We start from the raw sequence: 115,343 nt of genomic DNA, 5'->3' as shown, positions 1-115,343 counted from the left end.
CTGAGATTCCTGGAGGACGATCAGGTTCGAGTCGGGCAGGAACGTCGAGTACTTGGTGACCTTGCCGCTCGCGCCGTTGTCGAGCACGACTTGGCGGTTCGTGAAGGTGAGGGTGCCCGCGGGGCCGGCGGTGTCGTCGATGGCGACGTCCATCACCTGAATGGAGCGGATGACCGAGCCGGGCGGGCTGGGCTCGCCGTGGCCCTGGGTGAACGCCAGGCGCTTGTTGTCGTGGGAGAACGCCGGGAGGTACGCGCTGACGCCGGCGCCGAGGCCGACGACCGTGGCGGCGTCGAGCTTCTTGCCGGTCACGTCCACGCGCCAGGCCAGTTGGTTCACGCCGCCCCAGAAGTCGTTCTGGCTGCGCATCACGTACTTGCCGTCGGGCGTCCAGGAGCCGAAGGAGAGGCCGCGGGAGTCGCCGCCCAGGTTCGGAGGAGACTGGGAGATTTGAGTCGCCGTGCCGGTGAGATCGACCTGGTAGACGCCGCTCTCCGCGCTCTGCTGGTTCACCTCCGCGCCGGTGGAGAGCATCTTGCCGTTCGCCGAGACGGCGTGGCACACGACGCAGCCCTGCTTGACCTGGGTGGCGGCGCCTTGGTTTCCGGGTCGGGCGGCCCAGAGGCCCGTGTGCGGGGCCTCGTAGGTCATGTAGTAGACCACGCCCTTCAGCGAGCCGGCCGCCGCGGTGAGCCCGATGGCGTAGGGGCCGTAGGCCTGGCCGCTGGCGGCCTTGGTGATCTCGACGGCGACCTTGCCGCCCGCCGCGGTGGCGAGGGCCGCGTTCCAGATGTCCTGGGGAGGCGTGAAGCGCGGGGTGGCGGGGGTGGCGACCTTGTAGAAGCCCTCCCAGCTGAAGCCGGGCGTCGAGAGCTTCACCTTCGCGTCCACCGGCGCCACGCTGCCGGCGCTGATCATGAGCAGAGGGGCGAGGATGCCCTTCGGCATCACGGTCTGATCGTAGGGGTAGAGGAACTTGCTCGGAGTGGGGCCGGGATCGGCGCCGGGCGCGCCGCCGAGCGCGGCCTTGTTGGCGGGGTCGATGCCGGTGTCCACGTCCTCGCTGAGCAGGACGTTGACGGCGAGCTGCGCGGTCGCGGTCTTGCCGCCGTAGCTCGCGGTGACGGTGACGTTGCCGCCGATGATGCCGGCGTTCGTCGCGGTGCCCGTCGCGTCGATGTTCGCGATGTCGGTGTCCGAGATCGTCCAGGTCGCGCTGACCTGGCTCTGGCCGGCGAGCGCCTTGAAGCTCTGAGCTTGCGGCGTGCCCTTGGCGGTGACGGTGAGGGTGGCGGTCGCGGGCTCGACCTTCAGATCTTCGACGGCGCCGTCCAGGTTGATGCCGCCGCCGCTGCCCGCCGCGCCGGTGCCGTTGCCGCCGCTGCCCTTGCCACCGCTGCCGGCGTTCGACGCGGTGCCGCCGTCGTCACCGCCGCCGCAACCGACGAACGCGGCGAGCACGCAGGCGACGATCAGAAGCAGGAGGCGGGTGCGGCGTTGCATGAGCACGAAGATAGACCTCGCAGGTCGGCGACACGAGAGTCTGCCGGGAGGGCGGCTTTTTGCAGTGAGGGTGGTCGGGGTCGCCGCTGGTGTCCCCGACCTTCATTCCATCCCTAGCTCGCGTCGCAGCCAGCCGATGTCACCGCGCATCTCGGGAGGCGCTTGGGACTCCATCAGCTCGATCTCGCGCAGGAGCACGTCGAGCCCGGCGCGCCCCGCCTTGTTCTTCGCGGCGGAGCGGGGCGTCTTGCCGCCCAAGGCGGGCACCGGCGTGTCGAGCCACTCGCGCATGTGGCGAGCCTTCAGCTCGTGGAGCACGGCCAGGGCCTCGGGCGGCAGCGGCTGCGACGCGCTCGGGTTGCGCCGGCGCGAGGGCCTGGCCAGGTCCGCCGGCGATCCGGAAAGCCGCGTGGCCCAGCTCGGGGCGGCGCTCGGCAAGCGCCGGACCTGAGCCACGACCGCCCAGCTACTCAGTGCACTGAGTAGATTTACTCAGTGGCTGGAGCTACCTTGCGGGAGAGATGGCCCGGATCGAGCGCGCGGCTTCTTCGGGGCCGAACCGCTCGGTTGGCTGAAGCACGCCTGAGCCTGCTCGTGCCCCGGGTGTTGGCCTCGCTGCCGCACGGCCGGCTCGAAGGCGTCCGTGAGCAGGCGGATCAGCGCGCCGGACACGCCGCCGAGCAGAGCCGGGATCGGGCCTGCGCGCAAAGCCGGCTTCACATCCCGAGCCGGGGCGGCGTCGCTGGGCGTCGCCAGCTTCCACGGCGGGGCGGTCCGGCGTCAATCGCACGCCGCGCGCCTCGCCTTGACGGCGTCCGGCTCGCCGCGCCAGGCTTGTCGGCGTGGCCATCTGCGCCGACGATCCCGAGGCCGAGGGCTTCCCCCGCGCGCCGTCCGAGGAGGAGTGGGCGCGGATGAGCGAGGCCGAGCGCGCGGCGTGTCTGGACTTGCTGCCCGCCCACATGAGCGACGTCGAGCTGCTGCCGCCGGAGGGCGACTTGCACCGCGACGCCAAGAGCGACGCGCTCGACGTGCTCAGGGAGTTCTTCCGCCGGACCGGACAGAAGGTGTACGTGGCGGCGGATCTGACCGTGTACTACCCGGCGGAGCGGCGCTTCTCGCCGGACGTGCTGGCGGTGATCGGCGCCGAGCCTCACCCGCGCATGAAATGGGTGGTGAGCGCGGAGGGCAAAGGGCTCGCTTGGGTGCTCGAGGTGCACGTGGCGGGGGAGCGGCGCAAGGACATGGAGCGCAACGTGGCGCTCTACGCGCGCCTCGGCATCCCGGAGTACTTCATCTACGACCGCGGCCGCCAGCGGCTCAGCGGCTTCGCGCTGCCCGAGCCCGGCGCGAAGCAGTACCGTCCGATGGTCCCGCAGAATGGGTTCTTCAGCTCCAGGGTGCTCGGGCTCGAGCTGCGGGTCGAGGACGGACGCGTGCGCTACTACCACGGCAACGCGCAGCTCCTGGACGCTCCCGAGCTGATCGCGAAGCTCGAGCGACTCTCGGAGCAGCAGGCCGAGCGCGCGGAGGAAGCAGCCCGGCGCGCGGAGGAAGAAGCCCGGCGCGCGGAGGAAGAAGCCCGGCGCGCGGAGGAAGAAGCCCGGCGCGCGGAGGAAGAAGCCCGGCGCGCGGAGGAGGAAGCGCGGCGCGCGGAGGCGCTGGCTCGGAGGGTCGCGGAGCTCGAGGCGGAGCTCGCCAAGCGTCGAGGCTGACTTGCCGCGAAACCTCAGCGGATCAGCCGACCGCCACCGCGCCCGACTCGATGATCCGCTCGTCGACGGTGAGCAGGGTCAGCGCGTGACAGCGTGCCGTCGCCGCGATGATCTGATCCACCGGATCCGACGGGAAGCGCGCCCCGAGTCGCGTGCTCTCGACCGCAATCCGCGCGCTGAGTGGGAGGACTGCGAAGCCAGGATGCGCTTCGAGCTCCGCCAGGCTCTCGTCGATGGTCTGATCGAGCTCGATGCGGCGCCGCTCGACGAGCTTGGCGATCTCCCACAGTGAGATTGCGGACAGGCCAACCGGCGTACCGCTCCGCTCCGCGCGCTCGAGGACGCGCGCGTGCGCCCGGGTGAGCCGGCGGTCGTCGGTGAGCCACCAGACCGCGACGTGTGTGTCCAGGAGGTGTTTCACCGATTCGCCTCGAAATCGGCCGTCCAGTCCACGTGGACGATGTCTCCGCGGACCCGGGCCACGCCCCTCCACGCACCGCGCAGCGAGGTCCGCGCCCTGGCCATGGGCACGAGTCGTGCGACCGGCTCGCCGTGTTTGGTGATCACGACCTCGGCGCCGCTCTCGCGGACCTCGTCGAGGAGGCCGAGGCAACGGGCTTTGAACTCGCTGGCGGCTATTTTGCGGGGGGCTACCATGCCTGGAGCTTAGGTTTGACCACCTGACTGGTCAATTGGTCCTGGCCGACCCCGGAGCGTTGCCTCACGCGCACGCGCTGCCGGTCCGCGCTCGGCCCGGGTGCGTGGCGGCGATCTCGCGCACGCGCCGCCGGAGCTCGGAGATGGCGACGGGCTTGGGCAGGACGCGGTCGGCCATCTGGGCCGAGAAGGCCTTGGCCTCCGCGGTGAAGGCGCCGCCGGTGGTGAACAGCACGCGCTCGGCCAGCTTCGGGAAGCGCTCGCGGATCTGATCGTAGAGCTCCATGCCGGAGGTGCCGGGCATCATCAGATCGGTCACGATGGCGTCGAAGTCGTCGCCGCGCTCGAGGTGCTCGAGGGCCTCCACCGCGGAGACGCACAGGCTGAGGTCGAAGTGCCGGCGCAGCGGGCGGGACAGGGCGCGGAGCAGGCTCGCTTCGTCGTCCACCAGCATCACCCGCAGCCGCCCGTCCGGCGCGGGGGTGGAGCGCGCGCGGCGCGACAGGCGCAGCGGCTCCGTCACGGCCTCGGCGGGCGGGAGCAGGACGCGGAAGGTCGTGCCGACCCCGACCTCGGTCTCCACCTCGATGTCTCCGCCCAACGCGCGGATCGTCTGCCGGCAGATGCTCAGGCCGAGACCGGTGCCCTCGCCGACCGGCTTGGTGGTGAAGAACGGATCGAAGATGCGCGGCAGGATCTCGGGCGCGATGCCCGAGCCGGTGTCCGCCACCTCGCAGACCACCCGGTTCGCTACCGGATCCGCGTAGGTGCGCACGCGGATCTCGTTGGTCTCCGCCGTACCGTTGGGCAGCGCTTGGCTGGCGTTGACCAGCAGGTTCAAGAAGACCTGCGCCAGCTCGGCTTCGCCGGCGACCACGTAGAAGTCACCCTGGTGGTCGAGGGAGACCCGGGCGCGGTGCCGGATCTCGTTGCCGCTCATGGTGATGGCGGAGTGGAGCGCCTCGCCGAGGCTCACGGTGGTGCGCTCGACGCCGGCGCGGGAGAACCCGGCCAGGGCCTGTACGATGTCGCGGATGCGGCGAGCACCCTGGAGGGTCTCCTCGACGAGCAGGCGAGGCTCGGCCCCGGGGATCTCCTTCCGCAGCTCCTCGAGGTTGGCGACCATGTACGCGAGCGGGTTGTTGATCTCGTGCCCGACTCCGGCGGCCAGCGTGCCGACCGCGACCATGCGGTCGAGCTCCATCATGCGCGCGGTGAGCTCGTTCCGCTCGGTCACGTCCCGGGCGATGAGCGCCTGGGCGGGCGCGCCGTCGAACTCGATGGGCACGCAGCGGATCTCGGCGGTGATGCCGCGGTTGCGCGCGTTCAAGCGCAGCTCCGCCGGGTCGCTGCCGTCGCGGATCTGGCGCAAGCGCGCGCGATCGGCGTGGTGGACCAGTCGGCCGGCGCTGAGCCCGCTCAGGCTGTCGTCGGGGCCGAGGCCGAGCAAGCGCGCGAGCGCGGCGTTGATGTAGAGGATGCGTTCGTCCGACAAGACGGCGATGGCGTCCGGCAGGCTCTCGATCAGCGCCTTCGAGTTGCGTTCGCTGCGGATCAGCGCGAGCCGCGCGGCCTGCTCTGCCGTCGCGTCGTGCAAGATGGCGATGGCGCCGCGCCGGTCACCCGGCGGACCGAAGGGCGTGAGCGTCCAGGCCACCTGCACCTCGCGCTGGCCGGAACGCAGCCCCGCGGGCACGGTGGTCACCACGCGACCTCGGGTCGCTTCGGCGAGGGCTGCGGCGAGCGTGCGCTCGTCGGCGGGGGCGACCTGGATCAGATCCCAGAGCGAGCGCCCCACGGCCTCGGTCTCGGGCACGCCGGTCAGCGCGGCCGCCACGGGGTTCCAGAGCCGCACGCGCTGGAGCGAGTCGAGGAGCACCACGCCCTCGCCGATGGAGGCGACCACGTCGTGGTGCAGCGCCTCGAGCTCGCGCTGGCGGGAAACCGCCGAGCGCACCGCGTGCTCGGTCGTGGCCAGGGCGTGCATGTAGTGGCGGACGTCGTGGGAGACGAGCGCGACGGCGAAGGCCAGGAAGCCGTACTCGACGGTGGAGAGCGGGAGCTGCCGGCCCAAGACGTTCGTCACCGTGGTGTGCAGGGCATCCGCTGCCCAGAGCCCGATGCCCAGCTGATAGTGGCGGGCCTCGGAGCGGCGCTCCGGCGGCGCGCGGGTGGAGAGCCAGAGGCCGAGCAGCAGGAGCGCGATCCCGGTCGCCTGGAGCGCGCCGACCGCCGGGGTCTGCACGCGCCGCCAGAATATCCCGTCGCCGAGCCAGGGCTCGACAGGACGCATCGAGCGAACGACCCAGGGGGAGATGGTCAGTGCGGTGACCGCCAGCCAGAACGCGCCGAGCAGGGCGTGCGCCCGGGGAGTGGCGCGGCCCGTGACGAGCAGGATCCAGGCGATGCCCGCGCAGCTCGCCGTGGTGAGCGCGGCGCCCTCGAAGCGGGTGAGGATCAGCGCCGCGTCGTGGCCGACGTTGTAGTGGACCGCCATCAAGGCCGCGTAGGTCGCGGCCATCGCGCCGATCACGGCCATCCAGAGGTGCTCCCGGTGACCCGGCCGCCGCGCGAAGAGCCAGAGCTCGTACGCGCACAGGAGGACGCCGGCGCCGGCGACCGCGGCGTCACCCAGGGAGAGCGGAGACACGGAGGTCAATGCTGAAAGCTACGGCCCCGTAGCCCGGCGTTGAAGTCGCAGAGTTTGCGCGCGCGAGGTGGGAGGGGGTCGCACCGATCTGCGCGGGGGCGCTTCAGCTCGAAACAGGGCGGCCGTTTTCGTCGAGTGGAGCCATGCCCCCGACCGATCGCCGCCCGAGCACGCTCGCCCCGAGCCCGACCCATTCCATCGCGCCGATCCTGAGCATCTTCACCCTGCGCCCGAAGAGCGTGACCCTGAAGCCGAGCGTGCGTCCGGTGGTGCGCCCGCGCCGGACGGTGTTCTTCGTCGCGTTGCTCGCGCTCTCCGCGTTGGGGCTGCTGGGCTGGCAGCTGGCGAAGCCTCCGGAGCCCGATCGCGGGTTGCCCGTGGTCTTCGTCAACGGCGCGCCCAAGGAGAAGACGACGGATCGCGGCAAGCCCGAGCGCTGGGCCAACGCACCGGTGAGCGTGAAGCTGGACGCCTCCCTCCAGAAGCTCGGACCCGGGGCCAGCTCGGCGGTGCAGGCCGGGTTCGGTGCCTGGCTCGAGACGGACGCCTCGCTGCCACCGGTGACCTTCGACACCACCAGCGGCGCGAAGCCCGGCCTCGAGCCGGACGGTGTGAACGCGGTGCTCTTCGCGCCCATCGAGCTGGCCGGCCACAAGAAGGATCTGGCGCTGACCGTCAGCTTCGTGGACGCGGAGACCGGACGCATCCTCGAGTCCGACATCGTGATCAACTCGAAGAAGCCCTTCGCGGTCCTGGGCGGTGGCGCGAGCCCGCATCACGGGGACGACGACGACGACGGGTTCGACGCGCACGAGGCGCCCGGCTGCGACGGCGCATACGACTTGCAGAGCGTGGTGGCGCACGAGGCCGGCCACTTCTTCGGCCTCGGGGAGGACCACGAGGATCCCGCGACGACGATGTTCTACAAGACCGGCAAGTGCGAGCTCCGGAAGCGCGATCTGGAGCCGCCGGACCGCACGGTCATGGTGAGCCTGTATCGCCACCCGGCGCCCGAGAGCGCGGCGACGGACACCGGCGGCGGCTGCGGTGGGGCGAGCGTGGCGCGCCGGGATGCGCCGCTCTGGCAAGTCGCGCTGATGCTCGCGCTGACCGCGGCGGCCTGGGTGCGGCGGCGGAGGGTCACGTCGTGACGACCCACTCCCACCCGACGGACCTCTTGCCCCTGGTCGGGCTGGGTGCCGAGCAGCCCTGGCCGAGGGGCGCCGCGCGGCTGGACCTGGCCGGCTGCGTCGCGGGGCGCGAGCTCTGGAGCGCGTCGAGCGACGACGGCGAGCGCTTCTCCGTGATGACCTTCGCCGCGGAGCCGAGCCCCGACGAGCTTGCCGAGCTCGAGCGGGTCGCCGCTGGGTTGGGTGACCTCGGTGACGTCCCCGGGGTGGTCCGCGTGCTCGAGGCCAACGTGCGGCGCGGCTACCTCCGCCTCGAGCCCATCGTCGGGATCCTGCACGATCTGCCAGCCCTGGGGCTGAAGCTGGAGCGCAAGCTCGAGCTGTTCCGCGGGCTCGCGGCGGTGGTGATCGAGCTGCACTCGCGGGGGCGGAGCCACGGTGGCTTGTGCCCGGGCGTGGTCGGTCTCGACGAGGACCTCGGGCCGCGGCTGCTCGATCCCGGTGGCCAGGCGCCGGCCTCCATGGAGACGCGCCTGTACGCTGCGCCAGAGGTGCTGGACGGGGGCGGCGGCGACGCGCGCTCCGACGTCTACTCCCTGGGTCGTCTGCTTGCTTTCCTGTTGCTCGCGGCTGACCCGCCGCTGGAGACGGCGCTGGTGCCGCACCTGGGCTGTCTGGCCCGCGCACCGGCGGGTCTGTCCCGCATCGTGCGGCGCGCCACCTGCGTGGAGCCCCTCTTGCGCTACTCGAGCGTCGAGGCCCTCCTGCGCGACGTCGAGCGCTACGGCGACTACGAGAACGTCGGTCTGCTGCTGCCGAACGCGGCGGAGCAGAACTTCACCGGGCTCAGCACGCCGCCGGGGACCCCGCCGCGCGCCGCGTTGCCGCCGCCCGTACCCGCGCCGGCGCCGCCGTCCGGGCGAAGGCGCCTGGGCATGGCCACGGCCTTCGCCAGCGTGGGCCTCTGCGCGCTGGCGACGCTGTTCACCAGCCCCGTGACGAGCGCGAATCGCTGGCTGGCGCGCCGAGAGCTCGAGCGCGCGGCGCCAGCGGAGCGCGGTGCCGCCGTGGGGCGGCTGCTCGCACTGGGCGATCGGGATCTCGGCGGAGTTAGCTTCGAGGGCGCGGATCTGTCGGGAGCGACCTTGAGCTTCGCCGACCTCGCCGGAGCGAAGCTCGGCGGTGCCAACCTGAATCGAGCCGACCTGGCCGGCGCGAACCTGGACGGGGCGAGCGTGAGCTCGGTGTCCGCGCTGGGCGCCGACTGGTCCGGTGCGAAGCTGGACGGTGCGGTCGGGCTCGAGAGCGTGCGCTGCGACGACGAGACGCTGCCGCCCGAGGGCTGGGAGTGCCGCGCCGGGCTGTTCACCAAGGAGGCGCCATGAGGGCGAGGGGATTCTCGCTGGTCGAGCTGATGGTCACCGTCGGGATCGCGGGCGTGCTCGCCACGACGGCGACGCACGGCGTGCGAAAGTACGTGCTGGCGTCTCGCGCCGCCGAGGCGCGGAACAACGTCGGGCAGATGGCCAAGGACGCGAGCACGGCCTACGCGCGCGAGAGCATGGCGGGCACGGTCCTCGCCACCAAGAGCAAGGTCCAGAGCCAGAGTCGCCTGTGCGTCACGGCCACCCGCACGGTGCCGCAGAACGCCAAGTCGATCAAAGGTCAGAAGTACCAGTCGAGCCCGGCCGAGTGGGCCTACGACCAGAAGACCGCCGGCAAAGGCTTCGCGTGCCTGAAGTTCTCGGTCTCCGGGCCGCAGCACTTCCTCTACCGCTACAAGACCTCGACGACCAACGTCGCCAACGCCGGCAAGGTGAACGCCACTTTCGACGCCGTCGCGCAAGGGGACCTGGACGGCGACGGCGTGCTCAGCGAGATCAAGCTCAGCGGCAAGATCGTCCAGGCCGGCAAGGGTTCGGTGCTGGTCGTGGCGCCGGCCATCACGGAGACGAACCCGGAGGAGTGAGCGTGCTGGCCGGCAGGGTGAGCACGAACTCCGCCCCCGGACCCGGCCCCGAGAGGCGCACGTCCCCTCCGTAGGAGCGCACCAGCCCGCGCGTCACGGCGAGCCCGACCCCGTTGCCCCGTGAGCCCTTGGTGGTGAAGAAGGGCTCGAAGATCTTGTCCGCCAGCTCCAGCGGAACCCCGGGGCCGCTGTCACAGACGCTGAGGAGGACGTCGCGGTTCGTGCGCGCGCAGCTGACCGACACCCGCCCCTTGCGATCCGAGGCGTCCACGGCGTTCATCAGCAGGTTCAAGACGGCGCACTCGAGCTCCTGGCGGCGGCCGTGGACGGTGCAGTCGCTCTCGACCTCGAGGGCGATGTCGCACTGGTGGCCCCGGGCGAACAGGGAGGTGAGCCGAACGCAGTCGCGGGCGACGCCAGCGAGATCCACGTCCGCTGCCGGGAATTCCGAGGGGTTCTTCCCGGCGCGAGCCATCAGGTCCGTGGCGAACTCGGTCAGGCGCCCGAGGGATTCCCGCACGTCCGCGAGCGCCTCGCTGGCATCCGGGTCCCCGCGCGCGGCCGGCTCGACGAACTCCAGGTTGGTCTTGGCCGCCCCCAGCAGGTTGCGCATGTCGTGGGCGATGGCGCCCGTGACCACGGAGAGGGTCGCGGCGTTCTGAGCGCGGGCCAGCGCGGTTGCAGAGGCGGCGAGCTCCGCCTTCGCGCCGATCAGCGCGCGGTAGTCGCGGTGGACGAGCCAGCCGAGGGCGAGCGCCGTGACGCCCACGAACCCGATGCCCTTCAGCGTCTCGATCAACGCGTGATCGTGCGGATCGAGGGCGACCTCGCCGACCAGCAGGCTGGAGGCGACGATGTACGCCGCGGCCGCCAGGCCGTAGCCCAGCGCGACCTTGCAGGCCTTGCGCTTCGCGGTGCCAGCGGAGTCTTCCACGGGGACCTCACGGAGTGACGGCACGGTCGCGGGTTCCTTTAGGGTGAATCCAGCACTTCGCGCACCTTGTGGGCGAGCGCCTCCGGCGTGACGGGCTTCTGCAGGAACGCGACCCCCGAATCGAGCACGCCGTGGTGCAAGACCGAGTTCTGCGTGTAGCCGGACATGTACAGGACGCGGAGCGTCGGGCGCTGCGCGCGGAGCCGCTCCGCGAGCTCCTTCCCGCCGATCCGCGGCATGACGAGATCGGTCAAGAGCAGGTGAATGCTCGCGCCGTGCTGCTCCGAGATCAGCAGCGCGTCGCCGGCGCTCTGCGCCTCGAGCACGTGGTAGCCGAGCTTGCTCAGGATGGTGCGGCAGAGCGCGCGCACTCGAGCGTCGTCCTCGACCAGGAGCACCGTCTCCGAAGCGGCCCGCCGGGACGACGGCGGCGCGCTCGGCGCCAGCGACTCGGCTGGCCCCTCGGCGCGCGGGAAGTAGAGCTTGAAGGTCGTCCCTTTTTCCGGCTCGCTGTAGACCCAGATGTTCCCGCCGCTCTGGCGCACGATGCCGAACACGGTGGAGAGCCCGAGCCCGGTGCCGCGGCCCACCTCCTTGGTGGTGAAGAAGGGCTCGAAGATGCGGGCGCGGGTCTCGGCGTCCATGCCCTCCCCGGTGTCGGTGACCGCCAGCAGCACGTGCGGCCCGGCGCTCGCTTCCACGTGCTCGGCGGCGTAGGCCGAGTCGAGCTCGACGTTGGCGGTCTCGATGGTGAGCTTCCCGCCGCGCGGCATGGCGTCGCGGGCGTTCACGACCAGGTTCAGAATCACCTGCTCGAGCTGGGTCGCGTCCACCAGCACCGTACCGAGGGCCGGCGCGAGCAGCACCGTGAGCTCGACGTCCTCGCCGATGAGACGGCGCAGCATGCGCTCGATGCCTTGCAGGACCTCGTTCAGGCTCACTCGCTTCGGCTGGAGCACCTGCTGCCGGCCGAAGGCCAGGAGCTGACCGGTGAGCTCCGCCGCTCGCTTCCCCGCCGCGCGGACTTCTTCCAGGTCCGCCCGCGTCGGATCGGCGGCCGGCAGCGCGGCGAGCAGCAGGTCACTGTAGCTGATGATGATGGACAAGAGGTTGTTGAAGTCGTGCGCCACGCCGCCGGCCAAACGCCCGACGGCTTCCATCTTCTGCGCCTGACGGAGCTGCCCCTCGAGCTTGCGCTGGGCGGTCATGTCGCGAATGACACTGAGCGCCACCGGGGAGCCGTCGAGGGTGGACGCGGACAGCGAGATCTCGACGGGGAGCTCCGTTCCGTCCCTGCGGAGGGCGACGAGCGCGCGCCCGGCGCCCAGCCTTCGGGGGGCGGGCTCCGCAAAGAAGCCTGCGCGGCTCGCAACGTGTCTCTCACGGGCTGCCGGCGGGAGCAGCGCCTCGAGGGGCTCACCCGCCAGCGTGCCGGGCTCGTAGCCGAAGATCCGCTCGGCCTCCGGGTTGGCGTAGCGGATCTTGCCGTCGAAACCGACCGCCAGGATGGCGTCCGGTGCCGCAGCGGCCAGGTCGCGGAACATCTGCTCGCTGTGACGGAGGGTGTCCTCGCTCTGCTTGCGCGCGCTGATGTCGCGCGAGAAGATGCAGACCCCCGCGGAGACCGGGACGAAGCGGAGCTCGAACCAGGCCTTCTGCCCGTCCGGGTACTCGAACTCGTTCTCGAGCTCGGCCTGGGTGCGCTCGGTCAGGCAGGTCTGGAGCACCCGGTACATCGGCGTCTGGTCGATGCCCGGGAAGCACTCGACCATGCGGCGGCCGAGCAGGTCTTCCTTGGACCGCCGGGCGTGGGTGGCGACGGCGTCGTTCAGGTACAGGTAGCTGCCGTCGGGGGCGATGACCTGGCAGCCATCGGTCAAGTTGTCGAGCACGTCGCGGATCAGATCGAGCATGGTTCCCCCTGAGGACTCCCTTTCGAGGCACGCCGGCGGTCGAGCTGACGTGACGGTTGCTGTGCCGGGCCCGAGCTCCCGCTGCTTCCTCTGCCGGGTTCGATCGAATACGGTACTAGTTCGGATGGAAGGCGGACTCCAGAAGATCGACATCGATGCAGCGCTATCGGTCATCGTCGTGCCCCAACGGGGCGCGAGCGGGTCCGTGGTGGACTGGCAGTACGCCGAGGTGTCCGGTCCGGTGCTGGAAGTCCTGGGCAAGGGTCGCGACGAAGTGTTGGGTCACCGGCTGTCCGAGGTCGTCCCCGAGCAGTTCGCGACCTTGCACGCGCTCTGGTCGCGGGCGCTCGCCTCCGGTGAGCCCGGATCCATCCGGCTCGAGCACGGGCCCTTCAGCTTCGTGGTCAGCGCCCTCAGCCTGGGCGACCGGGTGGCCTGCACCGCGGTGGACGTGACGTCGCTGCACGAGAGCGAGGCGCGGTATCGCCTGCTCGCCGATCACGTGCAGGACGTGATCTGGGTCTTCGACCTCGGCCTCGGTCGCATGACCTACGTGAGCCCGTCGATCACGGCGCTCCGCGGGCTCAGCGTGGAGGAAGCGTTGGCCGAGCCCTTCGAGCGCTCCTTGACACCGGAGTCGCTGACGGAAGTGATGAGCCTGCTCGCGCGCGTGTTCGAGCCGGGATCACCGGACCGGCACGTCGGCATCTTCGACCAGCCGTGCAAGGACGGCTCGATCAAGCACGTGGAGATCACGACCACGCTGGTGCGCGACGAAGCAGGGCGGCCGGCAAAGGTGGTCGGCGTGTCCCGGGACGCGACCGAGCGCATCGCCGCCGAGCGCGCGCGGCTGGTCAGCGAGAAGTACCTGAGCGCCATCTTCGACCTGACGCTGGCGGGGCTGATCGTCGTGCGGCTCTCGGACCAGCGCCTGGTCAGCGTCAACGACGCCTGGCTCCGGCAGATCGGCTGGACCCGCCAGGAGGTCATCGGCAAGACCACGCTGGAGCTCGGCCTCTACCCGCGGCCGGAGGAGCGGCAACGCATCTACGAAGCGCTCGACGACGGCGGCGTGGTGCTGCCGATGGAGACGCACCTGCGGCGCAAATCCGGGGAGGAGGCGCTGTTCCTGCTCACCGCCAGCACCGCCGAGATCGGCGGCGAGAGATGCGCCATCGGCGCCTGGCACGACATCACGGCGCTGCGCCAGGCGGACGACGCCCTGCGTCGCAGTGAAGAGCGCTTTCGGGCGCTGATCGAGATGTCCTCCGACATGCTGGTGCTGGTGGACGAGGGGGGGCGGGTGCTGTTCTCGAGCCCGTCCGTCACCGAGCGCCTGGGCTGGTCCGCGGCGGAGATCCTGGGGCAGCACACCACCGAGCTGGTCCACCCGGATGACGTCGCGAAGGTCAGCGAGCAGCTCGCCGCGTTGCTCCAAGAGTCCGGGGTCACCTCGAAGCTCGGCATGCGCCTGCGCCACAAACAGGGCTCGTTCCGGGTCGTGGAGTGCGACGCGCGAAACCTGCTGCACGAGCCCGCGGTGCGCGCCGTGGTCATCAACGCCCGGGACGTGACCGAACGCCAGCAGCTGGAGGACCAGTTCCGGCAGGCGCAGAAGCTCGAGAGCGTGGGGCGCCTGGCCGGCGGAGTGGCGCACGATTTCAACAACCTGCTCACGGTGATCCTGAGCTGCGCGAGCGCGCTGAAGGATGACCTGGCGGCCGGATTGCCCGGCAACGTCGAGGACGCCGAGGAGATCCACGCCGCCGGCCAGCGCGCGGCGGATCTCACGCGACAGCTGCTGGCCTTCGCGCGCAAGCAGGTCGTGGCCATGGTGCCCCTCGATCTGAACGCGGTGGTGCGCCAGAGCGAGAAGCTGCTTCGCCGCGTGCTCGGCGAGGACATCGAGCTCCTCGTGCGCCTTCAGCCGGGCCTGTGGAACGTGATGGGCGATCTGGGGCAGATCGAGCAGGCCATCATGAACCTGGCGGTCAACGCCCGAGACGCCATGCCGGACGGCGGCACGCTCAGCGTGGAGACGGCGAACGTGCGCCTGGACGAAGGCACCGAGTGGGTGCGGCTCACGGTGCGGGACACCGGCGCCGGCATCCCCGACGAGATCCGCGAGCACCTGTTCGAGCCATTCTTCACCACCAAGGCGGCGGGCAAGGGGACGGGGCTCGGCCTGGCCACTGTGTACGGCATCGTGCAGCAAGCGGGCGGGCGCGTGGAGCTCCAGAGCCAGCTCGGGCGCGGCACGACGTTCGAGCTGTCGTTCCCGCGGAGCTCGGGGCCGGTCCGGCCGGCGTCGGAGCTGCCGGCGGCCGCGCTCGACCGAGGCGACGAGCAGGTGCTGGTGGCAGAGGACGACGCGCCGGTGCGCGCCATCATCGTGCGCGCGCTCAGGCGTGCGGGCTACCGCGTGCTCGCCGCGCAGAACGGCGCCGACGCGCTGGCCATGGTGACCGAGATGCGGGCGAAGCCCGACCTGCTGATCACGGACGTCGTGATGCCCGGCATGGACGGTCGCACGCTGGTGGAGGCGGCGCGGCGGCAGCAGCCCGCGCTGAGGGTGCTCTACCTCTCGGGTTACACTCACGACATCATCACCGCGAAGGGCGTGAGCGAGCTGGGCATCGAGCTACTGGCCAAGCCCTTCACCGAGCGCGAGCTGCTCGGGCGGGTGCGGGTCATCCTGGACGGGTGAGATTTCAGCGGCCCGTGCCGACTCGTGGCGCTATGCTGCGTTCCCGAGCTTCATGGATTGCCTCCCGATCCTCCAGCGGCTCCTGGCCGAAGAGCCGCACGTCGAGCTCGCGGTGCTGTTCGGCTCGCGCGCCAGCGGTCGTGCCACCTCTGCAAGCGACGTCGACCTGGGCCTGCGGTTCGCACCCGACGCTTCTTCAGCCCAGCGTCAATCGCTGTCCAACGTGCTGGAGCGAGCGCTGGGCGCCCCGCTCGACCTGATCGATCTGGACGAGGCACCGCCGCTGCTGCGCATGGAGCTGGCACGGTCCGGCGTCGTCGTGAAGGAAGCGAAGCCGGGCAGCTGGACGAGCTTCCGCGCCAGGGCGATGCTCGACTGGTGGGATTTTGCGCCCTACGCACGGCGCATCCAGCGTGCGGCCATTGCTCGGCTGGACGGTTCCGAACGTGGTGCGCGCTGAGGTCGCCGGGCAGAAGATCGCGAAAGCCGAGGCGTGGCTGCGCGACGTGGAGGAGCTCCTCGCCGCGACTCCGGAGACCCTGCTCGAGGACGCGCGCCGCGCGGACCTGGCTGCGTTCTATCTGTTCCTCGCCATACAGGAGGCCATCGATCTCGCCGCGCACTGGATCGCCGACGCAGGTTGGCCCCCGGCCGACGACGAGGGCTCGACGTTCGACGTCCTGGCGGACCGCGGTGGCATCACGCCGGAGCTCGCGAGCGGCATGCGCGCGATCGTGCGCGTACGAAATCGCATCGCCCATGGCTACGCCAGCGTGGACCACCAGCGGATCCGCGCCGAGGCCCCCGCGGGCATCGCTACGCTGCGCGAGCTCTTCGCGGCGGTCGCTGCGGCGTCGCGCGCCTAACCCGCTCGAGCGGGCGGATGCGCGAGCGCGTCCACGCCGAGCTCAGAGAACAGCGCCACGCGGTCTCGCCCGCTCCCCTTGGCGGCGTACAGGGCGCGGTCCGCGCGGACGAGCAGCGAGTCCAGCGCTTCGCCGGGCTGGCGCTGCGCCACGCCGAAGCTGGCGGTCACCCGGAGCTCGGTGCCGCGGACGCTGGCGGCCCCGAGGCGCGCGCGCAGGCGCTCGGCGACCACCGCGGCCTCACTCTCGCTGGTGGCAGGCAAGACCACCAGGAACTCCTCACCACCGGCGCGGCCTGCCAGATCTTCGCGCCGGCAACACGCGGTCGCCACGCGGGCGACGTGACGGAGCACGCGATCCCCGGCGTCGTGACCGAAGCTGTCGTTCACTCGCTTGAAGTGATCGACGTCGAAGGAGATCACGGACAGCGGCACGCGCCGCCGGTCCGAGAACGAAGCGGCCATGCGGAGCGCCGTGATCAACCCGCGGCGATTCGCGATGCGGGTGAGCGGATCGGTGACGGTCATGCGCCGGACCCGGGCGTTGGCGGCCCTGAGCTCGCGGTTCTTGGCGGCCAGGTCCAGGTTGAGCTGCGCGAGCTGCTCCAGCATGTGCGCGCGCTCGACGACCACCGAGAGCGTGTTGGCGATCTCCTGGAAGACCTGCACGTGCGCCGCGTCGTAGCTGCCCTTCTTCAGGCTCGAGAAGAACAAGAATCCCACCGGGCGCCCGGCGGTGACGAGCGGGCAGGTCAGGCTCGAGCGCACGCCCTCGCTCAGGATCCTGCCCGTGGCTTCCGAGCTCGGGTGGCTGGCGTAGTAGGCCTCGAGGTCGTTGATGATGCGGGGCTTCTTCGTCTGGAGGATGCGCTCGAGGCTGGAACCCTTCATTGGCGCCGCGAAGCCGCGCTGGATCCCCTTGGCGTCGTATTCGGCCCGGGCCCAACGCGCCCGGAGCACCTGGTCGCCCTGCTCGAGCAGGGCCAGGCCGATGCGCTCGTAGGGGATGAGCTCGCGGAACGACTCGTAGACGTGATCCGCGATGTCCTCGAGGTACACGCCGGCGTTGATCTTCTCGGTCACGGCGCGGAAGACGCGGTCTTCGCGCGCGCGGAGCTGGAGGGACGTAGCCACGTCCACCGCGCGCAGCATCAGGCCCCGGAGGTCCGACGTTCTGGGCAGCTCGCTCATACCCGGGGAAGACGGCAAGTTGCCTTGGGCCTAAAGCATTCGGCGCGCCGTCCGTTACGTTTCGATGCGGTGGATACAATCGCTTTGGCCGAAGCTCCGGAGACGACGGGTCGCCCGTCGATCCAGCTCAGGATGCTGCTTCTCTCGGAGGTTCCGCTGCCTCTGCCGGCAGACTCCGCCGCGCCGGACAAGGCGCGGGATCTGGACGAGGCCCTGCTCCTGCTCGGCCAGAACCCCTACGACGCCGTGATCGTGGACGTGTCGAGGGGCGACCGCCTCTCCGACTTGACGGCGATCAATCAACGGGCGCCTCACGCGGCGCTGGTGGCTCTGACGCCGTCAGGGTCGCCGGAGCGCTGCTTCGAAGCCTGGCGCCATGGCGCCCAGGAGTGCCTGCCGGCGACCGCGGCGGGCGTGCTGGAGTTGCAGCGCGCGGCGCGTCGCGCGCTGGAGCGCAAGTGGCTGAACAGCTTCGTGGAGGAGCGCGTCGGCCTCTTGGAGAGCGCGTTCCAGTCCGTGTCGCCGGGCATCGCGGTGCTGAGCGCGGACGGGAACTTGGTGCTCGCCAACTGCTCCTGGCGAGCCTTCGCCCAGCAGACCGACGACGCGCTGTCGAGCCTGGACGTCGGGGCGAGCGTGCTCGATGCGCTCGACGGATGCGACGAGCTCAGCGCGCACGAGCTGTCCGCCGGGATCCGCCTGGTGCTCTCCGGGTGCTTGCCCACGATCCGTGCCGAGGTCATCCGCGTCTTCGACGGCGCATCGCGCTGCTTCCTGATCCAGATCGATCCCATGCCCGAGCGTCAGGGCGTGGTCGTCACCCAGACCGACATCACCGACCGGAAGCTGACCGAGGAGGCGCTGCGGCGCTCGGAGGTGGACCACCGCCGCTTGCTGGAAGATCTCCCGCAGGGCGTCGCGGTGGAGCGCGACGGGGTGTTCCTGTGGGTGAATCGCGCCGCGCTGAAGATCATGGGCTACGACGCGCCCGAGCAGCTGGTGGGGAGGCGGCTCGAGTCGGTGGTCCACCCCGAGGACGCCCGCTCGTTGAACGACCCCGGTCCGCGCGACATTCGCTTGATCAAGGCAGACGGCAGCCTGGCGCTGGTCGAGACCCGGTCGCTCCGCGTGCTCTTCGACGGCGCGCCGGCGGTCATGATCATCGGAACCGACGTCGGTGAGCATCGAGCGCTCACGGCCCGCATGATGGAGGTCGATCGCATGTCCAGCGCCGGCCTCTTGGCCGCTGCGCTGGGCCACGAGATCAAGAACCCGATGGCGTTCGTCTCGGCCAACGTGGACATCGCCCTGCGCGAGGCGGCGGAGGCGCTCCGTGCGTACGAGCAGGCGCCGGCCCGTCCCGAAGCGCTGTGCGACATGGTCGCGGCCCTGCGCGAGATCCGCGGCGCGCTCCAGGACGCGCGTCAAGGAGCGCGTCGCGTCGAGGCGGTGGTCGAGGATCTGAAGGCCTTTTCCCGGCCCGAGCAGCGGCAGGACGCCGCGGTGCCCATCGAGCGGGTGCTCGACGCGGCGGTGAACATGACCAAGAACGAGCTGCGCCACCGGGCGCGCTTGACCAAGACCTACGCTGCCGTCCCGGCGGTCAGGGCCAGCGAGGCGCAGCTCGGGCAGGTGTTCTTGAACCTCCTGACCAACGCCGCGGACGCCATCCCGGTCGGGGACGCCGCCCACAACGAGATCGAGCTCCGGCTGTTCTCGAAGGACGGCCGCGTGGTGGTCGAGGTCCGGGACACCGGCGCCGGCATCGCTCCGAAGGATCTGTCCCGGGTGTTCGACGCGTTCTTCACCACCAAGCCGGTGGGGCAGGGCACCGGTCTCGGCCTGGCCATCTGCCGCAACATCGTCCAGGCCATGGGCGGCAGCATCGCCGTCGAGAGCGAGCTGGGCGCCGGAACGACCGTGCGCATCTCGCTCTTGCCTGCGGCCGAGGAGGAGAGCCCGGCCAGCCACACCTCCACGATCTCGCCGCTGAAGCCCCTGGACGACGCGCTCCGCGTGCTGGTCGTGGACGACGAGCCACTGATCGGCCGGGCCGTGGCGCGCTGCCTCGGCAAGCACAACCAGGTGCGCTGGGTCTCGAGTGGTCGAGAGGCGCTGGAGGTGCTCGACACCGAGCACTTCGACGTCGTGTTCCTGGACGTGATGATGCCCGACATGACGGGCATCGACCTGTACGAGCAGCTGTCAGCTCGGGCGCCGGAGATCGTGCCCCGGATCGTGTTCGTGACCGGCGGCGCGTTCACGGCCTCCGCGCGGCTGTTCCTGGAGCGCGTGCCCAATCGCCAAGTGGGCAAGCCCTTCGAGGCCCGGCACCTCCGAGCCGTCGCCCAGGAGGTCGCCGCCCTCGCCGGGAACGGTCAGATTGACCGCCGCCGGTCCTGCTGACCCGCCCGCGCCGCGGCTAAGTCGCCGGAATGTCGCGGCTCAGCGCTGGCACAGGGCGTGCTGATGCAGCCGGCATGACCGACTCCCGCGACTTCGACCTCTCCAGCTTGATCGACCGCGTTCGCAAGATGGCCGCGCGCATGAAGAAGCGCCTGCCGCCGCACGTGGACATCGACGACCTGATCGGCGCGGGTTACCTGGGTCTGTCGCAGGCGCTGGCTCACGGCGAGGTCGGCGATCCGGGCGCGTTCGAGGCGTACGCGCTCCAGCGGGCCATGGGCGCGATGCTCGACGAGCTCCGCGGCAACGACCAGCTCACCCGCGGGCAGCGCCGCCTCGCGCGCCAGCTCGCCGAAGCGGAGAAGGGCCTGGGTCAGGAGCTCGGACGCCGCCCGGAGCCGGAGGAGATCGCGGCCCGGCTCGGCATCTCCACCGCCGATCTGGCGCAGGCTCGCGGGCGCACCGCACGTCACGATCGGGTGAGCCTGTCGGTGGTCGACTCACACGGTCCCGCGCACTCGACCTTCCGCCCGGACGCGATGCTGGACGCCGTCCGGCAAGCCGAGCGGCTCCGTGGCGCGCTGGCGGAGCTGCCCGGGCGCCTTCAGACCATCGTCGATCTCACCTGTGGGGAGGAGCTGACGCTCCGCGAGATCGGCCAGCGTCTGGGGGTCACCGAGGCGCGCGTCTGCCAGCTGAGGCAAGAGGCCGTCCGCCGCCTGCGCACGCGCTGCGCGCCCAGCGAGTGGGGGAACGCGGCCTGACTCAGTCTTCGCCGTCGTCGCCGCGGTTTTCCTGCACGCGCTTGACCAGGCGGCGGAAGTTCGAGGCGTCCATGCCCGACAGGCGGGCGGCCTCGGCGACGTTGCCCGCGGCCACGTCCAGCACTCGCGCCAGGTAGGCCCGCATGAACTCGTCGCGGGCGTCGGCCAGCGGCTGCAAAGTGAGCGAGTCGCTGGCAGGCCGGCCCGGGCTGACCGCGTTCGCGCGTAGCGTCGCTGGCAAGAGGTCGGCCGTGATGGTGTCGCCCCGGCAGAGCACCAACGCTCGTTCGACGGTGTTCTCGAGCTCGCGCACGTTTCCCGGCCAATGGTAGGCGGTCAGCGCCTCGAGGGTCGCGGGCTCGACGTGAGGCTTGCCTCGGCCGAGGCGCTGGCCGTGCTTGTGGAGGAAGTGCTGGACCAACGCCGGGATGTCCTCGCGACGCTCGCGCAGCGGCGGGATCTCGATGCTGAACACGTTCAGGCGGTAATACAGATCCTGTCGGAAGCGTCCGGCCTCGAACCTCTTTTGCCAGATCGCGGTTGGTGGCCGCGATGATGCGGACGTTCACCTTCCGTGACTCGCTCGAGCCCACGGGCCGAATCGTCCCTTCCTGGAGCACCCGCAGCAGCCGGGCCTGGGTGGTCGGCGCGAGCTCGCCCACCTCGTCCATGAACAGCGTGCCGCTCGAGGCGGTCTCGAACAGGCCCCGGCGAGCGCTGGTTGCACCGGTGAACGCGCCCTTCATGTGGCCGAACAGCTCGCTCTCGAGGAGCGAGTCCGTCAGCGCGGCGCAGTTGACGTCCACGAAGGGGCGGCCGCTGCGGTCGCTCTGCTGGTGAACGGCCCGGGCCACCAGCTCCTTGCCCGTCCCGCTTTCACCCAGGACGAGCACGGTGACATCGGCCGGTGCGACCGCCGAGACGTGGGCGCCGACCTGGCGCATCGCGGCCGACTCGCCCACCAGGCCCTGGGCGCGCTGGGAGGCCTGGAGCTGGCTCTCCAGGAAGCGGTTTCGAGCGACCAGGCGCTTGTGCTCGATGGCGCGACGAACCGCCGGGATCAGCGTGTTCTGCGGGTCGACGGGCTTGACCAGGTAATCGTACGCGCCCAGGCGCATGGCCTCGACGGCGGCGGAGACCGTCGCCTGGCCGGTCATCAGCAGCACCGGGATGTCGCGCCAGCGGGCGTGGGCCTCGGTCAGGAGGTCGAACCCGGTCTTGCCCGGCATCAGCACGTCGGTGATCAGCACGTCCACCTCGTCGGCGTGCTCGGTCAGGGCTGCCAGTGCCTCGGAGGCGGTCTCGAAGTCCCGTACAGTGAATCCCCCGGCTCCCAGGGCCCGGCAGACGGCGCGCCGCACCAACGGCTCGTCCTCCACCACATAGACGCAGCCGAGCCGCCCGGTCGCGGTCACTCTGACTGCCTGCTCGGTCTCCGCTCCCAAGGGACGGTCATAATGACCTGGCCGGTTTGCCCGGCGCAAGCCTCGGCTCCGGGAAATCGCGTCGATGGGGTTCGGGCCCGGTTCCTGCAGTGCCGGATGCGAGTCCCACCCAACCGGGAGGCCGTCGTCATGCAGAGCCCCATCTCGATCGAGTCCGTCGCCGTCGAACCCGCTCCGAGCGCGCGCTCGCTCGACGCCAGCGGCCGCGTCGATCGCTACCTATTGCAGCGGCTGCTCGCACGCGGCGGCGGGGCAGACGTCTACGTCGCGACACACGCCTACACCGGCATGCAGGTCGCGTTGAAGGTGCCGCGCGAGGGCAGCCCGGTGATCCGCGCGCGCTTCGAGCGCGAGATCCAGGCACTCGCTCGCGTGCACGGCCCTGGCGTCGTCGAGATGCTCGACGCCGGTGAGGCGGATGGGCGTCAGTTCATCGTCTTCCGAGCGCTCGAAGGTCGCACGCTGAGCGGCCTCCTGGCGGCTCGCGGTCAGCTCAGCGTGGCGGACACGCTCGAGGTGGGCGTCGCGCTCGCGCAGGCGCTCCGGCGTTGCCACGACGCCGGCGTCATCCACCGGGACGTGAAGCCGTCGAACGTCTTCGTCGGCCCCGGACCTGGCGAGCAGGTCACGTTGCTCGACTTCGGAATCGCCAAGCTCGGCGATCTGCCCAAGTCGGCCGAGAAGCTGACCCGTGAGCACACGCTGCTCGGGACGCCGGAGTACATGGCCCCGGAGTGCCTGCTCTCGTCGCCGGAGGTGGACGAGCGGGCCGACGTGTACGGGCTCGGGGTCACCCTCTACGAGTGCTTGACCGGAAAGGTCCCGCACGAGGGCGGCTACGCCGACGTGCTCCTGAAGCACTCGACGTCGGCGCCGGCGCCGGTGGAAGCCGTGCGTCCCGACGTGCCGCCGGCGCTGGCGGCGGTCGTCGCGCGCTGCCTCGAGCGCGTTCCCGAGGATCGATTCCAGAGCATGGGCGAGCTCGCCGACGCGCTCGCGGCCTGCGTCAGTGCGCCGGGCCACACCATCGACCTCTTCGGACGCGAAGGCACCGGCGTGGATCACGTCGCTCAGACCCTGGCGGACTCGCCGATCGCGAAGACCAGCGACCCCGAGCCGCGCCAATTCCGGCGCAAGCACCCTCGCGCTCCGTACATCACGTTGGCGCGCATCACCACTTCGAGCGGCGAACGCGTGGACGGGCGAATCGAGGAGGTGAGCGAAGGCGGGCTTCAGTTCGTCGGCGACCGCGGCATCGCGGTCGGACAATTGGCGAAGATCCGCTTCTCCCTGCCCGCGACCGGCCTGGTCTGTGAGGTCTCCGCCATCGCCCGCTGGAACCGTACCGTGCGTGGCAACAACGCCACCGGCTTCGAGTTCATGGAAATCACCGACGCCGCGCGCTCCGAGATCCGGCAGTACGTGTCGATCATGTGTCCGGGAGGCTGAGGTGTCGCGACGTGCCGGGGCTCTGGTCACTCTCGTGGCCGTGGCGACTCTGGCCCGTCCCGCGCTGGCGGACGGCGTGAAGGTGCACGGCGTCGCTGCGGCGGCCAAGGCCTTCGGCGGCCATCAGGAGCGCGAGCTCGGGCCGGGCGCCGTCGGTCTCGCGGCGCTCGAGCTGCCAATTGCTCCGGCCCTCGGCGCCCAGCTCGAGGTCGGCGCGCTCTGGCTCAGCGCGGGCGAGACGCCGGAGGATCCGCGCTTCGAAGCGCAGGGCGACGCCTCCGCGACCCACGTCGCTGGCGGTCTACGCGTGAATCCGGTAGCTGGGCTCTGGCTGGCCGCAGCGGCTGGCCCGACCCGTACCGGGGGTCAGACGCGAGCGCTCGCGGACGCGCAGGTCGGCTGGGACTTCTTCTTCCACCACGGGCGCTTCGGTGTCGGCCCCGTGATCGGCTGGGCCCACGTTTTCCAGCCCGACTCGGAGCTCCGGCCCGCCGACGCCAACGTCGTCTTCGCCGGCGTGCACGCGGTCTGGGATCCGGACAAGGGCCCCAAGCCCGACGGCGATCGCGATCGCGACGGGATCAAGGACTCGGTCGATCGCTGCCCGGACGATCCGGAGGACAAGGACGGCTTCCAGGACGAGGATGGCTGTCCCGACCGCGACAACGACGGCGACGGCATCCTCGACGCGATCGATCGATGCCCGCTCGTTCCCGAGGACGCGGACGGCTTCGAGGACGCCGACGGTTGCCCCGACCCCGACAACGATCGGGACGGCATCCTCGATCCGAAGGACGCCTGCCCGAACGAGCCCGAGGACAAAGACGGCTTCGAGGACGAGGACGGCTGCCCGGATCCCGACAACGACCAGGACGGCATCCTCGATCCGAAAGACGCCTGCCCGAACGAGCCCGAGACCAAGAACGGCTACGCCGACGAGGATGGCTGCCCGGACTCGGAGCAGGTGCGGGTCACCGGAGACAAGATCGTGCTCGACGATCGCGTCCACTTCTGGACCAACAGCGCGCGCATTCGTCCGGCCAGCTACCCGCTGCTCGAGCGGGTGGCGAAGCTCATCCTGTCGCAGCCGAGCTACGCGCACATCGAGGTCCAAGGGCACACGGACGAGCGTGGTCCGGCTTGGTTCAACCAGAAGCTGAGCGACGATCGCGCCCAGAGCGTGCTCGAGTTCCTGGTGAAGCAAGGGCTCGAGCGCTCCCGGCTCTCCTCGCGCGGTTTCGGGGCCACCGTGCCGCTGGTCGAGAAGAAGAGCGAGCGCGCCTGGTTCATGAACCGGCGCGTGGAGTTCGCCATCACCCGCGAGACTCGCAGCGTGGAGCGGGCGGGAGGGAAGCCATGACCAAGCTCGGCGCCGTGCTGACCCTGGTCGCCCTCGCGGCGTCGTGCAGCGACGGCGGGGTGGTCGGAGGACGCTGCCGCTACGAGGGTTGCGTCGAGCCCGGCGGCGCGGGCGCCGGCGGTGACGCGGGCGGCGACGCCGGCGACGCGGGCGATGCGCCGGCGGACCAGCACTCGGGCAACGACGCCAAGCACCCGGACGCGGACGCGGCGAGCTCGGACGCCGAGGGCGGGAGCCCCGACGCCGGCGACTCCGGCTGCTCCCCGCCCTACGACCAGCCGTCGAAGTGCGGCGACTGCGCGACCCAGTGCAGCGGTGCGGCCCCGATTTGCGCGCCGCTGGACGGCGGCTACGCCTGCGTGCCGGCGTGTACGCCGCCGCTCAGCTACTGCGCGCCGGAGTGCGTGGATCTCGACAGCGATCCCGAGCACTGCGGCGCCTGCAACAACGCCTGCCCGAGCGGGATCTGCCAGGCCGGGAAGTGCCTGGGTGCCTCCGCCGGTCACGTCGTGCTGCTCTGCATGAGCTTCGAGCAGAACCAGCAGAGCTCGCCCGGGACCGCGTTGCTCGGTAACGCCGTGTTCCTGCCGCCGGGCAACCCGGTTCGCGTCCTCGCCTACGACGAGTTCTCGCCGAACCCCATCGAGAACAAGGTCAAGCAGGCCATCGGCTGGGCGGCGGCCGCGAAGGGGCGCTCGTATACGGCGACCGCCGTAGGTTCGAGCGCCGCCGTGCCGAGCCAGCTCGACAAGCAGAGCTTCGACGTGTTCCTCGTCTACGACCAGACCGCCGCTCCCGCTGGCGCCCTCGCGGCAGCGGGCAGCGCCTGGAACGCGGCGCTCGCCAGCTTCGTTCAGAAGGGCGGCGTGGTGGTCGTGGCCTCCGGCGGCGGCGGAACGGGTGAGATGGGCGCACTGATCCAGAGCGCCGGCCTGCTGTCCGTGAGCGGTCAGACGGACGTCACCGGCCAGGTGCTGTTCAACCTGGCGCCGTGGGACGCAGTCGGCCTCAACGTCCTGTCGCCGTTCCTCGCACTCAATCGCACATGCAGCTTCACGACCAGCGCGCAGTCGGGGCCGGGCCTCACTTTCGTGGTCTCGGGCGCCGCCGACGCCGGAGCCGCCGCACCGGTCGTGGTCCACCGGGTGCCATGAGCCCGCCTTCAGGAACCATCGAAGGAGCCGTTATGCTGAACATGACCATGCCCGCCGCAATCGAGAGCCCGCGAGAGCGGCGTGACACGCCGGACCCGCTGACGACGAAGAAGATCAGCGGAACGGTGCTGATCGTGGACGACGACGAGACGCTGCTCCGGAGCCTCGCGCGGCTGCTCCGGCTCCGGGGCTACGAGCCCAAGACCGCCACCAGCGCTGCCGCCGCCATCGAGCTGGTCCAGACCGAGCGCTTCGACGTGGTGCTGAGCGACATCGCGATGCCCGGGATGGACGGCATCGAGCTCCTGCGCAACATCCGCGACACCGACCTGGTGGTGCCGGTCATCCTGATCACCGGCGCGCCAGCGGTCTCGACCGCCGTGGACGCCGTGGAGTACGGCGCGTTCCGCTACCTGACCAAGCCCGTGGAGAACGACGACCTGGTCGCGACGGTGGAGAAGGCCGTGCGCTACCACCGCATGGCGCGCATGAAGGCCAGGGCGGCGGAGCTGCTCGGCACCGAGACGGCAGGGCCGGGCGACCGCGCAGGGCTCGAGGTCAGCTTCGAGCGCGCGCTCGAGACCCTGTGGATCGCCTATCAGCCCATCGTGGACGCGCGGAATCGACGCGTCTTCGGCCACGAGGCGCTGCTGCGGTCGAGCGAGCCGAGCCTGCCGCACCCGGGCGCGGTGATCGACGCGGCGCTGCGCCTGGAACAGCTCGACGTGCTCGGGCGCTCGATCCGGGCGCGCGCGGCGGGCCCGGTGGCGGAGAACCCGGCCGCTGGCGCCTTGTTCGTCAACCTGCACGTGCGGGATCTGCTCGACCCGACGCTGACCGCGCAGGAGTCGCCGCTGTCGCGCATCGCCTCCCGCGTCGTGCTCGAGATCACCGAGCGCGCCGCCCTGGACGAGGTCGGCGACGTGCGCCCCCGCATCGCGCGGCTCCGGGAGATGGGCTTCCGGATCGCCATCGACGATCTGGGCGCGGGCTACTCGGGGCTCACCAGCTTCGCGCAGCTCGAGCCGGAGGTGGTGAAGCTCGACATGTCGCTCGTGCGCGGCATCGACTCGAGCGCCACCAAGCAGAAGGTCGTCCGGTCCATGAGCAGCCTGTGCCGAGACATGGGCATGCTGGTCGTGGCCGAGGGCGTCGAGACGCCTGCCGAACGCGACGCCCTGGTCGAGCTCGGCTGCGACCTCCTGCAAGGCTACCTGTTCGCCAAACCGTCACGACCCTTTCCTCAGATCTCGTGGTGAGCGCCATGCCGAGCACGAACCCCAAGCCAATGCCCGACTCCTGCGAGCCGCCGCCGCCGCCGAGCCGAATCGCGCTGATGCCACCGCCGCCGAGCCGCGCTGCCCCGCCGACCGCCATCACCCGCAAGGACATGCCCGCGGTGCGCGTGCCCGCGGAGGCCGAAGAGGCCGAGCCCGTGGTGTTCAACGAGGAGCGCATCACGCAGGTGAGCGCGCCGCCGGGGCCGGCGTCTCAGACGGAGAGCGTGGTCTTGATTCGGCTCGACGGCGTGGACGCGGGGAGTTTGGTGTCGCTCGGCACCGAGACCTGCGCCATCGGGCGCCACCATCAGAATCAGCTCCAGATCGAGGACGGTGGGGTCAGCCGCTTCCACGCCCGCGTCACCTGGCTCGGCAACGCCCACGCGATCGAAGATCTGGCCTCCAGCAACGGCACCTGGGTGCGCGGCCGGCGCATCAGCCGCGCGGTGCTGGGGGACGGCGATCTGGTGCAATTCGGCTCGCACGCCTGCTTCCGCTACACCGTGACGGACGGCATGCACGAGCGCCTGTTGCGCCAGCTCCACGAGTCGAGCACGCGCGACCCGCTCACCGGTGCCTACAACCGCCGCCACTTCGAGGAGCGCCTGCGGGCCGAGCTCGCGTACGCGGTGCGGCACGGCACCGAGCTGGGCGTGATCATGTTCGACATCGACCACTTCAAGCGCGTGAACGACACCCGCGGGCACGCCGCCGGCGACGCGGTGATCCGACACATCGCTCAGGTCACCCAGGCGCAGCTCCGGAGCGAGGACGTGTTCGCGCGCTACGGCGGCGAGGAATTCGTGGTGCTGCTCCGGGCGACGGACGCCAAGAACACGCAGCGGGTCGCCGAGCGCATCCGCGCCAGCATCGAGGTCCTGCCCGCGAGCTTCGAGGCGCAGGCCATCCCGGTCAGCGTGAGCGGCGGCTGCGCGACGCTGGGTGAGGGGGGCGAGCGAACGGGTCCGGCGATGCTGCGCCGGGCCGACGAGCGCCTCTACGCGGCCAAGCGTGCCGGCCGGAACCGGGTCGTGGGCGTCGCTTCGGCGCCGGGCCAGGGAAGGGCGTAGGCTAAAGTTTCGCGTCTCCCTGCCGTCTTGGGGGGTGCTGCTCGGAACCGAGAACCTCGTGCCGCCCGCCGACCTGAACATCCGCATCGTCGCCCCGCTGCTCGCGTACTTGCGCGAGCGGGGGGGCGAATCGGCGCTGGCCGAGCTGGCGAAGCAGGCAGACGTCCCGATCGACACGCTGCGCGCCGAAGACGCTTGGCTCGGGCACCCTGCGTTCGAGCGCGTGCTGACAGCGGCGCGCGCCAAGCTCGAGACCGACGAGGAGTTCACGGAGGCCTGCGCCCACGACATCACCGAGAAGACCGGGCCGACCCGCTTCCTGATCGGCGCCATCGGTCCCCGCGACGCCTACGAGCTCGGCGCCCGGAACATGCGGGTGCTCACCCGTGTGAGCCGCGTCGAGACCCGGCGGGAGAAGAACGGCGCGGTCACCATCCGCTACACCAGCCAGGTGCCGGAGAGCCGGCTCATGTGCCTGTCGCGGCAGGCGCAGATGGCGAACCTGCCGCGGATGTGGGGCCTGCCGAAGGCACACCTGGAGGAGAAGCACTGCATCGCCAACGGCGACGAGTGCTGCGAGTACCGCCTGAACCTGTACTCGCACAATCGCTGGCTGCCGCCGGTGCTCGGGCTGATCGCCGGCGGCGGGTCGGCGGCGCTGATGGGCAGCTTCGAGATCAGCGGCCTCGGCTCCAGCGCATTGGTCGCGCTGGCGGGTGCGGGCCTCGGCTACCTGGTGGAGCTCCGGCGCACCACGCGACTGAACGCGCTGGCCTCCCGCGAGATCAACGAGGGCTACTTGAAGCTGACGCGCGCCGAGGCCGACGCGCGGCGCGAAATCCTGGCGCTGACCGCGCGCCAGCACGAGTGGATCCGCCGCCTGGAGGAGCGCGACGGCGACGACGGGCACGCCGTGGAGCACGCCGCGCGTGGCATCGAGGCGGTGCGCGAGCAGTGGATCGGCTCGATCCGCGGCTTCTCCCACGATCTCCGCAGCCCGCTGACCGTGGTCAAGACCAACGTCGGGTTCCTGCGCGAGAGCGGCGCGGTCACCGACGAAGAGGGCGAGGCGGTGCTCGACGACATTGTTGCGGGCATCCAGCAGATGGAGAAGATGCTGGCCGACCTGATGAGCGTGGCCACGCTCGACATGGGCAGCGTGCGGCTCGAGCCGGAGACGGTGCGAGTGTCGGTCTTGGCCGAGCGCATCCGCTCGCGCATCAACGCCCTGGTCCACGGGCGGCAGGTGCGCGCCAGCGTGCTCCCGACCCGAGAGGCGCCGGAGAGCATCGACTGCGACCCGCTGCTCCTGGATCGCGTGCTGGACAACCTCTTGAGCAACGCCGCGAAGTACACCGAGCGCGGCAGCATCGTGATCGAGGTGGACGGCACGCCCGGCTACCTGACGATCAAGATCTCGGACACCGGCAAGGGCATCGACGAAGCGGAGCTCGAGCGCGTGTTCGAGCCCGGCGGCTCGCGTCGCGCCCGCCGCTCGGCGAACAGCTGGGGCGTGGGCCTCTCGGTGGTGGTGCAGCTCCTGTCGCGCATCGGCGGACGGCTCGAGGTGATGAGCAAGCCGGGGACGGGCACCACCTTCTGGGCGCACTTCCCGATTCGGGCCCGGCAGAGCATCCCGGCGCCCGCGACGCAGGCGAGCAAGCTGGCGGAGGTCGTGAGCATCCGCCGGCTGAGGTCCGCCTGAATCCTCCACCTCAACATCGAACGGAGCGACGAGACATGAGCTCGGAGAGCGCAGTCAGCTTGAGCTTGGTGACGACGAAGACGGAGGCGGCGCCCTTGGCAATCGACGTGTTCCTCCGCTACCTGAAGGCGGAGGGCGTCCGCTACGTGTTCGGGATCCCCGGCGGCCTGTTACATCCCCTGTTCGAGTGGCTGGAGGAGGACGCGGAGCTCGATCTGATCGTGAGCAAGCACGAGGAGGGCGCGGCGTTCATGGCGGACGGCTACGCGCGCGTCTCGGGACGCCTGGCCGTGTGCGCTGGCACCGCCGGCCCGGGCGCGACCAACCTGATGACCGGCGTCTCCTGCGCGTTCGCCGACGGCGTTCCGATGCTGGTCATCACCGGGCAGGCTGCGAGCCACGCGCTGGGCCGCGGAGCGGCACAGGAGACGGCGCGCGAGGACATGGACATCGTCGAGATGTTCCGCCCGGTCACCAAGTACAGCGCGATGGTCACCGCGCCCGCCAGCCTGCCGCGGCACCTGCGCCGTGCGCTGCGGCTGGCGCTCTCGGGACGTCCGGGGCCGGTGCACCTGAACGTGCCGGTGGATCTCTGGGAGAAGCCGCTGGAGGAGGACTGGTTCGATCCCAAGACCTATCGGCCCGAGACCCACACCTTCGACCGGCACGCGGTGCGAGAGAGCGCGGAGCTGTTGCTGAACGCTTCGCGGCCCGTGCTCCTCGCCGGCTCCGGCGTGGCCTCGGCCCGCGCCCGGGATCACCTGATCGCGCTCGCGGAGCTCCTGTCTGCGCGGGTGGCGACGACGCCTCGGGCCAAGGGTGTGTTTCCGGAGTCCCATCCGCTGAGCCTCGGCGTGCTCGGCGTGGCGGGTCATCGCGCCGCCAGAGAGACCATCTTGGGCGACGAAGTGGACGTGCTCCTCACGCTGGGCGCGTCGCTCAACGAGACCAGCACGCTCAACTGGCACCCGAGCTTCTGCCCCTCCCGCGCGCTCATTCAGTGCGACATCGACGCCGAGCGCATCGGACGCAACTACCCCGTGGACGTCCCGCTGGTGGGTGACGTCCACAACATCCTGACGGAGCTCGTCTACCACCTTCATCGCCGCATCCGCGAGGGCGCGGAGGTCGCCTCGAGCTGGCCTTCGGCCCCAGAGCTCGAGCGGGGTCACGCGCGCTTCGACGACGCGGAGCTGCGCCAGTCCGACGCTCTCCCGCTCAAGCCGCAGCGCTGGCGCTGCGACCTGATGGAGGTCCTGCCGCGCGACGCCATCCTGTTCTCGGACATTGGCGGTCACATGCTGTTCAACATCCACCACCTGGAGGTCGAGCACGGGCAGGACTTCATCATCAACCTGGGCTTCGGCTCCATGGGGCACGGCACCGCCGCGCCCATCGGGGCGGCCTTGGCTCAGCCGGACCGCACGGTGGTCGCCATCGTCGGCGACGGCTGCTTCACGATGAACGGCATGGAACTGCTCACCGCGAGCGAATACGGCATCCCGGTGCTCTGGATCGTCGAGAACAACAACATGCACGGCATCACCTTCCACGCCAGCGCCCGAGTGGGCAAACACGGGCGACCGCTCCAGTCCATCCGCTACGAGCGGCCCATCGAGGTGGCGAGCATCGCGCGCTCCATGGGGATGCGCGCCTGGGTGGTGGACGCGCCGGGGCGCCTTCAGCGCGCCGTGAACGAGTGGCTCGCGTCGCGGGCTCCCGGTCTGATCGAGGTGCGCGTGGACGGCGCCATCCCGCCGCCCATGGGCGGTCGCGTGCAGTCGCTGTCGGGCTTCATCCGGCGCTGAGGAGCCATGTCGGGGCCCATCGAAGACGGCGTCTGGCCGGACCAGCTGACGGCGCACGTGACCGACTCGGGCAGCGAGCCGCGTCTTCACGGCTACGCCGTGGAGAGCGATCTCGCCGTCCACTACTCGTTCCCGGAGCTATGTTTGCTCGCCCTGACCGGCGAGCTCCCGAGCGAGCGGCAGGCTCACGCCTTCGGGGTCGCGCTCTCGTTCCTCTCTGGCGCCAGCGTGGCGGAGGCGCCGCTGCACGCCGCGAGGCTCTCCCGCGTTTGTGGCGCCACCTCCAGCGGGACCATCGGCGTCGCGGCCATCGGGCTCGCCGAGCAGGCCCGCCACCTGCTCGCGGAGCACGCGGAGCTGCTCGCTTGGCTCGGCGGAGACACAGGGCCGTTTCCAGAGCGGCATCTCGCGACCTCCGCCCGCGAGGTCGCGTCGGTCGAGCGCCTCGGAGCCGCGCTCGGCGAGCCGGTGCGGGGCCTCTGCGAAAACCCGAGCCGGCGCGCGGCGCTGATCTGCGTGCTCTGGTCGGCGGGCCTCCGTTCGCCCGCGTCCCTCGAGCTCGCGTGGACCCTCGCTCGCCTACCGGTCACCTTCGCCGAAGCGCGGGCGGTCGCCCCAGCCTCACTTCGCGACTACCCGATGAACACGCCGCCTTTCGTCTACGAGCCGCCCACATGACCCTGCTCCCATCTCTGCCGACCCGGGTCGGACAGGCCCGCCACGGTGACAATCACTTCTTCGGCTTGTCCGTGGGAGACGAGCTCGCGGGTCGCGAGACCGTGACGGGGCTCATCGCCCTCTCGATCGCCGGCCGCCGGCTCGCCCCAGAGGAGCGCGCCGTCCTCGACGACGTGGCCGTGGTGATGACCGTCGCCGATCCTCGCATCTGGCCGCTCAAGCTCACCCGCGTGCTGTCGGCCTACGGCAGCGCGCTCCCGGCCATGGCGGCCGCGAACCTCTGCATCGAGCACGCGCACATCGGGCACTTCACCACGGGGGTCGCGGCGCAGAACCTGGTCGAGCTCGCCCGAGCTGTGGCCGCGGGCGACGACGTCGCCGGAGCCGTGAACGAGATGCTCGGTCGGGGCGGCCGTTTCATGGGCTTCGGCGTTCCCTTCCGACCGCGTGACGAGCGCGTCGTGTCGCTCCGCGGCTGCTTGCTCGCGCGTGGCCGAGCGGCGAAGCCGTACTGGAAGCTCTTCGAGGCACTGTGCGAGGTGATGTACGCGCAGAAGGGCCTGTCTCCCAACATCGGCCTCGGCGTCGCCGCAGCGTGCCTGGACCTCGGCTTCTCGCCCCGCGAGATCTCGCTGCTCGCCGTCGCCTTGGGGCAGACCGACTACCTGGCCAATGGGGTCGAGGGAGCCGCGCAGGCCCCGGACGTGCTGCGCGAGCTCCCGCCCCACACGGTGCGCTATGTAGGGAGCGCTCCTAGAAAAAGTCCGCGCGCGCTCGCCGCGGCCTCAAGCGCCGCCGGGGCCGGCCGTTGATGCTCTCGTGGCACGCATCGACCGCTTCTCGCTCTTGGGCGCTCTGACTCTGACGCTGACCCCGGCCGTGGCCGTCGCACAGAGCGGCGGCCCCACCAGGCCGAGCCTGGACCGCGGGACGGCCGTGGCGCGCGCCGGCGCGTCCGTCGCGGGCGCCGAAGGCGCCGAATGGAGCCTCCCCGGTGGGTGTCGGGTGGTGGCCCAGCCCGGGGCGGTGCTCCGCGTTTTGCACGTCCCGCAGCCGCTCCAGCTCGGAGCGGGCGCGACCGTCCCCGGCTACACGCTGATCGTGAAGTCGGGCAAGGTCGAGGTTCGGGTTCCGCCGCGCGCCAAGAGCGCCGTCGTGGTGGTCGCGCCGCGCCAGCTCAGCGCCATCGTTCGCACGGGCGTATTCCGCATCGCCGCCAGCCCGACGCAGACCGCGCTCGCGAACGCCGGCGGCGAGAGCACCTACTCGGTCGCCGGCGGAGCGTTCCGCGCCCTGGCGCCGAGCTTCGTGTACGCCGCCGAGGGCAGCTCGGGGGCGGAGCGGCCGCTGGTTTCGCCACCCCGCAGCATTCGCGGGAAACGCGTGCTGATCACCAGTGGCCCGAGCGCCGAGTTGGGCAAGCTCTCCTGGGAGCCGGTGGAGGGTGCCGTCGGCTACCGCGCCGACCTGTCGAAGGATGGGAAGGCGCTCGCCTCCATCGACACTTCGGGCTCGACCCTCGAGCGCGAGCTGCCAGCGCTCGCTCCTGGGAGCTACCGCTTGCGCATCTCCGCCTACGACGCGAGCGGCATCGTCAGTGGCCAGGCGGCGGAGGTGGACGTGCGGGTCGTCGGCATGGAGCTTCCCGCCGGCGCCTATACCGACAGTCGCGGCACCGTCCGCCTGCCGCGGGGCCAGAAGGTGCGCTTCCTCGGCGCCGAGGGGCTGGAGATGACGTACGGCGGCGATCGCTTCGTGCGCGCTGCCGAGACCGTGGGCCTCTACCGGAACGAACGCACCACGGTGCACCTGCGAATCCCGGGGACGTACGACTTCGCGACGGCGCGGCTCGAGCCGCGCACCGTGCGCGCCCGCATCGAGATCGGCCCCCGCCGGGCGCACTGGCCGAAGGATCCGATCGTGATCCGGGTGCGCCTCGAGGATCCGAGTGGGGAGCCCATCCCCGCGTCCATCGAGGCCAAGCCGCGGGTGCTGGTCGGCGTCCGCGAGATCGACGTGCCGTTCACCGCCCAGGGCGGCTGGCTCCGCGCGGTGGTCAAACCCCAGGCCGGCGCTGGCCCGTGGGTCGTACGGGTCTCGGTGGAGGATGGAGCGGAGCAACCGCTGGGCTACGACTTCGTCGAGATCGCCAAAGCGCCGCCGTCCCGGCAAGCCAAGCTCGGCTTGCCCGCGCGCCTCGAAACCGTCTCCAGCCGATGAATCGAGAGAGGAAAGGAATCCGAAATGGACGAGTACGCCCGCGAACGCCCACATGAAGCCAGGATCCGGCAGCTCTCGGATCTGCCCGTCGGTGACAATCGCCGCAGGCACTCCCGCTACGCCGTCGAGCTCGAGGTCAGCCTTTCGAGCGATCACAACTTCTACGCCGGCTTCGCCGAGAACCTGTCGGAGGGTGGCGTCTTCGTCGCGACTCACTCCCTGAAGGCGGTGGGCAGCAAGATCGACCTCAGCCTGCACCTGCCGGGCTCCGAGTCGCCGGTGCAGGTCCACGGGGAGGTGCGCTGGGTCCGAGAGTACCGCGAAGGCAGCGACGTCCCTCCGGGCATCGGCATCCGCTTCCTCGAGCTCGGTCCGGAGGCCGCGTTGGCCATCGGCGCGTTCCTGTCGCACCGCGAGCCGCTCTTCTTCGACGACGAGTGAGCCGAGGAGGCGCAGCCGATGCGTCCGAGGGCGCCCGGAAGTGGTCGCTCGGCCCGACCGAGCGTAAGGTGGCCGTCGGCGATGGCTTCTCTCCTCTTGGTTTCGGCCGACCAGGAGTACGTGTCCGGCTTCCTCGGCCAGTCGGAGAGTCGCGGCGCGCGCGTGGTCGCGTCCCTCCCCGAGGCGGCAGAGCTGCTCCGGTCCATCGCCTTCGACGTCGTGTTGATCGATCTGGATCTGGGCGGCGCGCGCGACGTGTATCTGGTGCGCGCGATCCGGGAGCTCTGCCCGGGCGCCGCCATCGTCGCGCTGGTGAACGGCGACTCCGAGCCCGCTGCCTTCGAGGCGCTGCGTGAAGGCGCGGAGGACTGCCTGAGCAAACAAGGAGACGACCGCGCGCGCGTGTTCCGCGTCGTGCCGCGCGCGGTGGATCGAATGTGGCTGCGGGGCTTCTTCGAGAAGCGCGAGCGACTCCTGGAGAGCGCGTTTGCTGCGCTCTCGCCGAACATCGCGGTGGTGGACGACCACGGCGTCATCGTCGTCACCAACCAGTCGTGGGACGAGTTCTGCGCGGAAAACGCCGGGGAGCCGCGCATGTGCGGCCCTGGCGCGTCGTATCTCGGCGTGCTCAGCGCCGCTGTCGCGACGGAGCCCGAGGTCGAGCTCGTCTTGCAGGGGCTCTCCGCGGTGCTCTCCGGGAAGACCCAGCACTTTCGCACGGAGTACCGCTGCGACTCACCGACCCGTGCGCGCTGGTTCTTGATGCAGGTCGACCGCATGCCGGGAGGCGAGCGCGGCGTGGTCGTCAGTCACACGGACATCACCGAGCGCAGGCAGGTCGAGGACGCGCTCAGGCAGTCCGAAGCGGACTTCCGTTCGCTGCTCGAGCGCTTCCCGCAAGGCCTCGCCATTCACCGCGCCGGGACCATCGTGTGGGTGAACCAGGTGCTGCTCGGCGCCCTGGGCTACTCGGACCCCAGCGAGGTCGTCGGGCGCCCGGTGCTCGATCTGGTGCAGCCCGAGGAGCACGCCGTGGTGGCCGCCCGCATGCAGCGATCGCTGGGCGGCGAGCAGTTGCCCGCGCTCGAGGAGCAGCTCCGGCACAAAGACGGGAGCATCGTCTTGGCAGAGGTGTCCGCAGTCCCCATTCACTTCGAGGGCGCGCCCGCTGTGCTGGTCATGGGCTCCGATCCCGGTGAGCGCCGCGCGGTCACGGCGGAGCTGATGCAGATGGACCGCATGCACTCGGTCGGCCTCTTGGCGCTCGGGTTGGGACACGAGATCAACAACCCGCTCAGCTTGGTCACCGCCAACGTGGATCTGGCGTTCCGGCGCGCGGCAGAGCTTCAGCGGCTCGCCGACGGGCCCTCCGCTGCCAAGCTGGACCCGCGAGCGCTGGAGGCGCTGTTCGAGCTCACCGACGGCCTCCGGGAGATCCGTGAGTCGCTCGGCGAGGCTCGGCAGGGGGCGCGCCGAGTCCAGGACATCGTGCGCGAGCTCCGCACCTTCAGCCGTCCCGAGGAAGAGTCGGTGGGTCCCGTCTCCGTCGAGCGCGTGCTCGACGCGGCGATCAGCGTCGCTCAGAACGAGATCCGGCATCGCGCGCGCATCGTCAAGCGCTACACCAGCGTGCCGCCGGTCGCGGGCAACGAGGCGCGCCTCGGACAGGTGTTCCTCAATCTCTTGGTGAACGCGGCGCAGGCCATCCCGGTGGGTGCCGCGGATCGCAACGAGATCCGTCTGGACACCTACGCGGCCGGTGATCGTGTCGTGGTCGAGATCGCCGACACCGGCTCGGGGATCGCCGCCGAGCACTTGCCGCGACTGTTCGAGCCGTTCTTCACCACCAAACCGGTCGGGCAGGGCACCGGCCTGGGCTTGGCCATTTGTCGCGACATCGTCATGAAGGCAGGCGGCTCGATCGGCGTCGAGAGCACCCCGGATCGAGGTACCACCTTTCGGGTCACGCTGGTGCCGTCCGCGCTGCCGGCTCCGACCAGGCCGCCCTCCTCGGACTCCGCGCTGCGGTCGGTGCCGAGTCATTTGTGCGTGCTGGTCGTCGACGACGAGCCGCTCATGGGTCGGGTGGTGAAGCGGTGCTTCGGCAAGGTCCACGTCGTGGAGTGGGTCGGAAGCGGTCGCGAGGCGCTCGAGCGCCTCGGCGGCCCACAGCACTGGGACGTGGTCTTCCTCGACGTGATGATGCCCGAGATGACCGGTATCGAGGTGTTCGAGGCGGTGAGAGAGCAAGCGCCGGGGCACCTCGACGCCATCGTGTTCCTCACGGGCGGCGCCTTCGCGCCCGGCGGCGAGGAGTTCCTCGCGCGCACCGGGCGGCCCCGCATAGCCAAGCCCTTCGAGGCCCGAGAGCTCCTGGCGATCGCCCAGGAGGTCGTGCAGGCGCGGGCGCCGCGAGAGCGGTAGGTCAGAGTCGGGTTTCGCGCCGCGCGTTCGGCTGCGCACCCTTTCTCCAGGGTTCGTGTCGAGACGCGATCAGGAGACGCCGGGCGACCACTCCCACCTGACGCGGGGAGGGCGCCGGCCTCGCCGGCATTCTCGTGGGCGTGGGCCTCGGTGGTGGATCGCGATCTGCTCGTGCCAAGACAGCGAAAGCGAGTCAGAACATCAGCCACCAGCAGAGCGCGGCGCCCAACGAGAAGCCGGACACGAGCGCGAGCCCAGTCGCCGCCCAGGAACGGGTAGGCTCGGGACGCCAGGACTCGTCGGGTTCGCCGAGCGACTCGAGCGCCGGCATCGGCGGCGCGGGCGGGATGGCCGCGACGGCCCGCCGGGCGACCAAGGGGATTGGCGCGCGGGAGCGCAGCGATGCCGGGTTCAGACTCGCCACGCGCTTCGGATCGGCGTGCGCGGCGACCCTCTCGAACAACTCCTCGGCGCTAGCGGGGCGCGCGTTCGGGTCAGGGCTCAGCGCGGCGCGGATCGCGCCCGCCAGGGAGGATGGGAGCTGGTTCATGGGCGCGAGGCGACCGTTCAGCTGGGCGCTCAGGATCTCGGCCTCGCTCTCACCCGTGAACGGCGGCGTTCCGCTGAGCAGCTCGTACAGGATGGCAGCGGCGGAGTACACATCAGTCCGCTGATCCGGCGGGATCCCCTGGGCCTGCTCCGGCGCGCGGTAGAGCGGCGTTCCGGTGCGGCCAAGCCACTGGTGCTCGACCAACCCCTCCGCGATGCCGAAGTCCAGCACCTTCACCAGCGGGCGATCCGGGGCCGGGTGCGTGACGAGCACGTTGGACGGCTTCAGATCGCAGTGGATGATGCCCGCGCGGTGGGCCGCAGCGACGGCCGCGAGGATCTGCGCCAAGAGCTCACAGGCGTAAGGTGCCGGTACCGGGCCGCGGGCCGCCACGATGTCCCGTAGCGTCTCGCCCTCGAGCAGCTCCATCACGATGAACGGAGCACCTCCGCGGTCGAGCCCGAGATCCAGCACCTCGACGACACCGGGGTGGTCCACGCGGGCGGTCGCGCGCGCCTCGGCGAGGAACGCGCTCCGCTGCTCCGGATCGGCGGCGAGCTCGGCCCGCAGTACCTTCACGGCGACGCGGCGCCCGACGAGGAGGTTCTCGGCCTCGAAGACAATGCCCGCGCCGCCGGCTCCGAGCACGCGCCCGAGCGCGTACTTGCCGGCCAGGACGCGGGGCTCCGAGGGGAGGGGGGCCGTCACAGCCCAGCAGAACGGACGCACCCCGCCAACCTTTAGGGCATATTCCCGCGCCCATGCCCGAGAGGATCGGACTCAGCATGTCCGCCGGACCCGACGCCGAGCTCGGCGCGGCGTTCACTCGCGTCCTCGCCTCGCGGCAGTTCATCCTGGGCGCGGAGGTCGGCGCGTTCGAGTCCGAGCTCGCCCGATACCTCGGGAGCCCTCACGCCATCGGAGTCTCCTCGGGCACCGATGCGCTGGTGTGCGCTCTGCTCGCCCTGGACATCGGTCCCGGCGACGAGGTGCTCACCACACCGTTCACCTTCATCGCCACGGCCGAGGCCATCGCGCGGGTCGGCGCACGCCCGGTGTTCGCCGACATCGATCCGGTCACGCTGAACCTGGATCCGGCCCGCGTGGTGCGCACGCCGAACACGCGGGCGGTCATCCCCGTGCACTTGTTCGGCCACCCCGCCGAGCTCGCGCCGCTCGAGCTGCCCATCATCGAAGACGCCGCGCAGGCCATCGGCGCGCGCGCGGGTGGGCGTCGCGTGGGGACGCTGGGCAGGCTGGGGTGCTTCAGCTTTTTTCCGACCAAGCCCCTGGGCGCGCTGGGCGACGGCGGTGCGGTGGTGACGGCCGAGGCCGCGCTGGCGGAACGCATCCGGCGCGTGCGCCAGCACGGCTCGGCGGAGAAGCACCTGTACGTGGAGCTGGGCGGCAACTTCCGCCTGGACGCGCTGCAAGCGGCGTTTCTGCGCGTCAAGCTGCCGTACCTCGACGGCTGGCTCGAGCAGCGGCGCGCCGTTGCCCTGGCGTATTCCCGGGAGCTCGCGGGCATCGACGAGCTCGCGCTGCCGCCGAGTCGCGAGGGGACCGAGCCCGCGTGGGCGCACTACGTGGTGCGCGTGCAGGACGGGCGACGCGACGCGCTCGCGCGGCACCTCGACGCGCGCGGCATCGCCACGGCGGTGTACTACCCGCGGCCGCTGCACCTGCAACCGCTGTTCGCTAAGCTCGGCTACGCGCGCGGCGACTTCCCGCACGCCGAGCGTGCGGCGGACGAGGTCTTGGCGCTGCCGCTCTTCCCCGGGCTCACGGCGGAGCAGCGAGGCAGGGTGGTGGACGCGGTGCGGGGGTTCTTCCGCTGAACGGGCAACTCGGGGGTGCCGGACTTGCATGCCATCATGCCCGAAGGCATTCGCCCGCTCAGGCGCAAGGAGTGCCACCAGCTAGCCGAGCTCGGGGCGTTCGATGCGCGAAACGTCCATCCTGCGGACATCCGGAGCGTCGCAACGCGCTCCGATGCGCGGAACGTCCATCCTGCGGACATTCGGAGCGTCGCAACGCGCTCCGATGCGCGGAACGTCCATCCTGCGGACATCCGGAGCGTCGGAGCCCGTTCCGATTCGCGGAGCGTCCGTCCTGCCGACATCCGAGCTCGCGGCGCCGTCGCGATGGACGTCTCCGCGGGACGACCTGATCAGCGATACCCCGCCGCCTGCAGCGAGAAGAGCCGAGCGTAGTGGCCGTCCATGGCGGTCAGCTCGTCGTGGCTGCCGCGCTCGATGATGCGTCCGCCGCCGAGCACCACGATCTGGTGCGCCATGCGCACGGTCGAGAAGCGGTGCGAGATCAAGACCGCGATCTGGTTCTCGGTCATCTCCCGGAAACGATCGAAGATCTGCACCTCGGCCTCCGCGTCCATCGCGGCGGTGGGCTCGTCGAGCACCAGGATGTCGGCGTCCTTGCGCATGAAGGCGCGGCTGAGGGCGATCTTCTGCCACTGCCCCACGCTGAGCTCGCGGCCGTCCTTGAACCACTTGCCGAGCTGCGTCTGGTACTTGTTCGGCAGCTCCTCGATGAACGGCGCGGCCAGGCCCTTGTCCGCGGCGGCGTGCCAGCGCTCCTCGTCGTCGAAGGCGCTGACGTCGCCGGCGCCGATGTTCTCGCCGACCCAGAGCTGGTAGCGCGCGAAGTCCTGGAAGATGACGCCGATGCGGCGGTAGAGCGCCTCTCGGTCCCACTCGCCGAGCTCGCGGCCGTCGAGCAAGATGCGCCCCTCGGTCGGGCGGTACAGGCGCGTGAGCAGCTTGATCAGCGTGGTCTTGCCGGAGCCGTTCTCGCCGACCAGCGCGAGCTTCTCGCCCGGACGGATGTGCAGATCGACCTCGCTGACCGCCGCCTGCTCGCTGCCCGGGTAGCGGAACGAGACTTTCTCGAAGCGGATGCCGTCGCCCGGCTCGGGACCGGTCTTGGCGGTGCCGGCCTCGGGGGGCACGTCCTCTTCGAGGAACCCGTACAGGGTCGAGAGGTACAGGTTGTCCTCGTACATGCCGCCGATGGCGGCGAGCGAGGCGGTGAGCGCGCCCTGCCCCTGCTTGAACACCAGGAGGTAGAGCGTCATCTGGCCGAGGGTGATGCTGGCCGCGACGGCCGAGATCGCGATCCAAGCGTAGGCCGCGTAGAACGCGCCGGTGCTGAGCAGGCCCATCAGGAAGCCCCAGGCCGCGCGGCGCAGCGTCAGGTTGCGGTCCTCGCCGTAGAGCCGGCGGAAGATGTCCACGTAGCGCCCGAGCAGCTTGGGTCCGAGGCCGAAGAGCTGCACCTCCTTGGCGTAGTCCTCCCGCGCGAGCACCGTCTCGAGGTAGCCCTGCTGGCGGGTCTCGGGCGTGCGCCAGCTGAAGAGGCGGAACGCCTGGCCCGAGAAGCGCGCCTCCGCGAACACCGCCGGCAGCGCCGCGGCGACCAGGCCGAGCACGGCCCAGCCGGAGAAGGTCCAGAGCAGCGCGCCGTAGGTCGCGAGCGAGACCCCGTTCTGCAAGAGCCCGAAGGTGCGCAGCACCAGCGAGAGCGGGCGGCTCGAAGCCTCGCGCCGCGCCCGGGTCATCTTGTCGTAGAGCTCGGAGTCCTCGAAGTGCTCCAGGCGTAGGGTCAGCGCTTTCTCGAGGATCATCACGTTGACGCGGTTGCCGAGCTGCGCCCGCAACAGGGACTTCACCGCGTCGAGCGCGCGCTGGATGGCGGCGAGCACCGTCACCAGGCCCATCTCGACGGCGACCCACTCCAGGGCGACGTCCGGCGTCGCGGTGGCGGGGTTCTGGATGGCGTGCACGACCGCGTCGACGATCAGCTTGCCGACGTAGGCGACCGCCGCGGGGAGCAGGCCCGCGGCCAGGCTGAGCAGCGAGAGGGCCACGGCGAGCCCGCGGCTGGTGTCCCAGACCAGGCGGATCGCCCGCCCGCCGTAGCGGTAGACACCCAGGGTTTCGCCGAGCACGGCGCGACTATATCCCGCACCCGCGACGATGCGCGCTAACCTCCCGCCCCGTGCGCCTGGCCGCCATCTCCGTCGATCTCGACGAGATCCCCAACTACTTCGCGATCCACGGCCTGGCTCCGCCCGCGGGTCCGGGCGCGAACGCCGTCTACGACGTCGGGCTCGGGCGGCTCGACGACTTCGCCCGCGCCCACGGGCTGCCGCTCACGCTGTTCGCCATCGGTGCGGACATGGCGCGGGAGGCCAACGCCCGGCGCCTGCGAGCCCTCTCCGAGGCCGGCCACGAGATCGCCAACCACTCGCTCGACCACCTCTACGATCTGACGCGGCGGGATCGCACGGAGATGTGGCGGCAGGTCGCGTCCGGGATCACCGTGCTGGAGGGCGCGACGGGCCAGCGACCGAGCGGATTCCGCGCGCCCGGCTACACCGTCAGCGACGAGCTCTTCGCGGTGCTCGCGGAGCTCGGCGTGGACTACGACTCGTCGGTGTTCCCGTGCCCGCCGTATTACCTGGCCAAGGCGGTGAAGCTCGGCGGCATACGCTTGCGAGGGCGCAGCTCGCGCTCGGTCTTGGATCGACCGAGCGTGCTCGCGGCGCCGACGCGGCCCTACCGGGTGGGCAAGCCGTACTGGAAGCGGGGGGGAGGCCTGCTCGAGCTGCCGATCCAGGTGACGCGCGGGCCGCGGCTGCCGTTCATCGGCACCACGCTCACGCTGGCCGGCGCCGCGCGAGCCCGCTGGCTCACCCGGCTGGTGCTGGGAGAGCCGCTGGTGAACCTGGAGCTCCACGGCATCGACGTGCTCGACGCCGGCGACGATCTCGGAGCGCTCGGCCCACACCAGGTGGACGTGCGGGTGCGCGTCGCCGACAAGCTCGCGGCGCTCGGCGCGGTGGTCGAGACGCTGAAGGCCGCGGGATACTCCTTCACGAGACTGGACGAGGCCGCGCGGCGGTTCGCCTGAGCCATGAGCATCTTCATCCACCCCACTGCCGTCGTGGACGTCGGCGCCCAGATCGGCGACGGCACGAAGATCTGGCATTTCTGTCACGTGATGGCCGGGGCGCGCATCGGTGAGCAGTGCTCCTTCGGCCAAGGTTGCTTCGTCGCCGCCGGCGCCCGCGTCGGCAGCGGCGTGCGCGTGCAGAACAACGTCAGCCTGTACGACGGCGTGGTGCTCGAGGACGACGTGTTCGTCGGGCCGAGCGCGGTCTTCACCAACGTGACGAACCCTCGGGCGCCCGTCTCGCGCCGCGCCGAGTACCAGCGCACGGTCGTGGGCCGCGGCGCCACCATCGGCGCCAACGCCACCATCATGCCGGGCCGTCGCCTCGGGGTGTACTGCTTCGTCGCCGCCGGCGCGGTCGTCGTGTACGACGTGCCCGACTTCGCGCTGGTGATGGGCATGCCCGCAGGGCAGACGGGCTGGATGAGCCGCCACGGGCGCAAGCTGGTCTTCGACGAGGAAGGCCTGGCGACCTGCCCGGGCACCGGTGAGCGCTACCGCTTGATGCTCGACGGCAACGTCGTCCCCCTGGGTTGAGGCTTCAGGCTTCGGGGCTCAGGCCAGGCTTCAGGATTCAGAGCCAGGCATCAGGAGCTCAGGCATCAGGCATCACGCATCAGGCATCAGGCGCGAGGTTTCAGGTGCGCGTGCGGAACTTCGAGAGCATCCGCACCAGCTCGAGCGCCAGTCCCTTTAAGCCGGCGGGGAGCTCGCCGATCAGGGCCTGCGCGGTCTCCATGAGTTGCACGCTCTTCTGGTAGACGATGGTCTGCTCGTGCCGCATGTCGCCCGTTCGGCCCGAACGCAGGCCGCGTTCCGCGAAATCTCCTGAAGCCTGAACCCTGCCCGCCTGAATCCTCACGGCCTGAAACCTGCCCGCCTGAATCCTCACAGCCTGAGCCCCTGAGCTCCAGTCTCTGAAGCCTGAGTCCTGCCCGCCTGAATCCTCACAGCCTGAGCCCCTGAGCTCCTGTCTCTGAAGCCTGAACCCTGCCCGCCTGATCTGGCGAAGGTTCGCCAGCTTTCGCCACTTCGCCACCCTCGAACCTGGCCGATCCCGCGAGGATCTCCGCTGGTACGCCGCGTGCAATTCGGCCTGGGCATGCGCCTCTCCTTCGATCACGGCACGCTGGTCATCACCGAACCTCCCGACCTCGACCTCGGCTTCGCGCCCGGGCTGATGTGGGACGCGCGCGTCGCGCTGTGGCGAGCGCCCGCGCGCTATCACGCCGAGCTCACGCGCACGCTGCGCGCCAAGAAGCTGCCCCTCGACGATCGCGTGCGCCCAGCGCCTTCGGCGCTCTCGCCGGCCTGGACCGAGCCCTCGCTCCGGCCCTACCAGAAGGGCGCGCTCTTCGCCTGGACGCTGGCGGATCGGCGCGGGCTCGTGGTCTTGCCGACCGGCGCGGGCAAGACGCGCGTCGCCGTGGCGGCCCTGGCGGAGCTCAGGCTGCCCGCGCTGATCGTCGTGCCGACCCGCGCGCTGCTCGCGCAGTGGCACGCCGAGCTCAGCCGGGTGTGTCCCGAGCCGGTCGGCATCTGGGGCGACGGCGAGCGGGTGAACGGCACGGTGACCGTCGCGACCTTCGAGAGCGCCTACCGGCTCATGCCGGAGCACGGCGCGCGCTTCGACGTCCTGATCGTGGACGAGGTCCACCACTTCGGGCTCGGGCTCCGGGACGAGCTCCTGGAGATGTGCGTGGCGAAGTACCGGCTGGGGCTCACCGCGACGCCCCCCGATCCGGCGGCGCTCGCGCGGCTCGAGGCGCTGGTCGGGCCGGTCGTGTACGAGCTCGGCGTCGCCGATCTGAGGGGCACCTACCTGGCCGACTTCGATCTGGTGGAGCTCCGGCTGCCTCTCGACGCCGACGAGCGCCGCCGTTACCAGGAAGATCAGGCGCGGTTCGCCGCCGTGTTCCGGCCCTTTGCCCGGCAGAACCCGGGCTCGAGCTGGCAAGACTTCACCGGCGTCGCGATGGCGTCGGCCGAGGGGCGCGCCGCGCTCGCGGCCTGGCGCCGGAGCCGCCGCCTCTTGAGCCTGACCCGCAAGAAGGCCGCCGCGGTCCACGAGATCCTCGAGCGCCATCGGAGCTCGAAGCTCCTGGTCTTCACCGCCGACAACGACGCTGCCTACGCCATCGCGCGCCGCGAGCTGATCATGCCCATCACCTGCGAGATCCGCCGCAAGGAGCGGGCCCGCGTGCTGGCGGCGTTTCGCGACGGGTCGCTGCGCGCGCTGGTGTCGTCGCGGGTCTTGAACGAGGGCATCGACGTCCCCGACGCGGACGTGGCGGTGATCGTCGGCGGGACGCGGGGCGAGCGCGAGCACGTGCAGCGCATCGGGCGCCTGCTCAGGCCGGGGCCGGGCAAGCGCGCCACGGTCTACGAGCTGGTGAGCGCCGGAACGCGGGAGGTCGCGCAGTCGCGGGAGAGGAGGCGGGGTCTTGCTGCCGCGAGCGCTGCTCTCGTCTAGCGTCGGCCTCGACGCCAGAGAGGTCGTGCCGCGTTACCTCGGGCCCCGGGACGAGCCCTGGCTCCGCGCGCTGCTGGAGCTGTACGCCGCCTTCGAAGGCCGGCCGCGGAGGGCGCTCCGCGAGCGGCTGGCGGAGCCGCTCGTCACCCGCGCGCCGAAGGCTCCGCTCCGCGTGGTCCGCCACGTGCTCGATCGCGCGACGAAGGCCAGGCTCGCCTCGCCGGTCTCGCCCGAGCGCGCGCGCAGCGTGGTGTTCGCGCAGGCGTGCGAGGAGCCCGATCGAGCGCGGGCGTTCGCCTGCGCCGCGGAGGTGCTGGCGCTCGAGCCGGAGGCGCTCGACGAGCTCTTGTTCGCCGATCTCCGCTCGAACGAACGGGTCGGCAAGCTCCCGGACGGGCTCGGGCCGACGGCGCTCGCCCAGAGCGCGAACCTGGCCATTGCCTCGGCGCTGCTCGGCCGGGCGCAGTCGCTGCGTGTGCGCGCGTTCGGCAACACGCGCGCGCTGGTGCGCCACGCGCAGCTCGTCGGGCTCATCTGCACCGCCCGGCGCCTCGACGCGGGCGTCGAGCTCGACATCTCGGGGCCGTTCTCGCTCTTCCGACACACGCTCATCTACGGCAAGCGCCTGGCCTCGCTGATTCCGCGTGCCATGTGGTGCGAGCGCTTCGAGGTCGAGGCGCGGGTGGCGCTCGGGCCCGGCGCGGGCCTTTTGACCTATCGGCTGGCGAGCGGCGCTCCGCTGCCCGCGGGGCGCGAGCTGTCCCGCTACGACAGCCAGCTCGAAGCGCGCTTTGCCCGGGACTTCGCCAAGCTCGGCTCGGACTGGGAGCTCTTGCGCGAGCCGGAGCCCGTCCCGCTCGCGCGCGGCAGGCTCATCTTCCCTGACTTCGCCCTGGTGCATCGCCGTGACCCGCGCAGGCGCTGGCTCGTCGAGCTGGTGGGGTTCTGGACCGCCGACTACCTGAACGACAAGCTCGCGCGGCTGCGCGAGGCAGCGCTCGAGCGCGTGCTCTTGTGCATCGACGAGCGCCGCGCCTGTCGCGACGAAGCGCTGCCCGACGGCGCAGAGGTGCTCTGGTTCAAAGGCAAGCTGGACGCCGCGCGGGTGCTCGCGCGCATCGAGGAGCGAGATGACCGACTGGGTGACGCATGATACGTTTCCGGGAGACATGCGCGTCGAAGAGGTGCTCAGCCACGCGTCCCCTCGGCGGCTCAGCCGGGAGGAGTTCCAGCGCCTGGGCCAGCAGGGCTTCTTCGGGGACGAGCGCGTCGAGCTCATCGCGGGAGTGGTCGTCGAGATGAGCCCGGTGGGGCCGCCGCACTCGGACGAGATCTCGGTCCTGAACCGCACTCTGGTCGTCGGGGTCGGTGATCGCGCGGTGGTGCGCGTCCAGCTGCCCTTCGCGGCGGGGGACGACTCGCAGCCCCAGCCGGACCTGGCCCTGGTAGCGCCGCGCCGCTGGTCCGACCGGCATCCGGACCAGGCGTTCTTGCTGGTCGAGGTCGCGGAGTCGTCGCTCAGCTACGACCGGCGGGTCAAGGCGCGGCTCTACGCGCTGTCGGGAGTTCCGGAGTACTGGGTGGTGGACGTCGCCGGCAAGCAGGTCGAGGTGTTCGCGGAGCCGGTCGCCGGCGCCTACACCCGCCATCGCGTAGTGGCGAAGGGCGAGCGGCTCGCGCCGGCCGCGTTTCCGGACGTGGTCGTGGACCTCGGGGAGCTGTTCCAGTGACCACCGCGACGCCGATCGGGCGCATGACCTATCCCGAGTACCTGGCCTTCGAGGCGGCGGCGCCGAGCAAGCACGAGTACGTCTGCGGCGAGGTCTTCGCCATGGCGGGCGGCACGCCTGAGCACGCGGGTCTGGCTGCTGCCATGGCCGCCGTGTTGGCGCGGGCCCTCGAAGACCGTCCCTGTCGCGCCTTCTCCTCGGACGGCCGCGTGCGGGTCGAGGCCACGGATCTCTCGACCTACCCGGACATCAGCGTGGTGTGCGGCAAGCTCGAGAACTCGGGCATCGACCAGGACGCCATCGTCAACCCGGTGCTCCTGGTCGAGATCCTGAGCGACTCGACGGAGGCCTACGATCGCGGCGAGAAGGCCGCTCACTACCGCCGCATCCCCAGTCTGCGCGAGTACCTCTTGGTCTCGCAGAGAGAGCGGCGGCTCGAGCTGTTTCGCCGCGGTGAGCATGGCGAGTGGCTCTTGCTCGAGGCCGGGGCAGGAGAGCGCGTCGAGCTCGCCTCGATCGGCGCGAGCATCGCGGTCGACGACGTCTACCGGAACCCGCTCTCCGCCGAGTGACGAGCTACTCGTTCTCGGCGAGCAGGCGCTCCGCCTCGATGCCGCTCGAGTCCAGGAAGCGCTGGGCCAGCTCGTTGTGGCCGCGCACCAGCTCCCGCGGCGTGCCGCTGGCGACGATGCGCCCTTTGTCCATCAGGTAGATCTGATCCGCGATGCGCAGCGCGCCGGCCATGTCGTGGGAGATCACGATGCTGGTCACGTCGAAGCGATTGCGGGTGCTGACGATCAGGTCGTCCACCATGCGGCTGGTGATGGGATCGAGCCCGCTGGTGGGCTCGTCGTACATGATCACCTCGGGCTCGAGCATCAGCGCCCGGGCGAGGCCCACGCGCTTGCGCATGCCGCCGGAGAGCTCGCTCGGCGCCCGGTGCTCGATGTTCTCGAGGCCCAGGATCTTGAGCTTCTCCTTGACTCGCTTCTTGATCTCCTTCTCCGCGAGCTTGGTGTGCTCGCGCAGCGGGAAGGCGACGTTGTCCAGGACGTTCATGCTGTCGAGCAGGGCGGAGTACTGGAACACCATCGCCATCTTCTTCCGCACCTCGTTCATCTTGCGGTCGGAGAGCGGCACGATGTCCACACCCGAGACCAGGACCTCGCCGCTGGTCGGCTTGTCCAGGCCGATCAGGATCTTCAAGAGGGTGGTCTTGCCGGCGCCGGAGCCGCCGATGATCACGGCCACGTTGCCGCGGCCGACCCGCATGTCCACGTCCGTGAGGGCCGAGAAATCGCCGAAGCGCTTGTTCACGCCTCTCACCACGATGTGGTCGGCCCGGTCGTCGCTCACGCGCTCCACCATAGCCGAGGGTCTGCCCAGGGCAATTTCTCGTCTGCCCGCCTCGCCCCTTGACGCGGCCTCGCTTCAGGGGTTTTCCCGCCTCCATGACCGACGACCACCTGAGCGCCCTGCTCGCCCTGTGCGAGGCCGGCAAGAAGGACAAGGAGGGCTGGTTCCACCTGCCGGAGGGGCGCCACCTGACGCTGTACGCGGCCTTCAACGGCGCCTCGCTCAGCGTCGCCCGCATCGCCGACGTCAAGCGCGACGGCGAGCTGGTCGTGGCTCGCACCGTCAAGGGCGAGACCTACATGCTCGCCATCTCCGACCTGTTCGCTGGAGCCGTGGAGGCATCTCCCGCTCAGTCGCGCAAGGCCGGCTTCGTCTGAGCGCATGCCCGGGCTCGCACGCCTGATCGGCGCGCTCGTCGCGTTCCTGGTCGGAGATCTGCTTCGGGTGCGCCGCCGCCACGTCGTCGAGTCGATGCGGCGCGCGGGCGTGGTCGAGCCGGAGCGGCGAGCGAGCGCCATGTACCGCTCGCTCGCCAGTGCGCTGGTGGAGCTCCTCTTGGCGCGCTTCCTGGAGCGCCGCGTGCGCTTCGAGCCGCGGGCGCTCGCGCTGATCGAGGCGCGCGGCGCCGTGGTCGCGACGGCGCACACCGGGAGCTTCGACCTGGTCGCGTGCGCGGCCGCGCGGCGCGTGCCGCTCACCGTGGTGACCAAGCGGCTCTCCATCGGCTTCCTGGATCGCGTCTGGCAGGGCTGGCGCGCGCGGCGCGGTGTGCGTCTGGCGCAGGCCGGCGACGCGGCGGCGAGCGCCCGGTGCGCGCTCGCCCGGGGTGAGGCCGTCGCGATGCTGATCGATCAAGCGCCGGAGCGCAGCCGCGGCACGCTGGTCACGCCGTTCTTGGGCGCGCCCGCGCGGGTGGATCTGGCGCCGGCGCTGCTCGCGGCCCGAGCCGGCGTGCCGCTCGTGGTGGTGTTCGGGCGGCGCACCTCCGAGGGCGAGCACGTGGTGGAGCTCGCGGGCGCCCTCGTGCCGCCGCCGCGCGCGGGGCGCGCCTGGGCCGAGCAGGCCATGCGCCAGGCCACGGACTGGCTCGACGCCTTCGTGCGCGCGCACCCGGAGCAGTGGCTGTGGATGCACCGGCGCTGGAAGGACGCGCCGAGCGCGGCGCTGTCGACCATGCCCGAGATCCGGGCTAGAAGCGCGGTGCGAACCTGATGCAGTCCGTAGCCATCGCGTTGGTCGGTCACGGCGCCTGGGGCGAGAAGATCGCTCGGACGCTCTCCCGGCTGGAGCGCGCGCGGCTCTCGGCGGTGTGCGACGTCTCCGAGCCGGCTCGCGAGCGGGCGCGCCGAGCAGCGCCGGACGCGCGCCTGAGCGCGTCGTTCACCGAGGTTCTCGCGCGCGGCGAGGCGCGGGCGGCCATCATCGCGACCCCGCCGTCCACTCACGCGGCGCTGGCGCACTCCGCCTTGGAAGCCGGCCTCGACGTGATGGTGGAGAAGCCCATGGCGCTCCGCCTCGAGGAGGCGCGCTTGCTCGAGGAAACCGCGCGCGCGCGCGGCCGCGTGCTGATGGTGGGTCACATCCTGGAGTACCACCCGGCGGTGGTGGAGCTCCGCAGGCGCATCGACCAGGGGGAGCTCGGCGAGGTGCGGCTGATCGTCTCGGAACGGCTGAGCTCGAGCCCGCGGCGCCACGAGAACGCCTGGTGGTCCCTCGGACCGCACGACGTCAGCGTGCTCCGCTTGCTCACCGGTGGTCGCCCGACCCGCGTCTCGCTGGCCGGTTGGGCCAGCGACGAGCCCGGGCGGCCGGACGTGGTGGCGGCGCGCGTCGAGGTCGGGCAGGGCCCGCTCGCGCTCGCGCACTTCTCGCTGGTGCACCCGCAGAAGGTCCGGCGCATCGTCGTGGTCGGGAGCGAGGGCGTGGCGGTGTTCGACGACCTCAGGACCGAGCAACGCTTGTCCTGGCTGTCCGGCGCCGAGGTCGGGCGCGGGCGCCTGGACGACGTCGTCGGTTCGGCGCGCGAATTCGAGCCGGCGCGGCAGGGCGTGCGGGACGTGCTCGACGGCGTCGCGCCGAGCCGCTGGCTGCCGAGCGGGGGCCTCTGCGTGCCGCTCGGTGACCGCTCCCCGCTCGAGCTCGAGGCCGAGCACTTCGTGGCCGGGGTCCTCGACGGACACGAGGTGCGGAGCGACGCGACGAGCGGGCGCGAGGTCGTCGCCGTGCTCGAAGCGGGCCAGCGCTCCTTGGACGAGCGCGGGGCGATGGAGGTGAGCCGTGACTGAGCCCGCTCAGAGCCCGGACGCGCGCACCCGCGTGCGCGCCCGCTGCATCGCCGTCCGCGTGGGCAACGGCCTGTACGGCTTGCCCGTGGAGCACGTGCAGGAGGTGATCGCGATGCGCTCCATCACCCGGGTGTTCCATGCCCCTGCCGCTCTGGCCGGCGTGACCAACCTGCGTGGCGAGGTGCTTCCGGTGCTCGAGCTGGGCGTGCTGCTCGGCGCAGAGGCGGAGGCGCCCACCGCGGACGCACGCATCATCGTGGTGCGAGAGCCGAGCGGTCAGAAGCGTCGCGCGGGGCTGCGCGTGGACGAGCTGTCGGGGCTGCGCGACGTGCCCGCCGAGCTCGGTGCCGCGCCGTCCACCGCCGGGGAGCGCGCCCGCGCCGCGATTCGCGGCGTGATCGACGAGCCGCCGCCCTGCGCGGTGCTCGAGGTGCCGGCCCTGCTCGACTCGCCGCTCCTCGCGGAGCTCGGCGGGCGCGCCGGGGGCGGCGCCTGATGGCGCCCTCCGCCGAGCGGCGGCGCGCCCACGCGGCCGTGCTCGCGCTGCTCGAGAAGCGTCACGGTGTCGGCTCCAAAGGCGCCGGCCCGAGCGCCTGGATGGAGCTGCGGCTGGATCGAGCCCTGGACGCGCTCGCGCTCGACGCCGGCGGCAGCCTCGAAGGCGCGCTCGGGCTGCTCGAGACCGAGCCCAGCCGGCTGGAGGAGATCGCCGAGCGGCTCAGGGTGGGGGAGACGCGCTTCTTCCGCGATCCGCCCCAATGGGAGGCGCTGCGCAAGGTCGCCGTGCCGGCGTTCGCGACACGCGAGCGCGTGCGCGCGCTGTCCGTCGGCTGCTCGTCGGGCGAGGAGGCGTTCAGCCTGGCCATGCTGCTCGACGCCGGGCTGGGCCGCGCCGGCGCCTATCGCGTCGTCGGCATGGACCGCAGCGAGGCTGCGGTGGCCGCGGCCCGCGCCGGCTGCTACTCGCTCCACCAGGTCAGCCACGTGCCGAGCGAGCTCCGGTCGCGGTACCTGAGCGAAGCGGACGGTCAGCTCCGCGTGGTCGAGTCGCTCAAGGGCACCGTGAGCTTCGTGGCGCGGGACGCCATGATCGGTCCTCCGCCCGGTCACTACGAGATCGTCTTGTGCAAGAACCTGCTGATCTACTTCGGCAACGAGGCGGCGGAGCGCGCGGTGAGCCTGATGCTCCGGAGCCTCGCCGACGGTGGGTTCCTGATGGTCGCCAAGAGCGAAGTCCCGCGGGTCAAGGCGCTGGGGCACAAGGCCGAGGAGCTCGCGCCCGGCGTGGTCGTGTTCCGGGGCTGATCTGGGCGGTTGCGGGCCCCCCCGCGCGGCGTTATGCCGGCGCCATGTCCAGCGAAGATCTGCTGCAGATCGGAGAGCACAGCTTCCGCTCGCGCTTGTTCGTCGGCACCGGCAAGTACAAGAGCGTGGAGGAGACCCGCGCCGCGCTCGAGGCCTCGGGGGCCGAGGTGGTGACGGTGGCCCTCCGGCGCGTGAACCTGCAAGACCGCGGCGAAGGCTCGTTGATGCAGCTCCTCTTGAGCAAGCGCTGGACGCTCTTGCCCAACACCGCCGGCTGCTTCACGGCCGACGAGGCAGTGCGCACGCTGCGCTTGGCGCGGGAGCTCGGCATCGCGGACTTGGTGAAGCTCGAGGTCATCGGCGATCCGCGCACGCTCTACCCGGACAACGAGCAGACGGTCGAGGCCGCGAGGCTCCTGGTCAAGGAGGGCTTCACGGTGCTGCCGTACTGCATCGACGATCCCATCGTGTGCAAGAAGCTCGAGGACGCCGGCTGCGCGGCGGTGATGCCCCTGGCGGCCCCCATCGGTTCGGGCCTGGGCATCCGCAACCCGTACAACCTGCGCATCATCCTGGAGCAGGCGAAGGTGCCGGTGATCGTGGACGCGGGGGTCGGCACCGCCAGCGACGCCGCGGTGGCCCTCGAGCTCGGCTGCCACGGCGTCTTGATGAACACCGCAATCGCCGAGGCCAAGGATCCGGTGCTGATGGCGACGGCCATGCGCGAGGCGGTCAGCGCCGGCCGCAAGGCGTTCCTGGCCGGGCGCATGCCGAAGCGGCTCTACGCCAACGCCTCCAGCCCCAGCGCCGGCCTGATCGAGTGACGCTCAGGCGTAGAGCTCGCCGAGGTCGTAGCAGCGCGTGCCGGAGGGGAGCTCGGGCATCGCCTTGGGCTTGTGTCGCACGAAGAGCAACCGGCCGAGCGTCGCGCCCCTCGGGCTCGGGTAGAGCGTGAGCTTCTGCTCCAGCTCGCCGAGCAGGGCGGGCACGGAGCGCACCGCGCCCCACTTGCACTCGCCGAGATCGACCCAGTTGTCCCGGCGCAGGCTCACCACGTCCACCTGCACGCGCTTGTCCCAATATTCGCCGACCTCGTAGCCCGCCGAGACGTCCTCGCGGGCGTAGATCTCGCCGAGCGCCTCGCGGCACATGCGCTCGAAGCAGGCGCCGAAGTAGGCGTCGAGCTCGGGGCGAACGAGCTCGCGAAACGCCCGCTCCGGTCCCAGCCGGCTGGCGCGGCTCAGGTTGGGGAACACGAAACGAAACCAGAACCGCAAGAGGGGGTCGTCGATGCGAAAGCGGACGTGCCGCGCCGCGGGCCGAGACGCCGTCAGCGGGAAGCGGCGCGCTACGTAGCCGAGCTCGGTGAGCTGGCCCAGGTAGTAGTGCATGTTGCGCTCCGGCACACCGGCGCGCCGCGCGATGGCCGGGATCTGGTCCTCGCCCGCCGCCAGCGCCAAGAGCACCGCGTAGTAGCTCTCGACCTCGCGGAGCTCTTCGCGCAGCAGGAAGTCGGGCTCACGGAACAGCGGCCCGTGCTCGCCGAGCAGGGTCTCGCACAGGTTCTTCTCGAGCGAACGCTTCGGGTCGAGGAGCGAGAGGTAGAAGGGCACGCCTCCGCACACGAAGTAGGCGCGGGCTCGATCGTCCACCGACCAGCGCGGGTGGAGCTCTGCGGCCTCCTTGAAGCCGAAGGGACGGAGCAGGATCTGCGCCGTGCGCCGCCCGAAGAGCGGGCTCTGCTTGCCGAGCACCTCACGCTCCATGAACCCGACGTAGGAGCCGCACAGGATGAGCAGCACCTTGCCGGAGCGCTTCCAGCTCCGATCCCAGAGCTCCTGCAGCACGCCGGGGAGCTCGGGGCTCGCCTTGACCATCCACTGGAACTCGTCGAGCGCGAGCACCAGCTTGCCGGGGCCCTTCCAGCGCTCGACGACGTGCCCGAGCGCCGCCTTCCAGCTCTCCGCGGGGAGCTCGGCGAGCAGCGGCTCGTCGAGCACGCGCGCGGCCTCCAGCAGGAGCTCGCGGATCTGCAGCGCCGCCGGCGCCGTCTTGCCCACCACGTAGATGCCGCGAGCACCCTTCAGAAACTGGAGGATCAGCTCGCTCTTGCCCACGCGGCGGCGGCCGTAGATGGGGATGAAGCCCGCCTCGTCCGCGGCGTGGGCTTTCCCGAGGACGGCCAGCTCCGGCGCTCGCCCGACGAACATGCCCCCAATCTGGTCCGCGCACCCAGACTTGTCAAGTCACGACTTGTCTAAATACGACTTGTCAAAAGCGGCTTGGCGTCCCCCGCCTTTGCCGGCAGAGTCGGCGCTCCATGAGCGTGCCGCCCCTGAGCCCGTACCAGAAGCGCCTGTTCGCGTTCCTGAGCGTGGCGACCTTCTTCGAGGGCTACGACTTCATGGCGCTGACGCAGATCCTGCCCAACCTGCGCGCGTCCCTCGGTCTGAACGAGGCGCAGGCGGGGCTCCTGGTGGGCTTCATCAACGTGGGCACGGTGCTGGCGTACTTCCTGGTGCGCAAGGCCGATCGCTGGGGCCGGCGCCGGGTGCTCACGATCACCATCGCCGGCTACACGCTGTTCACCTTCGCGAGCGGGCTGGCGCCCAACGTCTGGGTGTTCGCCGTGTTCCAAATGCTCGCTCGCATCTTCCTCCTGGCCGAGTGGGCCATCAGCAGCGTGATCGCCGCGGAGGAGTTCCCCGCCGCGCGCCGCGGCATGGTGATCGGCGTGGTCAGCGCCTCCGGCAGCCTCGGCTCGGTGGTGTGCGCCGGGGTCGTGCCCCTCTTGCTGAAAGCCCCGTGGGGTTGGCGCACCATATACCTGGTGGGCATCGTACCGCTGGTGATCCTGGCCTTCGCGCGCCGCAGCTTGAAGGAGACCAAGCGCTTCGAGGAGCAGCCCCACGCGGAGAAGGGGCGCCCGCTCGCGCACATCTGGCGCACGCCCTACCGCCGCCGGATGCTGGAGCTCGGCGCCATCTGGCTTTTGACCTACGTCTGCACCCAGACCAGCGTCACCTACTGGAAGGAGTTCGCGGTCGCCGAGCGCGGCTTCAGCGACGGCCAGGTGGGGCTCAGCATCACCATCGCGGCGCTGGTGGCGATGCCCCTGGTCTTCCTCTCCGGCAAGGCGCTGGACGTGATCGGCCGGCGCTGGGGCGCGCTGGTCATCTACGGGCTGACCGCCGTCGGGGTGTTCTGCTCGTACACGTTCCACGATCGCTGGGCGCTGACGGGCGCCTTGATGCTGGGGATCTACGGAGCCAGCGCGTTCTTGCCCGTGATGAACGCCTACACCACCGAGCTCTTCCCGACCGATCTGCGCGGGGACGCCTTCGCCTGGAGCAACAACCTGATCGGCCGCATCGGCTACGTGACCTCGCCGGCGCTGGTCGGCTGGTTCGCGCACCAGGTGGGTTGGGGAAGCGCCGTGCGTGTCACGGCGTTGTTCCCGCTGTTGGCCTTGGCCCTGATCCTGCTCCTTCTGCCCGAGACGCGCGCGCGTGAGCTGGAAGAGACGGCCGCGCTGTGAGCGCGTCGGCGAAGCCCGCGCCGCGTGGCGGCTTCTTCCTGCAGGTCGTGCCGGCGCTGCTCTACACCTTCGCCATCTTCTACGGCGGCGTCACCCAGCCGCCCAGCGTGGGGGCACCGGCGCTCTTCCAGCAAGACAAGCTGCTGCACGCCATCGCCTTCGGCTTCATGCAGCTCGTGATGCTGCGCGCCGTGCGCTACGAGGGTCAGAAGCTCGGGTTCCGCGCGCAGAACCTGCTCGCCTTCGGCCTGGCCTGCGCCATCGGCGGGCTGCTCGAGCTGGTCCAGCTGACCACGTCGTACCGCTCGGCGGAGCTCCTGGACTTCGTCGCGGACGCCTTCGGCGCCGGGATCGTCGCGGCGGTGCTCGACTGGCGCGCCAAGAAGCGGCAGGAGACTTGCGCGCCCCCCGCGGAACCGGAAGGATGAGCGCGTGCGCCTGATCGCCCTCGGCTTGTGCGCCGCCCTCGGCTGGGCACCGATGCAGTGCGCCTCGGATCCGAGCCCGGCGGAGCGCCGCTACGAGACCCCAGGCGAGGCCTTGTACGGCCTGGCGGAGCAGTTCAAGGCCAAGGGCGACGAGGCCGCGTGGCGCTCGACGCTCGAGTACCTGGTCGCGCGTTACCCGAACAGCCGCCACGCCAAGATGGCCAAGGACGACCTTGCGGGCGCCGCCCCCGCGGGCAAGCCGGCGGGAGCCAAGGCCTCCGGCGGCAAGTGATCGCGCCGCGCCTGATCGTGATCACCGACTTCTCGCGGGGCGACCGCGGGGCACGCCTCGCGCGCATCGAGCGCTGCCTGGCCCTGGCGCGCCCGACCTCGGTGCTGGTGCAGCTCCGCGATCCCGAGCTCGGCGCTCGCGCTCGCCTGGAGCTGGGCCGGCATTTGGTCGCCCTGGCCCGCGCGCACGGCCAGAGCTTCGCGGTGAACGATCGGCTCGACCTGGCGAAGCTGCTCGGCGCGGACGCCGTTCACCTGGGTGAGGCCAGCGTGGACGTCGCGGACGCGCGGCGTTTCCTCCCCGGCGTCTGGATCTCACGCGCGTGGCACTCCACCGACCGCGCGCCCGAGGGCGCCGACGCGCTCTTGCTCTCACCGATCTTCGAGGCCCGCCACGGGCGGCCCGCGCTGGGCGCCCCGTCGCTGCGCATCGCTCGCGCCCGAATCGGTGCGCTGCCGCTCTACGCGCTCGGCGGAGTGACGCCGGAGCGCGCCTCGACGGCCATGGCGACCAGCGCCCAGGGCGTCGCCGTGATCGGCGCGGTGCTCGACGACGACGACCCGCTGCCGCTCCTCGCGGCGCTCGGCATTCGCCGCTAGGCGCGCTATACGCCCTCTCCGACCCCATGGCCGAGACCCCGTTCGCCCCCGTGCCCACAGATCTGGATTTTCCGCGCTACGAGCGGCAAATCCTCGAGCTCTGGAAGGCGCGGCAGATCTTCGAGAAGTCCCTCGAGCTGCGCGGGCCCGACGCGCCGCACTTCGTCTTCTACGAGGGCCCTCCCACCGCCAACGGCGTGCCGCACAACGGCCACGTGCTGACGCGGGTGATGAAGGACCTGTTCCCGCGCTACCAGGCGATGCTGGGAAAGCGCGTGCTGCGCAAGGGCGGCTGGGACACCCACGGGCTGCCGGTGGAGGTCGAGGTCGAGAAGGAGCTGCGCATCCACGGCAAAGCCGCCATCGAGGAGTACGGCGTCGAGCCCTTCGTCGCGCGCTGCATCGAGAGCGTGTTCCGCTACACCACGGAGTGGGAGCGGCTGACCGAGCGCATCGGCTTCTGGGTCAGCTTGCCCGACGCCTACGTCACCTATCACAAGACCTACGTCGAGAGCGTGTGGTGGGCGCTCTCGAACCTGTTCGAAAAGGGTCTGCTCTACCAGGGCCACAAGGTGGTGTGGTGGTGGGCGCAAGGCGGCACCGCGCTGTCGAGCGCCGAGGTCGGCCTGGGCTACAAGAGCGTGGACGATCCCAGCGTCTTCGTGGCCTTCCCCCTCAGGGACGAGCCGGAGACGGCGCTCGTGGTCTGGACCACCACGCCCTGGACCCTGTCGTCGAACGGCTACGCGGCGGTGCGACCCGGGGCCAGCTACGACGTGGTGAAGATCGGCGCCCCGAAGGAGCACAAGGGCAAGAAGCCGAAGGAGCTCCGCACCAACGCCAAGCAGCTGATCTTGGCCAGCGAGCTCCGGGCGGCGATCAGCGACAAGATCGGCCACGAGCTCGAGGTCGTCTCGACGCTCGAGGGGGAGGAGCTGGTCGGCAAGCGCTACGTGCCGCCCTTCGACACCTATTACGCCGAGCGACGCGACGCGCGGGTGGCACTGAAGGAGGGGGGCGACGACGCGACGTGGTGGCGGGTCATCGCCGAGGACTTCGTGACCCTCGACACCGGCGCCGGCATCGTGCACGTCGCGCCGGCCTTCGGCGAGGACGACAACAAGGCGCACGCCAAGCAGCTCCGGCGCTACGCCCGCCCGGACGAGGTGGAGCTCCTGTGCGCGGTGAACCCCGACGGCAGCTTCAAGCCCGAGGCAGGGAAATACGCCGGGCGCTGGGTCAAGGACTGCGACAAGGAGATCCTGTCGGAGCTGTCCGACAAGGGCGTGCTCTTGTTCGAGGAGCTCTACCGCCACGACTACCCGTTCTGTTGGCGCTCCGACGAAGATCCGCTGATCCAGATGGCGCGCCCGGCGTGGTTCATTCGCACCACGGAGCGCCTGGCCGACGCCATGGCGGACAACCAGGCGGTCAGCTGGCTGCCGGAGCACATCAAGGAGGGACGTTTCGGCGACTTCCTGCGCAACAACGTGGACTGGGCGCTGTCCCGCGAGCGCTACTGGGGCACGCCGCTCAACGTCTGGGTGTGCACCAAGGATCCGGAGCACAAACACGCGCCGAGCAGCGTGGCCGAGATTGAGAAGCTCTCACCTACGGCGTTCAATCACTTCTACGAGGCGAAGAAGCTCGACCCGACGCTGAACCCCCACCTGATCGTGCACAAGCCCTGGATCGACCAGGTCGAGCTCCCGTGCCCGAGCTGCGGGGCCGCGATGCGCCGCGTGCCGGAGGTCATCGACTGCTGGTTCGACTCCGGCTGCATGCCCTTCGCGCAGTGGGGCTTCCCGCACGTCGAGGGCTCGGTCGCGAAGTTCGACGACGCCTTCCCGGCCGACTTCATCAGCGAGGCGATCGACCAGACCCGCGGCTGGTTCTACTCGCTGCTCATGATCTCGGCGCTGGTCTTCGACCAGCCCACGCAGAAAGCGCTCGGCCTGTCCGCGCTCCGAGGCTTCCCGCACCCCTACAAGAGCTGCATCGTGCTCGGTCACGTCTGCGACAAGGAGGGCAAGAAGGAGAGCAAGAGCCGAGGCAACTACACGCCGCCGGAGATCATCCTCGATCGCGTGCGCATGGAGTTCGGCGTGCTCGCCGAGGCCCACGGCCAGAAGGCCCCGGAGGGCAAGGCGCTGATCGCCCGTGAGGATCTCGAGGGCATGGACCTCCAGGACGGTGCGAAGGTGGCGCTCTACCGCGCCGACGCCCCGGAGAAGAAGCGCGAGCTGGTCATCGAGGCCCAGAAGAAGCTGCCGCGGCGCGTGGTCCTGCTCTCGGATGCGGACCGCGAAGCCCTGGGGCTCGAGCCCATCGAGAAGGGGCTCGGCACCATGCCCGTCGAGGTGCCGCGGGCGCCCGTCGCCCAGCGCGTCACCATGGAGGACGAGAACACCCCGGCCCCCGGCGCCGACGCCTTCCGCTGGTTCTTCTACGCCTCGAGCCCGCCCTGGTCGAACACGCGCCACAGCCTGACCAACGTGCGCCTCCTTCAGAAGGACTTCCACGTCAAGCTGCGCAACGTCTACTCGTTCTTCACCATCTACGCGAACATCGACGGCTGGCGACCGACCCACCCGGCGCACGTGGGGCGCCCCCCGGCGGAGCGCTCGCTCCTCGATCGCTGGCTGCTCTCGGAGGTGCAGCTCACCGTGCGCGACGTGCGGCGCGCCCTCGACGGCTACCTGGCCTACGACGCCGCGCTACGGCTGATCGATCTGACCGAGTCGCTCTCCAACTGGTACGTGCGCCGAAGCCGCCCGCGCTTTTGGGCCAAGGGGCTCGAGCAGGACAAGTGCGACGCCTACGCCACGCTCTACGAGGCGCTGACCACGCTGGCGGAGCTCGCGGCGCCGTTCATCCCCTTCTTCAGCGAGGAGATCTACCAGAACCTCGTGGTGCGGGCGAGGCTGCCCGGCGCCCGGGAGAGCGTGCACTTCGCCGACTATCCCGCGCCGAACGCCGCCGTCATCGACGAAGGGCTGGCAGAGGAGATGTCCGCGGTGCGCCAGGTGGTGAGCCTGGGGCTGTCGGTGCGCACGGCGAATCGCCTCAAGGTGCGCCAGCCGCTCTCGCACGCGGACGTGGTGTTCAACGACAAGCAGACGCTGGAGCGCCTCGAGAGCCATCGCTCGCTGATCGCAGAGGAGCTCAACGTGCACGAGGTGAACTTCATGTTTCCCGGTCACGAACGCGGCGCGGTGAGCTTCAAGCTGAAGCCCAACTTCCGCACGCTGGGCCCGCGCCTGGGCAAACGCGTTCAGGAGGTGAAGAAGGCGCTGGACGCCGCCGACGGCTCGGCGCTGCACGCCGAGCTGTCGAGCACCGGCAAGGTCGTCCTCGAGCTCGGCGGCGAGAAGCTCGATTTCTCCGCCGACGAGATCGAGGTCAGCGTCTCGGCGGCCGAGGGCTTCGCCGCCGAGACCGGCAAGGTCGGCGTGGTGGTGCTGCACACCACACTGACCGAGCAGCTGATCGACGAGGGGCTCCTGCGCGAGGTCGCGAGCCGCGTGCAGCAGGCGCGCAAGGATCTGGGCCTCGAGTTCACCGATCGGGTCCGGCTCTGGGTCGGCGGCAGCCGGCGGATCCAGCGCATCGTGCAGGAAAACCAGGCCCAGCTCTCCACGGAGTGTCTGGCCCCGGAGGTGTCCGTGGGCGAGCTCGGGGCGGCGCCGGCGGGGGCCAAGGAGCACACGCTCGGCGACGAGACCGTGGCGACTTTGTTGCAGAAGCTCTGATGTGGCCGGCGACGCTGGCCTCGCGTAGCATTCCAAACCATGGGCAAGCTCGGTTGGGTGGCGCTCGCGGCGGCAGGTCTCTTTGCGGGCACGGGGTGCGGCCAGAGTGACGATCGCCCTGGCAACCACCACTTCGTCAGTGGGGGAGGGGGTGGGGGTGGCGGAGGCGGTGGCGGGGGCGGCAGCGGCGGAGGCATGCCGTGTACGCCTGATCCGAAGCAGGGCTCGACCCTGAGCGGCGACGTGATCACGTATGACGTGTTCTTGAACGAGAAGCTACCCTTCGGCGGTCAGGCCGAGCTCCGGTCCGCAGGGGCCAACTGCCCGTGGGTGACGACGACGTGGGACGGAAGCGCCACCGGCGGCCCCGACGGTGGCCCGCCGCTGTTCATGCTTCAGAGCGTGAAGAAGGACGCCGATCTCTGGATGCTGCTGTCGCCGACGTCGAACGACCCCGTCTACCCGACGCTGCTCAGCGTCGACGCTACCAGTGACCAGACGATCCTCGACGGCTTCGGCATGCTGAGGTCGCAGGGGATCGACGAGGCCTACGCGGCGACGGGCACCGCTCGGGACCCCGAGAAGGGGACCATGGTCGTGCAGCTGCTCGCGCCGCTCTCCAACGCGCCTCAATCCGGTGGCAAGGTGGATGTCGGTGTGAACGGCGCCGCCGCCTTCCCAGGCCTCAGCGGCTGGCAACTCGGCGGCGAGACCGACCCCTCCGGCGTCGCCCTGATGCTGAACACCACGGCGGTCGCGTACCCCGGCCAGACGCTCAACGTGAACGTGGAGCTGGGCGGGCAGAAGCAGTCGTTCAAGTGCCCGTCGGCGAAGGGCGCCGTCACGATCTGCTGGATCGGCATCGGGGCGGCGTGAGCGTAGTGATGCCCTCGCGTCGCGCCCGCGTCGTGCTCTCAGTCTTGTCGCTGAGCTTCTCGGCTCGCGCCGCCGACGTCCCGGCCACCCCCGCCGACTACACCGCGAAGCTCTCCGGCCTCCAGCCGGGCGACACGCTGAAGCTCGGCCCCGGTGACTACACCAAGGGGATGAACCTCTTCAATTTGCACGGCGCGGCGGGCTCGCCCATCGTGATCGAGGGACCGGCGAGCGGAGCGCCGGCGCGCTTCCTGGGCGTCAGCGGCAAGAACACCATAGACATCCGCGACGCGAGCTTCATCACCATCAAGAACCTCTTGCTCGACGGCCAGGGCATCGACGGCGTGGACGCCATCAAGGCCGGCGGGCAGGCCACCAACTATGCCCACCACATCGGCATCGAGGGCTGCACCATCACCGGCCACGACGCCGGCGAGACCAACCAGCAGATCGTGGGCATCAGCACCAAGATCGTCGCGTGGGACTGGGTGATCCGCGGCAACGTGATCGACGGGGCGGGGACCGGCGCCTACCTCGGCAACTCGGACGGCACGCGCGCCTTCATCGGCGGCCTGATCGAGGGCAACCTGTTCAAGAAGACGCTGGGCTACAACATGCAGGTCAAGCACCAGCTGCACCGCCAGCAGGCCGACGTGCCCAGCGTGCCCACCGACAAGCGCGTGACGATCATTCGCCACAACGTCTTCATCAAGGCGAACCTGCCGAGCCCGGACGGCGCGAGACCGAACCTGCTCGCCGACGGATTTCCGGACAGCGGCCCCGGAGCCGACGATCACTACGAGATCTACGGCAATTTCTTCTTCCACAACGACGGCGACGCGCTCTTCCAGGGCAACGGTCGCATCCATTTCCACGACAACCTGCTGGTGGACTCGAAGCACCCGGCGGTGCGCCTGACCGCGCACCAGGGCAAGACCGTGATCGACGCCTTCGTCTATGACAACACCATCTACGACACGGCGAGCGGCATCTCGTTCGGCAGCGCTCCGAGCGGACAGAAGCTCGTGGCCGGCAATGCCATCTTCTCCGCCCAGCCGCTCTCCGGGGTGACTGGCGCCGTTGACAACGTCACGGCCGCGGTGACGGAAGCGGCGAACTACGTGGTCGCCCCCGGCAAGACCTTGGGGCAGATGGACTTCTACCCGAAGAGCGGCAGCGCGCTCAAAGGCTCTGCCATCGACCTCTCCAGTGTGAAGGCGGACACGGACTACGACCGCGATTTCAACGGGACGGTGCGCGACTTCACCTACCGAGGTGCGTACCAGGGCGAAGGCACGAATCCGGGCTGGTCGCCGGACGCGACGCTGAAGACCGGCGGCGGCAGCGGCGGCACTAGTGGGAGCGGTGGCAACGGCGGCGGCTCCGGCTCGGGCGGGGCGCCCGGCGGCGGCGCCAGCAGCGGCGGCGCCAGCAGCGGCGGCGCCAGCAGCGGCGGCGCCAGCAGCGGTGGCGCCAGCAGCGGCGGCGCCAGCAGCGGCGGGGCCAGCGCCGGCGACGCGAGCGACGATGATGGCGGCTGTGGCTGCCGCAGCGCGAGGCAAGACGCCGGGAGTGTGTCCGGGTGGGCGCTTTCCGCGTTGATTCTGGCCTGGGCCAGGCGCCGCCGCGCGCGGGTCACTTCAAGCTGAGCGTCTTGCCCAGCTTGTCACCGACGACCCGCGCGAGCGCGGTCCAGAGCTCGTCGCCGGTCTTGTAAGCGATCCACGCGCTCTGGTCGGGATCCCAGTCGAAGTGCCAGGCGTGGCGCTCGGCCGCCATCCAGATCTGCCGAGCGGCGCGGTGCGAGTTCACCACGTAGCGACCCCCCGCACCGAAGTCGAGGGTCAGGATGTCGTTCGACAGCTCCGCCTCGACGCCGTCCAGGTCCAACCGATCGAACGCTTCGACGAGCGCGCGCAGCTCAGGGACGGCGCGCGCTTCGTACTCTGCCTCCGAGATCTGCGTCACTGCGTGGGTGCCGGCGTCGCGCCGCCCATCGCCGGAATGCACGCGGGCGACACGCACTGGTTGCCCGGAGCACAGTCGTTGTTGGTCTGGCAGGGCCAAGCGCACTTGCCGACCGCGGTGTTGCAGCGGTGGGTCAGGCAAGTCGCGTCCGTCTGACACGGGAACGCCATCGCGCCCGGGGTCGACATCCCCCCCGCCGTCGGCTGAGCCGTCGGGTAGGCCCCCGGCTGCTGGCCGTAGCCCGGCTGCTGGCCGTAGCCCGGCTGCCCGTACCCGGGCTGCTGGCCGTAAGGCTGGCCGTATCCACCTTGGGCAGGCGGCTGTTCTTCTTCCTTCTTCTTGCAACCAACGATGACCAGCGCCGGAACGACGGTCGATACCACCAGACCAAGCAGGGCTTTCCGCATCGGGATCTCCTCGGGATTTAGTACTTGGACGACCGAGCCCGGTCAACTCATCAAAGTCGCGGCCCAGCACCGAAAAATCCTCCTTTCGGGGGAACGCCCTCACATTCGGTGCTACCTTCCTCCGTCGAGCGGATGGGGAACAGGGCGGGCCAGGGGGAGCCGGTGGGGGAGGCCGTCGAGCAGCGTCTGGCTGCCGAGCTGCGCTCGGCGCTGAAGCGGAAACCCGCGCAAGAAGCGCGGCTGGCGGGTGTCATCCGCGCGCTCTGCCCGTACTCGGCCGCGCTGAGGTCGGCGCTGTCGGACGCGCTGGAGACTCTGGCCCAGCGCGGATCCCATGGCCGGCCCCTGTACGCGGCGGCGGCGCGTTCGTTGACCGAGGCCGGGGAGCGCCGGGCGTGCGCGCCGATCAAGCGGGCCCTCGCCGCCGACGACGCGGGTGGGCTCGCGACGCTGTCGGCAGCGTGCTTCTGCGATGATCCCAGCTTGAGCGAGCCCTTGGCCCGGATCGCGACCAGCCGGCATCCGCACCTGGCCCTGGCCGCCGAGGTCGCGCGGCTGGCGCGGCGCGAGTCGGATGGCGCGCACGTGGCGTCGCTGGCGCCGAAGATCAAGGAGAGCCACCGCATCGAGCTGTGCTCTGATCTGTTCGTCCCGCTCTTGCGCCATCCCTCACTGCCCATCGGCGTGGCCCCCGCGTTGGCGGTGCTGCGTGACGCGGAGCGCCACCTGGGGCGCTGGTTGGTTTTGGGACAGATCGCCACCCGGGCGGGGGACCCCGAGCCGGCTCGGGAGGCGAGCCAGCGGGCGACGACCGGCCCAGAGAGCGCGCGCGCGGCCTGGGCGATGGTGGCTTGGGCCCTGTCCGAGGGAAGGAGCGCGCCGCCCGACGTGCGTCCGACGGTGGAGCTCGTGGCGCGCCTCTCGGACCGGCCGAGCTCCGATCGCGACACCACCTTTCTGTATCGGCTGGCCGAAGCGCGAGCGCCGGCGGCGCGAGGCATGCTGGAGAGCGTGGCCAAGAGCAGCTCGCTCTCGAACGAGTGCGCGGTGCGCGCCGCGCTCTATCTGGCGCGCGACCACTCGCGCGAAGACTTGCGCGAGGCGCTGGGCAACGTTGCCGCGAACCCGCGTCGCGACGCGCTGCGCGGCCTGGCTGCCGCGGCGCTCTGGGATCTGGGCGAACGCGAGCGGGCGCGCGAGCTCGCCCCGACGCTCGCCGGCAGTCGGCAGCTGCCGACGCTCGCCTGGAACGCCTTGCTCTCGGTCGCCGAGGCCGGCAAAGTCGAGTCCGTGTTGACGGAGTCGGCGTTTCGTCGCGTGCAGCTCGGATGGCTGGATTGAGGACCGCGCTCGCCGCGTTTTCGACTGCTCTGCTGGCCGCCCGCGCGCTGGCCGCTGCCCCCGAGGCCCGCAGCATCGCGCTCGGGGACGGGAGCGCCAGCGTCAACCTGCTCGTCGATCGCGACGATGACGACGACGACGGAGTGCCGGATTTCGAGGCCGCGACGCCGCGCTCGGCGGCGCTCGGCGACGTGGTCTGGGTGGTGACCAAGCCGCGCAAGCTCGAGGCCGCGGAGGGCGACAGCCTGCGCTTGATCGTGAACGGCAAGCCCATCGCGCCGTCGGCGGCGCTGGGTTTGCGTCTGAGCCGCTTCGGGCTGCAGGGCGTCCGGGCTGGCGCGACGCGCCTCGGCCTGACCGGGCTCGACATCGACGCGAACGTGCTCGATCTGCTGGCGCTCGACGGCACGGGCAACTCCGTGGACTTCGCCCGCTCCCACGCCTCGCTCAGCCGCTCGCTTCCGGTGGATCAGACCGATCTCGAGGCGCTCTCGTTCGTGGTCGCCGGTCCGCCGGCGGCGCTGCCGCGCTGGCTCAGCGTGGCGAGCTTCCGCCCCGATCTGTCGCCGCTCGACACGCTGGGCGAGCTGGCCCTCGACCCGCGACCGTGTCCGCCCGGGCTCGCCGCGGGCCTGGTCTGCCGCGGCACGCCCCCGATCAAGAGCGCCGGAGACATCGTCGATCGCAGCCACCCCGAGGCCGTCTTGCACTCGCTCCTCGCCGAGGTGGGCGGCCGGCTGGTGATCGGCGTCGAGCAGGCCATGGCGGCGCTCAAGGTGGGTGGCCCGCGCGCCTCCGCGCTCGGCGCGCTGCCGCGCTTCCGGGGCAAGCTCCGGGTCAGGCTGGTGCGCGCGAGCCCCGGCGGCGCGCCGCCCATCGGAGGCGACGACGCCGGCGCCATCGCCGTGGCCAAGCGCGAGCTCGACACCGCGAACGCGCTCTGGGGTCAGTGCGGCATCGTGTTCGGTCCGGACAGCGAGCTCGACGTGGCGCTGGTCGATCCGCCGGGGCCGCACCTGTTGGCGATTGGCTGCGATCTGGGCACACCGGCCAGCGGCGGCGAGATCGCGCTCGGCGTCGACGACCGCGAGGTGCGGGTCGCGACGAGGCCGGGGCAGTCTCCGACTCAGGTCGCGAGCCTCTTGGCCGTCGCGCTCCGTCGCGCCGGCTTCCGCGCCGTGGTCAGCCCCAACGCGCTGATTTCTCCGGGCGCTCTGCGCAGCGTGGACGTGCTGGTGCGGCGAGCGAACGGTCAGCCCGCCCGCGTGGCCCCGCTGGGCGCCCTGGCCTCGAGCGACCCCACGCTCGGGGTCTGCGTGGGCAGCGTCGAGCTCGCCGACGGCCTGAGCCACTTCAGCGATTTCGACGCGGCCGCGGGGACGCTGGAAGAGCGCACGCTGCTCAAGGCGTTCGACGACGCCGATCCGTCCACGATCGAGGTGCTGATCGTGCCGGCGTTCGGCCGCGCGGGGCGCATCGGGGAGTCCTTCATCTTCAGCGAGGGCGCGAGCCTGCGCAACGCGGTGATCGTGGACCGCGCCGGCATCCGCGCCGGGGCGCGCTCGTTCGCGCTTGCCCACGAGCTCGGCCACATCTTGCTCGACCTGCCCGGACATCCCGACGACTACGGCGTCGATAGGCCATCCTTGCTCATGGACGCGGACGCCACCGATCCGTCCGTGTTCGGCCCGCGCCGGCTGACGCTCTCGGACTGCGAGCGCGCGATCCGTCAGAGCGGCCCCAAGGCCCCGATGCCGCTGCTCTCCGCCTGGCCGCTCAGCGGGTCGCGGCGCACGCCGCCAAAGACGCCGCGCTGATTCACTGCGGGACGATCTGGTTCAGCTCCGTGCCGGCGGCGTAGGCGTAGGAGACGTAGGCGTCGAAGCCGTCCACGAGCACGCCGACCGGCTCGTCGGCGTCGACTCGGTGGACGCCGTCGTCCTGCACGCCGGGGCTGACGTTGTCGGTCTGCTTCTCCGGGTCGATGACCGGGAAGCTGAGCTGGCAGCGGTAGACTACGAAGGGCGGAGTGGGGCTGCCACGCTCGGCCGCCGTGAGGCCGTCCCCCGGCACCGGCACGCAGGCGGCGATGTCTTGCACCGGCGTGCCGTCGAGCACGATCGCGGCGCTGGGCGGCGCGATGATGCGGATGAAGTCGAAGTTGTACTTGTCCGGCGTCAAGAATACGTACGAGGTGCGGAACTGCTGCACCGGCGGGATGATGATGCTGCTGGGGTCGCCGCCGGGCAGGCCTCGCGGAACGCCACCGTCGTCCTGGCTCGCCGAGACGCTCTGGAGCATCACCGGGGCGTCGCTCTCCAGCAAGAACTCTCGGGTCGACGCGATGTCGGCGTAGGAGCCGCGGCCGGCGAGGGACAAGCTCGCCGCTTCCCCGCCCAGCGTGGTCGTGATCTTCGCACCGCTCTCGGTGACGGCGATGACCCGGAAGTACTCCGGCTGGGACACGACGCCGATGCTCGCGCCGGCCGCGGCCACCATCTCGGAGCGGTTGGCCGAGATGGTGGCGACGAAGCGCGTGCCGGCGGTGCGGATCGGATCGAGCTGCTCCTCCAGGTGATCGGCGCAGCAGCGTCGCTCCGACAGCTTCGAGAAGAACGGCGCGTCGCTGGCCTCGCTGCCGCTGAACACGACCACCGGTTGGTTGGCCCACACCACCGAACCGGTGAAGTCCGCGTTGAAGTCGTCGGTCTCCAGGTTCAAGACGTCGAACGGGCCAAGAGACAGCTCCACCACGCCGCCCTTGGGCGTGGTCTTCACCGGTCCGCCGCCGATGATGCCGGCGCGGGTCTCGACCTTGACCACGGTGTTCGGCCGGGTGCCCACGATGGTCAAGAACGCGCGGAGATCGACCGGGTTCGCCGGGTTGAAGTTGGTGTTCGGATCGTCCGTGCTGGCGATGGTCTGCGGCCAGCCCAGGACCACGTACGAGCGTGCCAGCTGTCCCGGGGCCACCACCAGGGCCTCCACCGGCTTCAGGAGCGAGGCGTCGTTGGAGAACACGGCGGCGTTGTAGAGCGGGTTGAACTGATAGGCGACGACCGGGAAATTCGAGCTGACCCGATAGGCGTGACGCGTGAGGGCCGTGTGCGTCCCGGTGTCGAACTCGCCGGGAGGCGAGCCGTCCACCTCGCGCGGGCCGAGCTGGAAGACCCGCAGGCTGAGCGGCGGGATGGTCGCCTTGGCGACGCCGAGCGGAGAATTCGGCTGTCCCGGCGCGCTGTCGTCGCGCTCGATGACCACCTCCGCGTAGACGTCCGGCTGCGGGTTGCTGACGACCACGGAGTACTGCTGCGCGGCGGCGTTCAGCCCCGCCCCGACGTTGGCGTTGTCGAGATCCACGGCCCAGTACTCGCAGCCGACGTTGCTGCGCTGCTGCTTGGCCTTGGAGCAGAGCTGAGTGCACTGGCCGGCGCGGCAGGCGATGCCCTGGGTCGTGTCGCAGGTGTCGCCTTCGGTCTCGTGGTCACCGCTCGCGTCGCAGAGCTTGGTCGTCTGGCCGTCGCAGCGCCGCGAGCTCGGCACGCAGGTCTTGCAGACCCAGGCGTCCGGGACGCAGACCAGGCCCTGGCCGGCGCAGTCCTCGAGCTTCGCCCAGACCAAGCCGGAAGAGCTCTTCTCGCAGCGCTCGACGGCGTCGGTGCAGCGCATCGCGCCCAGGTTGCACAGCGGCGGCGGGGGGCTCTCGTCCGAGATCAGCCAGCGGTCGGCGCGGTCGAAGCCGCAGCTCGCGATCACGAACGAGCCGAAGGCCAGCCCAGACAGGTGACGCAAGCTCGACAGCAGGCGCGGCCGCGCCGGTCTCTCCGTGGGTCCTGGTCTCAGCGGCGGATCGTGAGCTGCTCGAGCGGAGTCGGCGGACGCCGAGTCACAGGTGCGCATGGAAGATGTCCGAGGCGTAGGCGTTCCAGCCGCGCGTGTCGAGCTGGCGGTAGCGCAGGCTGCCGTAGTCGAAGGGCGTGATGTGCGCGCGGTTCACGCTGAAGGTGATCGGACCCGGCAAGAGCGCGAGCTCGCTGCCCAGCGCGGCCAGGTTCGGCAACTTGGTCGAGCTCACCCCCGCCGGCGCCGCGATGACCCAGGTCACGAGGCCGCCGCCGCTCTGGGCGTAGACCACGGTCAGCTCCACGCTCGCGCCGCCTGGGCTCGCGCTCCAGCCGAGATCGGTCCCGGTCCAGCTGCCGTTCTGGCCCGGGGTGGTGAGCGCGGGGATCTCCACGAAAGGATCGAGGCTCACCACCTCTGCGGTGCTGGTGGTGGCGGAGAGCCCCACCACCGAGCGCGGCGAGGTGCCGCCGACGCCGGTCACCGCTCGACCGGTGTAGACGTATTGGCTGCTGGCGAGGCCCTTGATCAGCGGCGGCACGCCCACGAAGGACAAGGGGCCCGTGATCGGCAAGAGCTTCTCCTGCACGCCCACCGGCAAGAGCGCGTAGCCGAGCTCGTTCACCCGGATGGAGACGCTGACCTTCGCTCGGTCCGGACCCTTCAGCGTGGGCTTGGGGCCGGTCATGCTGATCTTGAAGGCGTGATCGAGCGGGATGTCCATGTTGATGAACACGTTGCTCGTCACCTTGCCCGGCGCGGTCGAGATGCCTTTCGCCAGGCCCATGGCGTAGGCCTTGAAGTAAGGCGGCGACGCCGCGCGGTTCTCGATGCCCGCCAGGGCGTAGATGCCGAGGTTGCCGGTCTGGGCGCTGATCACGTACTCGTAGCCGATGGTTCCGCCCGCACTCGGCGTCACCGCGTCGGAGGCGTTCGGCAGGCTGAAGCCGTAGCTCGGATCGCTCTGGAGCTGGAACACGTAGGCGACGGCCTTCTCGTCGGGGCCCTTGGGCTCCGGGATGTTGGTCCAGGCGGCGCGCGTCTCGAACTCCTTCGAGCTCTTCCAGACCAGCTGCCCGGTGATCGCGGCGCCGAGCGCCGGAGTGCCGCCCACCGGCGGCGGGTCACCTTCCTCCGCGCAGCTGGGTGACAGCACCGGGTCGAGGTAGACGGTCACCGTGTCGACCGGGACGTCCACGAAGGTGATGGGCTGGTAGCACTTCTTGGCCACCGTGACCGTCCGTTTGGGCCCGAGCGCAGCGTCTTGGAACACGGTGACGCCGGCCCCGTCGGTCTTCTGCACCAGCGCCTTGTCGAGGTCGTCGCCCGCGATGGCGGTCGCGCCGGGCAGCACCGTGCCCGTCCAGCCGTCGAGGGCCAGCACCTTGAGCTGGCCTTTCAGCGGGCCGCCGCTCAGGCCACCCTTGTAGCCGTTGTCGCTGTCGCCGTAGGTGAAGGCATCCAGCACGTCCACGCTCACGCCGTCTTCGGTGGTGACCCGGATCGGCTTCGTGCCCGGCGTGCTCTGCGGCGTCTTGCACTGGAGCTCCGTGCCGCTCGTGACCACGACGTCCGTGCACGGCAAGAAGTCCACCAGCACCTCGACCTTGTCGCTCCACTTGGTGCCTTGCCCGTAGAGCTTCACCAGCGTTCCGCCGGAGGTGGGGCCGCTCTTCGGGTCGGCGTAGAACGAGTCGTATTCGTAACCGCCCAGGAGCGTGCGGCGCGTCGAGGTGTCGTCGCCGTTCTGCGCCGTGACGTCCACGGGGCCGGCGCTGCCGGGGGGCACCGCGACCTGGATGCGCTCCGCGTCCACGGGGACCAGATCCGAGCTCGGGATCTCCACCGTGCCGAACCAGACCCGGGCCTTGCTGTCGAAGCCGTTGCCGCGCACCATCACGGTCTGCCCGCCGTTCCAGGGCCCGTGCGGCGGATCGACGCCGAGCACGGCGTGCGGGTCAGCCGGGGGCAGCTCGCTCTTCACGTCGGAGCTGCCGTCGAACAGGATGGGGCCGGGCGGACCTCCGTCGTCGTCCGTCGGCTTCTGGAAGGTGCCCTCCGGTCGCGCCACGCAGCTGCCGGCGAGGCCGAAGGCCAGCCCGGAGACGGCGAGCCAGAGCCCGAGACGACGAAAGGTCGGCGCTCCCACGATTCACGAAAAGTAGGGTAGGCCCCTGACCTCCGCAAGGACCGGCTTCGCAGCGGCCGCGTCGCCGCGCAATCCCGCCAGGATCTTCGAGCTCATCTCCTTGCGCGAGCCGTGCTCCTCCGTCGGGCCCACGCAGGCCGGACAGCCGGCGTCGCAGTCGCAGGAGTCGATCAAGTCGCGCGCGCGCTCGAGCAGCTCGTCGGCGCGCTCGTAGATGCGCGGGGCCAGGCCGACGCCGCCCGGCAGCGCGTCGAACAGGAACACCGTGGGATCGAAGCCGCCGGTTCGACCGGAGAACGGATCGCGCCCAGGCGCGCGGTCCTCTTCCGGCGAGCCGCCGTCGCCCAGCGTCTGGCCGATGTCGCGGGGATCGCACATCAAGGCCAGCGTGCTCACCAGCTCGAGCGCGCGCCCCACGCCGCGCAGGCCGTCCACGATGGCGGCGCGCGGTGCCCCGAGCCGCACGACCAGCGCCTCCGGCAGGGTGAGCCAGAAGCTCGTGGTGTGCAGCTGCATCTCCGGCAAGAAGACGTCGCCGTAGCCGGCGTTCTCGTGGGTGAAGAACTTGATCTTCTTGTAGCCGGTGACCTTCTCCTCGACCTTCACGTCGCCGAGGCCGATGCGCGCGGCGCCGAAGGGTCTGGACGTGCTCTCTTCGATCACGACCACGGTGCGGTAGGTGAGGGCGGTCGTGAAATAGTCGGGCGCGACCTTGCGCACGAAGGCCTTGTGGTTGTCGTAGTCGAGGCGCTCGACCTGAAACTGCTCGGCGTCGTGCTGGTAGATGGCCTGCTCGTGCAGCATGGTGTGCGCGGCCCGCCAGTCGAGCTCGGCGATGCTCTTGTCCGTGGCCACGTCGATGATCACGAAGTTGTCCCAGCCGATGTTGCGCAAGGAGACGTTGTTGGCCGGGAAGGCCTCGCCGGACCAGTGGAACGCCCCCGCGGACTCGTGCACCAGGCCGTGGCTCTGCAGGTACTCGAGCGCCGAGCGAGTGTCCTCGCTGTCGAGGGTCAGGTAGCGCTCGCCCGTGGCGGGCTCGGGCTTCGCGGGGCGCGCTCCGGCGGAGCTGATGCGGAACGGCGCCTCGAACGTCGCGCACTTCAGGTGCTGGATCAGCACCTCGGTGTTGCCCGGGTCGATGCGCGCTTCTTCGGCGCCGGAGCCCAGGAGGTAGTCCGGATCTCGGGCCAGGTACTGGTCGAGCGCGTCGCTCGAGCAGACCAGGAGCGCGATGCTGGTGGTGCCGCGGCGCCCCGCGCGGCCGAAGCGCTGCCAGGTGGCGGCGACGGAGCCCGGGTAGCCGACGCACACCACCGCGTCGAGATCGCCGATGTCGATGCCGAGCTCGAGCGCGTTGGTGGCGACCACGCACAGGATCTCCCCGTTGCGCAGCCCCGCCTCGACGGCGCGGCGCGTCTCCGGCAGGTAGCCGCCGCGATAGGCCATGATGGCGTTGGGTCCCGCGACGTCGCCGACCTCTGCGCGCAGGTACTTCAGCATCACCTCGACGCTGTTGCGCGACGGCCCGAACACGATGCTGGGGACGCGCGCCCGCACCAGGTCCGCCGTCAGGCTCACCGCCCGCTTGAGGGAGCTCGCCCGGATCCCCAGCTCCTCGTTGACGATGGGCGGGTTGTACATGAAGAAATGCCGGCTTGCGCGCGGCGCCCCGGAGCGATCGACCATCACCACGTCGTCCGGGCTCACGCCGATCAGGCGCGCGGCGTGCTCGGCCGGGTTGCCGATGGTCGCCGTCGCCATCACGAAGGTGGGCTCGGAGCCGTGGAAGCGCGCGACGCGCCGGAGGCGCGCGATCACGTGGGCCATGTGCGAGCCGAACACGCCGCGGTAGGTGTGGAGCTCGTCCAGCACCACGTAGCGGAGCCCCTGGAGGAAGCCGGCCCAGCGCGCGTGGTTCGGCAGGATGCCGGCGTGCAGCATGTCCGGGTTGGTCAAGAGCACGCGGCAGCGCTCGCGGGCGACCCGGCGCGCGTCGCCGGGCGTGTCACCGTCGTACACGGTGGCGGGCATGCTGAGGCCGGCCTCGCCGATCAGCTCGCGCAGGTTGTGCTCCTGATCGCGCGACAGCGCCTTGGTGGGGTAGACGAACAACGCGCTGGCGGTCGGGTCCTGGGCCAGCGCCTCGATCACCGGCAGGTGGAAGCACAGGCTCTTGCCGCTCGCGGTCGGTGTGGCGACGACGACGTGACGGCCGGCGCGGGCCGCCGCGATGGCCTCGGCCTGGTGCGAGTAGAGCTCGGAGACGCCGCGGGCGCCGAGCGCGTGCCGGAGCCCCGGCGGCAGATCGGCGGGAATGGGCGCGCCGGTCCCGCTGCTCTCGCCGATGAGCCGCTCGGCAGCGAGACAGCGACGCACGGTGCCGGAGGCCAGCCAGCCGGCGACGACTGCATCGACGCCGCGGGCTTCGGACCAGGGTGCTTGGGGCATGCGGATAACTAAACAGATGTGCGGTAGTGCGACAAGGCCCTCGGGACAACTGGCCCTGGCCGCCGAGCTGTCGTAACTAAGCGCCGGAAATGAGTGACGTGACGGACCCGCCCCGCGCCGAGGACAGCGCCGAGCCCACGGCGACTCCGAGCGCTGAAGCGGAGCCAGAGCCCCCGGCGACTCCAAGCTCTGACGCGGAGCCGAGCGCCGCCGCGCAGGGCCCCGCCGAGCCGGCCGCCGAGTCCGCCGAGCCGAGCGCTGCCGCGCCGAGCGCCCTGGCGCCCGCCCCGAAGGCGCCGACCCAGGAGGAGCTCGAAGCGCTCCAGCGCCGGCCTTCGTTCGTGTTCTTCGGCGTGCTCGCCGCCGTCGCGCTGGTCTCCGACATCGGATCGAAGGCATGGGCCGAGGTCGCGCTCAGCAAGCGCACCGCGTTCGAGCCGAGCATCACGCTGATCAAGGATCACCTGGCCTTCACCCTGGCCTACAACCGCGGCGGGGCTTGGGGGCTCCTGCACGACGCCAACGAGAGCATCCGGCGGCCGTTCTTCCTCTTGGTGAGCGTGCTCGCCATCGCCTTCATCGTCTCGCTCTACAGTCGCCTGGCGCCGACCCAGCGCGCGCTGAAGTGGGGCTTGCCGCTCGTGCTCGGCGGCGCGCTCGGTAACCTCTCCGATCGCATCACGCGCTCGAGCGTCGTCGACTTCATCGACTACCACGCGCTGTGGATCGAGAAGATGAACGCCTTCATCGCCAAATACGCGAAGGGCTGGACGGTCACCGATCACTGGCCGACCTTCAACGTCGCCGACATCTTCATCTGCGTCGGCGTCGGGCTGATGGCCGTGGACATGGTGACCTCGCGGCGCAAGCCAGCGGCGTCGTCGAACGCGCCGCCTGGCGCACCGCCGCCGGCCCCGCCCGAAGAGCCCAAGGTCGCCGCGCCGCCGGCCCCGGAGGCCCCGGCCGCCGCGCCGCCGGGCAGCTGAAGACGCGCGAGCCCGGCAATGCAAGGCCGCCTCTTCACGCTCTTCGAGATCCCGTTCCCGAGCTACTTCGTCCTGCTCCTGACCGGGTTCCTGTTCGCGACCATCGCCGGCGCGCTGTGGGCGAAGCGGGTGGGGCAGGACCCGGACGTGGTCGTGGACCTGGGCCTGGCGATGCTGCTCGCGGGCGTGGTCGGCGCGCGCCTCCTGCACGTGCTCGCCGACGGCTACTTCATGGACTACGTGCACCTGTGCACGGATCCCTCGAAGGTGGACTGGCGCATCACCCGCGACGAGTGCCTGAGCCCGCGCTACGGCGGCGTCTGGGACGCGGCCAAGCAGGTCTGCCACCCCACCGAGGTGGACTGCTTCGCCTGGGCGAAATTCTGGGCCGGCGGCTTGACCTACTACGGCGGGTTCATCGGCGCGTCCGTCGCCGGCTGGTACCTGCTGAAGCGCGATCGATTTCCGTTCTGGAAGGCCGCGGACATGGCGGGGATGGTGATCCCCATCGGCCTGGGCTTCGGACGCATGGGCTGCTTGCTCGCGGGCTGTTGCTTCGGCTCGCCGCTGAAGAGCAAGTGGGCGATGGTGTTCCCGTCACACAGCCCGGCCAGCGAATCGCAGTTCAAGGCGGGCCTGCTGAGCTCGCCTTTCGAGCCGTCGCTCCCGGTTCACCCCACGCAGATGTACGAGTCCGCCGCCTCGTTCGCCATCGCGGGCGCGCTGATCCTGGGACTGCACGGCCGCAAGCGCTACGACGGTCAGGTGTTCCTGGCGTTCGTGGCCCTGTACGCCCTCGCCCGCTTCGTGATCGAGTTCTTCCGCAGCGACGACCGCGGCGGGCTCTTCGGCCTGAGCACCTCGCAGCTCATCGGCCTCGGTCTGGTCGCGGCGGCGCTGGCGGGCCACCGCGCGCTGCTGCGGCGAAAGCTCGCCTGACCCGCGGGGTTGGCCCGGCGGGCCGGGGCGCCGTACCATCTGGGGCATGACCCGATTCGTCGCCCTCGCGGCGCTGCTCTGCCTCGGCAGCTCGGCCTGCTCGCCGAAGGACGATCGGCCGGCGAATGCCCACATCACCTGCGACTCCGGCAAGTGCATCGACCCCGGGCCCGGGGGAGGCGGCGGCGCCGAAGGCGGCGTGGAGGCCGGCGCCGAAGCCAGCGGGGACGCCCCGACGGGGGTTTCGGTCAGCGGCTCCGTGGTGCTCCTGACCGGCGACGACTTCCTGACCGCCGTGCCCTACGCCGAGCAAGCGTCGGTGCGGATGGAAGGCGCCGCTGGCTTGCCCGTCGAGGGTGCCTACAACGGCGCGACCTTCTCCCTCGACGGCGTCGCCGAAGGCCAGGGGATCTGGGCCACGGTCACGCCCAAGGCCGCCGCAGTGCTGCCGACCTTGCAGCCCGCCGACACGACGGCGTCGCCCCTCGAGCTCGCCCTCGTCCCCGCCTCCACCATCGACACCATCTACTCGTTCCTGTCGGTGCCGGTGCAGCGCGAAGCCGGCGCGGCCCACGTCGTCTTGCGCTTCCTGAACGCCAAGACCGGCGTCCCGGTGACGGGCGTCACGGTCTCGCACAAGGGCGAGGCCGTGGCCTACGACACCGGGGGCTCCTGGAGCGACACGGCACCCGGCACCGGCGTCGGCGGCTACGCGGTGGTCGTCAACGTGACCAGCGCCAAGGCGCCCAACAAGCAGAGCTTCCAGTTCAACGCGCCGAGCGCGTCCGCCGGAGTCTACCTCCTGGTTCAGCCCGACAGCGTCACGCTCGCCGACGTGCTCGTGGATTGAAGGCCCCGGCGCGCTCTGCTAAGCGCGGCGCGTGGCCAAGCTCATCGACGGCAAGCTGATTGCCAAGGCGGTTCGGGACGAAGTCGCGTCGGGCGTGAAGGACTTCGTGGCGCGGCACGGCCGGCGGCCCGGGCTGCACGTGGTGCTCGCAGGTGACGACGCCGCCAGCGCCGTCTACGTGCGGAACAAGGAGAAGGCCGCGGAGGAGGTCGGCATGGCCGGGGCCGTGCACCGGCTGCCGGCGAGCGTCAGCCAGGCGGAGCTCCTCGAGCTGGTCCAGCGCCTGAACGCCGACCCGACGGTGGACGGCATCCTGGTGCAGCTGCCCTTGCCCAAGGGCGTGTCCTCCGAGCCGGTGCTCGACGCCGTCGATCCGGCCAAGGACGTGGACGGGTTTCACCCCGTCAACGTCGGCGCGCTCTGGACCGGCAAACCCGGGCTCGTGCCCTGCACGCCACGGGGCTGCATGCGCCTGCTCCACGAAGCCGGCGCCGCGCTCGTGGGGGCTCGCGCGGTGGTGATCGGCCGCAGCAACATCGTGGGCAAGCCCATGGCGGCGTTGCTCCTCGCCGAGCACGCCACGGTGACGCTCGCCCACTCGCGGACCCGGGACCTGCCCGGCGTGTGCCTGCAGGCGGACGTGATCGTGGCCGCGGTGGGCCGCGCCAAGATGGTGAAGAGCGAGTGGGTGAAGCCGGGTGCCATCGTGATCGACGTGGGCATGAACCGCGACGAGCACGGCAAGCTGTGCGGCGACGTGGACTTCGCCGGCGTCGAGCCGGTCGCGGGTGCGATCACGCCGGTGCCCGGCGGGGTCGGGCCGATGACCATCGCGATGCTCCTGGACAACACGCTCAGGGCCGCCCGCGCGCGGCTCTGAGCGGGAGCTCAAGGCTCGTTCAGTCGGTCGATTCCGAGCACCAGCGCGAGCCCGAGCTGGATCTCGCGAACGCGCGCGGCGCTCAGTTTGCCCAGAGGCTTGCCGATCCGCGCGCGGTCCACGGTTCGAAGCTGGGTGACGTTCACGACGCTCGCGCGTGGCAGACCGGCCTCCCCCTTGCGTAGCCTGACGTTCCCCGGCATCTCTCCCAAACGAAGGTTCGAGGTGATCGCAGCAACGACGGAGGTGTTGATCGCGCTCGCGTTGAAGCGGTCGTCCTGGATGACGACGGCAGGTCGTCGCCCCGCCGGCTCGGAACCTTCACCCGCGAAGCGAAACCAGACGACCTCCCCCTGTCGCATCACCAGCGCTCCTCGGCGAAGCTCGTGGCCACCTCGTCGAGGAGCTCCGTTTCCTCGCGCTGGGCGCGAAGCACTTCGTCGCTGGCGAAGAGCGCGTTCAAGCGCCGGGTGATCTCGGCGTCGCGACGCGCACGCGCGGCAGCCTTCAATATGCGAGTGATGTACCTGCTCCGGGACTCGCCGCTGGCTCGCGCTGCACGGTCGAGCTGATCGAGCACTTCCTGCGGCACGGTGATCGCCGTCTTGACCAGGGCCATGGTATTCGCCAAAGTATTCCATTCTCGAAATACCAGGGCAAGGGCGCTTCGGGACGTTCGTCGTCGCCGCGTCGTGGCGGAAGTGCCTGCTACGGCCGCGGATACCTCGCCGGATCGACGCCATTTTTCCGGCAAATTTCGTCGAGAACCTGGTCCGCCTGCGTGAGCGTCTCCGCCTCCGAGCCCGAGTTGTCGATCACGTGGTCGGCGAGCTTCGCCTTGTCGGCGAGGGGCAGCTGCGCCGCGATGCGCGCCTCGGTGTGCTCCCGCGTGCTGCCGTCGCGGCGCATGCTGCGCTCGATCTGCGTCGCCACGTCCACCACCACCACCACCAGCGGGCGCAGCACCTCGGCCAGGCCGGTCTCGACGAGCAGCGGGACCTCGTAGCAGGCGAGAGGCTCGCCCCGGGCGTCGAGCTCCTGCACGCGCTCCATCGCCAAGTCGCGCACGCGCGGATGCGTGATGGCGTTCAGGTCGCGGCGCGCGTCCGGGTCGTGGAACACCACCTCGGCGAGGCGCTTGCGGTCGAGCTCGCCGTGCGCGTCGAGCACCGCGTCGCCGAAGCGCGCGCGGATCTCCGCGAGGCCCGGCGTGCCCCGAGCGACCACCTCGCGGGCCAGCGCGTCCGCGTCGATCACCGGCAGGCCGCGGGCGCGGAAGCGCGCGGCGACGGTGCTCTTGCCGGAGCCGATGCCGCCGGTGAGGCCGAACACGACGATGCCCATGGCGGCTGAGCATGCCGTTTTTCGCCGGGATTTGCTCGGGCCCGGCGCACCCTGTACAACCGTTCCGTGGATCTGTTGCGCCGCCTCTCGCTGCTCGGCCCCGGCCGGCCCGCCGCGGCCGCCGTGCCGGCGGAGAAGCAGGCGACCCTCGACGAGCTGCGCGCGCGCATGGCCGACATCCTCGGGCGCCCGCCGCCCGAGCCGGTGTTGCCCGATCCCGAGGCCACGCTGTTGCCGTTCGTGCGCCGCGAGACTGAGCACGGCCCGCTCTGCGCGCGCCAGGAGCGGCTCGGGCGCTCGCACCGCGTCGGTCGCATGTGCGTGGACGAAGCGGCTCGTGCCGACCCGCGCATCCTCGCCTTGTTGGCGCTCGATCCGCGCCTGGCCGAGGTCGACCTCCGCCGCGCGCTCTACGTGGACACCGAGACCACCGGGCTGGGGGGAGGCGCCGGCGTGCTCGCGTTCCTGGTGGGCCTCGCCTGGTTCGACGCCGACGGCGTGCTGGTGATGGAGCAGCTCTTGCTGCAACGCCCCGGTGAAGAGGACGCCTTGCTCGAGGTCTTGCGCGAGCGCGTCGAGGCGGCGAGCGTGCTCGTCAGCTACAACGGCAAAGCCTTCGATCTGCCGCTGTTGCGCGGGCGCTACGTGATGAACCGGCGCCCGCCGCTGCCGGAGCGCCCGCACCTCGACCTGCTGCACGTGGCGCGTAGGCTGCACAAGAGACGCCTCGGCGCTTGCCGCCTGATCGCCCTGGAGGCGGACGTCCTGGGCTACGTGCGCGTGGGGGACATCGAGGGCGGCGAGGTGGCGGCCCGTTACGCGCACTACCTCCGGAGCGGCGACGAGGGCGCGCTCTCGGCGGTCGTCGATCACAACGCCCTGGACGTCGTCAGCATGGCGGCGCTGGTCGGCCTCTACGGCGAGCCGTTCGAGGCGCTGCACGACGAGGACTTGATCGGCCTGGCAGAGGTGCTGCACCGCGCGAAGGATCTGGAGCGGGCCCAGCGCGCCGCCGAAGCCGCCGTGGCTCGCGCGCTGGATCCCGAGGCGCTGCGCGTCCGCGCCCAGATCGCCAAGGCGCGGGGCGATCGCGCGGCGGCGCTCCTCGACTTCGAGGCGTTGGCTCGGGACGTGGACGATCCGGCGGTGCGGCTCGAGCTGGCGAAGCTCTACGAGCACCACGTGAAGGCGCCCGACAAGGCCCTCGAGCTCCTCGAACGCGGGACCGGCGAGCGCGCCGAGGACGCCGAGCGACGCCGCGTTCGGCTCGAGCGGAAAGCCCGGAAACAGGCCAAAGCGGGCGGCTGAACAGCCAAATCCAAACCTGCTATATCCCTGCGCCATGGCTTACGACCACGGCGCCGTCGAATCGCGCTGGCAGAAGTACTGGGAAGAGCACGACACCTTCCGGGTCAGCCGCCGCCCCGGGCGGCCGAAGATCTACGTGCTCGACATGTTCCCGTATCCATCCGGCGCTGGCCTCCACGTGGGCCACCCGGAGGGCTACACCGCCACGGACATCGTCGCGCGCTTCAAGCGCATGAACGGCTTCGACGTGCTGCACCCGATGGGCTGGGACGCCTTCGGGCTGCCGGCGGAGCAGCACGCGATCAACACCGGCACCCACCCCGCGGCGACCACCCGAGACAACATCGAGATCTTCCGGCGCCAGCTCAAATCCCTGGGTTTTTTCTACGATTGGTCGCGAGAGGTGAACACCACCGATCCCGGCTACTTCAAGTGGACGCAGTGGATCTTCCTCAAGCTCTTCGAGCGGGGCCTGGCTTTTCAGGCCGAAATCCCGGTCAACTGGTGCCCCGCGCTGGGCACCGTGCTGGCCAACGAAGAGGTCATCGACGGTAAGAGCGAGCGCGGAGGTTTCCCGGTCGTGCGCGAGCCGCTCCGGCAGTGGCAGCTGCGCATCACCGCCTACGCCGACCGGCTCGCCGAGGAGCTCGAGCCGCTGGACTGGCCCGAGACCAAGCAGAAGCAGCGGGAGTGGATCGGCAAGAGCGAAGGCGCCGAGGTGGATTTCCCGCTGGTCGGGCAGGCGGACAAGCTGACCGTGTACACCACGCGGCCCGACACGCTGTTCGGTGCGACGTACATGGTGATCGCGCCGGACCACCCGCTGACCCTCGCGATCACGACGCCAGAGCACCGCGCCGAGGTCGAGGTCTACGTGGCGGCGGCGGCGCGCAAGAGCGACATGGAGCGCACGGCGCTCAACAAGGACAAGACCGGAGTCGCCACCGGCGCCTTCGCGGTGAACCCGCTGAACGGCAAAGAAATCCCCATTTTCACCGCGGATTACGTGCTGGGGGCCTACGGCACGGGCGCCATCATGGCGGTGCCCGGACACGACGAGCGCGACTTCGAGTTCGCGCAGAGGTTCTCCCTGCCCGTGGTCGAGGTGGTGAGCCCCGACGGCGCGCTGCACGAGAAGCTCGACGCCGCCTGGACCGAAGACGGCGTGGCCGTGCGCTCCGGGCAGTTCGACGGTCTGCGCACGCCCGAGATGAAGGCGAAGATCACCGAGTTCTTGCAGGCCGAGGGCATCGGCCGCAGGAAGGTGAACTACAAGCTGCGCGACTGGGTTTTCTCGCGGCAGCGCTACTGGGGCGAGCCCATCCCCATCTACTTCCCAGTGAAGACCCAGGGCGATCCGCGCCGGGGCGACGCCTACGAGATCGACTACGGCCAGCCCAGAGCCGTGAGCGAAGCCGAGCTCCCGCTGCTCCTGCCCGAGCTCGACGACTACAAGCCGGGCGACCCTGCGGGCCCGCTGGCGAAGGCGCTGGACTGGCGCTTCTTCCAGAAAGACGGCCAGTGGTACGCCCGCGAGACCAACACCATGCCGCAGTGGGCCGGCTCGTGCTGGTACTACCTGCGCTTCCTGGATCCGCAGAACGACCGCGAAATCTTCAGCCAGAAGGCCTACGACGACTGGATGCCGGTGGACCTGTACATGGGCGGCAGCGAGCACGCCGTGCTGCACCTGCTCTACGCGCGCTTCTGGCACAAAGTGCTGTTCGACATCGGCGTGGTGAAGCACCCCGAGCCCTTCAGTAAGTTGGTCCACCAAGGGATGATCCTGGGCGAGCCGCAGATGACGGCCTATCGCGACGCGAGCGGCGCCTTCGTCTCGGCGGAGCTGGCCAAGAGCCTGAACGACGACCAGGTCGTGCACCGCGAGACGGGCGCCCCGCTCGAGGTTGCCAAGCTGGACGAGAGCGCGGTCGAGAAGCGCGCGGGTCAGTTCGTGCTCAAGGCCGAGCCGGCGGTGAAGGTGCAGTCCATCGCCTTCAAGATGAGCAAGAGTCGGGGCAACGTCGTGAACCCCGACGACGTCGTGAGAGAGGCGGGCGCCGACAGCCTGCGGGTGTACGAGATGTTCATGGGCCCCCTCGAGCAGGTGAAGCCCTGGCAGACCGCCGGCATCCAAGGCGTGCGGCGTTTCCTGGACCGGGTGCACACGCTCGCGACCCGGGAGCTGTCCGCCGAGCCGATGGAGCTCGAGACCGCCAAGCTGGTGCACCGGACGGTGAAGAAGGTCGGGGAGGACATCGAGGCGCTGCGCTTCAACACCGCCATCAGCGCGATGATGATCCTCGCCAATCACCTCAATGGGCTACAGAAAACCCCTCGAGAAGCTTTGGAAAAATTGAGTCTGTGCCTGTCGCCGTTCGCGCCCCACCTGGCGGAGGAGCTGTGGGAGATGCTGGGCCATGCGCCGCCGATCCTGGATGCGCCGTGGCCGAGCTTCGACCCGGAGCTGTGCGTGGACGAGCAGCTCGAGCTCGCCGTGCAGGTGAACGGAAAAGTCAGGGGTCGCGCGCTCTTGGCGAAGGACGCAGCGGAGGACGTGGCGCGCGCCGCGGCCCTCGAAGACGAGAACGTGCGGCGCCATGTGGAGGGCAAGCAGATCCGCAAGGTGGTGTACGTGCCGGGGAGGGTGCTGAACCTCATCGTGAGCTGAACGGGTGCCGCTGAACGTGCGTATTCTCATCTGAACACAAGGAGTTGTGTTGAAAACTTGATGTTTCCCGTGAAACGTGCGGCGGCTAGCTCCGCGACTTTGCTCGGCCTTGCTCTGACGCTAGGCACCGCCGGAGCTTGTGGGTATCAGCCCGTACACGGGGGCCAAGCCCCGGCGGACCGCCTCTCTGTGGTGGCGGCGCCAGCGCTGGTCCCCGACGCCGAGGCACAGCAGGCGGCCCTAGCCGGGGCGCGTTCGGAGCTGGGCCGCGAAGGCGTGCTCGGATCGCCGACGGGCTACCCGCGACTGGTCGTGGAGCTGGTGCGGGTGGACGCCGAGGCCGTGGGGATCGCCGAGCTGGACGGCAGGCCCATCGGGCGCGGAGCGAAGGTCTCCGTCGTCGCCCGAGGCTGGGTGGAGGATGCGGCCGGGGCGCCGCCGTCCCGCGTCACCGGGGACGTGCGGCGCGCGTTGACCAGTCCGGAGGGGGACGGGGCCATCTCGGCGGCCGCGCTGCGCCGGGACGCCGCCAGGAGGGCGGGGGAGGCCGCTGGACGAGCAGTCGCGAGGCACGTGCTCGGCATCCCCACCGCCCGGGAGTAGGCACGAGGATTCAGGACTCAGAGCCAGGAGCACAGGGGCACAGGCCGTGAGGCTTCAGGCAGCAGGCAGGAGGGCTCAGGAGGCGTGCTGGGCCTGGAGCCTTGGGCCTGACCGCCCGAGGCCTGAGCTCCTCGCCGCCTGTGCCCCTGGCTCTGAAACCTGAAACCTGGCCTGAAGCTGGCCGGGGAGGGCTCAGGAGGCATGCTGGGCCTGGCGCCTTGGGCCTGATCGCCTGAGGCCTGAGCTCCTCGCCGCCTGTGCCCCTGGCTCTGAACCCTGAAACCTGTACGGTCAGGGGCGCATGGCCTTCTTGAAGCGCTTTGCGTCGGCGAACATGTCCACGTTGGTGAACACGTAGGTGGCTTCCTGGTCCGGATCCGCGCCGGCGATCTCGGCGAGCTTCTCGATGGCGGGATCCTCGTAGCGGGACTTGTGGCCCGCCGGACCGGGCAACCGATAGTATGCCACTGAACGCTTGGATAGGCCCTGGCTCAGGGGATCGCGGGCCGCGAGGGTGCGGGTCTCTTCGGCCAGCGAGTCGGCGTCGTCGGGGTTCCAGGCGGGCCCGGCTTCGAACACGATGCGGGCGAACTGCTCGCGGACCGAGAGCAGGAAGTCCTTCAGCGCGGAGCGATTGCTGCGCGAGGCGGTGAAGTCGGCGGGCGCCACGAAGACCGCCGTGGAGGCGTCCAGCTCGGCCGCCACCTCGCTCAGCTGCTTGAGGGCGGTCTCGATGACCTTGCCCTCCCGAAAGCCTTCCTGGCCCACCTGACGCGGGCCGAGCAGGGCGAACTCGAAGCCCTCGGGCGCTTCGCGACGCCAGCGGCGCAGGGTACCCGGGCCGGGGACGGCCAGGTGCGTCTCCTGCACTTCCACGAACAGGTACTCCTTGAAGTACCGGGTCGCCGGAACCGCGAATCCCGCGCAGCCGACCGTTAGCATGGGCGCCGAACGGTATCACAAGCGCTAGGCCCGTCTACGCTCGCCCTCGCGAAAGACAAAAATGCGAGCGCCCGAGGCGGTGGATCCGCCCCGGGCGCCAGCGCGAGGTCTGGCTGGAAGACTACTCCTGGAAGCAGTCCGTCAGGCAGTTCGTGTCGAGGCAGGCGATCAGGTCGCTGGTCGCGCCCGAGACCGTGCCGCAAGCCGGGGTCGTGCACTGGCCGGCGCACGCGGCCTTGGCGTCAGACGGATCGGTGCCCTTCTTGAGCTCCGCCGTGTAGCAGGCCTGGAAGCAGAAGATCTCGCCATCGCCGTCCGTCGGGCTGCCCCACATGCAGGGGTTGCCCGGGTTGGTCGCGGCGCAGGCTGCGTATTCCGTGCAGCACTTGGCCTCGATGCAGACCTCGCACTTGTCGGTGGAGGTCGCCGTGCAGCTGCCGGGGGTTCCGGCCGGTCCGCCGTCGGACGGCTCGCACTCCCAGGTGCTGGTGCCGCCGGTGCCGCCGGTCGCGCCCGTGCCGCCGGTCGCACCGGTGCCGCCGGTCGCGCCGGTGCCGCCCGTCGCGCCGGTGCCGCCGGTCGCCCCGCTGCCGCCGGAGCCCGACGTGCCGCCCGTGTTTTCGTCGTCGCCCGAGCCGATCACACAGCCCGCCATGCCGCACGACATCACCAATCCGACCGCCGCCAGAGTACGCCAAGCATTCTTCATCATCGAAAATCTCCCTTTTTGCCCCAGTACTACCAAGCCGCTCGAGCTAGTTTTCAGCGCGGGTGCCGGAAGGGCAAGCCCGAGCTTCGCACAGTCCACCAAGGGCCGTCATCTGGCAGCCGCCAAACGCCGTGCCTTTCCAGCAACCTCAGCATACGCAAGCAAATCCGCAAAATTCCCTGGCCTTACCAGCTCTCACCGTGCCCTACATGCCAGGGGGGGCACGCCGGTTCGACGGAGCGGAGCGCGGGGATATTCGCCTGCGCACGAACGCCATGCCGACGGCTGCCGCGCTGACCAGCCACCACAACGCGTCCCCCAGGGTGCCGTAGAGGGTGGTCGGGCGGAGCCAAGCGACCTCGGCGGCGATGGCCTCCTTGCGGAAGGTGCCGGTGTTGCGGACCACGCGCCCCACGGGGTCCACGAACGCGCTGACGCCGCTGTTGGTGGAGCGCACCAGGAAGCGCCGGTGCTCGATGGCGCGGAGCTTGGCCAAGGCGAGGTGAATCCACGGCTCGGTGGTGTCGCCGAACCAGGCGTCGTTGGTGATGTTCACCAACAGGTCGGTCGGGCCGGTCCTGACGATGGAGCGCACGAACGGTGCGCTGATGTCCTCGTAACAGATGAACGTGGCGATGCCCCGCTCTCCCAGGTTCAGCGGCGCCAGCGTCTTGCCCGGCGTGAATCGCCCGGAGTTGCGGGAGATTTCGTAGAGCTTCGGGAACTGCTCGCCGAACGGCAGGTACTCGCCGAAGGCCAGCAGGAACTGCTTGTCGTAGCGCCCCGTGACCTGGCCCTGGCCGTCGCTGAGCAGCGCAGAGTTGAAGAGCACGTAGCCGCGCGCGTCCTCGACTCGACGCACCAGCACCGCACCGAAGATGGCCGGCGCGCCCAGCGAGGCGGTGAACTGGTTGCGGTAGAGCGACGGCGCGATCTCCTCGTCCTGCGGTGCCATCACGCTGGTCTCGCTCCAGACCACAAGATCGAGAGGACCGTTCGCCTGCAGCTCGCGGGTGAGCTCCAGGTGGCGGCGCAGGCCCTCGTTCCGGTCGCGGCGCTTGCCCATCAAGCTCATGTTGGCTTGCACGATGCCGACCCGGGCCTTGGGCGCGGCGGCGGTCGTCGCGTCCACCATCGGGATGCGAATCAGGCCGTAAATCGCGGCGAGGGCCGGCATGGCGGCAAGTGCGCCCACGACGCGCCAGCGCGGCGTGCGGGCCGTGAGCCGCGCGATCGCGAGCTCGGCGAACGCGAGGTTCGCGGCCACCAGCACCAAGCCGACGGCGATGGGCCCGCCCAGCTCGGCGAGCTGCAAGAGCGCGGGCACCTGGTGGACCGTGGCGGCGTACGCCCACGGGAAGAGCAGCGGGAACAAGAGCTCGCTGGCGACGAAGGCGCCGGCGAAGGCGACGCTGGCGGGCCAGTTCCGCTCGCTCGCGCGCGCGGCGAGCCACCCGCACATCGCGATGCGTCCCGCCTGGTACGCGCACAGGATCGACATGAACACCAGGCACAACGCGATGGGAAAGCCGCTGAAGGTCTTCAACATCTCGAGCAGCCAGTAGAAGCCGCACATCGTCATGGTGAAGCCCGCGGTCCAGCCGAGGGCCGCGCCGGTGCGCGCGCTCTGGCCACGCAGCGCGACGATCAGCGGCACCAGCGCGACGAATCCGAGCGGCCACAGGTCGATGCCGGGGAAGGCCAGGAAATAGAGCAAGCCCGAGAGCAGGGCGAGGCCGTGCGCGACGCGCTTCTTCAGCGGGAAGATGGCGGTTTTCGGCGGGTCTTCGGCGGCGCTCGGCGGAGCCTGGCGCTCGGCGTCGCCGTCCGGCGCGTCGTCGCCGCCCTCGTCGTTCGGAGCTGCCTCGTCGGTCATTCGGTGCGCTTGATGATGTGGAACCCGAACTCGGTCTCGACCACTTCGGAGATCTGGCCGACGTTCAACGCGAACGCGGCGTCTGCGAAGGCCTTGGTCATGGTGAAGCGATCGAAGGCGCCGAGGTCACCGCCGCGGGTCTTCGCGCTGGGATCGTCGGAGTGCTCGGTGGCGACGTCCTCGAACTTCGTTCCGCCGCGCAATCGGATGTGCAGTTGATCGGCGAGCTTCTTGGCTTCGTCTTTGGTGCGCTTCGCGCTCGAGCGCCGCGCGCCGTCGTAGGCGACCAGCACGTGCGAGGCGCGCACCTTGACCAGCGCGTCCTTGTTCTCGGCGGGGCGCTCGCCCGGGGCCGGCGCCGGCGCGGGAGCAGGAGCGGGAGCGGCCGCCGCCGCGGTGTCCGTCCGGGCGGCGCCGGACGACGAAGAAGGCGCGGTCAGATCGGCGCAGCCCGGGAGCAGGAACAACCCAAAGGCGAGGGAGAGGCGAGTCATCGGCCCGTTGCTAGAGCCAAGCCCGGTGCTTTTCAAGCGGGAGCTTCCTTCTCACGGCTTGCCGAGGGGTCCAACGGCGGCAAAGATGAGCGGCGCCGTGCCCAAGGTCTTGCACATCGAGGACGATCCGGCCAACCGCCTCCTGGTCCGGAAACTGCTGTCCGCCGCGGGCTTCGACGTGATCGACGCCGAGGACGGCCTGGACGGGATCCGCAAGGCCGGCGCCGAGCGTCCCGATCTGGTGCTGGTCGACATCGCCATGCCTGGGCTCGACGGCTACGAGGTCACGCTCCGGCTGCGCTCCCAGCCGGAGCTCTACGGGGTGCCCATCGTCGCCATCACCGCGGAGGGCAGTCGCGAGACCAGCCTGGCGGTCGGCTGCGACGGCTTCCTGCAGAAGCCCATCGACGCGCGATCCTTCGCCGCGACGCTGCGCGGCTACCTGGACGGGCGGCGCGAGCAGGTCTCCCCGGACCAGACCGGCAAGCAGCTCCGGCTTCAGAGCCAGAAGATCGCCGCGCATCTGGAGCAGAAAATCGCCGAGCTCGAGGGCGCCAACGCCCAGCTGCGCGAGCTCGATCTGGCGCGCAAGGAGTTCTACCGGAACATCTCCCACGAGCTCGCGACGCCGATGACGCCCATCGTCGGCTACGTGAAGCTCTTGGGCGACGAGGAGCTCGGTCCGCTGGTCCCCGCGCAGCACAAGGCGCTGCGTTCGATGAGCGAGTGCGTCGAGCGTCTGCGCGGGTTGATCGACAACCTGCTCGACGTGACCGCGCTCGAGACCGGAAAGCTCAAGCTCGCGCCACGGCCGCTGGACTTCAGCGAGGTGGTCCGGCGCGCGATCGCGCGCAAACGCCCGCTGTTCGAGCGGGCCACGCTGAGCTTGGCCACCGAGCTGCCGGGCCCCGGGCTCGACGGTCACGGAGACGCGGAGCGGCTGGGGCAGGCCATCGACCACCTGCTCGACAACGCGGCCAAGTTCACGCCGGCCGGCGGCAGCGTCGGCGTGCGCGCGCGCCGGCTGGCCTCCGGGCACTTCGAGGTGGTGGTCGCAGACACCGGGCCCGGCGTGCCGGCGCACACGCTGGAGCGAGTGTTCGAGCCTTTCTACCAGGTGGACGGCTCGCCGACCCGGGCCCACGGCGGCACCGGTGTCGGCTTGGCCATCGTCAAGGGCATCGTGCGCGGTCACGCCGGCGACGTGCGCGTGGTGTCACCGGCGGACGAGCGCATCGACGGCGTTCGCTTGGGCGGCGCGGCGTTCTACCTGGTCGTTCCCGATCGCGCGCAGAGCTCGCGCGCATGAACGTCTACCTGGATTGGAACGCCACCACGCCGCCGCACCCCGCGGTGCTCGAGGCGATGCGTGCCGCAGCGGACAGCGCCTGGGGCAATCCGTCGAGCATCCACACAGCCGGACGCCGCGCTCGCGCGATCATCGAAGAGCTTCGTGAAGCGATCGCGCGACTGCTCGAGTCCGATCCACGCGACGTCGTGCTCACCTCCGGTGGCACCGAGGCCAACAACCTGGCGCTCGGCGGCGCCACCGCGTTGGTGGTGAGTCGGCTCGAGCACCCCTCGGTCACGCGGATGGCGGAGCACCTGGAAGCGGGCGGCGTGCCGGTGGTCTGGCTGCCGGTGCCCCGCGCCGGCCGCATCGATCCCCAGAGCGTGCGCGCGGCGCTCGCGGGCCTCGGGCCGGGCGCCACGGTGGCGGTGATGGCGGTGAACCACGAGACCGGGGTGGTCCAGCCCCTCGGGCCGATCTTCGAGGCGGTGCGGGCGGCCGGCGCGCGGCTGCACGTAGACGCGGTCCAGGCCGTCGGCAAGCTCGAGCCGGAGACCTACCGGCGCGCCGACAGCATCGCACTCACCGCCCACAAGCTCAGGGGGCCCAAGGGCATCGGGGCGCTGGTGTTCCGGGGCTCCCCGGCGCTGATCCGCCCGCTCGCCCACGGCGGCAGCCAAGAGCGAGGGCTCCGGCCCGGGACCCAGGACGCGGTCCTCGCCGCCGGGTTCCTCCGGGCCCTCGCCTGGGCCGGCGACGGGCCCGCCCGGCACGCGGCGCTCCAGGCCGAGCGCGAGCGGCTCGAACGGGCGCTGACCGGCCTGGCCGAGCCCAACGTGGACGAGCCCAGGGTGCCCCACGTGGCGAGCTTGTTCGTTCCGGCGGCGCGCGCGGACGAGCTGGTCGCCGCGTTCGACCTGGAAGGCTTGCAGGTGTCGGCGGGCAGCGCGTGCTCCGCCGGCTCGAGCGAGCCGTCGCCCGTGCTCACGGCGATGCTGGGCGAAGCGCGCGCGCGCGGCTCGTTTCGCGTGAGCATCGGCGAGGACACCACGACCGAGGAGATCGATTTCGCAATTTCCGTGATGACTCGCGTGCTTTCGGCACGCAAGCGAAGCAGCTGAGACTCTGGATGAGGTGCAGCGCGATTTTCTCACCCGGAGTCTGATCGACTCGCACGCAAGTGATCGAAATCGATCGACTTTCGCGCCCCCAACCGAGCGGGGGCCAGCGATCCATTGAATGGAACGGAGCGGCCCCGGACGCGTGACGGGTGTTCAGCGCGTCGAAGCCACGCGAGAGCCTGCCTGCGAAGTCAGCGACTGCGCTGGCGAATCGCCTCGTACAGAGCGATCCCCGACGCCACCGAGGCGTTCAACGAGTCGAGGTGGGTCATGGGCAAGAGCTGCGCGAGCGCGCTGCACGCGCGGCGCACCGCGCGGGCCATGCCTTCACCTTCGCTGCCGATGACCAGGACCGTCGGCCCCGTCAGATCGAGCGCGCCGAGCTGGCGATCGGCGCGCGCCTCCAACCCGACGACCTGGACGCCGGCGTCGCGCGCGCCGGTCAGGGCGCCCACCAGCGACTTCACCCGGCACAGGCGCGCGTGCTCGATGGCGCCGGCTGACGCTCGGAAGGTCGCCGTGCTGAGCGGCGCCGAGGAGTGCTCACCCCAGATGACCGCCGCCCCGGCGATGCCGACGGCGCTGCGGATCACCGCGCCGAAGTTCTGCGGGTCCTGGATCCCGTCCAGGGCCACGCCGAGCAACCCCGGGTCCGCCAACAGCTCTTCGGCGCTGACGAGCCCGAGGGGCGGCGCAAAAGCCAGGACGCCCTGGTGCTGGGCGCCCTCGCTCTGGCGGTCGAGCTCCCGGCGCGAGACGCGCTCCACGCGCCCGACGCCGCGGTCCACGGCGAAGCGCGCCAGCGCGTCCAGCCGGGGCAGGGCGCGGTCGTCGATCAACACCCGGCTCAGACGCTCGCCATGGACGCGGATCGCCTCGCGGACCGGCTGGAGCCCCGCGACCAGCCGCGACCGCCCGCGCTCAGGCTCCACCCTCGGCCTCGGCGATTTCGCGACCGATGGCCCGGGCCGTCGCCAGCGGATCGGCGGCGTCGCGGATCGGGCGGCCGACCACCAGCAGGCTCGCGCCGGAGCGGATGGCCGAGGCGGGGGTCCCGGTGCGCTTCTGGTCGTCGCTCGCACCCGCGCTCGGGCGAATGCCCGGCGTGACCAGCACCGCGCTCGGGCCCATCAGCTGCCGCAGGCTGGCGACCTCCTTCACCGAGCAGACCAGGCCGCCGATGCCGGTGTCGCGGGCCAGGGTCGCGAGCCTCTTCGCGTGCTCGCCGCTCGCTTCGCCCACACCGAGCTCGGCGAGGTCGGCGTCGTCCAGCGAGGTCAGCACCGTGACCGCCAGCAGGCACAGGCCGCTGCCTTCGGCGCGCCGCGCCGCCTGCTCCAGCATGCGCCGGCCTCCGCACGCGTGCAGCGTCAGGTAGCGCACGCCGTGGGCGACCGCGGAGGCCACCGCGCGCTCGACCGTCTCGGGAATGTCGTGCAGCTTCAGGTCGAGGAACACGTCGCAGCCCAGCTCGGTCCCGAGCGCCAGCGCGCTCGGTCCTTCGCGAACGAACAGCTCGAGCCCGACCTTGAGCACGCCGACCGCGTCGTGCACCGCGGACGCTCCGGCGCGCGCCTCGGCCAAGCTGGGGTAGTCGAGGGCGAACGCGAGCCTGCGCCGCGGATCGGGGGCGGTCACGCGCGGGGGCTCACAAGCAGGAGCACAATGGATCGCCGGGCGGGCAGTTGCAGGGCTTGGCGGCGCCGGCGGGCTTGTCGCCGCCGGTACGACCACCGAGCTTGCCGCGGGCCTCGTCCGACTCCTTCTTCGCCTTCGCGAGCTGCGCCTCGATCTTCGCGCGCTCGGCTTCGTCCTTGGCGCTGTCCATCTGGCGCTTCAGCTCGGCGACCTTCTTCTCCTTCTCGTCGGACTCGCGCTTCAGGCGATCGAGCTCCTCTTGAGCGGATCGGGCCTGGGCTTCGAGGGCGGCTTTCTCCTTGGCGCGCTCGTCGGAGGACTTCTTCCAAGCGATGCCGCCGCCGACGGCGGCGAGAAGGAACACGCCCGAGACGACGCCCACGATGATCTGCAAGCGCTTCTTGTGCTTGTCTTGGCTGAGCGCGGCGAGCTGCTGCTCGTGCGCTTGCTGCGAGCCCATGGCTTCCATGCGCGCGCGGTGCTCGGCCTCGGCGCGGGCCTTCTCCAGCTCGCCCTGGTGAATGGCCGCGAGCCGCGCCTCTTCCTCGCGGCGGCGCTGCTCCTCGGTGCGGCGAGCTTCCTCCTCGGACCGCATGCGGGCTTCTTCCGCCTCGCGCGCGGCTCGCTCGGCGGCTGCGCGGGCTTCCGCTTCGGCGCGAGCGCGGGCGTCCTTGTCGGCCTCCTCCGCCTTGATGCGGTCCTCCTCGAGGCTCATGAGCTCCTTGAGGGAGAAGAGAACCGAGCTTTCCTTCTGTTCGGCCATCGGTGGACTTTCCTGTAGCAGCGAGCGAGCGCGTTTGCGAGTGGCGAATACGCCCGTCTTGGGCCCTCGGGGGCGGGCGTCAACGGACGGTTTGGGCTCGGGGATCTTAATCCATGTGACCCGACTCACCCAAGCGACGGGCTTTCGCTCTCCGACACCGTGACCCCCCGGCGCTTGGGTCGGCCGGAGAACCCTAGAAATCCCGGGGCCCTTCGCCGGTCCTCTGCTAGGCTGCCCGCCCGTGGCGGTCGAAGTGCGCGCGCAGATCACCGGGACGGTCTGGAAGGTCCTGGTTCAGGTCGGGCAGCGCGTCGTCGAAGAAGAGACCGTGGTCATCCTGGAGTCCATGAAGATGGAGATCCCGGTCGAGGCAAGCGCGGCCGGAAGCGTCCTGGCGGTCCACGTGAGCGAGGGCGACAGCATCGAAGACGGCACGCTGATCGTCACCCTGGAATGACATCGGCCCGACCCGAGGTATGATAGCCGGCAGGATGAGACGGCGAGTGGCCTGGCGGGCCCTGGGCGCAGCGGTGTTTCTCGGGGCTTTCTGGCTGCCCGCGTCGTGCGGCGGACCGCAGGAGCAGGCCGGGCTCGGCGGCGAGTGCTATCGAGCCGACGACTGCCAGACCGGGCTCGTCTGCATCAACGGCGTCTGCTCGAACGATCTGACCGGCATCGTCAGCACGGTGGACGGTCCCGCCGGCGACGCCCCTCCGGCGGAGGCCGGGCCCGACGGCTCGGGTGGCGCGGCGGGGGCGGGCGGAGCGCCCACCGGCGGCGGCGGAGCGCCGACCGGCGGCGGCGGAGCGCCCAGCGGCGGCGGGACGACCGGTGGCGGCGGCAGCCCGAGCGGCGGCGGGACGACCGGTGGCGGCGGCAGCCCGAGCGGCGGCGCGGCCGGCGCCAGCGGCGACGGGGGTTAGGCGGGGCCCTAGTTGGGTGGCGACGGAGCGGGCGCGTTTGCTGCCGCCAGCCGAACGCGAAGTTAGGGACTGCCCCTAGCTCACTCCCGCCAGAAGAACTTCCACGGGTTGTGCTTCAGATCGCGGAGCATCTCCTGCAGGTCGTCGTAGAGCGCCTCATCCATGACGAGGGCGCCCACGGTGCCCTTGCCGCGCTTGATGTGGGCCACCATCGCCTGGGCGTCCGCAGCGGCGAGCTTGGCGCGACCCGTGGTGTCGCTGACGTCCTGCGTGATCTTCTGGTACTTCTTGAGCTGCGGATCGCTGGCCAAGGTGCCGGTCAGCTTCTTGGTATCGGCGAGCACTCCGCGCCCGTCCGACAGTAGAGGGCCGACCTCCTTGTCCAGGGTGCTGGTCGTGCGCTCGACGTTGCCGATGATGCGCTGGATCTGCGGGTTGTCGATGTACCGGTCGCGCGCGGCGCGCACGGTCTCGTTGCTCTCCACGGTCAGCGTCTCCACGTTCGAGACGATGTTGTCGAGCTTCTTCTGGTTCCCCGCCATGAAGTCCCCGGTGCCCTTCAGGGTGGCGTGCAGGCCGTCGAAGGTCTCGCCGATCTTCTTCTCGTTCTTGGTGATGCCCTCGTACGCGCGGTGCAAGAGCTCGTAGCTCTCGCTGAGCAGGAGATCGAGCCGGGGCGGACTGATGCCCGAGACCACCGCGTTCTCGGCCAAGACCGGCCGGTCCTGCGAGCCGGGCTCCACGGCGAGGAACTGTTCGCCGAGCACGCCTTGGGTCGTGACGTACCAGCGCGAGTTCTCGTGGATGGCCTTCTGGTAGCGCTTCTCGACGTGCGCCACGATGCGCACCGGCGGCACCGGCTGGTTGGTCTTGGGATCGATCTCGCCGCCGCGGAACTGCATCTCCTTGACCTTGCCGACCTTGACCCCGGCGATGCGGATGGGCGCTCCGCTCTGCAACCCTCCGGGGTTGTCGAAGTCGACGTAGACCGTGTAGGTCGGCTCGAACGACAGGCCCCCCATCACGACCACGAAGGACCCGAGCAGGCCCAGGGCCAGCAGGATCAACACGCCGACTTTCACCTCGATCGATCGCTGGCTCATGTGTCAGGCCTCCATGGGTCCTTCGGCGCGTCCGTTGATGAACTGCTGGATGATGCCATCCGGCGAGCGCCTGAAATCTTCGGGCTTGCCGAGGAGCTTCACCTCACCTTTGTACAGCATCACGATGCGGTCGGCGATCGTGAAGATGCTGGCCAGGTCGTGCGAGACCACGATGCTGGTCACGCCGAGGGTGTCGCTGAGCTCGCGGATCAACTTGTCAACGCGCCGCGCGCTGACCGGGTCCAGGCTGGTGGTGGGCTCGTCGAACAGTACGTAGCGCGGCTCGAGCGAGAGCGCGCGGGCGATGGCGACCCGCTTGCGCATGCCGTCCCCGAGCTCCGCCGGGTAGCGGTCGCCGAACTCCGCCATGTGCACCTGGGTGAGCAGCCGCTGGGCCTCGATCCGAGCCTCCTTGGGCTTGAGACCTTTGTGCTTGCGCAGCGGCAACGCGACGTTCTCCGCGCAGGTCATCGAGTCGAACAGGGTGGAGTGCTGGAACACCATCGCGCACTTCATCCGTACGCCGTACATCTTCTGCTCGTCGAAGCGGCTGACCTCCTCGCCGTCGAGCCAGATCTCGCCGCCGTCCGGGTAGAGCAGGCCGATCAGGTGCTTGATCAGCACGCTCTTGCCCACGCCGGAGGCGCCGATGATGAAGAACACCTCGCCGTCCTCGACGTCGAAGCTCACGCCGCGGAGCACGTCCTTCGGACCGAACGACTTCCTGACGTTCCGGAACGAGATCATCGCGCGCGCTCAACCGAAGATCAGGTAGCCGGCGCCGCTGATGAAGAAGTTCATGATGATCACCGTCAACGACGAGTTGACCACCGCGCGGGTCGTCGCCCAGCCCACGCCCTCGGAGCCGCCGAAGGTGGAGAGGCCGCAGTAGCCGCTCACGACCGGGATGGCCGCGCCGTAGGCGACGCACTTGCTCAGGCCGATGGTCAGGTCGCCGGCGTCGACCATGCTCAGGTTGACGAAGGTGCGCGGATTGATCTCGAAGAAGACGTAGCCGGTCAGCATGCCGGTGGTGAAGGCCACGCCGGCGGCGATGATCACCAGCACGGTGGTCATGACGATGCTGGCCTTGAAGCGCGGAACGATCAGGTAGTCGACGGGATCGGCGGCGCACATGCGCAGCGCGTCCACCTGCTCGGTCACCACCATCGAGCCGATTTCGGCCGCGATGCCCGCGCCCACGCGGGTGGCCAGCATCAGCGCCGAGATGCTCGCGGCCAGATCGCGCACCAAGAGCTCGAGGAAGGTGGCGCCGAGCAGCGACAGGTCGGGCACCACCCGCTTGGCCTGCAGCCCAGCCTGGAACACCAGGATCATGCCGATGAAACCCATCACCACGGACAAGAACACCAGGCTCTGGTTGCCGATCTCGTACATCTGCCGCGCGACCGCGCCGGGCTGCCGCACGCCGCGCGCGGAGTAGTACAGCGTCTTGACGAGCACCGAGTAGAGCTGCTTGCCAGCGCCGAGCAGATCGAGCACCGAGCCGCCGACCCACGCGAGCCCGGTGCGCTCGTGGACGACCGCGTCTTCGTCGATGTGGCCGACGGCGCTCTCGGGGGCGTGCTCGACCGCGTCTGCCATGCTCACCCGATCGCGAAGGAGACGATGTAGTCGAGCACGAAGATGCCGGCGGCGCTCACGACCACGGTGGAGTTGACCGCGCGGCCGACGCCGGGGGCGCCGCCGCTCGTGGCCATGCCGAACTGGCAGCTGGCCAGGGCGATGACCATGCCGAAGACCACGCTCTTGATCAGCCCGTGGAACACGTCGCCGAGGCCGAGCAGGCCGCTGGTCAGGCCGTTGAAGAACACCTGGGGCTCCACGCCCAGGATGCCCAAGCCAGCGTACGCGGCGCCGAGCAACGCGAGGGCGTCGGCGAAAACCGTCGCCAGGAACAGCGTGGTCACGACGCCGATGAAGCGCGGAACGATCAGGAAGCTGATGGGATCGATGGCCAAGGCGCGCAGGGCGTCGATCTGCTCGGTGACGACCATGGTGCCGAGCTCCGCCGTGTTGTTGGCGCCCACGCGCCCGGAGATCATCAGCGCGGTCAAGAGCGGGCCGATCTCGCGCAGCGTGCCGAAGCCGGCGCCCCAGCCGAGCAGGCCGTGGGCACCATAGCGCTGCACCAGCGGCGCTGCCTGGATCACCATGATGCCGCCGGTGAAGAGCGCGGTGACCACGACGATGGGCACGGACTTGACGCCCATCTTGTACATGTTCTTCAAGAGCTCGCTGCGGTCGAACGAGAGGCGCGCCAGGCGCCAGACGATGCGCCCGAACATCACGCCCATGCCGCCCACGACCTGGCTCGTCTCCAGGAAGGAGGCGCCGAGAGAGGCGAAGGGTTGCAGGGCGCGGGCGGTCACGGGGCTGGCCATCATAGCGGCCCTTCGGCGATTCCGTGCACGAACTGGTGCACGTACGGATCGTCGCTCTCCTGCGCTTCGCGGGTGGTGCCGTCGAAGATGAGCTTTCCTCGGTACATCATCCCCACCCGGTCGGTCACGGTGAGCAGGCGGTCGAGGTCGCTCGACACCATGATCACCGTGGCGCCGGCCGCGCGCTGCTCGGCGCGGAGCAGGTCGAAGATTTTCTGGCTGGTGACCGGATCGAGCCCCGCGGCCGGTTCGTCATAGAGCACGATGGGGGCCTTCGCCACCGTGGCGCGGGCGACCCCGACGCGTTTCTTCTGGCCGCCGGAGAGCCCGGAGGGCAGGCGGTCCTCGAAGCCGGGCAGCGAGACCACGCCGAGCCGCTCGGCGACGCGTTGCCGCACTTCGTCCTCCGGCAAGGCGAACAGCCGCCGCAGCGGGAAGGCGATGTTGTCCGCCACGGTCATGAAGTCGAACAGCGCGTTGTTCTGGAACAGCATGCCGATCTGCTTGCGGAACTCCTGCAGCTCGAGGTCGCTCATGCCGAAGATGTCCCGGCCGGCGATGGCCACGCGACCGGCGTCGGGGCGGATGAGCCCGACGATGATCTTCAAGAGCACGCTCTTGCCGCTGGCGCCAGGGCCGATCAGGCCGTACAAGCAGCCCTCCGGGACGCGCAAGTTCACCCCGCGCAGCACCGGGCGGTCGAAGGACTTGGCGATGCCCTCGATCTCGATCACCGGGGACTGTTCGCGGCGGCGCGCTCGGCATCCAGCGTCGCGTGCGCGCGGCGCAGCTTGGCCCAGAGCGCGAGCAACACGCCGATGAGGAGCAGGTTGATGAGGGCGGCCGCGGCCACGCCGAGACGAAGCGGGGTCAGAGACGCTCGGGTGACGGTGACCGGTCCCAGGCGGCTGAGCTCGCGCTCCGCCGGGCGCTGCGCGGCGGGCGCGGGGGTCAGGACCACGCTGACCTTGTCGGCGGCGAGCCCGCTGACGGCGCCTGCGACCAGGTGCTGCACGTCCTTCGCCGCCACCGGCGCCGCGCTGCCACGATGCCGGATCAGCACCGATGCGGTGGCGGTCTCCTTGTTCTCGCCTTCGAAGGGAGTCTTGGCCGGCACCGCGAGGTGGACGCGGGCCGAGAGCACGCCGTCGATGGCGCGGAGCGAGCGCTCGAGATCGCCGGCGGTGCCCGCGACCAGCTTGGCGTGCTCGGCGCTTCGGCTGGGCACGAGCCCGCCCTCTCCGAGCGCCTCGAGCACGCCCTTGGTGGCTGGTGGCGGCAGGCTCTCCTGCTTCAGCACCTGAGCGGCCCCGGAGGCGTCGTCCCGGGCGACCAGCACGCGAAAGCGGCCTTCGGTGGCCGGGTCAGCCTCCTTGTCGGCGGCGATGCCGTTCTCCTCGAGGGCGACCACGACGCGGTTGGCGTCGGCTTCGTCCGCGCCGTTGACGATGGGCACGGCGCAGCCGGCCACCGCGAAGAGCAGCAGACCGAGCGCCCACTTCATCCCGTCCTGCCTGGTCACGGCGGCCTTTTTACCTCAGGCCCCGGCAGGGGGCGACTGCGAAGGAGTCCGGTTTTCACGCTTCGAGGAGGGGAGTCCGGTTCACCCCACTCCTATGCTGAGCGACAAAGCTCGACTCTTGCCCCTCTCCCTCGCGAAAGGAGGGGGCGCCGTGCCCCCTATCTAGCCGCGCCGCGCGCCAAGCCCCGTCTGGGTCGCCGCGCGCCAAGCCCAGTCCAGGTCGCCGCGCACCAAGCCGTTTCAGGTCACCCGCACCAAGCCGTTTCAGGTCACCCGCACCAAGCCGTTTCAGGTCACCCGCACCAAGCCGTTTCAGGTCACCCGCACCAAGCCGTTTCAGGTCACCCGCACCAAGCCGTTTCAGGTCACCCGCACCAAGCCGTTTCAGGTCACCCGCACCAAGCCGTTTCAGGTCACCCGCACCAAGCCGTTTCAGGTCACCCGCACCAAGCCGTTTCAGGTCACCCGCACCAAGCCGTTTCAGGTCACCCGCACCAAGCCGTTTCAGGTCACCCGCACCAAGCCGTTTCAGGTCACCCGCACCAAGCCGTTTCAGGTCACCCGCTCGGCCGTAGGCCGAGCCCGCCACCACGCCTCGGGTCTTGGCAAGATCAGATCACGATCTGCCACGGAGAGGAGAGTGAGAAGACCGGCCGGGGCCGGCGCCTGCCGTTTCGACCAGTGGGAAGTGGCGCGGGGCGCCTGGGTCTCCCGCGGAGCGAGAATCAACCCCGAGTGAGAAGACCGGCCGGGGCCGGCGCCCGCCGTTTCGACCAGTGGGAAGTGGCGCGGGCGCCTGGCCTCTCGCGGAGCGAGAATCAACCCCGAGTGAGAAGACCGGCCGGGGCCGGCGCCTGCCGTTTCGACCAGTGGGAAGTGGCGCGGGGCGCCTGGGTCTCCCGCGGAGCGAGAATCAACCCCGAGTGAGAAGACCGGCCGGGGCCGGCGCCTGCCGTTTCGACCAGTGGGAAGTGGCGCGGGGCGCCTGGGTCTCCCGCGGAGCGAGAATCAACCCCGAGTGAGAAGACCGGCCGGGGCCGGCGCCTGCCGTTTCGACCAGTGGGAAGTGGCGCGGGGCGCCTGGGTCTCCCGCGGAGCGAGAATCAACCCCGAGTGAGAAGACCGGCCGGGGCCGGCGCCTGCCGTTTCGACCAGTGGGAAGTGGCGCGGGGCGCCTGGGTCTCCCGCGGAGCGAGAATCAACCCCGAGTGAGAAGACCGGCCGGGGCCGGCGCCTGCCGTTTCGACCAGTGGGAAGTGGCGCGGGGCGCCTGGGTCTCCCGCGGAGCGAGAATCAACCCCGAGTGAGAAAACCGGCCGGGACCGGGGGCGTTTGTCCCACCGGTCGGAAGCGACGCGAGGCGTTTGGGTGATCGGCGGAGCGGGATTTAGAAAGTCGTCCTGGTCACGTCCAGGTTCGGGCGCGACGGGAACGAGAGTCCGCGAACGCCGCCGGCGACGCACGAAGCCACGCCCGGGTTGCTGGGCTTGGTGGTGACGCTGACGCCCACGGCGCGACCGTTCTGCACCGCGGCGCAGATGTTGATCTGCATGTCGTCGGGTGCGCCGCAGTGGGCGAAGTAGGTGCCCTTGTTCAAGATCGAGCCGTACTGGCCGGCGGTGAGGTCCGCCGCCTGCTTCTGCCCGCCGCCGATGGTGACCTCGTCGCCCTTGTAGGCGGCGATGGCGCCTTCGCACGACATGCCGCCGGCGAGGATCGGGATGCCGTTGGACACGCCGAGCACGCCGCCCTTGCCCGTGCCGCCGCCGCCCGGGCGCGCGGCGGTCTTGAGCCCGCCGTCCACGTCGACGTTGGTGGCGGTGTCGCCGTGCACGGCGATCGCGTCGCTGCGCGAGCCGCGGCGCGCGACCAACCAGACCGCTGCGGCGACGACCAGCGCGCCGACCACCGCGACGCCGATCAGCGCCTTGCTGGTGGTGCTCTTGCGCTCGGCGGTCACGGTCCTCTCGAGCGCGACCTTCTCGGCCTTGATGTCGCGGTGCAAGCGCGCGTGCTCGGCGAAGGGAGCGAACTCCTCCCAGTCGCGGATCGCGCGCTCGTCCTTGCTGAACGCGTCGCGGAGCACGTCGTCCTCGACGAAGGTGTGGCTCGCGATCTGCTGGAGCAGCTCGACCGAGCTGAACGGGCCGTGGTCCATGCCCTCCTTGATCACGACGTAGCGCGGACGTTTGTCGCGCTCGAGGCGAGCCTTGAGCTGAGCCAGCTCGGTGGTCGAGTCGCTCATGCGCGGCCCGGTGCCGGGCGCCTGCGCCACCGCCAGGTTCAGCGGACCCGAGGGCACCTCGTGGAAGGCCTGGCTCGGGGCCGGCGGCAGCATCGAGAGCGATACGTCCACGTCGAAGTTCGAGTCGTGGTCGAGATGCGACTCGTCCGCCGGCGGCGGCGCGATGCTGCCGGTGGGCGCCAAATGGTGGAGCGCTTGGGCCAGCGCCTTGAGGTCGTCGGGCCGGTGTACGGCATCGGCGACCAGGCACTTGGCCAAAATCACCTCGAGATCACGGGGCAGGGTCGGCACGACCTCGCTCGGACGCCGCATGCCCGGGCCGACGGTCATGCCGGTGAGCAGCTCGTAGGTGATGGCGCCGATGGCGTAGACGCTCGCGCGGGCGTTGCCCGGCTTGCCCTCGCGCTCCTCGGGGGCCATGCAGATCTTGTCGCGGGGCAAGGTGGGGGGGACGATCGCCAGCTCGGGGGCGATGTGCGGCACTCCGGAGGCGTCCATCACGATGCTCGACGGGTGCAAGAAGAGCACCTCCCCGGCGGCGTGCCGGTCGGCGATCTCGACGGCGAGCGGCACGATGATGCCGACGGTCTCCTTCAGAGTGTGAAGGGTGCCTCGGGATCTGGCTTCCTCCATACGGGCGCGGAGGCTGCCGGGGTTGATGCTCGAGCCAACGGGTAGCGGGGTCCCGATACGTTGCGCGCTGGTGGTCATTTTTGAGACGGGCCCGGAGTCTACACCGCTCCGCGACCGCCGGCACCAGGACTCGACTTCCGCGGTCTCGTCACAGCGCGGTTTCGTCCTCGCGGCGGCTGCCACGCCAAGGGTCGCGGCGCTTGTCGTAGCGGCCGCGCACGAAATTCCCCAGAACGGGCGCAATGTTGCGGGCGATGTCTTCGTCCCACTCGCCGCCGTTGACGTAGTCCACGGGGCGGTTTGCCTCGCCGAGCAGGGCGAACCCGGGGACCTTGGCCACGGGGATGCCCAGGAAGGTGAGCTCTTGACCGAAATCGCGGGCGTTGACTCGGACCAGTCGCACCTGCTCCAGCGCGACCTGCATCTTCGCGTCCGGCAGCGAGGCAGCGACCCCGTTGCAGGGCAGGCAGTCGTCGACGACGACCCAGAGCACGACCTTCTTGCCGTCCTTCGCGGCGCCCTTGCGCTGCGCCTCCAGCTCGCGGCCGAGCGACGGGATGTCTCCGTCGAGATCGACGAGCTCCACCTTGCCGACGCGGCTGATGATGACGCCGCCCTGGCGCGAGCTGGGTGTGCCGGACGCCACCGGTGCCGGGCTCGGGCTGGGCGGCGGGAAGAACGTCGGTGTCGGAGCCGGTGCGACGACGGGCGATGGCGGGCTCGGGCTGGCGCTGGGTGTGGGAGAGCCTGCCCAGAACAGCAGCCCCGCGAGCCCGAGGATCGACACCACCAGGTTCAACGCGCCGAGCAGCGCGCCGCCGATCGCCAAGCCCGCGCCGCTGCGCGTGCCCTCGGAGCGCGAGATCTCGCCTTTGGCGACCAGACCGAGGGTCAGCGCCAAGAGGCCTCCCACGGCCGGGATGCAGGTGAACCCCAGCACGCCCAGCACCAAGGCCCAGATGGCCATGGCGCTGGTGGTCGGCGGACCCACGGGAGGTGAGCTCGGCGAGCCGGGCCGCGGCCCCTTGGCGTAAGGATCGTAGATGGGGGCGCCGTCGCTCACGTTTCGCGGAGTATAGCTCTATCAGAAGCCCACGCCGACCGTGGCCAGGGCCAGAAGATACGCCTTGGTGTTCGGCGAGTCGCTGCCGCGGATGGCGGGCACGGCGCCGATCAGGTCGATCGAGGCTCGCGCGTCGGTGTCGCGGATCGGCAGCGCATATTGGAGCGTCCCGCGCAGGGTGCCCACGCCGATGGTGTGCGACTCCGTGCCGCCCGCTCCGTCGTCGAGCTGCACTCGAGCTGCGGCCGCGCCAGCGCCGAGGATCGGGTGGAGGGGGCCGGTGTGGTTGAAGTCCAGCCAGAGCTCACCGCCGTACTGCGAGAGCCCGCGTTCGCCGCCGACGCGCACCCAAGCGCCGCTGACGCGCAAGCCCGCGGCCTTCTGCCCCACGTCCACCGCAGCGAACAGGCCGCCGTCGGGGGAGGCCTCGGAGATGCGCAGCACCGGGCCGGTGTGGATGCGGACCGTGGAACGCGGCTGGTAGTAGTCGTCGTACGGACGATCGTAGGGGCGGTCGTAAGGCTGGTCGTAGGAGTCGTAGGGGCGGGAGCTGGCCACCGCGGGGCCGGGGTGGTCCGGCGGTTCGGCGAACGGCTGAGCCGCGCCGAGGGCCGGGGTCAGGGAAACGAGGGCGAGCGCGGCGAATACCAGGTGCCTCATGGGGTCCTCCAAGCAGGTTCGACCAAGGAACGCCCCAACCCGCCCGGGGCTTACGCTATGGTTGGGCCGGTGATGCGGCTCGCGGCGTGCCTCCTGGCCCTCGGCCTCTCGACGGCGATCCGCCCGGCGGCGGCGCAGCCGGCCGAGAGCGGGCCGGCTGCGGCCAAGAAGCACTTCGAGGTGGCCAAAAAGGCCTACAAGGCCGGCGCCTACCGCGAAGCCATCGCCGAGCTCGACCGGGCCATCGAGCTCGATCCGAAGGGCAAGGACCTTCACTACAACAAGGGCCTGGTTCACGAGAAGCTGGGTGAGCTCGACGAGGCCATCGCGTCGTTCAAGCGCTACTCGGAGCTCGAGACCGACACCGCGGAGCTCGAGAAGGCCATCCAGACCGTGCGTCGCCTCGAGGGCGCGCGGGACGAGCTGGCGGCGAAAGCGCGGCAGGCGGAGGAGCCGCGGACCGACGAGCCTCCGCCGCCCGTCGTCGCGGCGCCCCAGCGCCGGGACGCGGCACAGCCGAAGGAGCGCGCCGCGAAAGGAAGGCTCGACGGCTGGGTGTACGCGACCGGTGGGCTCGCGCTCGTTGCGCTGGGCGTCGGCACTTATTACGGGATCCAGGCGGTCTCGACCCAGCAGAGCACCGAGGACGCGACCGGCAACGGGACCAGCGTTCGAGATCTCGCGGATCGAGCCCAGCGCGCCCACGACTACGCGGTGGTCGCGGACGTGGCGTTCGCGGTCGGCGCCGCGTCTGCGGGCGCAGCGCTGCTGCTCTATTTCACCCGTGACGCGAAGCCGAGCTCTCCGCGCGTCGGTGCGACACTGCTGCCGCACACGGGCCTGGTGCGCGTGGAGGGCTCGTTCTGATGCGTGCGCGCGTGCTCGCCTCCGCCGCGCTGCTCACCGGCATGTTCGCGGTGGCGCTCGGCTGCTCGGCCATGATCGACGCAGAGCTCACCCACGTGAATTGCTCCTGGGAGGGCGCGATCGGACCACCGGCGTGTCCCGCCGGGCAGCTGTGTCGGGCCGGCGTCTGTGCGCCCTGCGCCGCGTCGGAGATCTGCGGAGACGGCTTCGACAACGACTGCCGGAACGGCCCCGACGACGGCTGCGGCAGCGGTGGGCTCGGCGGGGGCAGCGGAGCGGGCGGTGCCGGCGGCGACGCGGGGGGCGGCTCCGGCGGCGCGACGGGGGGAGCGCCAGGCGGCGGCGGCGTCGCTGGCGCAGCGGCCGGCGGCGGCAGTGGCGGCGCGAGCGGCTGCACCACGGGTGGTGGCGGCAGCGGCGGCGCGAGCGGCGGCACCGGCGGCAGCAGCGCGGGCGCCATCGGCTCGCCGTGCGCCAACCACGCGGCCTGCGACGCCGGGCTGTTCTGCGAGGACCCCGGCGCGTTCGGCGCCGCCGGAGGCGCGAAGCTGTGCACCCGCGGCTGCTGCAAGAGCGACCAATGCGGCGCCAGCACCAACGTCTGCTACCCCGCGGTCCACGGCGGCAGCGCCTGCGTGCCGGCTTCTTCCGTCGGCCGCGCGGAGGTCGGGACGAAAGCGGCGGGGGACAGCTGCACGACGCACGGCGAGTGCCGCTCCGGTCTGTGCGAGGCGAATCAGTGCTTCGATACCTGCTGCGCCGACTCGGATTGTTCGGGCGCGCAGTACTGCGTGCGACGCACGCTCCCGGGCAGCACGCGGCAGGTGATGGCCTGCGGCAAGAACCCTGGCAACGGCGGCTTCCTTGCGCTCTGCTCGTCCGGCGCGTCGTGCCAGAGTGGGCTGTGTCTGACCGCCGGAGCGTGCACGAAGTCGTGCTGCAGCTCGAAGGACTGCGCCGGGACCATCAGCCTGGCCTGCATCCATTCCGATGGGCTGCGCTTCTGCGGCTCGTTCAGCGGCGGGACCAAGGCCGTCGGCGAGACCTGCGCGGCGAGCGCCGAGTGCAAGAGCGGCAAGTGCATCAGCGGCGGCTCGTATTGTTCCGACACTTGCTGCAGCGATTTCGACTGCGGGCCGGGCTTTGCCTGCCGCGCCGCGTCGCTCTCCGGCACGAACCAGTTGCTTTGCGTGAAGTTGTAGGTCAATGAGTCTGGCCAACTCGGGCCATGGCCGCGGACGACTACGGTGACGACGAGCCGACTCTGCCTCCGCTCGACCCGCGGGCGGGACCGGTCTGCCCGCGCTGCTACGCGCGGCCCGATCCCAGCCTGACGCCCGAGCCAGGGGAGCTCGCGCGCTGCCCGAAGCACCGTCTGGCGTTGGTGGACGCGCGCGAGATCGTCGAGAGCGGCGGCGACACGCTGCTCGGCACCACGGTAGCGGGGCGCTTCACCATTCTGTCCCGCGTCGGCGCCGGCTCCATGGGCGCCGTCTACCGCGCGCGGCAGGACGCCGTCGCGAGGGACGTGGCGCTGAAGATCGTGCGGGCCGAGCGCGCCTACGACGCCGAGACCAAGGCGCGCTTCGAGCGCGAGGCGCGCGCCACCAGCGCGCTGGTCAGCCCGCACACGGTGACCGTGTTCGACTTCGGCGAGGCGGAAGACGGCTCGTGGTTCCTGGCGATGGAGCTGCTCGACGGCGAGACGCTCGGCGACCGGCTCAGGCGGGTGCCGCGGCTCGGCGCCGTGGACGCCGTGCGCATCGCGCGACAGGCGGCGGTCTCGCTGAGCGAGGCGCACGGAAAGGGCATCATCCATCGCGACCTGAAGCCCGACAACCTGTTCCTGGCACGCGTGCCGGTGCAGAGCGGCGCGCCCGAGGAGATGGTCAAGGTGCTCGACTTCGGCATCGCCAAGCTGGTGCGAGGCGACGACCAACGCGTCGATCAGCTGGAGACCCAGGCCGGCACCGTGTTCGGAACGCCGCGCTACATGTCGCCCGAGCAAGCGCAGGGCGCGCCCCTCGATCCGCGCACCGACGTCTACTCGCTCGGCGTCATCCTCTACCAAATGCTCACCGGGCGGCCGCCGTTCATCGACGACGACGCGGTCGTGGTGATGGCGAGCCACATCAAGGACATCCCGCCACCCCTCGAGGAGGTCGCGCCAGACGCCTACGTGCCACCGGCGGTCGAGGCGGTCGTGCGGCGAGCGCTGTCGAAGTACCCGGCGTCACGCCAGCAGTCGGCGGAGCAGCTGGTGAGCGAGCTGGACGTCGCGCTCGCCCAGAGCAGCGTTCAAGGCACTGGGCTCCACGCCACGAGCTGGGTGGGGCCGCCCGCTGGACGCCGCGGGGGTTCCCGGACGGCGCTGGCCGTGGCCGCCGCGCTGGTGCTGGCGAGCCTGGCGGTGGGCGGCTTCGTGCTGATGCGCAAGGTGTCCGCGCCGAGCGCGGAGCGGACGGTGGTCATCGCCACGCCGGCGCTCGGGGCGAGCGCGCCGCCGCCGTCCGTGGTTTCCGCAGCGCCGGCGCCTGCCGCGAGCAGCGCCGCAGCGCCGGCGAGCGCGGCCGAAGACGCAGGAAACGCGCCGAAGGCGGCCCGCAAGCTGCCGCGCGTGCCCGTCACGCCCCCGGCGCTGCCGCCCGCCAAGGCCGAAGGTTACGGCAAGTTCGAGTGAGGGCTAAACCCGCGTTGCGGCTGCAAGATGGCGCGTGTTAGGGTGCCGCCGGCATGGACCCCCGCGAGATGGAGGCGCTGGTTCAGCGCCTGGTCCACAACCCGCACGATCAGGAGGCAATCCGATATGCGCATCACGCGGGCCAGAGCGACCCACGCTCGTACGCGATGCTGCTCGAAAAGGTCGGCACCGCCACCCAAGATCCGACCTTCGCCTGCCACTGGCTGACCGAGGCCGCCCAGGTTTGGTCCGAGACGCTCGGCGACGCGCACCGCGCAGCACGCGCCCTGATGATCGCCATCGACCGCGATCCCACCCAGCCGGCCCCCGCGGACAAGCTGGCGACGCTGTACCGTGACAAGGGCGACAGCAAAGCCCTGGCCGCGCTGCTCGAGCGGCGGGCCAAGGCGCTCGCGCCGATGGCGGCACAGGACGCCGAGATGCGCGCGCACGTGGCCGGCATCCACGAAGAGCTCGGGCGGCTGTGGGCCGATCCGCCGCTGTCGCAGCCGCGCAAGGCCATCGAGAACTACCGCCGTGCCCTCGAATACGATCCGCAGAGCCAGTACGCCATCTACTCGGTGCGCGAGATGCTCAAGACCGCTCAGCAGTGGGCGGAGGCCATCCCGTACTTCTCGATGGAAATCGCGCTCTCCGACGATCCGGACCGGCAGGTCGCGCTCTACCGCGACGAGGCCGACGTGCGGAAGCTGGCCGGCGACCTGGGGGGCGCCACGGACGCGCTGCGCCACGCCCGCACCGTGGACGGCGGCCGCGATCCGGGCCTGAAGCAGCAGTTCGCGGCGCTGGTGCTGGAGCGCAAGCAGGGCGGCGACGCCCTCCACCCGAGCGAGGCCGCCGAGGCGGCGCAGCTGTTCGTGGAGCTGGCGGAGGAGTACCCCGGCGAGCACGGCTTGTCGTATTCCAGCTGCGCCCTCGACCTCGAGCCGTCGAACGACCGCGCGATTCAGCTGGCGATGTACTACGCGCAGCAGAGCGGGCGCGAGGGCGCCATCGCCAGCAAGGCCGCGGCCTACCTGAAGGCCAACCCGCAGGGATCCATGGCGGCCGACGCGCGCGGCCTGGTGTCGCGCGCCATGCAGTCCGACGACGGCGCCGACGAGTCCATGCTCGACGCGCTCGCGCCGGCGGCGGACGCGCCGAACCCCGAGCGCGTGCGCGCCTTGCTCGACGTCGCCGACGCGCTGGTGCGCAAGACCAAGAAGAACGAGGCCGCGGCCAAGTACCAAGAGGTGCTGGCGCTCGACCCGGCGAACCCCGACGCGCTGACCTTCATGGAGGGTCACCTGCGGCAGACGCGGAAGTATGCCGAGCTCCGCGACATGCTGCTGGCGGCGTCCAAGACGCCGGGCATCGACGCCGAGACCCGCAAGGGTTGGCTGCGGGAGATCGCCGGGCTGTGCGAGACGCAGCTTCGGGACCTCGACACGGCGATCGCCACGCTGAAGCAGCTGGTCAGCCTGGACAAGGGCGACGAAGGTCCGAAGGCGCAGCTCAAGCGCCTGCTCGAGCGCACCGGTCGCTGGGACGACCTGGCTACCCTGCTCGAGCAGGAGGCCGAGCAGGAGTCCGACCCGGAGACGCGCATCTCGATGGAGAAGGCCTTGGCCAAGCTCCACGAGCAGAAGCGCAAGGACCTGGCGGCGGCCGGCGAGGCCTGGGCGCGCATCGCGAGCCTGGCGCCGGACGACGAGAGCGCGATCCACACCGCCATCAAGCTGTTCGAGAAGAGCGAGCGGCTCGACCTGGCTGCGCAGGTGATCGCCGACAACGTCGGCAGCGTCAGCGACGAGAACGTGCGCGCGCAGCTGTTCAAGAAGCTGGGCGAGCTGCGCGAGGCGCAGGGCGAGCACCTGGCCGCCGGCGACGCCTTCGCCGAAGCCGCGGCCAAGGGCTCCGACGGCAACCTGTGGGAGTCCGCCGAGCGCTGCTTCGCCCAGGCCAGCTCCTGGGAGCAGGCCGCCATCGCCGCCGAGCGGCGCGCCGAGCACGCGCAGAAGCCGAAGGACCAGGCGGCGCTCTACGCCAAGGCGGCGGAGTACCTGACTTCCGCGGGTGACTCGGCGACGGCCGTGACCCGGCTCGAGCAGGCTACCGATCTCGACCCGCAGAACGACGCCCTCGCGCGGCTGCTCGAGGAGCGCTACACCGAGAGCGAGCGCACGCTCGATCTGGCGGCATTCCTGCTGCGCCGCGCCGACAAGCTCGGCGACAAGGAGCTCCGCGTGGCGTTGCGCAAGCGCGCCGCGGAGATCCAGCGTGAACAGCTCTCGGACATGGACGCCGCGCGCGCCAGCCTGGTGCTGATCCTCGGCGACACCGACGACCCCGAGACGCTTTCTCTGCTCGCCGACGACGCCGAGGCACGCGGCGAGTGGTCGGACGCGACCGAGTATCTGCACCGCCTGGCGCGCACCGCCAGCGACGACGCCGCGCGGGTCGCCGTCATGCTGCGGGAGGCGCGCATCGTGGCCGAAGGGCTCGATGACGCCGAGGGCGCCGTCGAACGCTACGAGCGCGTGCTCGAGCAGCACGATCCGAAGAACGTCGGCGCGCTGGAGGCAGTGGCCGCCCTGCACGAGAAGCGCGGCGATCCGAAGGGCACCGCCGACGCGCTCGAGCGCCTGCTCGTCGCCGTCGCCGATCCGCAGCACCGGCTGGAGATCGCGCAGAAGCTCGCCGGCCTCTACGAGGGCGATCTGGACGACCCGCGCGCCGCGGTACGCGTGCTCGACATCGTGCGCGAGCTGGACGAAGAGGACTACGACGCGGTCCAGCGTCTGGCGACGCTGTGCGAACGACTCGAGGACTGGCAGCGCGTCGCCGACCTGATGCGCATCCTGATCGAGGTCGAGGGCGACGAGACCGAGGTCAGCAAGATGACCCGGCGCCTGGCCGAGGTCTTGGAGGAAAAGGTGGGCCGCGGCGACGAGGCGCTGGCGGCGCTGATGGCCGTGGCGGATCAAGGCGACGAACCCTGCCGCGAGCGCTACGTAGAGCTCGGCGATCGGCTGGGCTGGAAGGGCATCGTCGCGACCAAGCTCGTCGAGTGGTTCGCCGAGGCACCTGTGGGGGTTTCTCGCCACGAGGCGCTGCGCGGCGCCTTCAAGCGCTTCGTCGAGGTGGGGCGCGAGGCCGACGCGGCGCAAGTCGGTCAGGAGCTCGTGCGCACGCGCGGGGCGGATCCGAGCATCGCCACGCACCTGGAGGAGATCGCGGTCAAGCTCAAGGACCTGGAGGCGCTCGGCGCTGCCCACGACCTCCTGGTGCAGGATCTGACCGGCCCGAGCCGCGCGGAGGAGATGGTGCGCCAGGCCGAGCTCTTGGTGAGCGCCGGAGTGGATCCGCAGGAGGCCATCCAGCACGGCGAGCAGGCGCTCTCCAGCGTTGCCCCGGCCGACGTCGAGGTCTTGCTCGAGCGGCTGGGCAGGCTGGCGCTCGCGCCAGGGCACGTGATCGACCTGTACGAGCGTCAGATCGTGCGCTGCAAGGCGCCCCCGGATCGACTGAACGCGCTGGCGCGTGCCGCGGAGGTCGCGGCGGACCACGACGCGCTCGACCGCGCGCGCGGCTTCTTCGACCTCACACTGGGCGCCGGCGTGCAGGAGGACACGCTCGAGGCGCTGGAGGAGGTCGCGCGGGCCAGCGATCAGCGCCGCGGGGATGGCCGGCTCACCAGCATTCTGGCGGACGCGCTGGCGGCGGGCGGCCAGGGCTCGCGGGACGGCGGGCGGACGCGCAGCGCGCTCTTGCGCCGCGCCTCGCAGCTCGCGTATCGCGACCTCGGCGACATCGACAAGGCCTTCAAGTGGGTCGGCGACGCCATCGTGACCCACGTGGACGACGCGGGTCTGGACGCCCTGGACGAGCTCTCCCGCGAGGTGGGCGACATGCGCCGCTCCGAGACGGTGCTGTCGCGCGCGTTGGAGGAGGTCTTCGACGGCCCGCTGGTGCGCAAGCTCTTGGCGCGCCGCGCCGACCTGCGGCGCCAGAGCTTGCAGGACGCGATGGGCGCCGCCGGGGACCTGAAGCGGCTGCACGATCTCTCGCCCTCGGACACGGCGGTGACCGATCAGCTGCTCGCGCTCTACACCGAGCTCGAGGACTACAAGGGCATGGTGCAGCTCTACGAGGACATGATCCTGCGCGGCAAGGACCCGGCCTCGCGCGCGGAGCTGGCCCGCAAGGTTGCGCGGCTGTGGGAGGAGAAGCTCGTCGATTACCGCGAGGCCGCCGACGCCTGGCGCCGGGTGTTGCGCATGAAGAGCGGCGATCCCGAGGGCACCGAGGGGCTCGAGCGCGCCAAGGCCGGCATGCTCAACAAGCCCAGCAAGCCGCCGGCGGCCGCTGCCCCCGCCGACAAGCCCGCCGATCCGCCGCCCAAGGCCGCGGGCGCTCCGCCGCCGCCGGCCGGTGATCTGTTGCCGGCGTTCCCGCTGAAGAGCTCGCCGGAGCTCCAGCTCGTGACCCAGCCCCGCGCCGCCGAGCCGTTCGACCCCGGCATGACGACGGAGCCCGATCAGGACGACGAGTCCGACGAGAGCCCGACCATGCCTCCGGTGGCGACCGCGGAGTTCATGCCGGCGCCCGCGGGCAAGCCGGCGCGGCCGGATCTGAGCTTCCCGGGCGACGACGAGATCACCATGTCCGGCTCGATCTCGGGAGTGATCGAGGACACCACCGACCGCACCGCGGCGCCCGTTGCGGCTGAGCTCGCGGGCGCCCCGCCGCCTCCTGCGGGTGGCGCGCCGCCGCCGCCTGCTGCGGCTCCCGAGGACTTCAGCTTCGACGACGCCGACGAGGTGACCCGCCACGACGCGAGCCCCATCGAGGGCGAGGACGCCGACGACGTCGTCGACGACGAGCTGATCGTCGACGACGACGAGCTCGTGGACGAAGAGCCGGTCTGACCTTCCTCAGCCTGGAGAGATTTCCAGCCGCCCGTTGCTCACCCGCGCCGGGCTGCCGAAGACCAGCGGCGCGTTGTTCCGCCCGTGCCCGGACGGCACCCCCGCGACCACCGGCACGCCGAGCTCCGCCAGGCGCTCGCGCACCGCGTCCTCGGCAGGTATTCCGTGCGGTCCCGTCGGACAGTCGGTGAGCTCCCCGACGGCGACGGCGGCAACTCGGTCGAGCGCGCCGGCCACCAGAAGCGCGCTCAACATGCGGTCGAGTCGGTAGGCGCTCTCGGTCACGTCCTCGAGGAAGAGCACGGCGCCCTCGGGTACGAACAGCCGGCCCGCGGCCGCCAGCGTGAAGAGCACGGTGAGGTTGCCGCCGAACAGCGTGCCGCTGGCGTGGCCGCCGTGCCAGGTCTGGAGCGCCTCGAAGCAGCGAGGACGGGTCGGTGACTCGAGCGCGTCGATGAGCGCCGCGCGGCCCACGGCGTCGCCGCGCCCGAGCCCGGCGCAGTTGTGGGCGTGGATGGACGCGATGCCGAGCCGCGCGCACTCGACGTGCAGCGCGGTGACGTCGGAGAAGCCCACGACCCACTTGGGATCACGCGCGAGGGGCGCGAGGCTCGTCGCGTGGGCGATGCGGGTCAGCCCGTAGCCGCCCCGCGCCGCGACGATGGCCCGGACCTCCGGCAGAGCGATGGCGCGCTCGAGCTCGCTCCTGCGGCGCTGGTCCGAGCCGGCCAGAAAGCCGCGCTTCTCGAACATCGACCAGTCGAAGCGGACGCGGTAGCGCTTGGCCAAGTAGCCCGCACCGACCAGGCACAGCGTGCGGTCGAATGGCCCCGAGGGCGCCACGACGCGGACTGCGTCTCCAGGGCGGAGGGCCGGGGGAAAGCGCACGCGGCCCATCCTGCCCCGATCTGCCTCTGGCGGTCGAGATCCAGTAGAGTCTCTGCCATGCCTGCCAAAGCCGCCCTCGCTCGTCTCGGCGACGTCGCCGCCGAGGACGTGCTGCCGCTCGTCGGCCGGCTGTGGAGCGGCACGCGGCGCTCGCTCGACGAGCTGGCGGTCAGGCTGGTGGGCCCCGACTTCGAGGAGCGCGCGCGCCTGCTCCAGGCCCGCTACGTCGACAGTGGCGGCGACCCGTTCGGGCTGGACCTCCAGACCGCGAAGTACGCGCTGATGACCTGCGCCTTCTTCCACCGGCTCTGGTTCCGGACCCAGGTGAGGGGGCTGGAGAACATCCCGACCGGTCGCGCGCTGCTCATCGCCAACCACTCGGGCCAGATCCCGATCGATGGCGCGATGATCGGCGCCGCGGTGTTCCTCGACCATGATCCGCCGCGGATCATCCGGGCCATGGTCGAGAAGTGGTCGCAGACATTGCCTTTCGTCTCGACCTTCTTCAGCCGGGTGGGCCAGGTGGTGGGGGTGCCGGAGAACGCGCGCCGCCTCTTGCAGATGGGCGAGCTCCTGCTGGTCTTCCCCGAAGGCACCCGCGGCATCAGCAAGCCCTTCAGCCAGCGCTACCAGCTCCAGGAGTTCGGCACGGGCTTCATGCGCCTGGCCATCGAGACCGACACGCCCATCGTGCCGGTTGCCGTGGTCGGGGCCGAGGAACAATACGTGAACCTGGGCAACGTGAAGTGGGCGGCGCGCCTGCTCAGGATGCCCGTGTTCCCGATGATCCCGCAGGTCTTCGTGCCCGGCGGCCAGATGCCGCTCCCCACCAAGTATCACCTTCAGTTCGGCGAGCCGCTCGTCTTCAAAGGCGACGCCGACGACGACGATTCGGTGATGGAGGAGAAGGTGCATCTGGTCAAGCAGACCATTCAGAGCATGATCAACCGCGGGCTCAAGGAGCGAAAGAGCTTGTTCTATTGATGTCCCGCCCGCCCACCCCCACCGTAGTCCTGCCCCTCCGGGCACTTCCAAGGGTCGTCCGCCGGGGGCACGCCCCCGGACCCCCAACGCGACTCGCGTCGCTCGTCGCGGGCTCGCTTCGCTCGCGCAGTCGCCGGCGCCACAATCAAGCGAGTGGGACACCGCCCCGCCGGTGGGCACCTCCCGAGTCCGAATGACGAAACGCGAGCCCAAGCCGAAGCGCGCACCCGTCGAGAAACGGCAGGCCGAGCGCCGCGTGCGCGGCCGGCGCGAGAGCGACGGCGGTGTGAATGAGCGCATCGAGCGCGGCGCGGTGGTGGTCACCGGCATCTGCGGCCGGCTCGGCCGCCGGCTGGCTCGCCAGCTGCACCGCGAGCGCGGCGTGATCGGGCTCGATCGTCGCGAGTTCTGGGGCAAACCCAAGGACATCGAGCACTATCCCATCGACGTCCGCCGCAAGAAGGCGCGAGAGCTGTTCCGGCGCCCGGACATAGGCGCGCTGATCCACCTGGGGGTGATGCACGATCCGCGGCTCGGCGCCGAGGATCATCACACCTGGAACGTGGTCGCGTTCCAGAAGCTCCTGGAATACGTGGAGCGCTACGACGTTCCGAAGCTCGTGCTGCTCTCCAGCGCCAACGTCTACGGCCCGCGGCCGGACAACCCGCAGTTCATCGGTGAGGACGCGCCGCTGCTCGGCGCCAACCGCTTCAGCGACATCCGTGACCTGATCGAGCTCGACATGCTCGCGCAGTCGTTCTTCTGGCGCAATCCGCGCACCGAGACCGTGATCCTCCGCCCCACGCACATCCTGGGGACGGTGCAGAACGCGCCCAGCAACTACCTCAGGCTGCGCGTGGTGCCGACGCTGCTCGGCTTCGATCCCATGGTGCAAGTGGTGCACCAGGACGACGTGGTGCGCGCGGTCCGTCTCGCGCTCAGGCCGGGCGTCCGCGGCATCTTCAACATCGCGGGGCCGCCGCCGGTGGCTCTCTCTCGGGCGGTGAAGATGTTGGGGCGATCCACTCTGCCGGTCCCGCACAGCTTCGCGCGGGCCGGCGTCGAGCGTCTTTGGCGCTGGCACATGACCAGCTTCCCCGCGCCAGAGCTGGATTTCATCCGCTACGTCTGCATGGTGGACGACGCGCGTGCCCGCGAAGTGCTCGGATATCGCCCGAAGTTCGATCTCGCCTCGACGCTCGAGGCGGTGGACGAGGAGCGCTGGGTGTGAGCATGGTCCACCGCGTGAGATCGATGTCGCTCCTGCTCAGTGCGTGCGTCTGCGTGTGCGCGTGCTCGTCGCGTAAGTCCGAGCCGCCGCCGCCGGCCTCGAGCGCGGTGGTGCCAGCGGCGGCCCCCAACGCGCGCGGCACAATGGCCGCGGGCAGCGCGCCGGTACCGGGCTTGGCGGCGCCCCGCGACCCCGACGAGGAGGATCCGGAGCAGGAGTCCCCCACACCCGCCCCGCCGGGGCTCGGGCCGGAGCCGGCGGACTCGGGGGTATCGCTGTGAGTCGCACCTGGAGCTTGCTCCTCAGCAGCTTGCTGGTCGCCGGCTGTTCGGCGCGCCGCGAGCGCCCGCCGGGCCCGCCGCCGGAGTACGAGCGACCTCGGGTCACACCCTGGGACGCCGGCGCGCCCGTCGACCCCCTCGACGACATCAAGGGCGAAGAGGTCACCGACGACGAGCCGGCCTCCGACGCCGGGGCGGCGAGCGACGACGCCGGCGCTGCCCCGACGGCGCCCGAGTAGCCTGGCTGGCAGCCCTGGCGCCGCTGGTCTAGGCTCTCGCGCGTTGGACGTTCGAGAGCGTGCACAGCGAGCCAAGGCGGCCTCGCGCATCCTGGCTCGCCAGAGCCGAGCGCGGAAAGACGCCGCGCTCCAGCGCATCGCAGAGGGGCTCTTGGCGGAGCGCGACGCGATCGAGCAGGCCAACGAGGCCGACGTGCGCCAGGCCGAGACGGGCGGGCTCTCCTCCGTGCTGGTGGAGCGGCTGGCGCTCGGCGCCGAGCGCATCACGGCGCTGGCGCGAGCGGTCGAGCACATCGCGACGCTGCCCGATCCGGTCGGTAGCCGGAGCGCGATGACGCGTTCCGCGTCCGGCCTCTTGATCGGCAAGCAGCGCTTGCCCCTCGGGCTCGTCGCCATCGTCTACGAGTCGCGGCCCAACGTGACCGTGGACGCGGCCGCGCTCACGCTCAAGAGCGGCAACGCCGTGCTGCTCAGGGGCGGCAAGGAGGCCGCACGGACCAACGCCGCGCTGGTCGAGA

General features: G+C 70.7%; 100 protein-coding genes and 2 pseudogenes (2 of these 102 cut by a window edge). 63 read left to right on the top strand and 39 right to left on the bottom strand.

What is annotated here, in order from left to right:
* Window positions 1–1,503 carry the 5' portion of a hypothetical protein gene (locus HS104_13415; protein MBE7480966.1) on the bottom strand. Its footprint begins 600 nt before the window's first position, so 1,503 of the gene's 2,103 nt are visible here — the first part of the coding sequence; it begins with the start codon at window positions 1,501–1,503; the stop codon falls past the left edge of the window.
* A 102-nt stretch (window positions 1,504–1,605) separates the two neighbouring features.
* Window positions 1,606–1,959, bottom strand: coding sequence for a DUF2384 domain-containing protein (locus tag HS104_13410; GenBank protein ID MBE7480965.1), 354 nt, complete (start codon window positions 1,957–1,959; stop codon window positions 1,606–1,608).
* A 458-nt stretch (window positions 1,960–2,417) separates the two neighbouring features.
* Here HS104_13410 and HS104_13405 point away from each other — a divergent pair, with 458 nt between their 5' ends.
* Window positions 2,418–3,218 (top strand): Uma2 family endonuclease, encoded by an 801-nt coding sequence (locus tag HS104_13405; GenBank protein MBE7480964.1) that lies wholly within the window; start codon window positions 2,418–2,420, stop codon window positions 3,216–3,218.
* Between the two features lie 22 nt (window positions 3,219–3,240).
* Here HS104_13405 and HS104_13400 read toward each other — a convergent pair whose 3' ends face one another.
* The 3 genes from HS104_13400 to HS104_13390 all read right to left on the bottom strand — a co-directional run bounded on the left by HS104_13400 (window position 3,241) and on the right by HS104_13390 (window position 6,525).
* Window positions 3,241–3,639 (bottom strand): type II toxin-antitoxin system VapC family toxin, encoded by a 399-nt coding sequence (locus HS104_13400; GenBank protein ID MBE7480963.1) that lies wholly within the window; start codon window positions 3,637–3,639, stop codon window positions 3,241–3,243.
* On the bottom strand, window positions 3,636–3,875 hold the full coding sequence (locus HS104_13395) for a type II toxin-antitoxin system Phd/YefM family antitoxin (GenBank protein ID MBE7480962.1): 240 nt from the start codon (window positions 3,873–3,875) through the stop codon (window positions 3,636–3,638). Before HS104_13395 ends, HS104_13400 begins: the two co-directional genes overlap by 4 nt.
* A 64-nt stretch (window positions 3,876–3,939) precedes the next feature.
* The gene (locus HS104_13390) at window positions 3,940–6,525 is read right to left on the bottom strand and encodes a PAS domain-containing protein (protein MBE7480961.1); all 2,586 of its coding nucleotides are present in this window, start codon (window positions 6,523–6,525) and stop codon (window positions 3,940–3,942) included.
* Window positions 6,526–6,668: 143 nt separating this feature from the next.
* Here HS104_13390 and HS104_13385 point away from each other — a divergent pair, with 143 nt between their 5' ends.
* The 3 genes from HS104_13385 to HS104_13375 all read left to right on the top strand — a co-directional run bounded on the left by HS104_13385 (window position 6,669) and on the right by HS104_13375 (window position 9,624).
* Window positions 6,669–7,676, top strand: a complete 1,008-nt coding sequence (locus HS104_13385) for a hypothetical protein (GenBank protein MBE7480960.1) — start codon at window positions 6,669–6,671, stop codon at window positions 7,674–7,676.
* Window positions 7,677–8,590: 914 nt separating this feature from the next.
* Window positions 8,591–9,040 (top strand): pentapeptide repeat-containing protein, encoded by a 450-nt coding sequence (locus tag HS104_13380; GenBank protein MBE7480959.1) that lies wholly within the window; start codon window positions 8,591–8,593, stop codon window positions 9,038–9,040.
* Complete coding sequence (locus HS104_13375; GenBank protein ID MBE7480958.1) at window positions 9,037–9,624, top strand: prepilin-type N-terminal cleavage/methylation domain-containing protein; 588 nt, start codon at window positions 9,037–9,039, stop codon at window positions 9,622–9,624. The genes HS104_13380 and HS104_13375 overlap by 4 nt, the downstream gene beginning before the upstream one ends.
* Here HS104_13375 and HS104_13370 read toward each other — a convergent pair.
* Window positions 9,599–10,558: a HAMP domain-containing histidine kinase gene (locus HS104_13370; protein MBE7480957.1), complete on the bottom strand. Its 960-nt coding sequence runs from the start codon at window positions 10,556–10,558 to the stop codon at window positions 9,599–9,601. The genes HS104_13375 and HS104_13370 overlap by 26 nt on opposite strands.
* Before the next feature lie 38 nt (window positions 10,559–10,596).
* Window positions 10,597–12,471, bottom strand: coding sequence for a PAS domain S-box protein (locus HS104_13365; protein MBE7480956.1), 1,875 nt, complete (start codon window positions 12,469–12,471; stop codon window positions 10,597–10,599).
* A 124-nt stretch (window positions 12,472–12,595) separates the two neighbouring features.
* Between HS104_13365 and HS104_13360 the strand changes: the two genes are divergently transcribed.
* The 3 genes from HS104_13360 (at window position 12,596) to HS104_13350 (ending at window position 16,044) form a co-directional block, all read left to right on the top strand.
* The gene (locus HS104_13360) at window positions 12,596–15,178 is read left to right on the top strand and encodes a PAS domain S-box protein (protein ID MBE7480955.1); all 2,583 of its coding nucleotides are present in this window, start codon (window positions 12,596–12,598) and stop codon (window positions 15,176–15,178) included.
* A gap of 112 nt (window positions 15,179–15,290) precedes the next feature.
* The gene (locus HS104_13355; protein ID MBE7480954.1) at window positions 15,291–15,638 is read left to right on the top strand and encodes a nucleotidyltransferase domain-containing protein; all 348 of its coding nucleotides are present in this window, start codon (window positions 15,291–15,293) and stop codon (window positions 15,636–15,638) included.
* Window positions 15,625–16,044, top strand: coding sequence for a DUF86 domain-containing protein (locus tag HS104_13350; GenBank protein MBE7480953.1), 420 nt, complete (start codon window positions 15,625–15,627; stop codon window positions 16,042–16,044). The genes HS104_13355 and HS104_13350 overlap by 14 nt, the downstream gene beginning before the upstream one ends.
* Here HS104_13350 and HS104_13345 read toward each other — a convergent pair.
* On the bottom strand, window positions 16,041–17,234 hold the full coding sequence (locus HS104_13345; protein MBE7480952.1) for a GGDEF domain-containing protein: 1,194 nt from the start codon (window positions 17,232–17,234) through the stop codon (window positions 16,041–16,043). The genes HS104_13350 and HS104_13345 overlap by 4 nt on opposite strands.
* Before the next feature lie 69 nt (window positions 17,235–17,303).
* Here HS104_13345 and HS104_13340 point away from each other — a divergent pair, with 69 nt between their 5' ends.
* Window positions 17,304–19,640 (top strand): response regulator, encoded by a 2,337-nt coding sequence (locus HS104_13340; GenBank protein ID MBE7480951.1) that lies wholly within the window; start codon window positions 17,304–17,306, stop codon window positions 19,638–19,640.
* 604 nt (window positions 19,641–20,244) lie between these two features.
* On the opposite strand, the gene HS104_13335 is transcribed toward HS104_13340, so the two are convergent.
* The gene (locus tag HS104_13335) at window positions 20,245–21,849 is read right to left on the bottom strand and encodes a sigma-54-dependent Fis family transcriptional regulator (protein MBE7480950.1); all 1,605 of its coding nucleotides are present in this window, start codon (window positions 21,847–21,849) and stop codon (window positions 20,245–20,247) included.
* Window positions 21,850–21,978: 129 nt separating this feature from the next.
* Here HS104_13335 and HS104_13330 point away from each other — a divergent pair, with 129 nt between their 5' ends.
* The 12 genes from HS104_13330 to HS104_13275 all read left to right on the top strand — a co-directional run bounded on the left by HS104_13330 (window position 21,979) and on the right by HS104_13275 (window position 37,438).
* Complete coding sequence (locus HS104_13330; protein ID MBE7480949.1) at window positions 21,979–23,298, top strand: protein kinase; 1,320 nt, start codon at window positions 21,979–21,981, stop codon at window positions 23,296–23,298.
* Window position 23,299: 1 nt separating this feature from the next.
* Window positions 23,300–24,658 carry an OmpA family protein gene (locus HS104_13325; GenBank protein MBE7480948.1) on the top strand — a complete coding sequence of 453 codons (1,359 nt, stop codon included), beginning with the start codon at window positions 23,300–23,302 and terminating at the stop codon, window positions 24,656–24,658.
* A complete protein-coding gene (locus HS104_13320; GenBank protein ID MBE7480947.1) occupies window positions 24,655–25,812 on the top strand; it encodes a hypothetical protein in 1,158 nt (385 codons plus the stop codon). Before HS104_13325 ends, HS104_13320 begins: the two co-directional genes overlap by 4 nt.
* Window positions 25,813–25,859: 47 nt before the next feature.
* Window positions 25,860–27,071 carry an EAL domain-containing response regulator gene (locus tag HS104_13315; protein ID MBE7480946.1) on the top strand — a complete coding sequence of 404 codons (1,212 nt, stop codon included), beginning with the start codon at window positions 25,860–25,862 and terminating at the stop codon, window positions 27,069–27,071.
* Window positions 27,072–27,076: 5 nt separating this feature from the next.
* Window positions 27,077–28,162, top strand: coding sequence for a GGDEF domain-containing protein (locus HS104_13310; protein MBE7480945.1), 1,086 nt, complete (start codon window positions 27,077–27,079; stop codon window positions 28,160–28,162).
* A gap of 34 nt (window positions 28,163–28,196) precedes the next feature.
* Window positions 28,197–29,867 (top strand): HAMP domain-containing histidine kinase, encoded by a 1,671-nt coding sequence (locus HS104_13305; protein ID MBE7480944.1) that lies wholly within the window; start codon window positions 28,197–28,199, stop codon window positions 29,865–29,867.
* A gap of 35 nt (window positions 29,868–29,902) precedes the next feature.
* Window positions 29,903–31,675: a thiamine pyrophosphate-binding protein gene (locus tag HS104_13300; GenBank protein ID MBE7480943.1), complete on the top strand. Its 1,773-nt coding sequence runs from the start codon at window positions 29,903–29,905 to the stop codon at window positions 31,673–31,675.
* Between the two features lie 6 nt (window positions 31,676–31,681).
* Complete coding sequence (locus tag HS104_13295) at window positions 31,682–32,353, top strand: hypothetical protein (GenBank protein ID MBE7480942.1); 672 nt, start codon at window positions 31,682–31,684, stop codon at window positions 32,351–32,353.
* Complete coding sequence (locus HS104_13290; GenBank protein ID MBE7480941.1) at window positions 32,350–33,165, top strand: hypothetical protein; 816 nt, start codon at window positions 32,350–32,352, stop codon at window positions 33,163–33,165. Before HS104_13295 ends, HS104_13290 begins: the two co-directional genes overlap by 4 nt.
* A gap of 7 nt (window positions 33,166–33,172) precedes the next feature.
* Window positions 33,173–34,573, top strand: a complete 1,401-nt coding sequence (locus tag HS104_13285) for a hypothetical protein (protein MBE7480940.1) — start codon at window positions 33,173–33,175, stop codon at window positions 34,571–34,573.
* Window positions 34,574–34,597: 24 nt separating this feature from the next.
* Window positions 34,598–35,014 (top strand): TIGR02266 family protein, encoded by a 417-nt coding sequence (locus tag HS104_13280; GenBank protein MBE7480939.1) that lies wholly within the window; start codon window positions 34,598–34,600, stop codon window positions 35,012–35,014.
* Window positions 35,015–35,095: 81 nt separating this feature from the next.
* Window positions 35,096–37,438, top strand: coding sequence for a response regulator (locus tag HS104_13275; GenBank protein ID MBE7480938.1), 2,343 nt, complete (start codon window positions 35,096–35,098; stop codon window positions 37,436–37,438).
* Between the two features lie 193 nt (window positions 37,439–37,631).
* Here HS104_13275 and HS104_13270 read toward each other — a convergent pair whose 3' ends face one another.
* Complete coding sequence (locus tag HS104_13270) at window positions 37,632–38,696, bottom strand: serine/threonine protein kinase (GenBank protein MBE7480937.1); 1,065 nt, start codon at window positions 38,694–38,696, stop codon at window positions 37,632–37,634.
* Window positions 38,697–38,749: 53 nt separating this feature from the next.
* On the opposite strand from HS104_13270, the gene HS104_13265 reads away from it, so the two are divergent.
* Window positions 38,750–39,826: a DegT/DnrJ/EryC1/StrS family aminotransferase gene (locus HS104_13265; protein ID MBE7480936.1), complete on the top strand. Its 1,077-nt coding sequence runs from the start codon at window positions 38,750–38,752 to the stop codon at window positions 39,824–39,826.
* Window positions 39,827–40,158: 332 nt separating this feature from the next.
* On the opposite strand, the gene HS104_13260 is transcribed toward HS104_13265, so the two are convergent.
* Entirely contained in the window at window positions 40,159–41,985 is a 1,827-nt protein-coding gene (locus HS104_13260; protein MBE7480935.1) for an ABC transporter ATP-binding protein, read from the bottom strand.
* 20 nt (window positions 41,986–42,005) lie between these two features.
* Between HS104_13260 and HS104_13255 the strand changes: the two genes are divergently transcribed.
* Both HS104_13255 and HS104_13250 read left to right on the top strand, forming a co-directional pair.
* A complete protein-coding gene (locus HS104_13255) occupies window positions 42,006–42,920 on the top strand; it encodes a polysaccharide deacetylase family protein (GenBank protein ID MBE7480934.1) in 915 nt (304 codons plus the stop codon).
* Window positions 42,921–42,923: 3 nt separating this feature from the next.
* Complete coding sequence (locus HS104_13250; GenBank protein ID MBE7480933.1) at window positions 42,924–43,499, top strand: N-acetyltransferase; 576 nt, start codon at window positions 42,924–42,926, stop codon at window positions 43,497–43,499.
* Between the two features lie 100 nt (window positions 43,500–43,599).
* Here the strand turns inward: HS104_13250 and HS104_13245 are convergent, their stop codons facing one another.
* On the bottom strand, window positions 43,600–43,824 hold the full coding sequence (locus HS104_13245) for a hypothetical protein (GenBank protein MBE7480932.1): 225 nt from the start codon (window positions 43,822–43,824) through the stop codon (window positions 43,600–43,602).
* A 222-nt stretch (window positions 43,825–44,046) separates the two neighbouring features.
* On the opposite strand from HS104_13245, the gene HS104_13240 reads away from it, so the two are divergent.
* From HS104_13240 to HS104_13225, 4 genes are read left to right on the top strand one after another with little or no spacing between them, the layout of a single operon-like run.
* Window positions 44,047–45,435 carry a DEAD/DEAH box helicase gene (locus HS104_13240; protein MBE7480931.1) on the top strand — a complete coding sequence of 463 codons (1,389 nt, stop codon included), beginning with the start codon at window positions 44,047–44,049 and terminating at the stop codon, window positions 45,433–45,435.
* Window positions 45,407–46,588 (top strand): DUF790 family protein, encoded by a 1,182-nt coding sequence (locus HS104_13235; protein MBE7480930.1) that lies wholly within the window; start codon window positions 45,407–45,409, stop codon window positions 46,586–46,588. The genes HS104_13240 and HS104_13235 overlap by 29 nt, the downstream gene beginning before the upstream one ends.
* 16 nt (window positions 46,589–46,604) lie before the next feature.
* Window positions 46,605–47,165 carry a Uma2 family endonuclease gene (locus tag HS104_13230; protein MBE7480929.1) on the top strand — a complete coding sequence of 187 codons (561 nt, stop codon included), beginning with the start codon at window positions 46,605–46,607 and terminating at the stop codon, window positions 47,163–47,165.
* Window positions 47,166–47,188: 23 nt separating this feature from the next.
* The gene (locus HS104_13225; protein ID MBE7480928.1) at window positions 47,189–47,737 is read left to right on the top strand and encodes a Uma2 family endonuclease; all 549 of its coding nucleotides are present in this window, start codon (window positions 47,189–47,191) and stop codon (window positions 47,735–47,737) included.
* Window positions 47,738–47,741: 4 nt separating this feature from the next.
* Here the strand turns inward: HS104_13225 and HS104_13220 are convergent, their stop codons facing one another.
* Window positions 47,742–48,533 (bottom strand): ATP-binding cassette domain-containing protein, encoded by a 792-nt coding sequence (locus HS104_13220; GenBank protein MBE7480927.1) that lies wholly within the window; start codon window positions 48,531–48,533, stop codon window positions 47,742–47,744.
* Window positions 48,534–48,616: 83 nt separating this feature from the next.
* Here HS104_13220 and HS104_13215 point away from each other — a divergent pair, with 83 nt between their 5' ends.
* The 6 genes from HS104_13215 to HS104_13190 are packed head-to-tail and all read left to right on the top strand — an operon-like array spanning window position 48,617 to window position 52,935.
* A complete protein-coding gene (locus tag HS104_13215) occupies window positions 48,617–48,898 on the top strand; it encodes a hypothetical protein (GenBank protein ID MBE7480926.1) in 282 nt (93 codons plus the stop codon).
* Window positions 48,899–48,902: 4 nt separating this feature from the next.
* Complete coding sequence (locus HS104_13210; protein ID MBE7480925.1) at window positions 48,903–49,733, top strand: lysophospholipid acyltransferase family protein; 831 nt, start codon at window positions 48,903–48,905, stop codon at window positions 49,731–49,733.
* Complete coding sequence (locus HS104_13205) at window positions 49,733–50,806, top strand: Gfo/Idh/MocA family oxidoreductase (protein ID MBE7480924.1); 1,074 nt, start codon at window positions 49,733–49,735, stop codon at window positions 50,804–50,806. Before HS104_13210 ends, HS104_13205 begins: the two co-directional genes overlap by 1 nt.
* Window positions 50,799–51,302: a chemotaxis protein CheW gene (locus HS104_13200; protein ID MBE7480923.1), complete on the top strand. Its 504-nt coding sequence runs from the start codon at window positions 50,799–50,801 to the stop codon at window positions 51,300–51,302. The genes HS104_13205 and HS104_13200 overlap by 8 nt, the downstream gene beginning before the upstream one ends.
* A complete protein-coding gene (locus tag HS104_13195) occupies window positions 51,302–52,111 on the top strand; it encodes a hypothetical protein (GenBank protein ID MBE7480922.1) in 810 nt (269 codons plus the stop codon). Before HS104_13200 ends, HS104_13195 begins: the two co-directional genes overlap by 1 nt.
* Before the next feature lie 44 nt (window positions 52,112–52,155).
* Window positions 52,156–52,935, top strand: a complete 780-nt coding sequence (locus HS104_13190) for a thiazole synthase (GenBank protein MBE7480921.1) — start codon at window positions 52,156–52,158, stop codon at window positions 52,933–52,935.
* 3 nt (window positions 52,936–52,938) lie between these two features.
* Here the strand turns inward: HS104_13190 and HS104_13185 are convergent, their stop codons facing one another.
* Complete coding sequence (locus tag HS104_13185; GenBank protein ID MBE7480920.1) at window positions 52,939–54,321, bottom strand: ATP-binding protein; 1,383 nt, start codon at window positions 54,319–54,321, stop codon at window positions 52,939–52,941.
* Window positions 54,322–54,431: 110 nt separating this feature from the next.
* Here HS104_13185 and HS104_13180 point away from each other — a divergent pair, with 110 nt between their 5' ends.
* From HS104_13180 to HS104_13150, 7 genes and pseudogenes are all read left to right on the top strand, one after another.
* Window positions 54,432–55,649, top strand: a complete 1,218-nt coding sequence (locus HS104_13180; protein MBE7480919.1) for an MFS transporter — start codon at window positions 54,432–54,434, stop codon at window positions 55,647–55,649.
* Window positions 55,646–56,077 (top strand): VanZ family protein, encoded by a 432-nt coding sequence (locus tag HS104_13175; protein ID MBE7480918.1) that lies wholly within the window; start codon window positions 55,646–55,648, stop codon window positions 56,075–56,077. Before HS104_13180 ends, HS104_13175 begins: the two co-directional genes overlap by 4 nt.
* A 4-nt stretch (window positions 56,078–56,081) precedes the next feature.
* Window positions 56,082–56,369, top strand: coding sequence for a hypothetical protein (locus HS104_13170; GenBank protein ID MBE7480917.1), 288 nt, complete (start codon window positions 56,082–56,084; stop codon window positions 56,367–56,369).
* Window positions 56,366–56,968, top strand: a complete 603-nt coding sequence (locus tag HS104_13165; GenBank protein ID MBE7480916.1) for a thiamine phosphate synthase — start codon at window positions 56,366–56,368, stop codon at window positions 56,966–56,968. The genes HS104_13170 and HS104_13165 overlap by 4 nt, the downstream gene beginning before the upstream one ends.
* 26 nt (window positions 56,969–56,994) lie before the next feature.
* Entirely contained in the window at window positions 56,995–60,720 is a 3,726-nt protein-coding gene (locus HS104_13160) for a class I tRNA ligase family protein (GenBank protein ID MBE7480915.1), read from the top strand.
* Window positions 60,721–60,759: 39 nt separating this feature from the next.
* Window positions 60,760–61,596 carry a hypothetical protein gene (locus tag HS104_13155; GenBank protein MBE7480914.1) on the top strand — a complete coding sequence of 279 codons (837 nt, stop codon included), beginning with the start codon at window positions 60,760–60,762 and terminating at the stop codon, window positions 61,594–61,596.
* Window positions 61,597–62,930: 1,334 nt separating this feature from the next.
* Window positions 62,931–63,119, top strand: a pseudogene (locus HS104_13150) (hypothetical protein).
* A gap of 112 nt (window positions 63,120–63,231) precedes the next feature.
* Here the strand turns inward: HS104_13150 and cyaY are convergent.
* Window positions 63,232–63,564 (bottom strand): iron donor protein CyaY, encoded by a 333-nt coding sequence (gene cyaY, locus HS104_13145; GenBank protein MBE7480913.1) that lies wholly within the window; start codon window positions 63,562–63,564, stop codon window positions 63,232–63,234.
* A complete protein-coding gene (locus tag HS104_13140) occupies window positions 63,561–63,971 on the bottom strand; it encodes a hypothetical protein (protein ID MBE7480912.1) in 411 nt (136 codons plus the stop codon). Before HS104_13140 ends, cyaY begins: the two co-directional genes overlap by 4 nt.
* A 132-nt stretch (window positions 63,972–64,103) precedes the next feature.
* Between HS104_13140 and HS104_13135 the strand changes: the two genes are divergently transcribed.
* The gene (locus HS104_13135; GenBank protein MBE7480911.1) at window positions 64,104–65,312 is read left to right on the top strand and encodes a hypothetical protein; all 1,209 of its coding nucleotides are present in this window, start codon (window positions 64,104–64,106) and stop codon (window positions 65,310–65,312) included.
* Window positions 65,309–67,129: a hypothetical protein gene (locus tag HS104_13130; GenBank protein MBE7480910.1), complete on the top strand. Its 1,821-nt coding sequence runs from the start codon at window positions 65,309–65,311 to the stop codon at window positions 67,127–67,129. Before HS104_13135 ends, HS104_13130 begins: the two co-directional genes overlap by 4 nt.
* A 1-nt stretch (window position 67,130) precedes the next feature.
* On the opposite strand, the gene HS104_13125 is transcribed toward HS104_13130, so the two are convergent.
* The 3 genes from HS104_13125 to HS104_13115 all read right to left on the bottom strand — a co-directional run bounded on the left by HS104_13125 (window position 67,131) and on the right by HS104_13115 (window position 73,755).
* Window positions 67,131–69,104 (bottom strand): IgGFc-binding protein, encoded by a 1,974-nt coding sequence (locus tag HS104_13125; protein ID MBE7480909.1) that lies wholly within the window; start codon window positions 69,102–69,104, stop codon window positions 67,131–67,133.
* Window positions 69,105–69,198: 94 nt separating this feature from the next.
* A complete protein-coding gene (locus HS104_13120) occupies window positions 69,199–71,304 on the bottom strand; it encodes an IPT/TIG domain-containing protein (GenBank protein ID MBE7480908.1) in 2,106 nt (701 codons plus the stop codon).
* Window positions 71,305–71,307: 3 nt separating this feature from the next.
* Window positions 71,308–73,755 carry a DEAD/DEAH box helicase gene (locus HS104_13115; GenBank protein MBE7480907.1) on the bottom strand — a complete coding sequence of 816 codons (2,448 nt, stop codon included), beginning with the start codon at window positions 73,753–73,755 and terminating at the stop codon, window positions 71,308–71,310.
* Between the two features lie 89 nt (window positions 73,756–73,844).
* Here HS104_13115 and lspA point away from each other — a divergent pair, with 89 nt between their 5' ends.
* Genes lspA through folD form a run of 4 tightly spaced genes read left to right on the top strand, consistent with a single transcriptional unit; the run spans window position 73,845 to window position 77,410 of the window.
* Window positions 73,845–74,741, top strand: a complete 897-nt coding sequence (gene lspA / locus HS104_13110; GenBank protein MBE7480906.1) for a signal peptidase II — start codon at window positions 73,845–73,847, stop codon at window positions 74,739–74,741.
* A gap of 18 nt (window positions 74,742–74,759) precedes the next feature.
* Complete coding sequence (locus HS104_13105; protein MBE7480905.1) at window positions 74,760–75,680, top strand: prolipoprotein diacylglyceryl transferase; 921 nt, start codon at window positions 74,760–74,762, stop codon at window positions 75,678–75,680.
* Window positions 75,681–75,726: 46 nt separating this feature from the next.
* On the top strand, window positions 75,727–76,530 hold the full coding sequence (locus HS104_13100; GenBank protein ID MBE7480904.1) for a hypothetical protein: 804 nt from the start codon (window positions 75,727–75,729) through the stop codon (window positions 76,528–76,530).
* 31 nt (window positions 76,531–76,561) lie between these two features.
* Entirely contained in the window at window positions 76,562–77,410 is an 849-nt protein-coding gene (folD, locus tag HS104_13095) for a bifunctional methylenetetrahydrofolate dehydrogenase/methenyltetrahydrofolate cyclohydrolase FolD (protein ID MBE7480903.1), read from the top strand.
* Window positions 77,411–77,418: 8 nt separating this feature from the next.
* Here the strand turns inward: folD and HS104_13090 are convergent, their stop codons facing one another.
* The 3 genes from HS104_13090 to HS104_13080 form a co-directional block, all read right to left on the bottom strand.
* Window positions 77,419–77,772: a type II toxin-antitoxin system PemK/MazF family toxin gene (locus HS104_13090; protein MBE7480902.1), complete on the bottom strand. Its 354-nt coding sequence runs from the start codon at window positions 77,770–77,772 to the stop codon at window positions 77,419–77,421.
* Window positions 77,772–78,029: a hypothetical protein gene (locus HS104_13085; GenBank protein MBE7480901.1), complete on the bottom strand. Its 258-nt coding sequence runs from the start codon at window positions 78,027–78,029 to the stop codon at window positions 77,772–77,774. Before HS104_13085 ends, HS104_13090 begins: the two co-directional genes overlap by 1 nt.
* Window positions 78,030–78,118: 89 nt before the next feature.
* Window positions 78,119–78,754, bottom strand: coding sequence for a dephospho-CoA kinase (locus HS104_13080; protein MBE7480900.1), 636 nt, complete (start codon window positions 78,752–78,754; stop codon window positions 78,119–78,121).
* A gap of 66 nt (window positions 78,755–78,820) precedes the next feature.
* On the opposite strand from HS104_13080, the gene HS104_13075 reads away from it, so the two are divergent.
* From HS104_13075 to HS104_13065, 3 genes are all read left to right on the top strand, one after another.
* Entirely contained in the window at window positions 78,821–80,062 is a 1,242-nt protein-coding gene (locus HS104_13075) for a ribonuclease H-like domain-containing protein (protein ID MBE7480899.1), read from the top strand.
* Between the two features lie 34 nt (window positions 80,063–80,096).
* Window positions 80,097–82,733, top strand: a complete 2,637-nt coding sequence (locus HS104_13070) for a leucine--tRNA ligase (protein MBE7480898.1) — start codon at window positions 80,097–80,099, stop codon at window positions 82,731–82,733.
* A 192-nt stretch (window positions 82,734–82,925) separates the two neighbouring features.
* A complete protein-coding gene (locus tag HS104_13065) occupies window positions 82,926–83,336 on the top strand; it encodes a hypothetical protein (protein ID MBE7480897.1) in 411 nt (136 codons plus the stop codon).
* 291 nt (window positions 83,337–83,627) lie between these two features.
* Here HS104_13065 and HS104_13060 read toward each other — a convergent pair whose 3' ends face one another.
* The 4 genes from HS104_13060 to HS104_13045 all read right to left on the bottom strand — a co-directional run bounded on the left by HS104_13060 (window position 83,628) and on the right by HS104_13045 (window position 87,180).
* The gene (locus tag HS104_13060) at window positions 83,628–84,278 is read right to left on the bottom strand and encodes a DUF72 domain-containing protein (protein MBE7480896.1); all 651 of its coding nucleotides are present in this window, start codon (window positions 84,276–84,278) and stop codon (window positions 83,628–83,630) included.
* 121 nt (window positions 84,279–84,399) lie between these two features.
* Window positions 84,400–84,987 carry a hypothetical protein gene (locus HS104_13055; GenBank protein MBE7480895.1) on the bottom strand — a complete coding sequence of 196 codons (588 nt, stop codon included), beginning with the start codon at window positions 84,985–84,987 and terminating at the stop codon, window positions 84,400–84,402.
* A 205-nt stretch (window positions 84,988–85,192) separates the two neighbouring features.
* Complete coding sequence (gene lnt, locus HS104_13050) at window positions 85,193–86,863, bottom strand: apolipoprotein N-acyltransferase (protein MBE7480894.1); 1,671 nt, start codon at window positions 86,861–86,863, stop codon at window positions 85,193–85,195.
* Entirely contained in the window at window positions 86,860–87,180 is a 321-nt protein-coding gene (locus HS104_13045; GenBank protein ID MBE7480893.1) for a peptidyl-prolyl cis-trans isomerase, read from the bottom strand. Before HS104_13045 ends, lnt begins: the two co-directional genes overlap by 4 nt.
* Window positions 87,181–87,454: 274 nt before the next feature.
* On the opposite strand from HS104_13045, the gene HS104_13040 reads away from it, so the two are divergent.
* Together HS104_13040 and HS104_13035 are read left to right on the top strand one after the other, a co-directional pair.
* A complete protein-coding gene (locus HS104_13040; GenBank protein ID MBE7480892.1) occupies window positions 87,455–88,666 on the top strand; it encodes a response regulator in 1,212 nt (403 codons plus the stop codon).
* Window positions 88,663–89,769, top strand: coding sequence for a cysteine desulfurase (locus HS104_13035; protein MBE7480891.1), 1,107 nt, complete (start codon window positions 88,663–88,665; stop codon window positions 89,767–89,769). The genes HS104_13040 and HS104_13035 overlap by 4 nt, the downstream gene beginning before the upstream one ends.
* Window positions 89,770–89,960: 191 nt before the next feature.
* Here the strand turns inward: HS104_13035 and HS104_13030 are convergent, their stop codons facing one another.
* The 3 genes from HS104_13030 to HS104_13020 are packed head-to-tail and all read right to left on the bottom strand — an operon-like array spanning window position 89,961 to window position 92,170.
* Entirely contained in the window at window positions 89,961–90,701 is a 741-nt protein-coding gene (locus tag HS104_13030) for an RNA methyltransferase (GenBank protein MBE7480890.1), read from the bottom strand.
* Entirely contained in the window at window positions 90,691–91,407 is a 717-nt protein-coding gene (gene pyrF, locus HS104_13025) for an orotidine-5'-phosphate decarboxylase (GenBank protein MBE7480889.1), read from the bottom strand. Before pyrF ends, HS104_13030 begins: the two co-directional genes overlap by 11 nt.
* A 10-nt stretch (window positions 91,408–91,417) precedes the next feature.
* Window positions 91,418–92,170 carry a hypothetical protein gene (locus tag HS104_13020; protein MBE7480888.1) on the bottom strand — a complete coding sequence of 251 codons (753 nt, stop codon included), beginning with the start codon at window positions 92,168–92,170 and terminating at the stop codon, window positions 91,418–91,420.
* Between the two features lie 241 nt (window positions 92,171–92,411).
* On the opposite strand from HS104_13020, the gene HS104_13015 reads away from it, so the two are divergent.
* Both HS104_13015 and HS104_13010 read left to right on the top strand, forming a co-directional pair.
* A complete protein-coding gene (locus HS104_13015) occupies window positions 92,412–92,627 on the top strand; it encodes a biotin/lipoyl-binding carrier protein (protein ID MBE7480887.1) in 216 nt (71 codons plus the stop codon).
* Between the two features lie 34 nt (window positions 92,628–92,661).
* Entirely contained in the window at window positions 92,662–93,093 is a 432-nt protein-coding gene (locus tag HS104_13010; GenBank protein ID MBE7480886.1) for a hypothetical protein, read from the top strand.
* An 80-nt stretch (window positions 93,094–93,173) separates the two neighbouring features.
* Here HS104_13010 and HS104_13005 read toward each other — a convergent pair whose 3' ends face one another.
* Genes HS104_13005 through HS104_12980 form a run of 6 tightly spaced genes read right to left on the bottom strand, consistent with a single transcriptional unit; the run spans window position 93,174 to window position 98,123 of the window.
* Window positions 93,174–94,196, bottom strand: coding sequence for an MCE family protein (locus HS104_13005; protein MBE7480885.1), 1,023 nt, complete (start codon window positions 94,194–94,196; stop codon window positions 93,174–93,176).
* A gap of 3 nt (window positions 94,197–94,199) precedes the next feature.
* The gene (locus tag HS104_13000; GenBank protein ID MBE7480884.1) at window positions 94,200–94,943 is read right to left on the bottom strand and encodes an ATP-binding cassette domain-containing protein; all 744 of its coding nucleotides are present in this window, start codon (window positions 94,941–94,943) and stop codon (window positions 94,200–94,202) included.
* A 9-nt stretch (window positions 94,944–94,952) separates the two neighbouring features.
* On the bottom strand, window positions 94,953–95,801 hold the full coding sequence (locus tag HS104_12995) for an ABC transporter permease (protein ID MBE7480883.1): 849 nt from the start codon (window positions 95,799–95,801) through the stop codon (window positions 94,953–94,955).
* 2 nt (window positions 95,802–95,803) lie between these two features.
* Window positions 95,804–96,601: an ABC transporter permease gene (locus tag HS104_12990; GenBank protein MBE7480882.1), complete on the bottom strand. Its 798-nt coding sequence runs from the start codon at window positions 96,599–96,601 to the stop codon at window positions 95,804–95,806.
* The gene (locus HS104_12985; GenBank protein MBE7480881.1) at window positions 96,601–97,335 is read right to left on the bottom strand and encodes an ATP-binding cassette domain-containing protein; all 735 of its coding nucleotides are present in this window, start codon (window positions 97,333–97,335) and stop codon (window positions 96,601–96,603) included. The genes HS104_12990 and HS104_12985 overlap by 1 nt, the downstream gene beginning before the upstream one ends.
* Entirely contained in the window at window positions 97,332–98,123 is a 792-nt protein-coding gene (locus HS104_12980; protein MBE7480880.1) for a hypothetical protein, read from the bottom strand. The genes HS104_12985 and HS104_12980 overlap by 4 nt, the downstream gene beginning before the upstream one ends.
* Window positions 98,124–98,326: 203 nt before the next feature.
* Between HS104_12980 and HS104_12975 the strand changes: the two are divergent.
* Window positions 98,327–98,698, top strand: a pseudogene (locus HS104_12975) (peptidase).
* A gap of 812 nt (window positions 98,699–99,510) precedes the next feature.
* Here the strand turns inward: HS104_12975 and HS104_12970 are convergent.
* The 3 genes from HS104_12970 to HS104_12960 all read right to left on the bottom strand — a co-directional run bounded on the left by HS104_12970 (window position 99,511) and on the right by HS104_12960 (window position 102,724).
* Complete coding sequence (locus tag HS104_12970; protein MBE7480879.1) at window positions 99,511–101,001, bottom strand: hypothetical protein; 1,491 nt, start codon at window positions 100,999–101,001, stop codon at window positions 99,511–99,513.
* A 148-nt stretch (window positions 101,002–101,149) separates the two neighbouring features.
* A complete protein-coding gene (locus HS104_12965) occupies window positions 101,150–102,064 on the bottom strand; it encodes a DUF4190 domain-containing protein (protein ID MBE7480878.1) in 915 nt (304 codons plus the stop codon).
* Between the two features lie 21 nt (window positions 102,065–102,085).
* Entirely contained in the window at window positions 102,086–102,724 is a 639-nt protein-coding gene (locus HS104_12960; protein ID MBE7480877.1) for a hypothetical protein, read from the bottom strand.
* 69 nt (window positions 102,725–102,793) lie between these two features.
* Between HS104_12960 and HS104_12955 the strand changes: the two genes are divergently transcribed.
* From HS104_12955 to HS104_12940, 4 genes are all read left to right on the top strand, one after another.
* Window positions 102,794–103,591, top strand: coding sequence for a tetratricopeptide repeat protein (locus HS104_12955; protein ID MBE7480876.1), 798 nt, complete (start codon window positions 102,794–102,796; stop codon window positions 103,589–103,591).
* Window positions 103,591–104,793: a hypothetical protein gene (locus tag HS104_12950; protein ID MBE7480875.1), complete on the top strand. Its 1,203-nt coding sequence runs from the start codon at window positions 103,591–103,593 to the stop codon at window positions 104,791–104,793. Before HS104_12955 ends, HS104_12950 begins: the two co-directional genes overlap by 1 nt.
* A 182-nt stretch (window positions 104,794–104,975) precedes the next feature.
* Window positions 104,976–106,271, top strand: coding sequence for a serine/threonine protein kinase (locus HS104_12945; GenBank protein ID MBE7480874.1), 1,296 nt, complete (start codon window positions 104,976–104,978; stop codon window positions 106,269–106,271).
* A gap of 53 nt (window positions 106,272–106,324) precedes the next feature.
* A complete protein-coding gene (locus tag HS104_12940; GenBank protein MBE7480873.1) occupies window positions 106,325–111,202 on the top strand; it encodes a hypothetical protein in 4,878 nt (1,625 codons plus the stop codon).
* A gap of 6 nt (window positions 111,203–111,208) precedes the next feature.
* Here HS104_12940 and HS104_12935 read toward each other — a convergent pair whose 3' ends face one another.
* Window positions 111,209–112,099, bottom strand: a complete 891-nt coding sequence (locus tag HS104_12935) for an LD-carboxypeptidase (protein MBE7480872.1) — start codon at window positions 112,097–112,099, stop codon at window positions 111,209–111,211.
* A 48-nt stretch (window positions 112,100–112,147) separates the two neighbouring features.
* Here HS104_12935 and HS104_12930 point away from each other — a divergent pair, with 48 nt between their 5' ends.
* From HS104_12930 to HS104_12910, 5 genes are all read left to right on the top strand, one after another.
* Window positions 112,148–113,074, top strand: a complete 927-nt coding sequence (locus HS104_12930; protein ID MBE7480871.1) for an acyltransferase family protein — start codon at window positions 112,148–112,150, stop codon at window positions 113,072–113,074.
* Window positions 113,075–113,267: 193 nt separating this feature from the next.
* Window positions 113,268–114,305 (top strand): NAD-dependent epimerase/dehydratase family protein, encoded by a 1,038-nt coding sequence (locus HS104_12925; protein ID MBE7480870.1) that lies wholly within the window; start codon window positions 113,268–113,270, stop codon window positions 114,303–114,305.
* A 23-nt stretch (window positions 114,306–114,328) separates the two neighbouring features.
* Entirely contained in the window at window positions 114,329–114,586 is a 258-nt protein-coding gene (locus HS104_12920; protein MBE7480869.1) for a hypothetical protein, read from the top strand.
* Window positions 114,583–114,825, top strand: coding sequence for a hypothetical protein (locus tag HS104_12915; GenBank protein MBE7480868.1), 243 nt, complete (start codon window positions 114,583–114,585; stop codon window positions 114,823–114,825). The genes HS104_12920 and HS104_12915 overlap by 4 nt, the downstream gene beginning before the upstream one ends.
* A gap of 43 nt (window positions 114,826–114,868) precedes the next feature.
* Window positions 114,869–115,343, top strand: the 5' portion of a protein-coding gene (locus tag HS104_12910; GenBank protein ID MBE7480867.1) for a glutamate-5-semialdehyde dehydrogenase. The gene runs 770 nt beyond the window's last position; only the first 475 of its 1,245 coding nucleotides appear in the window; it begins with the start codon at window positions 114,869–114,871; its stop codon lies off the right edge, out of view.

It is taken from the genome of Polyangiaceae bacterium, from assembly GCA_015075635.1.
In the GTDB taxonomy this organism is placed as follows: domain Bacteria; phylum Myxococcota_A; class Polyangia; order Polyangiales; family Polyangiaceae; genus JADJKB01.
This window is presented reverse-complemented; position numbering and strand designations above follow the sequence as displayed.

Excerpts from the sequence above, each read along its gene's own strand:
- HS104_13295 (MBE7480942.1), top strand. The coding sequence starts at position 31,682 with ATGTCGGGGCCCATCGAAGACGGCGTCTGGCCGGACCAGCTGACGGCG.
- HS104_13405 (MBE7480964.1), top strand. The coding sequence starts at position 2,418 with ATGAGCGAGGCCGAGCGCGCGGCGTGTCTGGACTTGCTGCCCGCCCAC.
- HS104_13360 (MBE7480955.1), top strand. The coding sequence starts at position 12,596 with ATGGAAGGCGGACTCCAGAAGATCGACATCGATGCAGCGCTATCGGTC.
- HS104_13005 (MBE7480885.1), bottom strand. The coding sequence starts at position 94,196 with ATGAGCCAGCGATCGATCGAGGTGAAAGTCGGCGTGTTGATCCTGCTG.
- HS104_13250 (MBE7480933.1), top strand. The coding sequence starts at position 42,924 with ATGAGCATCTTCATCCACCCCACTGCCGTCGTGGACGTCGGCGCCCAG.
- HS104_13135 (MBE7480911.1), top strand. The coding sequence starts at position 64,104 with ATGGGGAACAGGGCGGGCCAGGGGGAGCCGGTGGGGGAGGCCGTCGAG.
- HS104_13210 (MBE7480925.1), top strand. The coding sequence starts at position 48,903 with ATGCCCGGGCTCGCACGCCTGATCGGCGCGCTCGTCGCGTTCCTGGTC.
- HS104_13055 (MBE7480895.1), bottom strand. The coding sequence starts at position 84,987 with ATGAAGAATGCTTGGCGTACTCTGGCGGCGGTCGGATTGGTGATGTCG.
- HS104_12995 (MBE7480883.1), bottom strand. The coding sequence starts at position 95,801 with ATGGCAGACGCGGTCGAGCACGCCCCCGAGAGCGCCGTCGGCCACATC.
- HS104_13365 (MBE7480956.1), bottom strand. The coding sequence starts at position 12,471 with ATGCTCGATCTGATCCGCGACGTGCTCGACAACTTGACCGATGGCTGC.
- HS104_13070 (MBE7480898.1), top strand. The coding sequence starts at position 80,097 with ATGGCTTACGACCACGGCGCCGTCGAATCGCGCTGGCAGAAGTACTGG.
- HS104_13320 (MBE7480947.1), top strand. The coding sequence starts at position 24,655 with ATGACCAAGCTCGGCGCCGTGCTGACCCTGGTCGCCCTCGCGGCGTCG.
- HS104_13190 (MBE7480921.1), top strand. The coding sequence starts at position 52,156 with ATGTCCAGCGAAGATCTGCTGCAGATCGGAGAGCACAGCTTCCGCTCG.
- HS104_13310 (MBE7480945.1), top strand. The coding sequence starts at position 27,077 with ATGCCGAGCACGAACCCCAAGCCAATGCCCGACTCCTGCGAGCCGCCG.
- HS104_13330 (MBE7480949.1), top strand. The coding sequence starts at position 21,979 with ATGCAGAGCCCCATCTCGATCGAGTCCGTCGCCGTCGAACCCGCTCCG.
- HS104_13010 (MBE7480886.1), top strand. The coding sequence starts at position 92,662 with ATGAGACGGCGAGTGGCCTGGCGGGCCCTGGGCGCAGCGGTGTTTCTC.
- HS104_13000 (MBE7480884.1), bottom strand. The coding sequence starts at position 94,943 with ATGATCTCGTTCCGGAACGTCAGGAAGTCGTTCGGTCCGAAGGACGTG.
- HS104_13220 (MBE7480927.1), bottom strand. The coding sequence starts at position 48,533 with ATGGTGGAGCGCGTGAGCGACGACCGGGCCGACCACATCGTGGTGAGA.
- HS104_12960 (MBE7480877.1), bottom strand. The coding sequence starts at position 102,724 with ATGAGGCACCTGGTATTCGCCGCGCTCGCCCTCGTTTCCCTGACCCCG.
- HS104_13395 (MBE7480962.1), bottom strand. The coding sequence starts at position 3,875 with ATGGTAGCCCCCCGCAAAATAGCCGCCAGCGAGTTCAAAGCCCGTTGC.
- HS104_13380 (MBE7480959.1), top strand. The coding sequence starts at position 8,591 with ATGGCCACGGCCTTCGCCAGCGTGGGCCTCTGCGCGCTGGCGACGCTG.
- HS104_13035 (MBE7480891.1), top strand. The coding sequence starts at position 88,663 with ATGAACGTCTACCTGGATTGGAACGCCACCACGCCGCCGCACCCCGCG.
- HS104_13290 (MBE7480941.1), top strand. The coding sequence starts at position 32,350 with ATGACCCTGCTCCCATCTCTGCCGACCCGGGTCGGACAGGCCCGCCAC.
- HS104_13265 (MBE7480936.1), top strand. The coding sequence starts at position 38,750 with ATGCCCGAGAGGATCGGACTCAGCATGTCCGCCGGACCCGACGCCGAG.
- HS104_13140 (MBE7480912.1), bottom strand. The coding sequence starts at position 63,971 with ATGCGGAAAGCCCTGCTTGGTCTGGTGGTATCGACCGTCGTTCCGGCG.
- HS104_12950 (MBE7480875.1), top strand. The coding sequence starts at position 103,591 with ATGCGTGCGCGCGTGCTCGCCTCCGCCGCGCTGCTCACCGGCATGTTC.
- HS104_13160 (MBE7480915.1), top strand. The coding sequence starts at position 56,995 with ATGGCCGAGACCCCGTTCGCCCCCGTGCCCACAGATCTGGATTTTCCG.
- HS104_13280 (MBE7480939.1), top strand. The coding sequence starts at position 34,598 with ATGGACGAGTACGCCCGCGAACGCCCACATGAAGCCAGGATCCGGCAG.
- HS104_12930 (MBE7480871.1), top strand. The coding sequence starts at position 112,148 with ATGCCTGCCAAAGCCGCCCTCGCTCGTCTCGGCGACGTCGCCGCCGAG.
- HS104_13090 (MBE7480902.1), bottom strand. The coding sequence starts at position 77,772 with ATGCGACAGGGGGAGGTCGTCTGGTTTCGCTTCGCGGGTGAAGGTTCC.
- HS104_13205 (MBE7480924.1), top strand. The coding sequence starts at position 49,733 with ATGCAGTCCGTAGCCATCGCGTTGGTCGGTCACGGCGCCTGGGGCGAG.
- HS104_13085 (MBE7480901.1), bottom strand. The coding sequence starts at position 78,029 with ATGGCCCTGGTCAAGACGGCGATCACCGTGCCGCAGGAAGTGCTCGAT.
- HS104_13020 (MBE7480888.1), bottom strand. The coding sequence starts at position 92,170 with ATGGCCGAACAGAAGGAAAGCTCGGTTCTCTTCTCCCTCAAGGAGCTC.
- HS104_13275 (MBE7480938.1), top strand. The coding sequence starts at position 35,096 with ATGGCTTCTCTCCTCTTGGTTTCGGCCGACCAGGAGTACGTGTCCGGC.
- HS104_13105 (MBE7480905.1), top strand. The coding sequence starts at position 74,760 with ATGCAAGGCCGCCTCTTCACGCTCTTCGAGATCCCGTTCCCGAGCTAC.
- HS104_13385 (MBE7480960.1), top strand. The coding sequence starts at position 6,669 with ATGCCCCCGACCGATCGCCGCCCGAGCACGCTCGCCCCGAGCCCGACC.
- HS104_13080 (MBE7480900.1), bottom strand. The coding sequence starts at position 78,754 with ATGGGCATCGTCGTGTTCGGCCTCACCGGCGGCATCGGCTCCGGCAAG.
- HS104_13215 (MBE7480926.1), top strand. The coding sequence starts at position 48,617 with ATGACCGACGACCACCTGAGCGCCCTGCTCGCCCTGTGCGAGGCCGGC.
- HS104_13155 (MBE7480914.1), top strand. The coding sequence starts at position 60,760 with ATGGGCAAGCTCGGTTGGGTGGCGCTCGCGGCGGCAGGTCTCTTTGCG.
- HS104_13375 (MBE7480958.1), top strand. The coding sequence starts at position 9,037 with ATGAGGGCGAGGGGATTCTCGCTGGTCGAGCTGATGGTCACCGTCGGG.
- HS104_13230 (MBE7480929.1), top strand. The coding sequence starts at position 46,605 with ATGCGCGTCGAAGAGGTGCTCAGCCACGCGTCCCCTCGGCGGCTCAGC.
- HS104_12940 (MBE7480873.1), top strand. The coding sequence starts at position 106,325 with ATGGACCCCCGCGAGATGGAGGCGCTGGTTCAGCGCCTGGTCCACAAC.
- HS104_12920 (MBE7480869.1), top strand. The coding sequence starts at position 114,329 with ATGTCGCTCCTGCTCAGTGCGTGCGTCTGCGTGTGCGCGTGCTCGTCG.
- HS104_13345 (MBE7480952.1), bottom strand. The coding sequence starts at position 17,234 with ATGAGCGAGCTGCCCAGAACGTCGGACCTCCGGGGCCTGATGCTGCGC.
- HS104_13195 (MBE7480922.1), top strand. The coding sequence starts at position 51,302 with ATGGCGCCCTCCGCCGAGCGGCGGCGCGCCCACGCGGCCGTGCTCGCG.
- HS104_13180 (MBE7480919.1), top strand. The coding sequence starts at position 54,432 with ATGAGCGTGCCGCCCCTGAGCCCGTACCAGAAGCGCCTGTTCGCGTTC.
- HS104_12935 (MBE7480872.1), bottom strand. The coding sequence starts at position 112,099 with ATGGGCCGCGTGCGCTTTCCCCCGGCCCTCCGCCCTGGAGACGCAGTC.
- HS104_13300 (MBE7480943.1), top strand. The coding sequence starts at position 29,903 with ATGAGCTCGGAGAGCGCAGTCAGCTTGAGCTTGGTGACGACGAAGACG.
- HS104_13100 (MBE7480904.1), top strand. The coding sequence starts at position 75,727 with ATGACCCGATTCGTCGCCCTCGCGGCGCTGCTCTGCCTCGGCAGCTCG.
- HS104_13315 (MBE7480946.1), top strand. The coding sequence starts at position 25,860 with ATGCCCGCCGCAATCGAGAGCCCGCGAGAGCGGCGTGACACGCCGGAC.
- HS104_12925 (MBE7480870.1), top strand. The coding sequence starts at position 113,268 with ATGACGAAACGCGAGCCCAAGCCGAAGCGCGCACCCGTCGAGAAACGG.
- HS104_13185 (MBE7480920.1), bottom strand. The coding sequence starts at position 54,321 with ATGTTCGTCGGGCGAGCGCCGGAGCTGGCCGTCCTCGGGAAAGCCCAC.
- HS104_12970 (MBE7480879.1), bottom strand. The coding sequence starts at position 101,001 with ATGGAGGAAGCCAGATCCCGAGGCACCCTTCACACTCTGAAGGAGACC.
- lspA (MBE7480906.1), top strand. The coding sequence starts at position 73,845 with ATGAGTGACGTGACGGACCCGCCCCGCGCCGAGGACAGCGCCGAGCCC.
- HS104_13060 (MBE7480896.1), bottom strand. The coding sequence starts at position 84,278 with ATGCTAACGGTCGGCTGCGCGGGATTCGCGGTTCCGGCGACCCGGTAC.
- HS104_13115 (MBE7480907.1), bottom strand. The coding sequence starts at position 73,755 with ATGCCCCAAGCACCCTGGTCCGAAGCCCGCGGCGTCGATGCAGTCGTC.
- lnt (MBE7480894.1), bottom strand. The coding sequence starts at position 86,863 with ATGACCGACGAGGCAGCTCCGAACGACGAGGGCGGCGACGACGCGCCG.
- HS104_13225 (MBE7480928.1), top strand. The coding sequence starts at position 47,189 with ATGACCTATCCCGAGTACCTGGCCTTCGAGGCGGCGGCGCCGAGCAAG.
- HS104_12990 (MBE7480882.1), bottom strand. The coding sequence starts at position 96,601 with ATGGCCAGCCCCGTGACCGCCCGCGCCCTGCAACCCTTCGCCTCTCTC.